The sequence below is a fragment of the Bacillus sp. 0102A genome, from assembly GCF_036765155.1.
GTDB classification, from domain to species: Bacteria; Bacillota; Bacilli; order Bacillales; family Bacillaceae; genus Bacillus; species Bacillus subtilis_G.
In genome coordinates this window covers 1-115343 of sequence record NZ_JBAIZW010000003.1, presented here as the reverse complement: position 1 = coordinate 115343, position 115343 = coordinate 1, and the positions used below count along the sequence as shown (strand labels likewise).

General features: G+C 45.3%; 115 protein-coding genes, 2 pseudogenes and 2 other annotated features (1 of these 119 running past the window's edge). Of the genes and pseudogenes, 36 read left to right on the top strand and 81 right to left on the bottom strand.

Features of this window, described 5'->3' with window-relative positions:
- The 4 genes from pyrG to V6D41_RS08765 all read right to left on the bottom strand — a co-directional run.
- Positions 1–1286, bottom strand: the 5' portion of a protein-coding gene (gene pyrG, locus V6D41_RS08780; RefSeq protein ID WP_333517950.1) for a glutamine hydrolyzing CTP synthase. Its footprint begins 322 nt before the window's first position; only the first 1286 of its 1608 coding nucleotides appear in the window; its start codon is at positions 1284–1286; the stop codon falls past the left edge of the window.
- A gap of 238 nt (positions 1287–1524) precedes the next feature.
- A complete protein-coding gene (rpoE, locus tag V6D41_RS08775) occupies positions 1525–2052 on the bottom strand; it encodes a DNA-directed RNA polymerase subunit delta (RefSeq protein WP_148962498.1) in 528 nt (175 codons plus the stop codon).
- A gap of 182 nt (positions 2053–2234) precedes the next feature.
- Positions 2235–3374 (bottom strand): acyl-CoA dehydrogenase, encoded by a 1140-nt coding sequence (locus tag V6D41_RS08770; RefSeq protein ID WP_333517949.1) that lies wholly within the window; start codon positions 3372–3374, stop codon positions 2235–2237.
- Positions 3371–5488, bottom strand: a complete 2118-nt coding sequence (locus tag V6D41_RS08765) for a heterodisulfide reductase-related iron-sulfur binding cluster (RefSeq protein WP_333517948.1) — start codon at positions 5486–5488, stop codon at positions 3371–3373. The genes V6D41_RS08770 and V6D41_RS08765 overlap by 4 nt, the downstream gene beginning before the upstream one ends.
- Before the next feature lie 154 nt (positions 5489–5642).
- On the opposite strand from V6D41_RS08765, the gene cls (V6D41_RS08760) reads away from it, so the two are divergent.
- The 3 genes from cls (V6D41_RS08760) to V6D41_RS08750 all read left to right on the top strand — a co-directional run bounded on the left by cls (V6D41_RS08760) (position 5643) and on the right by V6D41_RS08750 (position 8166).
- Positions 5643–6839 (top strand): cardiolipin synthase, encoded by a 1197-nt coding sequence (gene cls / locus V6D41_RS08760; protein WP_148962495.1) that lies wholly within the window; start codon positions 5643–5645, stop codon positions 6837–6839.
- 12 nt (positions 6840–6851) lie between these two features.
- Positions 6852–7814 (top strand): UV DNA damage repair endonuclease UvsE, encoded by a 963-nt coding sequence (uvsE, locus tag V6D41_RS08755; RefSeq protein ID WP_333517947.1) that lies wholly within the window; start codon positions 6852–6854, stop codon positions 7812–7814.
- A 79-nt stretch (positions 7815–7893) separates the two neighbouring features.
- Positions 7894–8166: a hypothetical protein gene (locus V6D41_RS08750; protein ID WP_333517946.1), complete on the top strand. Its 273-nt coding sequence runs from the start codon at positions 7894–7896 to the stop codon at positions 8164–8166.
- A gap of 210 nt (positions 8167–8376) precedes the next feature.
- On the opposite strand, the pseudogene V6D41_RS08745 reads toward V6D41_RS08750, so the two are convergent.
- From V6D41_RS08745 to V6D41_RS08705, 9 genes and pseudogenes are all read right to left on the bottom strand, one after another.
- Positions 8377–8790, bottom strand: a pseudogene (locus tag V6D41_RS08745) (dihydrofolate reductase family protein); the annotation flags it as partial.
- A gap of 9 nt (positions 8791–8799) precedes the next feature.
- Positions 8800–10527: an ABC transporter ATP-binding protein gene (locus V6D41_RS08740; protein WP_333517945.1), complete on the bottom strand. Its 1728-nt coding sequence runs from the start codon at positions 10525–10527 to the stop codon at positions 8800–8802.
- Between the two features lie 87 nt (positions 10528–10614).
- On the bottom strand, positions 10615–12117 hold the full coding sequence (gene cls / locus V6D41_RS08735; RefSeq protein WP_333517944.1) for a cardiolipin synthase: 1503 nt from the start codon (positions 12115–12117) through the stop codon (positions 10615–10617).
- 91 nt (positions 12118–12208) lie between these two features.
- Positions 12209–12838 (bottom strand): YitT family protein, encoded by a 630-nt coding sequence (locus tag V6D41_RS08730; protein WP_333517943.1) that lies wholly within the window; start codon positions 12836–12838, stop codon positions 12209–12211.
- 137 nt (positions 12839–12975) lie between these two features.
- Positions 12976–13647, bottom strand: a complete 672-nt coding sequence (narI, locus tag V6D41_RS08725) for a respiratory nitrate reductase subunit gamma (protein ID WP_333517942.1) — start codon at positions 13645–13647, stop codon at positions 12976–12978.
- Positions 13644–14198 carry a nitrate reductase molybdenum cofactor assembly chaperone gene (gene narJ, locus V6D41_RS08720; protein WP_333517941.1) on the bottom strand — a complete coding sequence of 185 codons (555 nt, stop codon included), beginning with the start codon at positions 14196–14198 and terminating at the stop codon, positions 13644–13646. The genes narI and narJ overlap by 4 nt, the downstream gene beginning before the upstream one ends.
- 25 nt (positions 14199–14223) lie before the next feature.
- Positions 14224–15687: a nitrate reductase subunit beta gene (gene narH / locus V6D41_RS08715; protein WP_333517940.1), complete on the bottom strand. Its 1464-nt coding sequence runs from the start codon at positions 15685–15687 to the stop codon at positions 14224–14226.
- Entirely contained in the window at positions 15677–19363 is a 3687-nt protein-coding gene (locus V6D41_RS08710; RefSeq protein WP_333517939.1) for a nitrate reductase subunit alpha, read from the bottom strand. Before V6D41_RS08710 ends, narH begins: the two co-directional genes overlap by 11 nt.
- Before the next feature lie 217 nt (positions 19364–19580).
- The gene (locus tag V6D41_RS08705) at positions 19581–20057 is read right to left on the bottom strand and encodes a Crp/Fnr family transcriptional regulator (protein ID WP_333517938.1); all 477 of its coding nucleotides are present in this window, start codon (positions 20055–20057) and stop codon (positions 19581–19583) included.
- A 143-nt stretch (positions 20058–20200) separates the two neighbouring features.
- Between V6D41_RS08705 and V6D41_RS08700 the strand changes: the two genes are divergently transcribed.
- Positions 20201–20920, top strand: coding sequence for a YwiC-like family protein (locus V6D41_RS08700; RefSeq protein ID WP_333517937.1), 720 nt, complete (start codon positions 20201–20203; stop codon positions 20918–20920).
- Between the two features lie 32 nt (positions 20921–20952).
- On the opposite strand, the gene fnr is transcribed toward V6D41_RS08700, so the two are convergent.
- The 4 genes from fnr to V6D41_RS08680 all read right to left on the bottom strand — a co-directional run bounded on the left by fnr (position 20953) and on the right by V6D41_RS08680 (position 25186).
- The gene (gene fnr / locus V6D41_RS08695; protein WP_333517936.1) at positions 20953–21669 is read right to left on the bottom strand and encodes a fumarate/nitrate reduction transcriptional regulator Fnr; all 717 of its coding nucleotides are present in this window, start codon (positions 21667–21669) and stop codon (positions 20953–20955) included.
- A 99-nt stretch (positions 21670–21768) separates the two neighbouring features.
- Positions 21769–22956 carry a nitrate transporter NarK gene (gene narK, locus V6D41_RS08690; RefSeq protein ID WP_333516380.1) on the bottom strand — a complete coding sequence of 396 codons (1188 nt, stop codon included), beginning with the start codon at positions 22954–22956 and terminating at the stop codon, positions 21769–21771.
- Positions 22957–23090: 134 nt separating this feature from the next.
- Positions 23091–24761 carry an arginine--tRNA ligase gene (gene argS / locus V6D41_RS08685; RefSeq protein WP_333517935.1) on the bottom strand — a complete coding sequence of 557 codons (1671 nt, stop codon included), beginning with the start codon at positions 24759–24761 and terminating at the stop codon, positions 23091–23093.
- Positions 24758–25186: a DUF1934 domain-containing protein gene (locus tag V6D41_RS08680; RefSeq protein WP_333517934.1), complete on the bottom strand. Its 429-nt coding sequence runs from the start codon at positions 25184–25186 to the stop codon at positions 24758–24760. The genes argS and V6D41_RS08680 overlap by 4 nt, the downstream gene beginning before the upstream one ends.
- Positions 25187–25494: 308 nt before the next feature.
- Between V6D41_RS08680 and sboA the strand changes: the two genes are divergently transcribed.
- From sboA to V6D41_RS08635, 9 genes and pseudogenes are all read left to right on the top strand, one after another.
- Positions 25495–25626 carry a subtilosin A gene (sboA, locus tag V6D41_RS08675; protein ID WP_087992738.1) on the top strand — a complete coding sequence of 44 codons (132 nt, stop codon included), beginning with the start codon at positions 25495–25497 and terminating at the stop codon, positions 25624–25626.
- Positions 25583–25734 (top strand): annotated as a pseudogene (locus V6D41_RS08670) (bacteriocin-like protein SboX). The gene sboA and the pseudogene V6D41_RS08670 overlap by 44 nt, the downstream one beginning before the upstream one ends.
- A gap of 24 nt (positions 25735–25758) precedes the next feature.
- Entirely contained in the window at positions 25759–27105 is a 1347-nt protein-coding gene (albA, locus tag V6D41_RS08665; protein WP_148962484.1) for a subtilosin maturase AlbA, read from the top strand.
- Positions 27106–27117: 12 nt separating this feature from the next.
- Positions 27118–27279 carry an antilisterial bacteriocin subtilosin biosynthesis protein AlbB gene (gene albB, locus V6D41_RS08660; RefSeq protein WP_148962483.1) on the top strand — a complete coding sequence of 54 codons (162 nt, stop codon included), beginning with the start codon at positions 27118–27120 and terminating at the stop codon, positions 27277–27279.
- Positions 27276–27995 (top strand): ATP-binding cassette domain-containing protein, encoded by a 720-nt coding sequence (locus V6D41_RS08655; RefSeq protein ID WP_087992741.1) that lies wholly within the window; start codon positions 27276–27278, stop codon positions 27993–27995. The genes albB and V6D41_RS08655 overlap by 4 nt, the downstream gene beginning before the upstream one ends.
- The gene (gene albD, locus V6D41_RS08650; protein ID WP_333517933.1) at positions 27988–29298 is read left to right on the top strand and encodes an antilisterial bacteriocin subtilosin biosynthesis protein AlbD; all 1311 of its coding nucleotides are present in this window, start codon (positions 27988–27990) and stop codon (positions 29296–29298) included. The genes V6D41_RS08655 and albD overlap by 8 nt, the downstream gene beginning before the upstream one ends.
- Positions 29288–30448, top strand: a complete 1161-nt coding sequence (locus tag V6D41_RS08645) for an insulinase family protein (protein WP_333518162.1) — start codon at positions 29288–29290, stop codon at positions 30446–30448. Before albD ends, V6D41_RS08645 begins: the two co-directional genes overlap by 11 nt.
- 4 nt (positions 30449–30452) lie before the next feature.
- Entirely contained in the window at positions 30453–31733 is a 1281-nt protein-coding gene (locus tag V6D41_RS08640; RefSeq protein WP_333517932.1) for a M16 family metallopeptidase, read from the top strand.
- Positions 31730–32431, top strand: a complete 702-nt coding sequence (locus tag V6D41_RS08635) for a bacteriocin biosynthesis protein AlbG (RefSeq protein WP_333517931.1) — start codon at positions 31730–31732, stop codon at positions 32429–32431. Before V6D41_RS08640 ends, V6D41_RS08635 begins: the two co-directional genes overlap by 4 nt.
- A gap of 5 nt (positions 32432–32436) precedes the next feature.
- Here V6D41_RS08635 and V6D41_RS08630 read toward each other — a convergent pair whose 3' ends face one another.
- Both V6D41_RS08630 and V6D41_RS08625 read right to left on the bottom strand, forming a co-directional pair.
- Complete coding sequence (locus V6D41_RS08630; protein WP_333517930.1) at positions 32437–33813, bottom strand: YncE family protein; 1377 nt, start codon at positions 33811–33813, stop codon at positions 32437–32439.
- Positions 33814–33852: 39 nt separating this feature from the next.
- Positions 33853–35214 carry a YncE family protein gene (locus tag V6D41_RS08625; RefSeq protein ID WP_333517929.1) on the bottom strand — a complete coding sequence of 454 codons (1362 nt, stop codon included), beginning with the start codon at positions 35212–35214 and terminating at the stop codon, positions 33853–33855.
- A gap of 226 nt (positions 35215–35440) precedes the next feature.
- Here V6D41_RS08625 and rapF point away from each other — a divergent pair, with 226 nt between their 5' ends.
- The 8 genes from rapF to V6D41_RS08585 all read left to right on the top strand — a co-directional run bounded on the left by rapF (position 35441) and on the right by V6D41_RS08585 (position 41031).
- Positions 35441–36586 (top strand): response regulator aspartate phosphatase RapF, encoded by a 1146-nt coding sequence (gene rapF / locus V6D41_RS08620; RefSeq protein ID WP_333517928.1) that lies wholly within the window; start codon positions 35441–35443, stop codon positions 36584–36586.
- Positions 36570–36689 carry a phosphatase RapF inhibitor PhrF gene (phrF, locus tag V6D41_RS08615; protein ID WP_003222023.1) on the top strand — a complete coding sequence of 40 codons (120 nt, stop codon included), beginning with the start codon at positions 36570–36572 and terminating at the stop codon, positions 36687–36689. Before rapF ends, phrF begins: the two co-directional genes overlap by 17 nt.
- Positions 36690–36943: 254 nt before the next feature.
- The gene (locus tag V6D41_RS08610) at positions 36944–37423 is read left to right on the top strand and encodes a hypothetical protein (RefSeq protein ID WP_333517927.1); all 480 of its coding nucleotides are present in this window, start codon (positions 36944–36946) and stop codon (positions 37421–37423) included.
- Between the two features lie 148 nt (positions 37424–37571).
- On the top strand, positions 37572–38360 hold the full coding sequence (locus V6D41_RS08605; protein WP_333517926.1) for a hypothetical protein: 789 nt from the start codon (positions 37572–37574) through the stop codon (positions 38358–38360).
- Positions 38347–39021 (top strand): hypothetical protein, encoded by a 675-nt coding sequence (locus V6D41_RS08600; protein WP_333517925.1) that lies wholly within the window; start codon positions 38347–38349, stop codon positions 39019–39021. The genes V6D41_RS08605 and V6D41_RS08600 overlap by 14 nt, the downstream gene beginning before the upstream one ends.
- A gap of 9 nt (positions 39022–39030) precedes the next feature.
- Positions 39031–39828 carry a hypothetical protein gene (locus V6D41_RS08595; protein WP_333518161.1) on the top strand — a complete coding sequence of 266 codons (798 nt, stop codon included), beginning with the start codon at positions 39031–39033 and terminating at the stop codon, positions 39826–39828.
- A 2-nt stretch (positions 39829–39830) separates the two neighbouring features.
- On the top strand, positions 39831–40478 hold the full coding sequence (locus V6D41_RS08590) for an ABC transporter ATP-binding protein (RefSeq protein WP_333517924.1): 648 nt from the start codon (positions 39831–39833) through the stop codon (positions 40476–40478).
- Positions 40471–41031, top strand: coding sequence for a hypothetical protein (locus V6D41_RS08585; protein ID WP_333517923.1), 561 nt, complete (start codon positions 40471–40473; stop codon positions 41029–41031). The genes V6D41_RS08590 and V6D41_RS08585 overlap by 8 nt, the downstream gene beginning before the upstream one ends.
- Positions 41032–41077: 46 nt before the next feature.
- On the opposite strand, the gene speB is transcribed toward V6D41_RS08585, so the two are convergent.
- Entirely contained in the window at positions 41078–41950 is an 873-nt protein-coding gene (speB, locus tag V6D41_RS08580) for an agmatinase (RefSeq protein ID WP_333517922.1), read from the bottom strand.
- A 61-nt stretch (positions 41951–42011) separates the two neighbouring features.
- Positions 42012–42842, bottom strand: a complete 831-nt coding sequence (speE, locus tag V6D41_RS08575; protein WP_003227543.1) for a spermidine synthase — start codon at positions 42840–42842, stop codon at positions 42012–42014.
- A gap of 201 nt (positions 42843–43043) precedes the next feature.
- Here speE and V6D41_RS08570 point away from each other — a divergent pair, with 201 nt between their 5' ends.
- Complete coding sequence (locus V6D41_RS08570) at positions 43044–45119, top strand: transglycosylase domain-containing protein (protein WP_333517921.1); 2076 nt, start codon at positions 43044–43046, stop codon at positions 45117–45119.
- A 27-nt stretch (positions 45120–45146) separates the two neighbouring features.
- On the opposite strand, the gene V6D41_RS08565 is transcribed toward V6D41_RS08570, so the two are convergent.
- From V6D41_RS08565 to V6D41_RS08555, 3 genes are all read right to left on the bottom strand, one after another.
- Positions 45147–45581: a hypothetical protein gene (locus V6D41_RS08565; protein WP_087992750.1), complete on the bottom strand. Its 435-nt coding sequence runs from the start codon at positions 45579–45581 to the stop codon at positions 45147–45149.
- 138 nt (positions 45582–45719) lie between these two features.
- Positions 45720–46238, bottom strand: a complete 519-nt coding sequence (locus V6D41_RS08560) for a YwhD family protein (RefSeq protein ID WP_333517920.1) — start codon at positions 46236–46238, stop codon at positions 45720–45722.
- Positions 46239–46250: 12 nt separating this feature from the next.
- Positions 46251–46910: a site-2 protease family protein gene (locus tag V6D41_RS08555; protein WP_333517919.1), complete on the bottom strand. Its 660-nt coding sequence runs from the start codon at positions 46908–46910 to the stop codon at positions 46251–46253.
- Positions 46911–47018: 108 nt separating this feature from the next.
- Here V6D41_RS08555 and V6D41_RS08550 point away from each other — a divergent pair, with 108 nt between their 5' ends.
- Positions 47019–47207, top strand: coding sequence for a 2-hydroxymuconate tautomerase (locus tag V6D41_RS08550; RefSeq protein ID WP_003222038.1), 189 nt, complete (start codon positions 47019–47021; stop codon positions 47205–47207).
- A gap of 42 nt (positions 47208–47249) precedes the next feature.
- Here the strand turns inward: V6D41_RS08550 and V6D41_RS08545 are convergent, their stop codons facing one another.
- The 6 genes from V6D41_RS08545 to V6D41_RS08520 all read right to left on the bottom strand — a co-directional run bounded on the left by V6D41_RS08545 (position 47250) and on the right by V6D41_RS08520 (position 52831).
- Positions 47250–47669: a MarR family transcriptional regulator gene (locus V6D41_RS08545; protein ID WP_333517918.1), complete on the bottom strand. Its 420-nt coding sequence runs from the start codon at positions 47667–47669 to the stop codon at positions 47250–47252.
- Between the two features lie 119 nt (positions 47670–47788).
- Positions 47789–49705: a threonine--tRNA ligase gene (gene thrS, locus V6D41_RS08540; RefSeq protein ID WP_333517917.1), complete on the bottom strand. Its 1917-nt coding sequence runs from the start codon at positions 49703–49705 to the stop codon at positions 47789–47791.
- Positions 49706–49757: 52 nt separating this feature from the next.
- Positions 49758–49979, bottom strand: a binding site (T-box leader).
- A gap of 33 nt (positions 49980–50012) precedes the next feature.
- Positions 50013–50234: a binding site (T-box leader), on the bottom strand.
- 81 nt (positions 50235–50315) lie between these two features.
- Positions 50316–50471 (bottom strand): hypothetical protein, encoded by a 156-nt coding sequence (locus tag V6D41_RS08535; protein WP_333517916.1) that lies wholly within the window; start codon positions 50469–50471, stop codon positions 50316–50318.
- 137 nt (positions 50472–50608) lie between these two features.
- On the bottom strand, positions 50609–51109 hold the full coding sequence (locus V6D41_RS08530; RefSeq protein WP_087992757.1) for a YwgA family protein: 501 nt from the start codon (positions 51107–51109) through the stop codon (positions 50609–50611).
- Positions 51110–51144: 35 nt separating this feature from the next.
- Positions 51145–52446, bottom strand: a complete 1302-nt coding sequence (locus tag V6D41_RS08525) for an HD domain-containing protein (RefSeq protein ID WP_333517915.1) — start codon at positions 52444–52446, stop codon at positions 51145–51147.
- Between the two features lie 160 nt (positions 52447–52606).
- Positions 52607–52831: a DUF1450 domain-containing protein gene (locus V6D41_RS08520; protein WP_087992758.1), complete on the bottom strand. Its 225-nt coding sequence runs from the start codon at positions 52829–52831 to the stop codon at positions 52607–52609.
- 213 nt (positions 52832–53044) lie between these two features.
- On the opposite strand from V6D41_RS08520, the gene rsfA reads away from it, so the two are divergent.
- Complete coding sequence (rsfA, locus tag V6D41_RS08515) at positions 53045–53824, top strand: prespore-specific transcription regulator RsfA (RefSeq protein WP_333517914.1); 780 nt, start codon at positions 53045–53047, stop codon at positions 53822–53824.
- Between the two features lie 142 nt (positions 53825–53966).
- On the opposite strand, the gene V6D41_RS08510 is transcribed toward rsfA, so the two are convergent.
- The 4 genes from V6D41_RS08510 to pta all read right to left on the bottom strand — a co-directional run bounded on the left by V6D41_RS08510 (position 53967) and on the right by pta (position 57936).
- Complete coding sequence (locus V6D41_RS08510; protein ID WP_333517913.1) at positions 53967–54857, bottom strand: carboxylate/amino acid/amine transporter; 891 nt, start codon at positions 54855–54857, stop codon at positions 53967–53969.
- 170 nt (positions 54858–55027) lie between these two features.
- Positions 55028–55873: an octanoyl-[GcvH]:protein N-octanoyltransferase gene (gene ywfL, locus V6D41_RS08505; protein ID WP_333517912.1), complete on the bottom strand. Its 846-nt coding sequence runs from the start codon at positions 55871–55873 to the stop codon at positions 55028–55030.
- Between the two features lie 47 nt (positions 55874–55920).
- Entirely contained in the window at positions 55921–56820 is a 900-nt protein-coding gene (gene cysL / locus V6D41_RS08500) for a cysJI operon transcriptional regulator CysL (RefSeq protein WP_087992762.1), read from the bottom strand.
- Positions 56821–56964: 144 nt separating this feature from the next.
- Positions 56965–57936, bottom strand: coding sequence for a phosphate acetyltransferase (gene pta, locus V6D41_RS08495; RefSeq protein ID WP_333517911.1), 972 nt, complete (start codon positions 57934–57936; stop codon positions 56965–56967).
- A 269-nt stretch (positions 57937–58205) separates the two neighbouring features.
- Between pta and hemQ the strand changes: the two genes are divergently transcribed.
- Both hemQ and bacG read left to right on the top strand, forming a co-directional pair.
- Positions 58206–58970 (top strand): hydrogen peroxide-dependent heme synthase, encoded by a 765-nt coding sequence (gene hemQ, locus V6D41_RS08490; RefSeq protein WP_141113419.1) that lies wholly within the window; start codon positions 58206–58208, stop codon positions 58968–58970.
- A 133-nt stretch (positions 58971–59103) separates the two neighbouring features.
- Positions 59104–59883: an NADPH-dependent reductase BacG gene (gene bacG / locus V6D41_RS08485; RefSeq protein ID WP_333517910.1), complete on the top strand. Its 780-nt coding sequence runs from the start codon at positions 59104–59106 to the stop codon at positions 59881–59883.
- 271 nt (positions 59884–60154) lie between these two features.
- Here bacG and bacF read toward each other — a convergent pair whose 3' ends face one another.
- From bacF to spsA, 21 genes are all read right to left on the bottom strand, one after another.
- Positions 60155–61354 carry a transaminase BacF gene (gene bacF, locus V6D41_RS08480; RefSeq protein WP_333517909.1) on the bottom strand — a complete coding sequence of 400 codons (1200 nt, stop codon included), beginning with the start codon at positions 61352–61354 and terminating at the stop codon, positions 60155–60157.
- Positions 61355–62539 (bottom strand): bacilysin exporter BacE, encoded by a 1185-nt coding sequence (bacE, locus tag V6D41_RS08475; RefSeq protein WP_333517908.1) that lies wholly within the window; start codon positions 62537–62539, stop codon positions 61355–61357.
- Positions 62536–63954, bottom strand: coding sequence for an alanine--anticapsin ligase (gene bacD, locus V6D41_RS08470; protein ID WP_333517907.1), 1419 nt, complete (start codon positions 63952–63954; stop codon positions 62536–62538). Before bacD ends, bacE begins: the two co-directional genes overlap by 4 nt.
- An 18-nt stretch (positions 63955–63972) precedes the next feature.
- Positions 63973–64734 carry a dihydroanticapsin 7-dehydrogenase gene (gene bacC, locus V6D41_RS08465; protein WP_333517906.1) on the bottom strand — a complete coding sequence of 254 codons (762 nt, stop codon included), beginning with the start codon at positions 64732–64734 and terminating at the stop codon, positions 63973–63975.
- 2 nt (positions 64735–64736) lie between these two features.
- Positions 64737–65444: a 3-((4R)-4-hydroxycyclohexa-1,5-dien-1-yl)-2-oxopropanoate isomerase gene (bacB, locus tag V6D41_RS08460; protein WP_087992769.1), complete on the bottom strand. Its 708-nt coding sequence runs from the start codon at positions 65442–65444 to the stop codon at positions 64737–64739.
- Complete coding sequence (gene bacA / locus V6D41_RS08455) at positions 65434–66048, bottom strand: prephenate decarboxylase (protein ID WP_148963425.1); 615 nt, start codon at positions 66046–66048, stop codon at positions 65434–65436. The genes bacB and bacA overlap by 11 nt, the downstream gene beginning before the upstream one ends.
- A gap of 151 nt (positions 66049–66199) precedes the next feature.
- The gene (locus V6D41_RS08450; RefSeq protein ID WP_148963424.1) at positions 66200–67438 is read right to left on the bottom strand and encodes an MFS transporter; all 1239 of its coding nucleotides are present in this window, start codon (positions 67436–67438) and stop codon (positions 66200–66202) included.
- A 321-nt stretch (positions 67439–67759) separates the two neighbouring features.
- The gene (gene pruA / locus V6D41_RS08445; protein ID WP_333517905.1) at positions 67760–69307 is read right to left on the bottom strand and encodes an L-glutamate gamma-semialdehyde dehydrogenase; all 1548 of its coding nucleotides are present in this window, start codon (positions 69305–69307) and stop codon (positions 67760–67762) included.
- Between the two features lie 237 nt (positions 69308–69544).
- A complete protein-coding gene (gene rocG, locus V6D41_RS08440; protein WP_333517904.1) occupies positions 69545–70819 on the bottom strand; it encodes a glutamate dehydrogenase in 1275 nt (424 codons plus the stop codon).
- 184 nt (positions 70820–71003) lie between these two features.
- A complete protein-coding gene (bslB, locus tag V6D41_RS08435) occupies positions 71004–71468 on the bottom strand; it encodes a biofilm surface layer hydrophobin BslB (RefSeq protein ID WP_148963421.1) in 465 nt (154 codons plus the stop codon).
- Positions 71469–71793: 325 nt separating this feature from the next.
- On the bottom strand, positions 71794–72249 hold the full coding sequence (locus V6D41_RS08430) for a dTDP-4-dehydrorhamnose 3,5-epimerase family protein (protein WP_087992774.1): 456 nt from the start codon (positions 72247–72249) through the stop codon (positions 71794–71796).
- The gene (gene rfbD, locus V6D41_RS08425; RefSeq protein WP_333518160.1) at positions 72242–73093 is read right to left on the bottom strand and encodes a dTDP-4-dehydrorhamnose reductase; all 852 of its coding nucleotides are present in this window, start codon (positions 73091–73093) and stop codon (positions 72242–72244) included. Before rfbD ends, V6D41_RS08430 begins: the two co-directional genes overlap by 8 nt.
- A 13-nt stretch (positions 73094–73106) precedes the next feature.
- Positions 73107–74054, bottom strand: a complete 948-nt coding sequence (rfbB, locus tag V6D41_RS08420) for a dTDP-glucose 4,6-dehydratase (RefSeq protein WP_333517903.1) — start codon at positions 74052–74054, stop codon at positions 73107–73109.
- Positions 74054–74794, bottom strand: a complete 741-nt coding sequence (locus V6D41_RS08415) for a sugar phosphate nucleotidyltransferase (RefSeq protein WP_333517902.1) — start codon at positions 74792–74794, stop codon at positions 74054–74056. Before V6D41_RS08415 ends, rfbB begins: the two co-directional genes overlap by 1 nt.
- A 24-nt stretch (positions 74795–74818) precedes the next feature.
- Positions 74819–75838, bottom strand: a complete 1020-nt coding sequence (locus tag V6D41_RS08410; RefSeq protein ID WP_333517901.1) for a PseG/SpsG family protein — start codon at positions 75836–75838, stop codon at positions 74819–74821.
- Positions 75839–75840: 2 nt separating this feature from the next.
- Complete coding sequence (locus V6D41_RS08405; RefSeq protein ID WP_148963419.1) at positions 75841–76563, bottom strand: glycosyltransferase family protein; 723 nt, start codon at positions 76561–76563, stop codon at positions 75841–75843.
- Positions 76556–77677 carry an N-acetylneuraminate synthase family protein gene (locus tag V6D41_RS08400; protein WP_333517900.1) on the bottom strand — a complete coding sequence of 374 codons (1122 nt, stop codon included), beginning with the start codon at positions 77675–77677 and terminating at the stop codon, positions 76556–76558. Before V6D41_RS08400 ends, V6D41_RS08405 begins: the two co-directional genes overlap by 8 nt.
- Positions 77677–78546 (bottom strand): GNAT family N-acetyltransferase, encoded by an 870-nt coding sequence (locus V6D41_RS08395; protein ID WP_333517899.1) that lies wholly within the window; start codon positions 78544–78546, stop codon positions 77677–77679. The genes V6D41_RS08400 and V6D41_RS08395 overlap by 1 nt, the downstream gene beginning before the upstream one ends.
- Positions 78547–79716, bottom strand: a complete 1170-nt coding sequence (locus V6D41_RS08390) for a DegT/DnrJ/EryC1/StrS family aminotransferase (RefSeq protein WP_333517898.1) — start codon at positions 79714–79716, stop codon at positions 78547–78549. It lies immediately after the preceding gene.
- Between the two features lie 20 nt (positions 79717–79736).
- On the bottom strand, positions 79737–81161 hold the full coding sequence (locus V6D41_RS08385; protein ID WP_333517897.1) for a CDP-glycerol glycerophosphotransferase family protein: 1425 nt from the start codon (positions 81159–81161) through the stop codon (positions 79737–79739).
- A 4-nt stretch (positions 81162–81165) separates the two neighbouring features.
- Complete coding sequence (gene spsA, locus V6D41_RS08380; RefSeq protein ID WP_333517896.1) at positions 81166–81936, bottom strand: spore coat dTDP-glycosyltransferase SpsA; 771 nt, start codon at positions 81934–81936, stop codon at positions 81166–81168.
- A gap of 321 nt (positions 81937–82257) precedes the next feature.
- On the opposite strand from spsA, the gene gerQ reads away from it, so the two are divergent.
- The gene (gene gerQ / locus V6D41_RS08375) at positions 82258–82791 is read left to right on the top strand and encodes a spore coat protein GerQ (protein WP_333517895.1); all 534 of its coding nucleotides are present in this window, start codon (positions 82258–82260) and stop codon (positions 82789–82791) included.
- A gap of 41 nt (positions 82792–82832) precedes the next feature.
- Here gerQ and V6D41_RS08370 read toward each other — a convergent pair whose 3' ends face one another.
- From V6D41_RS08370 to V6D41_RS08360, 3 genes are all read right to left on the bottom strand, one after another.
- Complete coding sequence (locus V6D41_RS08370) at positions 82833–83204, bottom strand: DUF423 domain-containing protein (protein WP_087992786.1); 372 nt, start codon at positions 83202–83204, stop codon at positions 82833–82835.
- Between the two features lie 61 nt (positions 83205–83265).
- Complete coding sequence (locus V6D41_RS08365) at positions 83266–84588, bottom strand: purine/pyrimidine permease (protein WP_333517894.1); 1323 nt, start codon at positions 84586–84588, stop codon at positions 83266–83268.
- A 19-nt stretch (positions 84589–84607) separates the two neighbouring features.
- Complete coding sequence (locus V6D41_RS08360) at positions 84608–84931, bottom strand: YwdI family protein (RefSeq protein ID WP_333517893.1); 324 nt, start codon at positions 84929–84931, stop codon at positions 84608–84610.
- Between the two features lie 166 nt (positions 84932–85097).
- On the opposite strand from V6D41_RS08360, the gene V6D41_RS08355 reads away from it, so the two are divergent.
- Complete coding sequence (locus tag V6D41_RS08355) at positions 85098–86468, top strand: aldehyde dehydrogenase (RefSeq protein WP_333517892.1); 1371 nt, start codon at positions 85098–85100, stop codon at positions 86466–86468.
- A 24-nt stretch (positions 86469–86492) separates the two neighbouring features.
- Here the strand turns inward: V6D41_RS08355 and V6D41_RS08350 are convergent, their stop codons facing one another.
- The 5 genes from V6D41_RS08350 to V6D41_RS08330 all read right to left on the bottom strand — a co-directional run bounded on the left by V6D41_RS08350 (position 86493) and on the right by V6D41_RS08330 (position 89628).
- Complete coding sequence (locus V6D41_RS08350) at positions 86493–87170, bottom strand: uracil-DNA glycosylase (protein WP_333517891.1); 678 nt, start codon at positions 87168–87170, stop codon at positions 86493–86495.
- Between the two features lie 14 nt (positions 87171–87184).
- Entirely contained in the window at positions 87185–87991 is an 807-nt protein-coding gene (locus V6D41_RS08345; RefSeq protein WP_333517890.1) for a glycosyltransferase family 2 protein, read from the bottom strand.
- Positions 87992–88080: 89 nt separating this feature from the next.
- Positions 88081–88614, bottom strand: coding sequence for a hypothetical protein (locus V6D41_RS08340; RefSeq protein WP_333517889.1), 534 nt, complete (start codon positions 88612–88614; stop codon positions 88081–88083).
- Between the two features lie 47 nt (positions 88615–88661).
- Positions 88662–89297, bottom strand: a complete 636-nt coding sequence (locus V6D41_RS08335) for a permease prefix domain 1-containing protein (RefSeq protein WP_333517888.1) — start codon at positions 89295–89297, stop codon at positions 88662–88664.
- Positions 89290–89628, bottom strand: a complete 339-nt coding sequence (locus tag V6D41_RS08330; RefSeq protein ID WP_148963404.1) for a PadR family transcriptional regulator — start codon at positions 89626–89628, stop codon at positions 89290–89292. The genes V6D41_RS08335 and V6D41_RS08330 overlap by 8 nt, the downstream gene beginning before the upstream one ends.
- 143 nt (positions 89629–89771) lie before the next feature.
- Here V6D41_RS08330 and V6D41_RS08325 point away from each other — a divergent pair, with 143 nt between their 5' ends.
- Positions 89772–90587, top strand: a complete 816-nt coding sequence (locus tag V6D41_RS08325; RefSeq protein WP_333517887.1) for a bifunctional hydroxymethylpyrimidine kinase/phosphomethylpyrimidine kinase — start codon at positions 89772–89774, stop codon at positions 90585–90587.
- Between the two features lie 73 nt (positions 90588–90660).
- Here V6D41_RS08325 and V6D41_RS08320 read toward each other — a convergent pair whose 3' ends face one another.
- The 3 genes from V6D41_RS08320 to scrA all read right to left on the bottom strand — a co-directional run bounded on the left by V6D41_RS08320 (position 90661) and on the right by scrA (position 93824).
- The gene (locus tag V6D41_RS08320; RefSeq protein ID WP_087992796.1) at positions 90661–90909 is read right to left on the bottom strand and encodes a hypothetical protein; all 249 of its coding nucleotides are present in this window, start codon (positions 90907–90909) and stop codon (positions 90661–90663) included.
- 93 nt (positions 90910–91002) lie between these two features.
- On the bottom strand, positions 91003–92442 hold the full coding sequence (sacA, locus tag V6D41_RS08315; RefSeq protein ID WP_333517886.1) for a sucrose-6-phosphate hydrolase: 1440 nt from the start codon (positions 92440–92442) through the stop codon (positions 91003–91005).
- Positions 92439–93824, bottom strand: a complete 1386-nt coding sequence (scrA, locus tag V6D41_RS08310; RefSeq protein ID WP_333517885.1) for a PTS system sucrose transporter subunit IIBC — start codon at positions 93822–93824, stop codon at positions 92439–92441. Before scrA ends, sacA begins: the two co-directional genes overlap by 4 nt.
- A gap of 300 nt (positions 93825–94124) precedes the next feature.
- Here scrA and V6D41_RS08305 point away from each other — a divergent pair, with 300 nt between their 5' ends.
- Positions 94125–94895, top strand: a complete 771-nt coding sequence (locus tag V6D41_RS08305; protein WP_333517884.1) for a formate/nitrite transporter family protein — start codon at positions 94125–94127, stop codon at positions 94893–94895.
- A 38-nt stretch (positions 94896–94933) separates the two neighbouring features.
- Here the strand turns inward: V6D41_RS08305 and sacT are convergent, their stop codons facing one another.
- Positions 94934–95764 (bottom strand): sac operon transcriptional antiterminator SacT, encoded by an 831-nt coding sequence (gene sacT / locus V6D41_RS08300; RefSeq protein ID WP_148963399.1) that lies wholly within the window; start codon positions 95762–95764, stop codon positions 94934–94936.
- 39 nt (positions 95765–95803) lie between these two features.
- Positions 95804–96106 (bottom strand): hypothetical protein, encoded by a 303-nt coding sequence (locus V6D41_RS08295; protein ID WP_333517883.1) that lies wholly within the window; start codon positions 96104–96106, stop codon positions 95804–95806.
- Positions 96107–96636: 530 nt separating this feature from the next.
- Here V6D41_RS08295 and vpr point away from each other — a divergent pair.
- Positions 96637–99057 (top strand): serine protease Vpr, encoded by a 2421-nt coding sequence (gene vpr, locus V6D41_RS08290; RefSeq protein ID WP_333517882.1) that lies wholly within the window; start codon positions 96637–96639, stop codon positions 99055–99057.
- A 32-nt stretch (positions 99058–99089) separates the two neighbouring features.
- On the opposite strand, the gene V6D41_RS08285 is transcribed toward vpr, so the two are convergent.
- From V6D41_RS08285 to V6D41_RS08275, 3 genes are all read right to left on the bottom strand, one after another.
- Positions 99090–100094 (bottom strand): LLM class flavin-dependent oxidoreductase, encoded by a 1005-nt coding sequence (locus V6D41_RS08285; protein WP_333517881.1) that lies wholly within the window; start codon positions 100092–100094, stop codon positions 99090–99092.
- A 175-nt stretch (positions 100095–100269) separates the two neighbouring features.
- The gene (gene nfsA / locus V6D41_RS08280) at positions 100270–101019 is read right to left on the bottom strand and encodes an oxygen-insensitive NADPH nitroreductase (RefSeq protein WP_333517880.1); all 750 of its coding nucleotides are present in this window, start codon (positions 101017–101019) and stop codon (positions 100270–100272) included.
- A gap of 105 nt (positions 101020–101124) precedes the next feature.
- Positions 101125–102309, bottom strand: coding sequence for an FtsW/RodA/SpoVE family cell cycle protein (locus tag V6D41_RS08275; RefSeq protein ID WP_333517879.1), 1185 nt, complete (start codon positions 102307–102309; stop codon positions 101125–101127).
- A 515-nt stretch (positions 102310–102824) separates the two neighbouring features.
- On the opposite strand from V6D41_RS08275, the gene ywcE reads away from it, so the two are divergent.
- Positions 102825–103091, top strand: coding sequence for a spore morphogenesis/germination protein YwcE (gene ywcE / locus V6D41_RS08270; RefSeq protein ID WP_081638379.1), 267 nt, complete (start codon positions 102825–102827; stop codon positions 103089–103091).
- 40 nt (positions 103092–103131) lie between these two features.
- On the opposite strand, the gene qoxD is transcribed toward ywcE, so the two are convergent.
- The 4 genes from qoxD to qoxA are packed head-to-tail and all read right to left on the bottom strand — an operon-like array spanning position 103132 to position 107078.
- Positions 103132–103506 carry a cytochrome aa3 quinol oxidase subunit IV gene (qoxD, locus tag V6D41_RS08265; protein WP_087993190.1) on the bottom strand — a complete coding sequence of 125 codons (375 nt, stop codon included), beginning with the start codon at positions 103504–103506 and terminating at the stop codon, positions 103132–103134.
- Between the two features lies 1 nt (position 103507).
- Positions 103508–104122: a cytochrome aa3 quinol oxidase subunit III gene (gene qoxC / locus V6D41_RS08260; RefSeq protein ID WP_003222171.1), complete on the bottom strand. Its 615-nt coding sequence runs from the start codon at positions 104120–104122 to the stop codon at positions 103508–103510.
- 13 nt (positions 104123–104135) lie between these two features.
- Positions 104136–106085 carry a cytochrome aa3 quinol oxidase subunit I gene (gene qoxB, locus V6D41_RS08255; RefSeq protein ID WP_148963393.1) on the bottom strand — a complete coding sequence of 650 codons (1950 nt, stop codon included), beginning with the start codon at positions 106083–106085 and terminating at the stop codon, positions 104136–104138.
- Positions 106086–106112: 27 nt separating this feature from the next.
- Complete coding sequence (gene qoxA / locus V6D41_RS08250; RefSeq protein ID WP_087993273.1) at positions 106113–107078, bottom strand: cytochrome aa3 quinol oxidase subunit II; 966 nt, start codon at positions 107076–107078, stop codon at positions 106113–106115.
- Between the two features lie 513 nt (positions 107079–107591).
- Between qoxA and V6D41_RS08245 the strand changes: the two genes are divergently transcribed.
- Entirely contained in the window at positions 107592–107837 is a 246-nt protein-coding gene (locus tag V6D41_RS08245; protein ID WP_003222176.1) for a GlsB/YeaQ/YmgE family stress response membrane protein, read from the top strand.
- Positions 107838–107906: 69 nt separating this feature from the next.
- Here the strand turns inward: V6D41_RS08245 and galT are convergent, their stop codons facing one another.
- From galT to V6D41_RS08225, 4 genes are all read right to left on the bottom strand, one after another.
- Positions 107907–109448: a UDP-glucose--hexose-1-phosphate uridylyltransferase gene (gene galT, locus V6D41_RS08240; RefSeq protein ID WP_333517878.1), complete on the bottom strand. Its 1542-nt coding sequence runs from the start codon at positions 109446–109448 to the stop codon at positions 107907–107909.
- Between the two features lie 3 nt (positions 109449–109451).
- Positions 109452–110624 carry a galactokinase gene (locus tag V6D41_RS08235; RefSeq protein WP_333517877.1) on the bottom strand — a complete coding sequence of 391 codons (1173 nt, stop codon included), beginning with the start codon at positions 110622–110624 and terminating at the stop codon, positions 109452–109454.
- A gap of 67 nt (positions 110625–110691) precedes the next feature.
- Positions 110692–111075, bottom strand: a complete 384-nt coding sequence (locus tag V6D41_RS08230) for a GtrA family protein (RefSeq protein ID WP_333518159.1) — start codon at positions 111073–111075, stop codon at positions 110692–110694.
- Between the two features lie 17 nt (positions 111076–111092).
- Entirely contained in the window at positions 111093–111764 is a 672-nt protein-coding gene (locus V6D41_RS08225) for a TetR/AcrR family transcriptional regulator (protein WP_333517876.1), read from the bottom strand.
- Positions 111765–112114: 350 nt separating this feature from the next.
- On the opposite strand from V6D41_RS08225, the gene slrA reads away from it, so the two are divergent.
- Positions 112115–112273 carry a transcriptional regulator SlrA gene (gene slrA, locus V6D41_RS08220; RefSeq protein ID WP_014115625.1) on the top strand — a complete coding sequence of 53 codons (159 nt, stop codon included), beginning with the start codon at positions 112115–112117 and terminating at the stop codon, positions 112271–112273.
- 170 nt (positions 112274–112443) lie between these two features.
- On the opposite strand, the gene V6D41_RS08215 is transcribed toward slrA, so the two are convergent.
- Positions 112444–112602 (bottom strand): hypothetical protein, encoded by a 159-nt coding sequence (locus tag V6D41_RS08215; RefSeq protein WP_333517875.1) that lies wholly within the window; start codon positions 112600–112602, stop codon positions 112444–112446.
- A 114-nt stretch (positions 112603–112716) separates the two neighbouring features.
- Here V6D41_RS08215 and V6D41_RS08210 point away from each other — a divergent pair, with 114 nt between their 5' ends.
- Both V6D41_RS08210 and V6D41_RS08205 read left to right on the top strand, forming a co-directional pair.
- Positions 112717–113025: a DUF485 domain-containing protein gene (locus V6D41_RS08210; protein ID WP_333517874.1), complete on the top strand. Its 309-nt coding sequence runs from the start codon at positions 112717–112719 to the stop codon at positions 113023–113025.
- Positions 113022–114563 carry a solute symporter family protein gene (locus tag V6D41_RS08205; protein WP_333517873.1) on the top strand — a complete coding sequence of 514 codons (1542 nt, stop codon included), beginning with the start codon at positions 113022–113024 and terminating at the stop codon, positions 114561–114563. Before V6D41_RS08210 ends, V6D41_RS08205 begins: the two co-directional genes overlap by 4 nt.
- 92 nt (positions 114564–114655) lie before the next feature.
- On the opposite strand, the gene V6D41_RS08200 is transcribed toward V6D41_RS08205, so the two are convergent.
- The gene (locus V6D41_RS08200) at positions 114656–115258 is read right to left on the bottom strand and encodes a DsbA family oxidoreductase (protein WP_333517872.1); all 603 of its coding nucleotides are present in this window, start codon (positions 115256–115258) and stop codon (positions 114656–114658) included.
- Positions 115259–115343: the final 85 nt, after the last annotated feature.

Here is a 115343-nt window from a genome sequence, read left to right as displayed (position 1 = left end):
CCGCCGAGATCCTCAACATCCTTCTGTTCAGGTAGAAGGTCGATGATCGGGTATTGAGTTGACGGATCAATTTCAGCTGAGTGAGCGCCTTTTAAGCCCAATACGTTTCGTGCGTATTCAATAGACGCAACCTGCATGCCCAGGCAAATGCCCAAGAACGGAATGTTGTTTTCGCGCGCGTATTTTGTTGCGACAATTTTGCCTTCAACACCGCGGTCTCCGAATCCGCCCGGCACGATGATGCCGTCCGTTCCGCTTGTAAGCTCTTCAATGTTGCTTTCTGTTACTTCTTCAGCGTTGATCCATTTCACTTTTACATCTGTGTCGAACGCATAGCCCGCATGGCGGAGTGATTCAACGACAGAGATGTACGCGTCAGGCAGCTCAACGTATTTACCGACAAGGCCGATCGTGATCGCTTGAGACAGATTGCTGACCTTGTTAACAAGCTCTTTCCACTCGGACATTTCCGCTTCTTTGCATTCCAATCGCATGTGCTCGCAAACAAGCTTATCAAGCCCTTGTTTTTGAAGCTCAAGCGGAATGGAGTAAAGGTTGTCCGCATCCTCACACTCGATAACAGCTTTTGTATCAATGTCGCAGAATAGCGCGATTTTATCTTTCATATCTTGAGAAATCGGCATTTCTGTACGAACGACGATGATGTTTGGCTGAATGCCCAAGCTGCGCAATTCTTTTACACTGTGCTGTGTCGGTTTTGTTTTTAACTCGCCCGCAGCTTTAATGTAAGGTACAAGCGTACAGTGGATGTACATGACATTTTCACGGCCGATATCGCTCTTCATTTGGCGGATCGCTTCAAGGAATGGCAGTGATTCGATGTCCCCGACAGTTCCGCCGATTTCTGTAATAACGACATCTGCGTTTGTTTCTTTCCCCGCGCGGTAAACACGGTCTTTCAGCTCATTTGTGATGTGCGGGATAACTTGTACAGTTCCGCCAAGGTAGTCTCCGCGTCGTTCTTTTTTAAGAACTGTTGAATAAATTTTACCTGTTGTCACATTGCTGAATTTATTCAGGTTAATATCGATAAAACGCTCATAGTGACCAAGGTCCAGATCTGTTTCAGCGCCGTCATCCGTTACGAATACTTCACCGTGCTGATACGGGCTCATTGTTCCTGGGTCGACATTGATGTATGGATCGAATTTTTGAATTGTCACGTTCATTCCGCGGTTTTTCAGCAAACGTCCTAATGAAGCTGCTACAATACCCTTTCCAAGTGAGGATACGACTCCCCCTGTTACAAAAATATATTTCGTCATTTCGTTTGCTCCTCTCTTCGCTCTTGGCTACATTTTTAAAATGTACTGTTTTATAGAAAATCATTTAGCCTTTTAAATGATTTATTAAGAAAAATGAGGGGTGAAAATAAGAAAGCTCCCTTTCAATTTCTTGAAAGGGAGCATAAACGCACTATGTTCTCTCTTCGTTTTTGAAGAGCCCAAAATACATACTACATAGTTCGACTTTGAAAGTCAAGATTGTTTTAAAGATGAGCTTTTACGATTTGAGATCCTTATCGTCGTCTTCTTCTTCGTCTTCTTCATCTTCATCAACCAGGTCTTCTTCGATCTCAAGTTCGTCGTCGTCTTCATCAAGATCTTCATCGTCAAAATCATCGGTATCAAGATCAAGTTGTTCCTCGACTTCATCCAAATCAATGTCGTCTTCGTCGATCTCTTCAAACTCGTCAAGATCAAGATCTTCTTCGACTGCTTTCTTCGCTTTTTTCTTTTTCGCTTTTACGGTCGGCTGCGTTTCTTCGTCAAGCTGATCATACGGATACCAGCTGCGAAGCCCCCAAGTCTGGTCAGAAAGCGCGAGGAAGCGGCCGTCAATGTTTAAATCTGTATAAAATTGAGCGATGCGGTCTCCAAGCTCTTCTTTTGTCACGCCGAGCAAAGATGCAATTTCATTTAAAAGCTCCTGAAAAGGAACTGGTTTTTTATGTTCTTCAAATAATTCGTGAGCGATTTCGACTAAAGCCATTTCCTTTAGCTCTTCCTGTGAATATTGTTTGATACCCAAGGTCGGACACTCCCTTTCTATTACTTATATGTATCTGTTTTATCAATAATGAAAGCGTTTTTGTATCGTTCTTATACAAACCATACCTCTCATTATAAACAAAATAAAACAGAATATGCTACCCTTAACAGCGTTAATTTAAATAATTTTACAAGAGTGATCCGCCTGACAGATGTTTTGCTTCAATCCGCGAGCATTCTGGAGATGACCAGTCTTTGAATTTCTTGAGTGCCTTCATAGATTTGCGTGATTTTCGCATCACGCATATAACGTTCAACCGGATAATCCTTTGTATAGCCGTAGCCGCCGAAGATCTGTACGGCTTCGGTCGTCACCTTCATCGCCGTATCCCCCGCCAGCAGTTTGGACATGGCGGAAGCTTTTCCATATGGAAGGCCTGACGATTCAAGCCACGCCGCCTGATAGGTCAATAGCCTTGAAGCTTCTGTCATTGTAGCCATATCCGCGAGTTTAAAAGCGATGCCCTGATGCTCGGCGATCGATTTACCGAATTGCTTTCTCTCTTTTGCATATTGAACCGAGGCATCAAGCGCCCCCTGAGCTATGCCTACGGCTTGAGCGGCAATGCCGTTTCTGCCTCCGTCAAGCGTCTTCATGGCGATTTTGAAGCCTTCCCCTTCTTCTCCAAGACGGTTTGCTGCGGGCACAACACAATCTTCGAATGTGATTTCCGTTGTCGTAGACGAACGGATGCCCATTTTCTTTTCTTTCTTGCCTGCAGAAAATCCTTCAAAATCCTTTTCTACAATAAAAGCGGAGATGCCTTTTTTCTTTTTCACGGCATCCGTGACTGCAAAAACAATGTAAATATCCGCTATCCCGCCGTTTGTAATAAACACTTTGGAGCCATTTAACACATAGTCATCACCGATTCGTTCAGCAGTTGTTTTCATGCCGCCGGCGTCAGAACCGGACCCCGCTTCAGTCAAAGCGAAAGCGCCGATCTTCTCTCCGAGGGCCAGCTGTGTTAAGTGCTCTGCCTTCTGTTCTTCCGTCCCAAAGGCAAAGATCGGCCAGCTGCAAAGAGAGATATGGGCGGAAAGCGTCACACCAGTGGAGGCGCACACTTTTGACAGCTCCTCCACCGCGATGATGTAGGCCAGATAGTCACTTCCGATTCCTCCGTATTCTTCAGGCCATGGAATTCCCGTCAGCCCTAAATGCGCCATCTCCCGAAACAGCTCGCGATCGAAGCGTTCTTGTTCGTCGCGTTCTGCGGCTGACGGGGCCACCTCATGCTTCGCAAAATCGCGCACCAATTTCCTTATCATCTCGTGTTCTTCTGACAATGAAAAATTCATTGCTTCTCCCCCATTTTCATATCAGCGCCTAAGACAGATTGGGCCAGAAGCTCTGCGACATCATACGTTTTGACCCGGTCTTCGGCTTCTTTGGCCTTTGTGCCGTCCCCAAGCATCGTGAGACAGTACGGACAGCCGGAGCTGATCACCGATGGGGTGACCGCGAGCGCTTGCTCTGTCCTGGCGACGTTAATCCTGTTGCCCGTTTCTTCCTCCATCCACATTAATCCTCCGCCGGCGCCGCAGCACATGCCGGTTTCCCGGTTTCTCTCCATTTCAATCAGCTGCACGCCCGGAATGGCTTTCAAAATCTCCCTCGGCGGATCATAGACTTCGTTGTACCGTCCCAAGTAGCACGAATCATGGAAGGTAATCACCTCTTGAAGAGGATGCTGCGGTTTTAATTTCCCGTTCTTCACCAGATCAGCCAATACTTCTGTATGATGAAAAACCTCGCCTTCAAAGCCGAAATCCGGATATTCATTTTTAAATAAATTGTATGCGTGCGGGTCAATCGTAACGATTTTTTTAACATGATTTTTTTCAAATTCAGAGATATTCTTTTCAGCCAGCTCTTGGAATAAAAATTCATTTCCGAGGCGGCGCGGCGTATCCCCTGAATTTTTTTCTTTATTGCCGAGGATCGCGAAGGACACACCCGCGTGATTGAGCAGCTTAGCAAAGGAGACCGCGATTTTCTGGCTTCTGTTGTCGTAAGACCCCATGGAACCGACCCAGAAAAGGTACTCAAATTCCTTTCCCTCTTTTTTCATTTCTTTTACAGTCGGAATCTCGGTATCCGGCGCCGCGTCACGCCAATTTTCACGTTCCTTGCGGTTGAGTCCCCACGGATTTCCCTGCCGCTCGATACTGGTCATAGCGCGCTGTGCGTCACTGTCCATTTTCCCTTCTGTCAGCACAAGGTAGCGGCGGAGGTCGATGATTTTATCCACATGTTCGTTCATGACCGGGCATTGATCCTCACAGTTTCTGCAAGTCGTGCACGCCCAAATTTCTTCCTCTGTGATGACGTCGCCGATCAAGCTCGGATGGTATTCAAGCGCGGCGGCGGCTTCCTGTGATCCGCTTCCTGATGAGGCCGCCGCCAGCTGATTGCCTTTCGTGTGCCGGAATGCTGCCGCGGGCACCCATGGCGAGCGTGAGGTGACGGCGGCGCCTTTTTCTGTGAGATGATCCCTGAGACGCAAAATCAAGTCCATCGGCGACAGCATTTTTCCGGTGCCTGTTGCCGGACACATATTGGTACAGCGGCCGCACTCAACACACGCGTACAGATCAAGCAGCTGGGACTGCCTGAAATCTTCAATTTTTCCCGCGCCGTAGCTTTCTTTCGTTTCATCGGTAAAATCGATTTTTTCAAGCTTTCCGGCAGATTCCATCCTATTGAAAAAGACATTGGCAGGGCCGGCGATTAAATGGGCATGCTTTGACTGCGGCACATATACCAAAAAGCTCAGCAAAAATAGAAGATGCATCCACCATGCGATATAGAAAATCACCGCCGCCCCTGTTTCTCCGACTCCGCCAAGCAAAAACGCAATACCTGATGCAATCGGCTCGCTCGATGAAAGCCCATGCCCATGCCAGATCAGATTCATCCCATTTCCAAGCAGAACCGTCAGCATTAATCCTCCGATAAAAATAAGAACAAGTCCTGCTTTGAAGCCGCGTTTCAGCCTGACGAGTTTTTCAATATAACGTCTGTAGAATGCCCAGACCACAGCGATTAAAATGAGAAACGTAACGATTTCCTGAAAAAAGGTGAAGGCGGGATAGACAGGGCCAAGCGGCAGATTCCGATCGGGAGCCAGTCCTTTAATAATAAAGTCAATTGCTCCGAACTGAACCAATATAAACCCGTAGAAAAACATGACATGAATGATTCCGCTTTTCTTGTCCTTCAGCAGTTTTTTCTGTCCGAATACATTCACCCATATGGCGCGAAGCCGTTCCCTGATCCGTTTATCAAAATGTTCTTTCTGCCCGAGTCTGATGTAGGCCAGTCTCGTTTTAACCAAGTAGACAAACAAATAAACAGCGTAAGCGGTTACAACCAGAAATAACAATGCATTTGCGATGAGAAAGCCGCTCATTCCAATTCCCCCTTTTTACTGATAAAGACCGCGATCCCCTACCTCCGAATCTGTATAAGATTATCTTTATGATAAATAATGAATGAGTGTTCAGTCAATAATTAAATTCCCGCTGTTAGGGCACACTACCCTTACTACAGAAAGGAGTGCCGGGATGAAGATATTTTTCGTGATTCTTATCATTGGCATTATACTATTGGCTTTCATACTGCTTGATATCTTCATGGGGCGTGCCGTTTACAAAAAAAATGCGTACGAGCCTGTTTTTTCAAAAAAGAAGAGTGATATCGAATTGATCCACTGCGGTGCTGATCTTGTGGAACGGATGATGAAAGATATCAGCCAGGCCGCTTCCTCTGTTCACGTGATGTTTTTTATTATGAAAAACGATGAGGTCAGCCACAATATGTTTACGCTGCTGAAAACAAAAGCCCAAGCCGGTGTTTCAGTTTATTTGCTGCTGGACTGGTCCGGCTGCCAAAAAATCAAAAAACCGGCGCTGGAGACGATGAAAAATGCCGGGGTGCATGTGCATTTTCTGAACAAACCTCGTTTCCCTTTTTTCTTTTTTCATATGCAGAAACGGAATCACCGGAAAATCGCTGTGATAGACGGAAAAATCGGTTATATCGGCGGGTTTAACATCGCTGAGGAATACCTTGGAAAGAAGGCGAAGTTCGGCAATTGGGAGGATTATCATCTGCGTATGAAAGGAGAAGGGGTGCATGATCTTCAAACGCTTTTTGCTTCCGATCTGAAACGAAATACCGGAATCGAACTTGGCACGGATGTTTGCCCGGATCTTCCGCAAGGGAATATCTCTCATAAGATTTATGCGACTGACGGTTATTCTCTTGAAAAAACGTATTTGGCAAATATCGCGCAGGCAAAAAAACGCATTACCATTTGCACACCTTATTATATTCCGACAAAACCGCTTCAGCAGGCCTTGGTCAAAGCCAGAAAAAACGGTGCGGCCGTTACGATCATCGTGCCGATGAAATCAGATCATCCGCTGGTCCGAGAAGCAGCTTATACCTATTATTCGGAGCTCTTGGATGCCGGCTGTCTGATCTACCGTTTTTATCAGGGGTTTTATCATGTGAAAGCCCTGATCATTGACGATCATTTCAGTATCATCGGAACCGCCAATTTTGATCAGCGAAGCTTTTTTTTAAATGAAGAAGTGAATGTTGAAATCGATAATGAGGCATTTACAAAAGAAGTCTATGCCACGATTGAAGAGGATATGAAAAGGTCGGAGCTGCTGACAAAGGACAATTTCAAAAAGCGCACATTCAGGCAGCGTCCGGCGGAATGGCTTGGCAGAGCATTATCTTATTTTTTATAAAGGAGAGTTCCTATGATTTTCAGATTTGGGTTCGTTTCAAACGCGATGAGCCTTTGGGATGCGTCTCCCGCTAAAACACTGACATTCGCGCGTTATTCCAAGCTTGCAAAGGATGAAAGAAAAGAAGCCCTGCTGTCCGTGACAAAAGCCAATTTACAAAATACACTGAGAACCCTTCACTATATCATCGGCCACAGCATTCCTTTGTACCGTTTTTCCAGTTCGATTGTGCCGCTGGCCACGCATCCCGATGTCATGTGGGATTTTGTAACACCGTTTCAAAAAGAGTTTCGGGAGATCGGAGAGCTTGTCAAAACACATCATCTGCGAACAAGCTTCCATCCAAACCAATTCACTCTGTTCACGAGCCCGAAGGAAAACGTCACAAAAAATGCGGTAACCGATATGGCCTATCACTACCGCATGCTTGATGCCATGGGCATTGCTGATCGCTCTGTTATCAACATTCATATCGGCGGCGCTTACGGAAATAAAGACACCGCCACTGCACAATTTCATCAAAATATAAAGCATCTGCCAAAGGAGATCAAACAGCGGATGACGCTTGAGAATGATGATAAAACATATACGACGGAAGAAACGCTTCAGGTTTGCGAACAAGAAGATGTTCCGTTCGTCTTTGACTTTCATCATTTTTACGCCAATCCAGATGATCACGCCGACCTAAATGAAGCACTGCCACGGATGATCAAGACGTGGGAACGGATCGGACTGCAGCCGAAAGTTCACCTGTCCTCTCCAAAATCGGAGCAAGCCATACGCAGCCATGCTGATTATGTTGACGCCAACTTCTTGCTGCCGCTCTTGGAACGCTTCAGGCAATGGGGGACCAATATTGATTTTATGATTGAAGCAAAACAGAAAGACAAAGCGCTTCTCCGCCTGATGGATGAATTAAGCTCCATCCGCGGCGTCAAACGCATCGGAGGCGGCACACTGCAATGGAAATCATAAATGTGCATTATCAGGTTTAAGGTTCGTCCGCCCTGGGAACATACGCTATATAAGACAACAATGATGGAGGAGAAAGAACATGAAAAATATCAAGTCTCTAAAAGTAGCCGCACAGGCATTTACTTTAAGAAATTTGATTCATCTGTATAAAATGTGCCATTCCGGAAGCCACGAGGTTTATATTTATTCAAAGAAAACGATGTGCAAAATCAAAAGCTTAATTGAGCTTGAGACGTTCCGTATGGCTCATGATGAAAAGGAATATCTCATTGTAGTGGAAGGAACAAAAGCGTCCCAGCTGGTTGAAAAGTTTAAAAATATCATCGAGCCTGCTGAAAGAGAAGCGCTCTGACTTACATATAAAAAGGATAGACATGTTGTCTATCCTTCAAATTGTTGACAAAATCCTAAAACAGTTTTCGTTTTAGGATTTTGTCATCTTTTCAGCGTGATTGAAAACCCTTGAAGTCTAGGAAAGGAGAGCATCGGAGCACAGCGAATGTTGAAATTCGTGAGCACCGAAGCGCAGCCTTGACAACGAATGCGAGGGTTTGTCGAAACGCTGAACCGCCTGTCCAAATTGTTTCAGCCCTTTTAATCGCGGTTTTTTTTCATTCGTTAGCTCGTGAAACAGCGGAATGCCGCTCCCTAAAACGACTGGAATCATGGTAATGATGAATTCATCGATAGCGGCTTCTTTCATAAAGGCATTCACCAGCTCTGCCTCGCCGGCTATCCAGATGTTTAAGCCTTTCCTGTTTCAAACGGTCAGTGAAGGCCTTGGCTTCCTCATTGATAAACGTCACGTGTTCATATGTGCTCCGGCCTAAGATGACGGTAGCAACAGTCTGATAAAACGCGCTGTATCCGTTATCGCTTCACCTTCAAATTCATCTAGCCAATCGATGCTTCCATCTTCTCTTGCGATCATCCCATCCAATGATACAGCAATGTACAGCACATTTTTTCGATCCATATTCTTCTCCTATTGCTGAACCATTTCTCCGAATTGCGCCTGATGCAGCCTGCTGTAAAGACCGCCGGCTTCAATCAGGTCATGATGGCGCCCTTGCTCTTCAATTCCGTTCTTTGTGACAACCACAATTCTGTCCGCGTCTTTAATTGTCGCCAGCCTGTGAGCGATGACGAGCGTGGTGCGCCCCTCGGACAATTCTTGCAGCGCCTTTTGGATCGCCGCTTCTGTTTCTGTATCAAGGGCCGAGGTTGCTTCGTCGAGAATCAGGATCGACGGATTTTTCAAGAACATCCGCGCAATTGACAGACGCTGCTTTTGCCCGCCGGAAAGCTTCACGCCCCTTTCGCCGATGATGGTATCCAATCCATCCGGCATGCTATGGACGAGCTCTTCCAGATGCGCCTGCCTCACAGCCTGCCAAATGTCTTCTTCTGATGCGTCTAATCGGCCGTAGGCGATATTTTCTCTAAGCGTGCCAGAGAACAAAAAAACGTCCTGCTGCACGACGCCAATTTGCCCGCGCAGCGAAGACAGCGTCATGTCTTTAATACTGATGCCGTCGATCGTAATGTTGCCCTCCGATGCTTCATAAAAGCGCGGAAGCAGACTGCAAAGCGTTGATTTCCCCGCACCTGACGGACCGACGAACGCAACTGTTTCCCCCGCTTGAATGGATAGGTTTATGTTATCGAAAACACTGTGATGGTCGTCATAGCCAAACGAAACATGTTCATAGCGGATATTGCCCCCCAGAGCGGAAACTTCTCTCGCATCAGGGGAATCCTGAATATCCGGCTCTGTCTCCATCAGTTCCATATAGCTTTTAAAACCGGCGATTCCCCTTGGATACATTTCGATAATAGCGTTAATTTTGTCAATAGGCCTGAACAGCACATTCGTCAGGAGCACAAACGCCACGAATTCCCCGTACGATAAGGAGCCGCGAATGACAAACCATGTTCCGCACAAAAGGACAAACAATGTGACAAACCGAGTCAGCATGTAGCTGATTGAACCGTTTTTCGCCATGATTTTGTATGAGGAAAGCTTTGTGATACGGAAACGCTGATTGTTGACGGCGAAGCGTTCTTTTTCAAACGCTTCATTGCCGAACGCCTGCACGAGCCGGATGCCGCCGATATTATTTTCCACACGCGCGCTGAAGGCTCCGATATCTTTGTTCAGCGCGGTAAACGCTTTGGTCATTTTTTTGTTGAAATAAAGCGCGAGCCATATGACAATCGGCATGATGATAAACGTTAGTAATGCCAGCTGCCAGTTAATAAACAGCATCACCCCGAACGCCCCGAGAATGGTCATGATGGCAATGAATAAATCTTCCGGGCCGTGATGGGCAACTTCGCCGATGTACATTAAATCGTTCGTCAGCTTCGACATGAGCGTTCCCGTCTTGTTGTTGTCGTAAAATTTGAATGAGAGCTTTTGCAGATGGTCAAAAAGCGATTTTCTCATATCGGTCTCGATATTGATCCCGAGCATATGCCCCCAGTATGTCACGATATACTGGAGAGCCGAGCTGAGCGCGTACACCGCAAATAAGCCGATTGAAGTCGCGATGATTAGGCCCCAGTCCCTGCCCGGAAGCAAGGTATCAATAAAATAATTGACGATCAAAGGAAAACTCAGCTCCATTAAGCCTCCCGCGATCGCCGAAAAAAAGTCGAGAAAGAACAACGTTTTATATGGTTTATAGTATGAAAAAAATTGCCGCAGCACCCTATCTTCCTCCAATGCATAAATAACTGATAACTTTTCTCAATTATACTATACACTGTCTGTATTTAAAGATCAGATTTCTTTTTCTTACAGAACGCCTGAAAATAGACGGGCAAAGGATTCTTTTGTCCGGTCGGTCACCCCTCTTTTGTAAAAGGCGACAGGGGTGAGTTTTTCACTGTCCAGCATATCCTCTTCAAAATGGTCTTCAAGGGTGCGTATCGCTTCGGCATCCGTGAAGAACACGTTCACTTCAAAGTTGAGCTGGAAGCTGCGCATGTCCATATTCGCTGTGCCGACCGAGGCGAGATCGCCATCAACAATCATCACCTTTTGATGCATAAAGCCTTTTTGGTAGGAGTACACTTCAATGCCCTCAAGAAGCAGCTCCGGGAAATAGGATCTCGACGCGTATTGCGTCAAAAAGCTGTCGTTCGTCTCCGGCACCATGACCCTTACTTCTACTCCTTTTGTCGCCGCTGCTTTCAGCGCCGTGCGAATGGACTCATTCGGGACAAAATAAGGCGTGGCGATCCAGATTGATTTCTGGGCTGAAGTAATCATTTCATAATAGAGGTCGCTCATGCTTTCCTTCATGTCAGGGCCTGTCGCGACAATTTGATATATACCACCTCCCTCCACGGGAACCGGCGTATTGTACTCCTCTTGATCTATTAACACTTCATCGGAGACGTATTCCCAATCCAGCATAAAGATGGCGTGAAGCGTTTGCACAATTTCTCCTTCCAGCCGGAGGTGAGTGTCTCTCCAAAACCCGATATACGGATCTTTGCTGATATATTCCTTTCCGACATTTAATCCGCCCACAAAACTGATTTTTCCGTCGATGACCACAATTTTCCGGTGATTTCTGAAATTCAATTTCTGGTTGAAAAACCCGTATTTCAGCGGAGAAAACGGAACGATGTCCACTCCCGCTTGTTTCATTTTCATGATATCTCTTCTTGCCAGCTTGATGCTTCCTGCGGCGTCGTATAAAAACCGCACCTCGACACCCTGACGCGCTTTTTCCATCATAATGTCCATCATGCCGCGGCCGAGCATGTCCGACTTGAACATGTAGTATTCAATATGTATATAAGATTCCGCTTTCCGCATCGCTTTGAAAATATCGGGAAAGGTTTCTTCGCCGTTTTTCAGCACTTTGATATCGCTTTTCGTATTGATATTCATATGGGCAGCCCTGATGGAATACGTAAAGAACCTTTCCTGATTGTCTTTAAGACCTGTCACTTCAGGCGTTTCCTCCCTGTCAAACAGCTTCCTGAGCTTTTCCCGGTTGTACATTCGTTTTGTTTTAAAAAGCTTTCCCTTCACATAAAGCTGTCCGGAAAACAGATAAAACATGTAGCCGATGATTGGAAAAAAGACGAGAATGTGGATCCATAACAGCGTGTGCTGCGAGGTGCGGTTTTCAAGAATTAACGAATAGATGCTAAACAAAATAATACTTACATAGCAAAGCAATCCTCCGTAAAACTCAAGCCTGGAAACCGGAAAAAACCATATGACATATGCCCCGATGAGCATGATATATAAAAAGAAAAATTCCAGTCTCCTTTTCAGCATCCTCACTCTCTCCAATCTGATTCGATTACCTCCGTATTACCTCTTTTTTCTAGTCTGTAAACCTTTAGCCCCTCCGCAAGAAGCGGAAGGCTTATGATGAGGCTTCCTGAGATTGGCCGGGTGTGATGTTCCGGAGTAATCCGGGCTTGAGTGAATAGCTGCTTTTGATTTTATTTTTGAAGAAGCCGACGATCAAACCCGTCGCCGCAATCGACACTATAGAGAAGAGGCCTTCCAGCAATCCAACGGAGAAAATGCCGGCCAGCACTACGCCGAAATCGAAGAGAAAATTAACTGTACCCGGATTCCATCCGTAGCGCTTTTGCAGAAATAAAGCGAGGATATTGGCACCCCCGAGCGATGCCTGATGATAAAACATGAGCGACAAGCCAAACCCGATCAGCGTCCCGCCGCAAATCGCCCCGGCAAGCGGTGAAAATGAGACAGACGGCAGCCAATGATCCGCGCTTGTAAACAGAGTCAGCGCTGTGACTGCAAATACAGTGGATAAGGTGAATTTGATGCCCATTCTGATGAGAGAAAATACATAAAACGGAATATTGACCAGAAAGAAGATCATGGCAAACGAGGAATGAAACAAGTATGACAGACTTAGTGACAATCCGGCTGTGCCGCCGGTTAATACGTGAGAATGTCTGAGTGTCAGGACTCCGGCGCTTGTCATAAGACAAGCAGTTAAAATGAGTAAAATTCGTTTCATTCTTCACTCTCCTTTTTAGATGATGTCATTTTCACCTACAAACATAACAGGATACCCGGCCGCCCAGCCATTACCTTGGCAGAAAATATCTTATGTTTTTATGTTTTCAAAAAATCCCCCTCTTGCAAGGGGGATTTTCACGAGCGTTTCCGATACACGACATAGCTTCGTGTCAGATATTTGAGCGGGAGACTGAACACGTGAACCAGTCTCGTAAACGGCCACAGGATAAAAACGACGTATCCGATTATGATATGAAGCTTAAACCATAGCGGGACATTCTCCATCAAAGAGGCGTCAGCCCTGAACAAAAAGATCTCCCTGAACCACGGTCCGACTGTTGTCCGGTAGTCAAATCCTTTCGAATCAATGTTGAGAAATGTGGCGGCAAGACCCGACAGCATCATAAACAGCAGCAGAATAAGCGTAAGGATATCCGATGGCGAGCTCGTTTTGCGGATTCTTTTGTCAAACAGCCTTCTGTACGTCAGGATGAAAAGTCCGGTACATGCCGCGATTCCGGCAGGCAGGCCCGCGCCAATCGCCATTTTGTGATACACATGCTCTGAAATGCCAATGGAAGCGTACACGGCTTCCGGGATCAGAATGCCCATGACATGCCCGCCGATAACGCACAGCATGCCCCAGTGAAAAAGGGTGCTGCCTGCCGCAAGTTTTTTCTTTTCTAACAGCTCGCTTGATTTCGCCGTCCAGCCAAATTGGTCATGCTGATAGCGGTAAATATGACCGCCGATGAAGATCGTCATGACAATGTATGGCATCACGCCCCACAGGATCTGCCCGCTCATGGCTGAACAGCCCCTTCAACGCCTTCACGTACGCCGATGTTTTCCAGCGCGGCCAGCAGCACGTGCAGCAGCTCCGCATAGATACTGTCATTTTTTTCGAGGCGGGATGCCAGCTCCCTCACATTGGACAAATATTTTTCAAACACGCTATTCGCAGCTTCAATCTCCGCAACCGCGGCAAATTCCAGCATAAGCGGGAGATAATCAGGCAGCTCTTTGTCTGTCGGCAGGAAACCGGATTGCTGGTAGGTGTTTTTTAAATGCAGCAATTCAATACCGCGTTCCCTTTGCTCGCCTGAGTTAAAGTAGGTGACGTACATATTCGTTTTTTTCCCGAAGTCGAACGTATAGACATAGTGTTCAATTAGCGCTTCATGAGAAAAGCTGGCTGACGCCTCGAAAAAGTGCAGCAGCATCTCCCGGATTTTCCGGTTGCCGATTTCATGGGTAAGAGCCTTCCAATCGGGAAGCTCGGCTCTCCACTCTTCGTCTGGATAAGACAGAAGACAGGAAAGAGCGGAGAACGTGATTTGCCGGTCTGTGGTGTTCATCTTGTTACACCTCATTTATCAAAAATTAAAAACAAGAGCCGGGGCCGCCTGAAAATGATAAGCCGCAGCTCCCTTGTTCAGCGTATAAATCAGACACTTCTTCTCGGTGGCTGCTTGGAATCACAAAGCGATCATCATATTTTGCGATCGCAAGCAGCCGATACATGTCTTCAATTTGCTGTTCTGTTAAGCCGACGCTGGAGATCAGTGCCGGGTCGATGGATTTATTCGTCTGGACCGCTCTCATATACTGGCGCATGACAGACATTTTCTTTAACGTTGACCGAATATGATCCGTATCACCAGCCGTTAAAAGCTGCGCCAAATAGTCAATCGGAATTCTCATTTGGTCGATAGCCGGAAAAATATCTTCCGCAGATTGCTGGCTGCCTTTTCCTTCAAAGAGATTCATAATCGGGCTCAGCGGCGGAATGTACCAAACCATCGGCAATGTGCGGTACTCAGGGTGAAGCGGCAGCGCAATCTTCCAGTCGATAATCATTTTATAGATCGGCGATTGCTGAGCAGCCTCTATCCATTCAGCCGGGATGCCTTGTTCTTTTGCCAGCTTGGCAACCTCAGGATCATGCGGATCAAGAAAAACGTCCAATTGGGAATGGTAGAGATCCTTTTCATTTTCAACAGATGCCGCTTCCTCCACTTTGTCCGCGTCATATAGCATGACGCCGAGGTAGCGGATTCTGCCTACACACGTCTCGGAGCAGATGGTCGGCAGTCCAGCCTCCAGACGCGGAAAGCAGAGGGTGCATTTTTCCGCTTTGTTCGTTTGCCAGTTAAAATAGACTTTTTTATAAGGGCAGGATGAGACGCAATATCTCCATGAACGGCATGCGTTTTGATCCACTAGCACAATGCCGTCTTCCTCGCGTTTGTACATGGCCCCCGATGGACAAGAGGACACGCACGCCGGATTGATGCAGTGCTCACAGATACGCGGCAGATACATCATAAAGACCTCATCGAATTCTGTTTTGATCGATTCCTCCATCTTTTGCACGTTTGGATCTTCAAGCCCCGTAATGTGGCCGCCTGCGAGGTCATCCTCCCAGTTCGGGCCCCATTCGATATTCATGAAATCCCCCGTCAGCGACGATTTCGGGCGCGCCACCGGCTGGTGTTTTTTCTGCGGGCTGTTTGTTAATGTTTCATAATCATAGTTCCAAGGTTCATAGTAATCATCAATCGACGGCTGGTTTGGATTATAGAAAAGGCCTGCAAGCCGATTCGTTTTCGGGCCGGATTTCAGCTCGAGCTTTTCTTTTTTCAATGTCCAGCCGCCTTTATATTTGTCCTGGTCCTCCCATTGCTTCGGGTAGCCGATGCCCGGCTTTGTTTCTACATTATTGAAGTACATATATTCCGCACCGGCACGGTTTGTCCACGTGTTTTTGCAGGTGACGCTGCACGTGTGGCAGCCGATGCATTTATCCAAGTTCATGACCATACCGATTTGCGCTTTAATCTTCAAGCCAATCGACCTCCTTCAGCTTGCGGATGACGACGTTCAGGTCGCGCTGATTCCCCGTTGGGCCGTAGTAGTTAAAGCCGTAGCTGAGCTGGGCATAGCCCCCGATCATCTGTGTCGGTTTAACATGAATCCTTGTCGGGCTGTTGTGGGTGCCTCCGCGGTTATTCGTCAGTTTTGTGCCGGGTACGTTGATGTGGCGGTCTTGGGCATGGTGCATAAACGCCATTCCTTTAGGAATCCGGTGAGACAGAACCGCTCTCGCGACGACAACGCCATTTCGGTTGAAGCATTCAATCCAATCGTTGTCCTTGATATCCGTGTCCTCAGCATCATCTTTATTCATCCACACGGTCGGCCCGCCGCGGAACAGCGTCAGCATCGGTAAAGAATCAAAATACATGCTGTGGACGGACCATTTATTATGCGGTGTCAAATAATTAAGGACGATTTCTTTGCCCTCTTGATCTGGCCGCTTGCTTAAAAACGGACGATGTTGGAGGATCGGTTTAAATGTTGCCATCGTTTCACCGAATTCCATCATCAGTTCATGATCGACATAATAAGATTGTCTGCCGGTCAGTGTTCGCCACGGGATTAATTTTTCTACATTTGTCGTAAACGGCGAATACCTGCGTCCCCCTTTTTCCGAGCCGGTAAATGCCGGAGACGTGATGACCGTTTTTGGCTGGGCTGTAATTTGTTCGAACGTAAAGCATTCTTCCTCTCGTTCTTCCGCCAGGTCTTTCAGTTTCAGGTTTGTGATGTTTTCAAGTGATTCCCAGGCTTTCACAGCGACTTTTCCATTTGAAGTGGATGATAAGGTTAAAACTGCCTCTGCCGCCTGCTTCGCTTCACTTATATTCGGACATCCCTTGGCAACGCTGTCCGTTGTGATTTCTCCCAGTCTCTTTTTGAGTGATTCATATTCATCGGCTATCGACCAGCTCATCCCTTTTGTTCCGCTCGGTTTTAGGGCGGCTTGAGGACCCAGCGCTGTCATTTTGGCGAAAATTTGTTTATAGTCCCGCTCAACAACATGGATGTTCGGCATCGTTTTTCCCGGAATGGCTTCACATTCGCCCTTGCTCCAGTCATTGATTTTGCCGAACGGCTGAGCCAATTCCTGCACGGTGTCATGAAGGAGCGGCGTCGCGACCACTTCTTTCACAGGTTTCATCTCGACTTCTTCTGCCAGATCAGAAACGGCTTTTGACAGTGCTTTGAAAATATCCCAGTCTGACTTCGATTCCCACGGAGTCGAGATGGCCGGAGCGAAAGGATGAATGAACGGGTGCATATCTGTGCTGCTGAGATCGTGTTTTTCATACCATGTCGCCGCCGGCAGTACGATATCAGAATAAAGTGCCGTACCAGCCATTCGAAAATCAAGATTGATTAACAAGTCGAGTTTACCTTCCGGTGCCTGCTCCCGCCATTTGATTTCTTCAGGGCGGATGCTGTCGCTGTCGTCATTCATTAATCCATTTGTCGTCCCCAGCAGATGCTTGAGAAAATATTCATGCCCTTTTCCTGAACTCGAAATCAGATTTGCCCGCCATACGAAGAGATTCCTCGGGAAATTGGCTTCATTGTCTGGATCTTCAATCGCGAATTTCAGCTTTTTCTCTTGAAGCTGTGAAGCCACGTACGCCCCAACGTCTTCAGGTTTTGCTGCCCCCGCTTGTTCAGCTTCTTTGTATAGGTCAATTCCGTTTTGATTGAATGTCGGATAAGACGGCAGCCACCCTAATCGCGCTGCCAGCACATTGTAATCGGCGTGATGCTTGTAGCGGGATGACGCAGCGATCGGCGAAGCCAAGTCACTGATCGGCTGGTCCTCGTATCGCCACTGGTCTGTTGCAAAGTAGAAAAATGATGTGCCGTTTTGCAGCTTGGGCACGCCCTCCCAGTCCTTTGCATTTGCAATCGTCTGCCACCCTTCAGCAGGGCGGAGCTTTTCCTGCCCCACATAGTGAGCCCAGCCTCCGCCGTTTACACCTTGGGCGCCTACCAGTAAAACAAGATTTAACACCGCCCGGTAAATCGTGTCGGAGTTGAACCAGTGGTTAATCCCCGCTCCTACGATAATCATGGACCGGCCGTCTGTATCGATCGCATTTAGGGCAAACTCTCTGGCAATCTTCATGACGGCTTCTTTTTTGATTCCTGTCATCTTTTCCTGCCAGGCAGGCGTGAACGGCTCAGGATCATCATAGGAGACAGCTGACTGTTCGCCGATGCCCCGGTTCACGCCATAGTTGGCCAGTATCAAGTCAAACACAGTCGTGACACAAACCTCTTCGCCGTTCAGGTTCAGTTTTTTTATAGGAAGATCCCGCTCAAGCACTTTGTTTCCGTCATCTGAAAAATACGGGATGCGCACCGTGCCGATTTCGTCCTCTATTCCGAGTACAGAGAGACGGGGTTCTATCGGTTCTCCGGTTTCTTCATCGATCATGTGCAGGTTCCATTTCTGCTGCCCGTCCCAGCGGGAGCCCATTGTTCCTTGTGGTATGGCAAATGCGCTTATCTGTTCATTCCAGACAGCAGGCTTCCACTGATCATGATTTGTCTGCCGCCCAATGTCCTTCGCGTGCAGAAACCGCCCCGCTGTGTATACGCCGTTTTCTTTCGACAGGGTGACAAAGAACGGAAAATCAGTGTATTGCTTTGCGTACTCAGTGAAACGTTCCGTCTCTTGATTCACGTAAAATTCCTGCAAAATGACGTGACCCATGGACATCGCAAGCGCCCCGTCAGTCCCTTGACGGATACTCAGCCAGTCATCCGCGAACTTTGAGGATTCCGCAAAATCCGGACTAATTGAGATGACCTTAGCGCCTTTATAGCGGGCCTCCGCCAAAAAATGCGCGTCAGGTGTTCTCGTTAACGGAACGTTGGAGCCCCATGTGATGATATAGCCTGAATTGTACCAATCACTGCTTTCCGGAACGTCTGTCTGGTCACCCCAAATTTGCGGGGATGCCGGAGGAAGATCCGCATACCAATCATAAAAACTGAGCATAGGGCCGCCGATTAAAGACATAAACCGGGAGCCTGAGGCGTGGCTGAGCATGGACATGGCCGGAATCGGAGAAAAGCCGACATTCCGGTCTGGACCGTATTTCATGACTGTATAGAGCAGAGAGGCTGAAATCAGCTTCAGCACCTCCGGCCATTCAGCTCGCACAAAACCGCCTTTCCCCCTTGCATGTTTATAGGACTTCGCTTTTTCAGGGTTTTCAACGATTGATTTCCAGGCTTCCAATGGATTTTGATGAGCCTGCAGAGCTTCCCGCCATAAATTGATCAGAACACCGCGCACGTATGGATATTTCACACGGAGCGGGCTGTAGATATACCAAGAAAAACTGGCCCCCCGCGGACAGCCTCTCGGTTCAAAATCAGGCATATCAGGGCCTGTTGATGGATAATTCAAGTTTTGTCCTTCCCACGTGACAATTCCGTTTTTGACATATATATTCCAGCTGCATGACCCCGTGCAGTTGACACCGTGGGTGGAACGCACGACTTTGTCGTACTGCCATCTGTTTCTGTATACATTCTCCCAATCGCGATCTTCGCGGGTGGTTTGGCTATGTTTATTTGAATGGTGTTTGATAGGAGAGAAATAGTTTAATCTCCTAAACAACGGACTCATTTTCTTTTTCTTCATGAGCGTTCACTCCTTCCGAGTCAGGTGATGCTAAGTTCACTATAAACAGAGACAGCGTGTTTTCTTGTGAACTATGTCACACACTCTGCTTTTTTCACAAAATGTTCACACTGAGAAGAAGGAACAGACTTTCACAGGAAGTGATGAGGGCGGCGTTCAGGCAGGACGCCTGAGTCATTAGCCGCTTTTCATTCAAAGATCAAAAAACCGGTTCTATTTAAGAACCGGGCTCGGCGTTTTTATCTTGTGATGTATGCAGATAACGCAAAAATAGTTGATAGGAACAAAAGACATTTTGCTGAAGTACCGCCAAAAAATTCATTTGCAGCTGTGGGTTGTAAGTCATCATTTTTTTAAATATATAAAAAGGGATTTTGAGAATAAGAATGTCCGAAGAGGCATTGACTGAGATAAAAGGCGATAAATACAGCCCGCCTTTTTCATCAATCGGAAACACATCGCCTTTTTCCCACAGCGCAACGGTTTTCGATCCTTCAGGGAGCCTGCTGTCCATAAAACGGACACTGCCTTTTAATACAATATAAACGGATTGAGAATGAAGAAAGGATGAAGCCTGATCAGATGAGCCGCCGATAAACGTCCCGTTTTTCAGCAAAGTTTCGACAATGGATAGAGGCACTTCATTAAACATAGGGAGTTGTTTCAGAAACAATAAATAGTCACACTGATTCATAGGAAAGCCTCCTGTGCTAAGGATAGCTTTAGTGTAACTCGATTGAGCCTGTACAGCAGTGATGTATTTCACAGCCTGTATGATGTATGTCACTTATCGGGAGAGTGACTGCACTTATAATGAAATAAAAAAGGAGGATTTCGATGAAGGCGCTGATTCCGAAGCAGCACGGCGCATGGGCGATGCTGCTGATTCCATTTTTGCTTGGGATGGTCAAGGGAGGTCCCGTTTTCTGGCATCTTCCGCTTTTCCTAGGCTTGCTTTTCCTTTACTTGATGGTCTACCCCATCACACTCGCCATGAAGAAGAAACAGATTAAATCCTATCAAAAGTGGATATGTTATTACGGTGTTCTGGCCTGCTGCTTTTTGATGATCCCTGTCTTTTATAAGCCTGCGCTCATCTGGGTTGACGTTTCTTTATTTCCGCTTTTTCTCATTCATACGTATTATGCCCGCCGAAAAAACGAACGAGCACTAGTGAATGATATTGCGGGTGTCTTGTTCTTTTGTTCAGGCGGGCTTGCGAGCTGCTGGCTGGGGGCGGGAACCCTTGACGGCTGGGCTTGGTTTATTTTCTTGCAATCTGCTTTATTTTTTATCGGGAGTTCTTTTTATGTAAAGTCGGTGATCCGGGAGAGAAAGAACAGGTTTTTTGCATACTGTTCATGGGGATATCATCTGCTGCTCCCCTTTTTATCCGCTCTTCTCGGAGCAGGATGGGCATTTCTTGCTTTTATCCCAAGCAGTTTGCGGGCATGGTTTTTTCACGGAAGGGATTGGCCCGCGAAAACGATCGGCATTCTGGAAATCGTGAATGCCTGCTTCTTTTTTGCCGTCATGTGTTTGTTTATCACTAGATAAAAACCAAGGACCGCCGGCGGCCCTTGGCTTTTTTAGTCAATATTGCAAATCTCCAGCGGACAATTTTCACACTCGATCTCACATCGTAAATAGTCCCGCTTGTGCAAAATAATTTTTCCGGATTCGTCTATCGAAATCACCCCTTGTTTGCGGAGGTCTCCGAGCATACGGTTGACGCTTTCCCTTGCCGCCGCGCAAAACTTTGCCAAATCTTGATTTGTCAGCGCGATGTTAATCAGAATGCCGTCGCTTCGTTCCACCCCGTAGCTGTTCGATAAACGGATAAGAGTGGAGTAGAGCGCCCCCTTTTTGCCTTGAAGAAGCAGATCCCTGATTTTAGACTGGATTTTCCGGAGGTGGGTGCTCATCCATTTCATAAATTCAAATGTCAAAGCACCGTTTTGGATGAGTTCCTTTTCCAGCTTGTTTTTATTAATGACGAGCACCTCGCCATCCTCTAGCACCTTTGCACTGAGCATATATCTCGGTTCTTCAGTGAAAAGTGTTAATTCCCCGACAATATCATTTTTTTGGCAGATTCTAAGGGTCAGATCTTTTCCGTCAGATGTCAGTTTGCCGATTTCAATGAGTCCTGATTGAATAAGATATAGCTCTTCTGCATCCATTCCTTCCCGAAACAAATACGTGTGTTTTTCCATTTTTCTTTTCGTACTGATCGATTCCAGCAATTCATGCAGATCGCTGGAAATAAGATCACTATCAGATGGTCGGACAGAGAGAAAATTCATGAGCTCACCTCGAAGAAAGTCACGTTGCGTATGTTTATTGTAACGTGAATTGTTTTGCACCCATCGAGAAAAAACTAACAATCTTGTGAATGACCAGTGTTAGCTGACGCTCTGACTGTTTCTCTCCGTGTGCATTTTCATTCTTTCCTGCCAATACATCCAAATGACAAGGACAAAGCTGGCTAACGCCACTTCCGAAAGCGCCATAAAGCCGATCGCGTATTGGCCTGTTGCCTGAAATACACTCGCCAATATCAGCGGAGGGAAAAAACCGCCTAATCCCCCCATGGCAGACACAATACCATTGGCAATCCCCGCTTGCTTTGAAAAATAGAAAGGCACCAGTTTAAAAACGGTTCCGTTTCCTATACCTGAGCAGACCGCCACCGTTATTGACCCAAACGTATAAAGGCCGATCGTCGGCGAGAACGATAAAATAATGCCTGATAATGTAAGTCCCGCAAAAACGAACATCAGGATGCGGAGCGGGCTCAATTTGTCAGCCAAGAATCCGCCCGCAGGCCTGAGCAGCGTGGAGACGGCAATAAAGCCGGCCGTCCGCAAACCGGCGTCCGCTGGATTAAGACCAAAGTGCGCTACCAGAAAGTTCGGGAGATAGATGGTGAAGGCGACAAAGGCGCCAAACGTAATAAAATAAAACAGGCTTAGAAACCAGAGGACGTGATTTCGGTAAACGGTTTTGATTTGAGCTTTTACGGAAACATTTACTTTCTTCTCATGCCGGTCGCCAAACAAAACGTGCAGCAATGCGAAAACAGCCAGCAGAACCATATACATCTGCACGGTTGCTTTCCATCCCGCAGTCTGGGCGATAACCGGCGCCGCAAATGTGGTAATCGCGGTTCCGATGTTTCCGGCCCCGTAAATTCCATTGACGAAACCGTGCTTTTCTTTCGGATAATACTTCGGAAGGGACGTCACCCCAATGGAGAATACTGCCCCCCCGATCCCTAAGAAAAAACCGCCTGCGATTAAATCAAACAAAGAATCCGCGATACTGATCCAAAACACCGGAAACAAAAGCAGGATGAAGCTGATCATAAACATCAGCCGCGCACCAAACCTATTCGTTAAATACCCTAAAGGAATGCGGAGAAGCGACCCGAGGATCACGGGAATCGCCGTCACTATAGAAATCTCGCCTTTGCTTAAATGAATATCTAATGTGATTTGGCTAATGAGTGATGAAATCAGCACCCAAACCATAAACCCTGCCACCAAGCTTAATGACTGTAACGATAATTGAATATGTTGACGGTTGAACATTCGGCTTGCTCCTTTCAATGATTCAATAATCAGTCCTATCATACAAAAACTCGGCAAACAGGTTTGTGAATTACATCACACGTTTCACATATAAAAAAAAGACAAAGCCCGAAGACTTTGTCTTTTCATCATGATTACATTTTTTCCGGAGCCGATACGCCGATCAGCTGAAGCGCATTGTTCAGCGTAATTTGCGTGGCCTTCATTAAAGCCAGGCGCGCGCGGCTCTTCTCTACATATTCAGGATCGATGACTTTCTCTGCGTTGTAGAAGCTGTGCAGAGCAGAAGCCAGATCATAAATATAGTTTGTGACACGGTGCGGAATTCGTTTTTCCGCCGCTTCCGCCACTGCCTCTGGGAAGCCGCCGATCGTTTTCAGCAGGTCATATTCTTTTTCTGATTGAATATGGCTGAAATCAAGATCTGCCGCCGGCTTTAGTCCCTGCTCTTCCCCTTGGCGAAGCATGCTGCAAATACGGGCATGTGCGTATTGTGCGTAATACACAGGGTTTTCGTTAGATGTTGATACAGCAAGATCTAAGTCAAAATCCATATGCGTATCCGCACTGCGCATTGCAAAGAAGTAACGCACGGCATCCAAGCCGACTTCTTCAATGAGATCGCGCATCGTTACCGCTTTACCCGTCCGTTTGCTCATTTTCATTTTCTCGCCGTTTTTGTAAAGGTGAACGAGCTGAATGATTTCTACTTCAAGCGTTCCTTTTTCATAGCCCAGCGCTTCGATTGCCGCTTTCATGCGCGGGATATAGCCGTGGTGATCGGCTCCCCAAACGTTGATCAGCTTATCAAAGCCGCGATCAAGCTTGTCCTTATGGTATGCGATATCAGGCAGAAGATACGTGTACGTGCCGTCCTTCTTGATCAATACGCGGTCTTTATCATCGCCAAACGTCGTAGAGCGGAACCAAGTCGCGCCGTCTTCTTCATAAACATGGCCTTTTTTGCGGATCGCTTCAAGCGCCTTGTCGATTTTTCCGTTTTGGTACAGTGACGTTTCGGAATACCACACATCAAACGGCACACGGAAGTTTTCCAAGTCCTTGCGAAGCTTTTCCAGCTCGTATTTCAGACCGTATTCACGGAAAAACGCGAGGCGTTCGCTTTCGTCTTCATTAACGAAACGGTCGCCGTATTCCTCAGCGAGACGCTTTCCGATCGCAATGATATCCTCGCCGCGGTAGCCGTCCTCCGGCATCGGTTTTTCCAAGCCGAGCGCTTCAAAGTAACGGACTTCAACAGAAAGCGCAAGGTTGTTAATTTGGTTTCCCGCATCGTTAATGTAGTATTCGCGGCTCACATCGTAACCCGCTTTTGAAAGCACATTGCACAAAGAATCGCCGACAGCCGCACCGCGCGCATGGCCAAGGTGAAGGTCTCCCGTCGGATTCGCTGATACGAATTCGACCTGAACTCGCTCACCGTTTCCGATATTCGTTTCCCCGTACGCTTCCCCTGCTTTTAACACAGACGGAATCAACTTCGTTAAATAGTGATTGTTCATATAGAAATTGATAAAACCCGGACCGGCGATATCCAGTTTTTCAATCGAAGCCTTTCCTTTATCAAAATGAGCGACAATCTCTTCAGCGATTTGGCGCGGCGCTTTTTTTGCGACTCTCGCCAGCTGCATCGCCATATTTGTTGAATAATCGCCGTGTGTTTTATCTTTCGGTGTTTCTAAAACGACATTCGGAATCTGGCTTTCTTCAGCCAGCCCCGCTTTCAGAACGGCCGCTTTGATTTCTTCTTTCAGCACGTCCTTCATTTGTTCCGCAATGTTCATGCGTGAGTTCCTCCCTCATACGTGATCGTCATATGATGTAAATGCTGCTGCTCGTCTCCGACATGCATGTCATATGCGATGCTGATACGGCCTTTTTCTTCACCGAGATCAGATTGAATTGATTTTGTGCTTGTTTTCAGCTCAAGCTCACCAAATGACATTTTATATTTGACAATTGTGGAAGCTCCCGTTACGAAACGCTGATTCATTTTGACCGCGCCTGACCTCATGACCAGCACTTCGCCTTCGCTTACTTTCACAATCGTTTTTACTTTGCCTAAGTCGTGTTCTTCATAATAAGATAGATACACTTTATTTTGTTTAACATAGTAAAATCCGGTGGTGCGGAATTCGATGACTTCCTGGTTTCCGTCATCCCCGATCACAGACTTCACATGGAGTGTTATCGGTGTCTCTTGCTTCATTTTGACACGTCCTTTTCATCATTCCACTTTGACTTGAATAGTATAATCATTCGGTTTGTAAACTTCAACTGCTTCTATCTTACCATCATTGCTCATCAGATTTGAAGATAAACCTCATAAAAGCATTTCCTTAATAGAAGAGAAAATCATATTATTAGTTACCTTTAGGAAATGTTACACTTTTCCGAAATCTACCGTTTCTATTTCACATTTTCTTCAATATATATGTATTGAATTGGTAATTTATTAGTTTTATGATAAAAGTACAACATAGATCTGCTAGAAAAACAAAAAGGGAGGATCCAATGATGAAAAAAGCAGTCATTGTAGAAAACAAAGGTTGTGCGACATGCTCGATCGGAGCCGTTTGTCTAGTGGACGGTCCTATCCCTGATTTTGAAATTGCCGGTGCTACAGGTCTATTCGGTCTATGGGGATAAGGTTCTCTAAAAGGGCATAGTCTTTCTGCTATGCCCTTTTTAAGTAAATTACAATTTTTAACTAAAATCTACCTCTTAGTTATACATACACAATCGTTTTTCATTTGAATCATATGTATAGGGGATGGTATTTTGTTTACAGAGCAAATGTTTCCATTTATTAATGAAAGTGTAAGAGTTCACCAGCTTCCTGAGGGCGGCGTGCTAGAAATCGACTATTTGCGGGATAATGTCTCCATTTCTGACTTTGAATATTTGGATCTTAACAAAACAGCTTACGAGCTTTGCATGCGAATGGAGGGGCAAAAAACAGCTGCTCAGATTTTGGCGGATCAATGCGCAGTGTACGATGAATCACCGGAAGACCATAAGGACTGGTATTACGACATGCTCAACATGCTCCTCAACAAGCAGGTCATCCAGCTTGGAAATCGGCCCAGCAGCCAAACCATCACCACGAGCGGAAGCAACGAATTTCCGATGCCGCTGCACGCCACCTTTGAGCTGACGCACCGCTGTAATTTGAAATGCGCCCACTGTTATTTGGAAAGCTCGCCGGAAGCGCTCGGCACCGTGTCGATTGAGCAATTCAAGAAAACGGCTGATATGCTGTTTGACAACGGTGTATTGACATGCGAAATCACGGGCGGAGAAATTTTTGTCCATCCGAACGCCAATGAGATCCTTGACTATGTGTGCAAAAGGTTCAAAAAGGTCGCTGTCTTAACGAACGGAACACTCATGCGAAAAGAAAGCCTCGAGCTTTTGAAAGCGTATAAGCAAAAAATCATTGTCGGCATTTCTCTCGATAGTGTGAACTCCGAGGTCCATGACTCCTTTAGAGGGAGAAAAGGCTCTTTTGCCCAAACTTGTAAAACGATAAAATTGTTGAGTGACCACGGTATATTTGTCAGAGTCGCCATGTCCGTTTTCGAAAAAAACATGTGGGAAATCCACGATATGGCCCAAAAGGTTCGGGATCTTGGGGCGAAGGCGTTTTCTTACAATTGGGTTGATGATTTCGGAAGAGGCAGAGATATTGTCCACCCCACAAAAGATGCCGAGCAGCACCGCAAATTTATGGAATACGAGCAACATGTCATTGATGAGTTTAAAGAACTGATTCCGATTATTCCTTATGAGAGAAAACGAGCGGCAAATTGCGGCGCTGGCTGGAAGTCCATTGTGATCAGCCCGTTCGGAGAAGTACGTCCATGCGCGCTCTTTCCGAAGGAATTTTCATTGGGAAATATTTTTCATGATTCATATGAAAGCATCTTTAACTCCCCTCTCGTCCATAAACTGTGGCAAGCGCAGGCGCCGCGGTTCAGCGAGCATTGCATGAAAGACAAATGCCCGTTTAGCGGCTATTGCGGAGGCTGTTACTTAAAAGGGCTGAACGCTAACAAATATCACCGGAAAAACATTTGCTCTTGGGCGAAAAATGAACAATTAGAAGACGTGGTCCAGCTTATTTAGGAGGGAAACGATTTGTCACCAGCACAAAGAAGAATTTTACTGTATATCCTTTCATTTATCTTTGTCATCGGCGCAGTCGTCTATTTTGTCAAAAGCGATTATCTATTTACGGTGATCTTCATTGCGATTGCCATTCTTTTCGGGATGCGCGCGCGGAAGACTGATTCGCGATGAGCATTTTGGATATACACGATGTATCCGTTTGGTATGAACGGGACAACGTCATCTTAGAACACGTGGATTTACACTTAGAAAAAGGCGCCGTTTACGGATTGCTTGGGGTAAACGGCGCCGGCAAAACAACACTGATCAATACACTTACAGGAGTGAACCGCAATTACAGCGGGGGCTTTACGCTGTGCGGCATTGAAGCGGAGGCCGGTATGCCGCAGAAAACATCAGATCAACTGAAGATTCACCGTTACTTCGCCGCCGATTATCCGTTGCTGTTTACAGAAATTACGGCGAAGGACTATGTGTCTTTCGTCCATTCGCTTTATCAAAAGGATTTTTCAGAGCAGCAGTTCACCAATTTGGCTGAAGCCTTTCATTTTTCAAAATACATCAACAGGAGAATTTCGGAGCTGTCCTTGGGAAACAGGCAAAAGGTTGTGTTGATGACAGGCTTATTGCTGCGGGCTCCCCTGTTTATTTTGGATGAGCCGCTCGTCGGTTTGGATGTGGAATCGATAGAGGTCTTTTATCAGAAAATGCGCGAGTACTGTGAGGCAGGCGGAACCATTTTGTTTTCTTCCCATCTGCTCGATGTTGTGCAGAGATTTTGTGATTATGCGGCCATTCTGCACAACAAACAGATCCAAAAGGTCATTCCGATTGGAGAGGAGACCGATCTGCGGCGGGAATTTTTCGAGGTGATCGGACATGAATAACTTATTCCCCATCATGTCTTTGCTGTTCAAACAGCTGTATAGCCGGCAAGGGAAAAAGGACGCCATCCGCATTGCCGCAGGGCTTGTGATTCTCGCTGTGTTTGAAATCGGGCTGATCCGCCAGGCCGGTATTGACGAATCGGTATTGGGAAAAACATATATCATACTCGCGCTTCTCTTGATGAACGGATATATGGTGTTTCTTTCCGTGGCATCTCAATGGAAGGAATCTTATATGAAGCTGAGCTGCCTGCTGCCGATTTCTTCACGAAGCTTTTGGCTCGCCCAGAGTGTCGTTCTGTTTGTGGACACCTGTTTGAGAAGAACGTTATTCTTTTTTATTTTACCGCTGTTCTTATTTGGAAACGGAACGCTGTCAGGGGCGCAAACATTGTTTTGGCTCGGCAGATTTTCGTTTTTTACCGTTTATTCGATTCTATTCGGTGTTGTGCTGAGCAACCATTTCGTCAAAAAGAAGAACTGGATGTTTCTCCTGCATGCGGCGGTATTCGCCTGTGTATGCCTCAGCGCCGCTTTTATGCCGGCCGTCACGATCCCGCTATGCGCGGTTCACATGCTATGGGCGGTGATTATTGATTTTCCTGTCTTTCTGCAGGCGCCTCCGCAGCAGAGCAAGATGCATTCTTTTATGCGGAGATCTGAATTTTCGTTTTACAAGAGAGAATGGAACCGATTTATGTCTACTAAAGCAATGCTGTTAAATTACGTGGTGATGGCGGCGTTCAGCGGCTTCTTTTCGTTCCAGATGTTGAACACCGGCATCTTCAATCAGCAGGTGATTTATATTGTGATTTCCGCCCTTCTGCTGATCTGCTCGCCGATCGCCCTTTTGTACTCTATTGAAAAAAACGATCGGATGCTGCTGATCACGCTTCCGATAAAACGGAGAACGATGTTTTGGGCAAAATATCGCTTTTACTCAGGCCTATTGGCAGGCGGATTTCTCCTTGTCGCTATGATTGTGGGCTTCATCAGCGGCCGCCCGATTTCAGCCCTCACTTTTATGCAGTGTATTGAATTGCTGCTGGCGGGAGCGTTGATCCGGTTAACCGCTGATGAAAAAAGGCCGTTCTTCGGCTGGCAAACGGAGCAGCAGCTCTGGAGCGGATTCTCAAAATACCGGTCTTATCTATTTTGTCTTCCCCTTTTCTTAGCCACATTAGCCCGCACCGCTGTCTCCTTGGCGGTCATTCCGATTGCCGGGCTGATCATAGTCTATTACCTGCAAAAACAGGATGGTGGTTTCTTTGATACAAGCAAAAGAGAACGGCTTGGAAGTTAATCTGCTGAAGACTCATCAATTTTCAACAATCTCAATCGCCGCAAGCTTTCTGAAACCGATCGAAAGCGCGGCGGAACCTGAAGAAGAAACGATTTATTTTTACGGCGCCGCCGGACACCTGAAGCAGCAAATCATTGACGCTTTCGGTTATGCTGCCGGAAGCCGCTTTATGTATTCAGCAAATCTCTTTTTTGACAAACAGCTGAAAACCTGCGGAACCCGTTTCATTCACCCGCTATATAACAGGCATCTTCATGTTGATGCCCTGTTAAAAACATTTGCAGACATGTCCCTCCCCTCTTCTCTTTCAGCCGCCGGCGTTGAAAAGGCAAAGAGTGAGCTGCTGCTGAAAATCGAAAAGAAATTCGCAAATCCCTTCTCCTACTCGGCGGCCCGTTTGGTCGAGGAGACCTTCGGAAACCCGATGTACGGCACAAGCATGTTTGGCAGGAAAGACAAGATACAGGCGATCCATCCTAAACGGTTTCTCGACGCAACGGACTTCATCATTAATTTATTGTCCCAGCAAAAACAGCTGAACATATTGGGAGATATACAAGCTTGTGATATTCCGGGACATGCCCCGCAAGCGTCTGCCGTGACAGCCGGAAGAATACCCGTGAACCGGCATGTTTTTGAAACAGAAACACGCAGCGCAGCAGGTCCTTCCGTCTTGACACTCGGGTTTAACTGCGGGGAGATGAAAGATAAGAGCGATTATATCAACATTCAGCTGCTAGACGGATTGCTCGGAAAGTACGGGCATTCCGCTTTATTCAAGCATTTCCGCGAGAAGGATCTGGCAGTCTATCATGTCATTACCCGTTACGACATCATGAACAATCTGCTGCTTGTTTCAATATGTACGAACCAGCTTCATGAGAAAGAAATTCCCCCGCGCGTTTTGGAAGCTGTCTCACATTTTCAAACGGATGAGCGGGAACTGGAACAGGCAAAACAATTTTTACGCAATGAAATGCTGCTGCAATTCGATTCTCCCGAAGGGCTCTTGGCCTATATGGAGATCCTGCGCCGCTTCTCCTGTGAAAAAGAAGACTTGCTGGATGGCATCTCCGCGGTTACGTGCCGCGATCTATTTCAATTCATAGCAAATATCAATTATATCGGAGCTCATGTAGTAAGGGGATGAAGAGATGGAAAAGAAAGCATTCTTTCAACAGCTGGATGAACGAACCGATATCAGATACACAGACAGCGGGCTGAAAATATTCAGGTTGAAATTCCCCCGCGCCCATCTGCGGCTGTGCAATGTAAAAATTGATTTTGGAAGCCGTGATGTCTGCTTACAAGAAGATTCTGGCGACAAGCTGCTCCCGTATGGCACAGCGCATTTTTTAGAGCATCTTCTCTTCTGGCATAATGGCCGCAATCTGTACAGTGATTTTTTTGCGCATGGCGCGCTTTTAAATGCATTCACCACCTACACTGATACTAATTTCATGTTTACCTCATTGCCGGATCGGCTGACGCAGACAGTCCCCATCCTGCTTGATGCGTTATGGAATCACTCATTTGACAAGAGGATTGTCACTCAGGAAAAAGCTGTGATTACAAGCGAAATTGAAACAGCACACCTCAATCATCAACTCTCTTACCGTTATCAGCTGATCAGCATGCTTTCTCCCGCCTCACCTGCTGCCGTCTATCCAGCAGGCAGAATCGAGGACATTGAGGCGATGACCATCCGTGATTTACAGAAAGCCTACAATGCCGCTTACCAGCCCGAGCGGATGACGTTGTTTTTGATTGGAGGCTCAGAAGATACGGAAGACCTTTTGCCTTCTCACCTTGGGCTGAAAAAACGTCCAGTTCATAAAGCAGAAAGGAAAATGATACCCGCGTGCCCTCCAACCCTCTCACAAAAAGTGGTGCTCGGTGATGAGAAGCGGATGGAAGACACATGGACCGGCTTGCAGATCGGCGCACTTCCCGGGCAAAACGATCTGTTGACAGTAAAGCTTTATTGGGACATTGCGTCTCGAATTCTATTTCAATTAGATTCACCGTTTTTTCAAGAGATTCAGCAGACGTACCGTCTGGAAATCAATCGCTTGTCAGCCGAGGCTCACTTGTATGAGGATGGCGGTTTTTTGATGCTACACAGTCAAGGGGTTCATTCTTCAGCTTATATCGATGTCGCTTCCTACTACGTCACACAGCAGAAAGAACAGATTGCGGCCTGGCTCCAATACGGCAAGGGCTCTTTGACAGATGCGATCATCTATGACAGCGATTATGCGCGTAAATGCTTCGAATGGGCGGCCGAGTGTGACAGGTGCGATTGCACATTTCTCGACGTTTACCGCATCATTCGCGATATGAATAGTCAGGATTTCTTGTCTCTCATTGATGCATTGGCATCTTCTAAAAAAGCGGTCATTCACATTTCACAGAAAGAGGCGATCGGACAATGAAAAAAAGCACTGTCTTTACCGTGTTGTTGCTGCTCGTAGGTATGGCGGCTTATTCCTTCGGCTGGGTTCAGGCCGTTGCCGAAGCCGCAGCGCAATATGTACAGATGATCGACAATGATGCTTTGCGGCTCGGACTGCTGGCTTTAACCGCTTCCGTCCTGATGTTGCCCGCTTTTCTCTATCTACACTATGTCACCCAATCCGTAAAAAACATGACAGCAGCTTTTCAGAAACTCACACAGTCTCATCAAAGCTGCTGTGACTTCCGGCATCACAGATTGTGCAGCCGCTATGCAGAAGATGTCAAAATGCTGCGTGACAGCTATAAAAACGTCCGCCAAACATATGTGATGGCTGCTGTATTATGCCAAGTCATCATATTCGGCTGTATGTTCGAAATCGTCAAAGCCGTCCCTTTCCGCCTTCACACGCCCCCCGCTGTTTCAATAGGACTTGCGGTGTTGCTGATTTTGTATTTATTGTTTTACATGCGAACGTACTTGCTGCAGCTTTTCCAGCATGGCACCCTGTTCAAAAAAATTCTTGCGGGAGTGCTGACAGGAGCCGGGATTTGGTGGATGCTCAGTTTCACCATAAGTGAACTGTTGTTTCTGATCATTCTGGCTGCGATTCAGCAGATCGGATCATTTATTTATAACCGATTCTCTTATCGCAGCACCGCTTCTCTTGATCTATAAAATAGCTACATCGCAATCGCAGACGGACCCGTACCAACCGGAATCACCGTCACGGCTGCATAATCACTCGTGCGGTACACAGTCACAGTATTGTCGTTGGGCTGTGCCGCATAAATGTACTGATTGTCGGGTGTTACTGCGAGGTCAAAGGCGCCGGGCACAGAAACACTCGCAATAATTGCGTTTGTGGCTGTATTGACGACAGTGAGGTTATGAATGAGAGACGGATCAAAATATGGTTCTAGAAAATAAGCTCGTGTACTGTCAAATGAAAATACAATTGTCCTCAAAGTTTCAAATAAACGATTAAAGTCACCTTCTCTGCTCAAGGGTGACAAACTAATCTCTGCTACACCCTTCGGCCATAATTCACCAGTCATCACATACGCAAAGTCTCCGGCATATGGCGTTTCAATTAAACTTGGATATTCTAACTGATTCACGAGGCTGTCAACAAGCTGGCCTGTATTCACATCATATTGATCAATTGACCAGAAAATTGTATTAGCAGTAAAGACAAATTGCCCGTTCGGATCAAGTGCAAAGTCTGCGGCGTCGGGTACTGAAAAAACATCACTGACTGCCTGAAGTGCAAGATCAATCGTATAAATAGAGCCGGCAGCCATCACATATGCCAATTCTCCTGCAGGATCAAATTGAATCTTTCTCGGCCCAGTGCCGATGGTTATTGTATTTGTCACGGTTAATGTTTGATTATCAACCACAGAAACTAGATTAGTATTTCCATGGAGGACATACGTATAAGCTTTATCTAGCGTGACCCCCAGATCAGTTGGCACAGACGAAAAAGGAATAGTTGCAACAACAAGGTTTGCTGCCGCATCAATAACCGAAACTGTGCTGTCCCCTGAATTCGCTGTAAAGACATACGATTGAGGATCTGGCGATGGTGGGAAAACGATTGTCCCGGTCACAGTGAGCGGACTGCCGTAGAATCGCGGAACAATGAGAAGATCTTCCACTGTCATTTGACTGAAATCAGGACAGCGGTCAGACTGTGCTGCATAATAAACAACTTGATCAATCTCTTCAGTATGAATCACAGAAACCGACCCATTCCCTTGTCCATATTGATTTCGCACAGGCGACACACTGACAAGAAGCGAAACGGCCCCTTGTATTCTCACAGCATATCGAACACCGATATCTTCTGTTTCCGGTCCAGTCTGGATTAAGCAAGGCTCACTGATACATGATAAATGATCTGTACTCCATGTAACCGCCGCAGCTGCTTCGGCAGAATCAACAGTGAACCCCTCGGGAATGTCAATCGGCACTTGAAAAGGCGCTTCTCGGCTGATTTCCTCATCACAAAAACAAAAACAATTTTCCTGTAAAGCAGAAAGATCATTCTTTTTCATGATTTCACGTCCTTTTAGAAATGCACAGCATGCAGTTGATTAAATCGCAATAGCTCCCGGTGAAACCCCAAGAGATATGACAGTCTCCACAGAGTAATCATCTGTGTTGTAAACAGTGATGCTCTGCTCTAGAACATGAGTTGTATACAGAAATTCGCCATTCGGGGTAAACGCATAGTCTCTTGCTGATTGTGGAACATTTCCTATAACGCCTGCTCCATTCGGACTGACAGAATATAAATTGCCAGTGAAGCTGTCATGTAAATACACCTCTGATCCACTCGTAAACATTACATATTGGCCGTCAGGCTCCAGCTCTTGGGTATTGCTGAGCGTAAACGAATTTAAATCAATAACCGTCAGATAATTGAATAAGAATTCTTGTTCTAATACATACGCATACCGCTCCGAAGAATCTGTTTCTATGGATGATACGATAAGCTCTCGTTCAATCGTTCCTATGACTTCACCGGTGGATAGGTCCACTTTTTGCACTATACCAAAATTAAGAACATAGGCGAATAACCCATTGGGATCAATTGCAACATCATACCCTTCCACAGGAATCGATCTATCCACAGCTAACGTATCAATTCCAATCACATAAATCACAGTACCGGCGAAAACATAAGCAAATTCATGATTAGGGATAAATCTAATCGATCGAGGCGGCTGATCCAGCAAAATAGATGCTGTTACTGTTAATGTGTCATAATCGATGACAGAAATCACATTATTGTTGGGATGTAAGACAAACACAGAGCTTTTATCTGGAGTTATTTCAATACCTGTCGGCCGGTACGGAAGAGCAATCGTCGTCACAACAGTATGAGTGTTTGTATCAATCACAGAAACTGATTGATCACTTGGATTCGCTGTAAACGCATAAACAGGTTCGGGTTCCGATTCCGGTACAAGCACAATCGTTCCCGTCACAGATAAAGGACTGCCGTAAAAGGGCGGAACAACAACAAGGTTCTCGATCGTGATGTCACTGAAATCCGGGCAATCCTCCGGTTCATCAGAGTAATAGACGATTTGGTTGATCTCCGCATTGTGAATGACGGAAACAGCCCCGTCCCCTTGTCCATATTGATTTCGCACAGGCGACACACTGACAAGAAGCGTAACAGTTCCCTGCAGGCGTACTGCAAATTGAACAGCGATTTCATCAGGCTCAGGCCCCGTCTCAATGAAGCAACGTTCACTGACACAAGAAAGGCTGTCTGCATTCCACGTGACATTTGCAACAGCTTCAGCCGGATCAACGATAAACCCCTCAGGCAATTCAATCGGTGCTTGAAACATAGCTTCACGGCTAGCTTCTTCCTCACAAAAACATAAACATTCTTCTTGTGCGGCTCTTGCTTTTTCTCTAAAGGAAAGCTTGTTTTTCCTCATCCCTTCACTTCCTTTTCAGAAAATACTGCTCACGCAGATACAACAGAATATGGAAGGTGAACGGATGTGCTTGTACAAATCACCGAGGGTAAAAGCGGTTTTGAAAATATTCCCTCTAACATGCGGGGTAACGAAAGAAAAGATTGCGGTTTTTTTGCGCTTCTCACAAGAATGATGATGATAAAATATGACATATATAGAATAATGAAGGGAGGGATTTGCAAACGTGACAGGTGTCATATCTTCTTCTTCCGTCGGAGAAAAGATTAACGAATGGTATATGTACATACGCCGATTCAGCATACCCGATGCAGAGTATTTACGAAGAGAAATCAAACAAGAGCTGGACCAAATGGAAGAAGATCAGGATCTTCATTTGTACTTTTCACTGATGGAATTCCGGCACAACCTGATGCTTGAGTACCTTGAACCGCTAGAGAAAATGCGGATCGAGGAACAGCCGCGGCTGTCTGATTTGCTGGTTGAGATTGATAAAAAACAGGCTCGTTTAACTGGAGTCCTTGATTATTACTTTAATTTCTTCAGGGGCATGTATGAGCTTGACCAGCGGGAATATCTGCCGGCCATTAAATTTTTTAAAAAGGCCGAAAGCAAGTTGATATTCGTTAAGGATCGAATAGAGAAGGCAGAGTTTTTCTTTAAGATGTCTGAGTCTTATTACTATATGAAACAAACGTATTTTTCAATGGACTATGCACGGCAGGCATATGAAATATACAAAGAACATGAAGCTTATAATATTAGATTGCTTCAGTGTCACTCTTTATTTGCTACCAATTTCTTAGATCTGAAACAATATGAGGAAGCCATATCACATTTTAAAAAAGCTTACTCTATGGCGGAAGCTGAGAATCAGCCCCAATTAATGGGAAGAACATTGTACAACATCGGGCTTTGTAAAAACAGCCAAAGCCAATATGAGGATGCCGTAACATATTTCAAAAGAGCAATAGCTGTTTTTGAGGAATCTAATATTCTTCCTTCCCTGCCTCAAGCCTATTTTTTAATTACACAAATTCATTATAAATTGGGAAAAATGGATAAAGCCCATGCATATCATAGTAAGGGAATGGCTTATTCTCAAAAGGCCGGGGATTCAATATATTTATCGGAGTTTGAATTTTTGAAATCTTTATACTTATCAGGCCCTGATGAAGAAGCAATTCAAAGATTCTTTGATTTCCTCAAAAGTAAAATGTTGTATGCTGATCTTGAAGATTTCGCTCTTGATGTGGCAAAATATTATCATGAACGTGAAAATTTTCAAAAAGCTTCTGCTTATTTCCTGAAGGTGGAACAAGTAAGGCAACTTATTCAAGGAGGAGTGAGATTGTATGAAATTGAAGTCTAAACTATTACTCTCTTGTCTGGCCCTAAGCACTGTTTTCATCGCAACGAATATTGCAAATGCACCTACACACCAAATTGAAGTTGCACAGCGAGGAATGATTTAATGTTAACAACCGGTTTTTTACCGGTTGTTTTTTTGTTAAATAAAAAGTAAAACTAGTGTTTTGTTTTTAAAATTTAAAATATTAATTACTAAATTATTTTAAATTGGTTTCCTAATCCAGAATCATAATAAATAAGATAAATTTTATTATTACAAATGAAAAACCTGTTTACTTTTCCTTTTTATTGAATTATTATATATAAGACTTAAGTTCAGTACAACTTCAATTGAAGGTTAAAAATGGAGGATTTATCTTTGAAAGTTCAATTTAAAAAAAGAATTAGTTTACTCATTATCATGTTTGGGCTTGCTGTTTCCTCACTGGGTGTTACACAGGCGGTTCATGCAAAAGCCAATACGAGCGATTCAAGGGTGCATTTTACTTTCAGATGGTACAGCCCTTACGACTATACAACTGCTCGAAGAAAGCAAAATAGAAGCTACATGTATATGCATCTCCTAAAGAAAGATGACGGAGGTAAATTTGATGTATGGGCAGAGGCAGATAAAAACGTTCACTCTGGCGGGCGCAACTGGCACAATGTATCCGGTGGTGGAACTCACGAAGGAACAGTACACCCGGGTCATACATACTTATTTTCCAACACTGCTGTAGAAGAGTACGGGAGAAATGTACCCGTAAGGTTTGGCGGTTACAGCCGCAGCAATGATTCCTTCTCAACTGATTGGAGTCCTGACAGCGTAAAACCTAAGGGAAATTACACAATCTATTAATACCTTTCTCAAAACAAAGCGATCTTACATTAAACATGTAGGATCGCTTTTTAAGATAAAAATAATATCCACTCTTCAAAACTTTTTATTAAAATAAAACTATCCAAAACTCACACAGAGTTTTAATAAAAAAACAGGAGCATTGCACATGATTTCTTTCTTTTTAAAGCGTTTATTAAAAAACAAAGAGATTTATTTCTCTTTATTCATTAGTATCGTTCTTATGATCGTCAGTTATCTAGGTATTCTCTTCTTTCATAAGAAGATTAATCTTCCTTATGAAATCCATAACTCACCGTTTTTATCCAATATTGCAGAAGGACAAACAACCTCAGCTCAGACTATCTGGATTCTCATTCTTCCGTTATTAGCATCACTTCCAATGGCTGGTATGTATCGTGAAGATAAAAATACCGGATTTTTTATGAATGTTATAACAAAAACAACTAAAAAGAAATACTTCACTGTATTATTCGGGTTCAACTTTGTAATTTCGTTTTTCGTCATTATCTTACCATTATTATTAAATCTTTATTTGCTATCGATGACATATCCTTCGGTAAACCCCGACGGAATCGTCAATTACATGGACCCAATCGTTACAGGCGGAACAGACCTAGCAAACCTGTATTACGAACACTCATTAATATATACTCTTATTCTTTTTGCATTAAATGGGCTGTATGGAGCTGTTCTTTCTTCCATTGGATTGGCTTTATCATTTTTTATTAAAAAGAAATACTTTGTTTATATCATACCTTTTTTAATCAATTTAATAGGCTTTACTTTACTCAACAACAATTACAATCCAATGAAATATATCGTGAACGACGGAGGCTTTTTGAGTTTAGATAAGTTTATTTATTTGAACCTTAGTGTGTTCATTGCAATTACTTTACTTTATATGTGGGGAAAAAAACGACGTGTTTTATTATAATACTCTAACATCAACATTAAGAATGAAGTGGCCGGGGCTCATCACCGCTTTACTGTTACAGTTAATTGCCGTTTATTTCTTTTTATATCAAGAAATTGGTAGTGGTTATAGTTTTGTGCTGGAAAATATTTTTTCCTATTGGCATCTCGTTTCTATTTTATGCCCTGCTGCCGTTGTATTTTCTGTTTTGATCTCATCCGATTACTTTTCAATTTATACTGTAATCCGAGTAAACAATGCACCTTATCTAACATTGATATACCTGTTCAAAACACTTTTATTCTCAGCAGTATACGGGATTATCATTATAGGTGAATTGTATACTTTGTGTGTTTTCAATGATACGGGACAATTGTATTTGACCCCTATATCTTTTATCACTCATGTGTTTGCATTTATTTTCATTTGTTATGTTGTTTCATTTACTTTACTGTATTTGAATCAAATCATTGTAGTTTTTCTATTCATTCTTTTATTTTTGATTGATAGCCTTTTATGTAATGGTATGCTCTTTTTAAATGGTTTTGTGCTGGAATTTAGTGATTTGGCTGAATTATTATTGATTAGATTAGGGATTATGTTGTTATTATTCGGGATTTCTATAGAATCTATAAAGCGACGAAATTATTTACAGCCGGTTGAGGAGAAAGGAGCAAACTGATTGTCTTTTATGAATATGCTGAAACGTGATATTGTCATGCGTTTCAATGAAAGTAAGGTTACATACTTTGTCATTAGCTTAGCTATTGCCCTTCTTCTTTTATGCTTTCTCTGGAATAGCAATAAGACGGGGCAGCTAGGCCATCAAAGTTTTTCCGACAGCCTGACCACACTATTTCATTCGATGAATTTCTTTGATTTACATATCTTATATACACAGCATAGACTATCTATCCCTCTACAATGGATTAGTTTTCAAGTGCTGCCTTTGATGATTGTGGGTAATTTTATGTTTCGTGACATTCAAATTTCTGGAGCTTATATCCTCCCGAAACTCCCCAAAAAAGGAGTATTTATATTCAGCAAGCTTTTATCACTGTTTGTTCTGATTGTATCTATTTGGTGCGTATGGCTTTTTATATACATTATGTTATTTACCTCATTTAAAGGCTTTACAGCAGAACTGAACAGCAAGGTCATATTATTTATGTTAATTCAAATATTAGTTTCGTTTATGTATGCAGTTTTGCTAGAAACTTTAACTTTCATGATATCTTTTATCTCAGCATTTATTATTATTGTTGCTTATATTGTAATATCGATTTTTTTTCACAGCGCTTTATTCATTGCTTCATTTGCTATGGCTGGAAAGTGGGCTTTTATTGATTATTCGCGCATGAACGTTAACTACTCAAATGGCCGTTTTTTTCATGCCTGCGACTTTTTAATCATAGCCCTCATTTTCTGTGCAGTTTGCACCTTTATCAGCCTATTTTTTATTAAAAAAACAGATATTTTAGGAGAATAATTATGACGTCTTATATTGAATGTAAACATATGGTTAAAAAATTAAAGGGAAATCATGTATTAGATGATATCAGTTTTTCAATTAAAGAAAACGAATTTGTCGTGTTAAGAGGCCATAACGGATCTGGAAAGACAATGATTTTAAGAGCCATTGCCGGACTGTTAACATTAACAAAAGGCGAAGTTTCTGTTAACGGCCTCGTCATCGGTAGAGATACAGATTTCTCTGAACATACAGGTCTGTTAATTGAGTACCCCAGCTTTATTCCTGTCTATTCAGGGTTTCAAAATTTAAAATTTCTAGCTTCTATTAAGAAAAAAGTTTCTGATGAAGAAATAAAAGAAGTAATAAGAAAAGTTGGATTGGACCCCGCAGATAAGCGTAAAGTCAAACGGTATTCTTTAGGGATGAAGCAGCGCTTAGGAATTGCTCAGGCAATAATGGAAAAACCAAAATTACTTCTTTTAGATGAACCGACAAATGCCTTAGACAAAAAAGGAATTAATCTTATACTGGATATCCTAAAAACCGAAAAAGAAAACGGCACAACTATTGTAGTAGCTAGTCATGATGATACACTATGTGAAAATAGTATTGTCGATAGAATTATCAATATTAGTGAAGGTAAACTGGAGGATACAGATGAATAAGCGTTGGATTTCATTTATTGTTTTATTAATAATAGTCACATTCAGCTGTGCTCGTTTCTATACAGTGAACGCTCAAAATGATAAATACACTCCAAAAAATATTAATATTGCCGCAAACCAAACAATCGATACAGGGAAAGGAATAAAACTCCATATTCTAAAACCATTAAAGCCGATCAAGTCATTTGATAAAGAAACAAATTCCATAAAATATATATACATTTTGCCTTTTAAAGCTGAAAATACTTCTAATCATAAAATGACTCTAGAGGATCTTTCACCGGACGGGAAAAACTATTTATTTTTTGGTCAATATCAATATAATAAACAATTGATGCCTTATAATTATGATTTGCCGGATAAGTATCAATTTAATACAGAGATTCCATCAGGGAAAACAGTACTCGGATATGTAGGTTTAAGTTTGTATCCCGACGAAAAAATAAATTATAAAAACTTCAATCCTGAATCATCAAGAGTATCTGCTTATTATACTGTAATAGACGACACATCTAATAAAAGAATTTCTTATAAAATGACTTTAAATAATTAAAAGATAAAAAAGGGCCTGACTGTAATTCAGGCCCTTTTATTAAAAACTATTTCACAAACCCAAGCAGCATTTCACGGATGATTTTGCTGGCTGTGTTTGCCGTTTGTTCTGAATGGTCGTACACCGGTGCGACTTCCACTAAATCAGCGCCCTTCACATTTACCTCTGAACGCGCGATTTCGTGGACGGATGCAAGCAGTTCTTTAGACGTGATGCCGCCGGCGTCAACCGTTCCTGTTCCCGGTGCGTGCGCAGGGTCTAATACGTCAATGTCGATTGTGACATATACCGGACGGCCCGCAAGCTTCGGAAGCACTTCTTTCAACGGTTCAAGCACTTCAAATTTTGAGATGTGCATGCCGTTTTCCTTCGCCCATTCAAACTCTTCCTTCATGCCGGAACGGATTCCGAAAGAATACACATTTTGCGGGCCGATCAATTCTGCCGCTTTGCGGATCGGCGTAGAGTGAGAAAGCGGTTCTCCCTCATAGTCAACGCGAAGATCCGTATGTGCGTCAAAATGGATAATCGCGAGGTCTGGGTATTTCTTGTGCATCGCTTTTATGACAGGCCATGACACGAGGTGCTCCCCGCCCATGCCCATTGGGAATTTCCCTTTTTCTAAAATGCTGTCTACATATTCCTCAATCATATCAAGGCTTTTCTGAGGATTTCCGAACGGCAGCGGAATGTCGCCGGCGTCAAAGAAGTTCAGATCAGCCAGATCACGGTCTAAATACGGGCTGTATTCTTCAAGGCCGATTGACACCTCGCGGATTCTGCTCGGGCCAAAGCGTGAGCCCGGGCGATAGCTGACCGTCCAGTCCATCGGCATGCCGTAAAGGATGGCGTCCGCCCCTTCCCACTCGGGACGGCTCGCGATAAATACTTTTCCTGAATATGCTTCATCAAATCTCATCTATAATACCCTCGCTTTCCTGTAAAAAAGCGCAAGATTCGCTCCTGCGCCATTACCAACATTATTTAATCAGGTCACTCACAAATTTCGGCAGAACAAACGCCGCTTTATGAATATCTTTTGTGTAATATTTCGTCTCAATATCGAAGAAACGGCTGTCTTCCACTGCAAGCGGATCATATTTTTTCGATCCGATTGTAAATGTCCACAAACCGCTTGGGTATGTCGGAATATTCGCTGTATATAGCTTCGTAATCGGGAAGATTTCCTTCACGTCGCGCTGTACATTTGTGATTAATTCCGGCGTAAACCATGGGTTGTCCGTCTGAGCGACGAAAATTCCGTCTTCTTTCAGCGCTTTTGCGATTCCTGCGTAGAATCCTTTTGTAAACAGGTTTACAGCCGGTCCGACAGGTTCAGTTGAATCCACCATGATCACGTCGTATTGATTTTCAGATTTCGCAATGTGCATAAATCCGTCATCCACCTGCACGTCAACGCGCGGATCGTCCAGTTTGCCCGCAATAGAAGGAAGGAACTTTTTAGAGTATTCGATAACCTTGCCGTCAATATCAACAAGTGTCGCTTTTTTCACGCTCGGATGCTTCAGGATTTCTCTGATGACGCCGCCGTCACCGCCGCCGACAACAAGAACGTGCTCCGGGTTCGGGTGTGTAAACAATGGGACATGCGCCACCATTTCATGATAAACGAATTCGTCTTTTTCAGATGTCATGACCATGCCGTCCAAAAACAGCATGTTGCCGAACTCTTCCGTTTCCACCATTTCTAAATGCTGAAACTCCGTTTGTTCTGTATGTAATGTTTTATTAACCTTCATCGTAATGCCAAAGTTTTTCGTCTGCTTCTCTGTGTACCAAAGTTCGCTCAATTGTCATCTCCCTTTCAAGGCTGTATTCATGTATTGTAAGCGTCTTTTCAGCTTTTATTCCCGGTTGAAATCTCTTTTTCACCTAAGGAAAAAGTATAGAGGATGGCGGGAAAAAAGTAAAGATGCGTCGTGTTCTGCGATGTTTAAAAACGGTCTTTTTTCCTCATAATAGTAGAAACATAAAAAAAGGGGGAACCCATTGTGGATGCAATGACAAATAAACGGCTGAGACTGACGCTGAAAACCGTCCGCGCCTGTATCTTTTTAGGGGCTCTTGCGGCCTTAGCGGCAGCTGCTGTGTTTATGACTGTCATTTTGATAGCCAAATACCAAGGCGCTCCCTCCGTGCAAGTACCGCAATCCACGATTTTGTATGCGAGTGACGGCTCAAAGCTCGGGGAAACGAATTACGGTGAAAAGCGCTATTGGGTCCCCTTAAAGGACATGAATCCGACAATTGTAAAAGCGACAGTGGCGGTTGAAGACCAGAATTTCTACGATCATCACGGCTTTGATTATAAACGCATGGCCGGTGCGGCGCTTGCTGATTTGAAAGCATTTGCCAAGGTTCAGGGCGCAAGCACCATCACCCAGCAATATGCGAGAAATTTATACCTTGAACACGATAAAACGTGGAAACGAAAATGGAATGAGGCGTTCTACACGATCCGTTTGGAACAGAACTATTCTAAGGAAGAGATTTTAGAAGGCTATTTAAATACGATTTACTACGGCCACGGCGCCTACGGCATTGAAGCCGCTTCCCGCCTGTATTTCGGCAAGCATGCGAAAAACCTGACGGATGCGGAGGCCGCTTTATTGGCGGGGATCCCAAAAGGCCCTTCCGGCTATTCGCCGTATATCAATGAAACGAAGGCCAAGGAGCGCCAGAAAACGATTGTGCGAATGATGGAAAAGCAGCGGATGATCAGCCAGAAAAAAGCGAATGAACTGATCAAGGAACCTCTTTCCTATCAGCCTTTGAATAAACAAGTTTCCAAGAGAAAGGCCCCTTATTTCTATGACAATGCGATGAGAGAGGTGGAGAAAAAGCTCGGCATGACGCGGGAGCAAATTGAAACGAGCGGGTTAAACGTCTATACAACGGTAGATAAACGGATGCAGCGCATCGCCGAGGAGACCATTACCGAAACAGTTAACGCCGGCTCTAACATTCAAGTCGGGTTTTCAGCCATTGATCCCCGCACAGGAAGTGTTCTGGCCCTTGTCGGCGGCAGGGATTATCAAAAAAGCCCGTTTGACCGGACGACACAGGCGAAACGCCAGCCCGCTTCGACGATTAAGCCATTGCTGTACTACAAAGCGATTCAGAGCGGATTTACGCCAGTCACCTTGATGAAAAGCGAAGAAACCGAGTTTCAAATTGATGCACAGGGAGAAACGTATTCTCCAAGCAACTATAACGGATACTACGCCAACAAGCCGATTACGCTTCTGCAGGCGCTGGCGCTTTCCGACAACATTTACGCTGTGAAAACACATCTCTTTCTCGGCATGAACAAGCTCGTACAGGCGGCAAAAGAGTTCGGCATCACTGCTCATTTTCAAAAACTGCCGTCCCTGGCACTCGGCACCGAACCCGTGCGCCCGATTGAGATGGTCAACGCCTATGCCATGCTCGCAAATGGCGGGAAGCAAATCAAACCGACTTTTATTTCGAGGGTCACGGACGCGGCGGGACATGTGCTGTACGAAAACCCGAATCAGCATAAACAGGTGCTTGATGAAAAAGCCGCTTTTGTCACGGCAAGTATGATGACAGGCATGTTTGATACGGATTTAAACGGCTATACGTCGGTAACCGGACGGACGATCGCCAACCGCCTGACAAGAACGTATGCAGGAAAATCAGGAACCACCAGCGCAGACAGCTGGATGATCGGCTTCAATCCACAGCTGGCCGCAGGTGTTTGGACGGGCTATGACAAAAACAGCACCATCGACTCGGTCGAAGAAAAAAGCTACGCCAAAACGATTTGGGCTGACTTCATGGAGGATGCGCTCAAAGGAGAACCGGAAACTGCTTTCAAACCGCCAAAAGGCGTAACCGGCGTGTACATTGATCCGGCAACAGGCTACACGTCCGGTCCCGGCTGCGCAGCCAAGCACTACACGTATTTTATGAAAGGCACTGAACCGTCGAACGTGTGTTATGGGGCAGAACCCGCAAAACCAACAAAAGACCGGCTTCCAGCCAAAGAAAACCCCGCTTCCCCTAAAAAGTGGTGGGACAAATGGCTGGGGCGGAATCATTAAAAATAACCCGGCTCCTCGGAGGCCGGGTTATTCGTATGGTTCGTCTATAATCCATGGAAGCAGCGTAACGCAATCGAGTTGAATAATTGGTTTTGGAAACCCCTTAGGAATGTAAATTTTGTGTTGGGGCACTGAAAATGAAACATGCCACGACAAATCAATCCTTTCCGGGTTCAATTCTTGATTTCCTTCTACAATACGGCCAACGATAAAATAACTGGCTATATAAAAGTGCAAATGATCTTTAATCCCATGATAACTAATATCCGGGCATTTCGACGGAATAAGACCAAAACCTTCTAAGACACGAGATTTTCTGACCGGCAATTCATTCACTGCTTCATAGTAGTTTAGACAGTTACCGCATCCACACATATCCTCTAGTTCTTTCTCATATTGCTTTCTCGTTTCTTCCACGTCGGCTTTAATCACCCAATCACCGACTCGAATGGTTTCGTACATCCTATCACCCTAAAAATGAAAAACCCCGAGTCTTGGTTCGGCTCGGGATTTTCCATGTCCTATTTCTGTATCACCAGTTTACTCAAAGTTTACGAAAAATAGTACAAATTTTCTAAAAGTTCACAGAACGTTCACAAACTAATGGTCTTCCGGAAGCAGGCCTGTTTTTAATTCATCTGGTGACCGGTCCCATAGGCCCTGATCATGATTTTTCAGAAACTCGCCGAGCACACGCTTCGAGCTGTCGTCCATTTTATCAATGATAATGTTCCGTTTCATGGATTTATCCATCAGATTCACATGCTCAGGCAGCGACTTGTAGCCTCTTCTGATGCTTCTGTCAACCGTCAGTTCACAGGCTGTCACACCAGCGTAATAAGGCCCCTCTTCTCTTCTGTCAATCGTCACCCAGACAAGCCAGTATGGTTTGCCGTTCGGAACTTCTTCTTTGTTCGGCAGAAATTTAATACCTTTTTCAACGGTGCTGCGGGCATGCATGGCGCCGATATCAACGAACGCTTCTTTTTCCTCTACATCGACGAATACGGGGGAAATGTTATCAAGGCTGAGCGCCCCTACGCCGAAACCGCCGTGTCCGTCTGTCGGATCACTTTTGATAATATTAAACCCGATTGTTTTTTTCTTTTTTTCTTCCATGAGTTCTACCTCCTACAAAAGCGGTTGAAATATCGCTGAAAACAGCTCTAAAATCTGATCTCTTCCGGCATTGAGCATCGGCCAAAGCACGTAAGATCCAAGCGGTGTCACAAACAGAACCAAAAAGACGATAAAGCCGTAGCTCTCCGCCTGTGTCATCTTGGCACGCACCCCCGGCGGGACGAGATCTTCAATAATCCGATAGCCATCCAGCGGAGGAAGCGGCAGAAGGTTGAATAAAAACAAGACAAGGTTCAGCTGTATCCAAATGGAAAAGAACTGATCAAGTCCCGTGCTGAATGCCGCCAGCGTCTCCATTCCGTATGCATGCATCAACACTAACAAAAAGAAACCGATAAACGCAAGAATCAGGTTACTGACGGGTCCGGCAATAGATACGAGCACGCCGGCAAGCCGAGGTTTCTTAAAGAAGCGGCGATTGACGGGAATAGGGCGCGCCCATCCGAAGCCGGCCACCAGAATCAAAATGGTCCCGAACGGATCAAGGTGTTTAATAGGGTTCAGTGTCAATCTTCCTTGTTTTTTCGCCGTATCGTCACCGAATTTGTATGCGACATAAGCATGGGCAAGCTCGTGGATCGTAAACGACACAATTAATGTGATGACGAGGTATGGCATTAAAGATAACGGATAATATAAAAAACGGTCCAAGTGAGATATCCCTCTTTCTAAAAATGCAAGAATTTACTTTATTCAGTATACTATAAGAAGCCTCTTTTTCTAAAGAGAGGAAACGAGATAAAGGAGGATTCAGCACCCATGCCATACGTAACCGTCAAAATGCTCGAAGGCCGTACAGACGAGCAAAAACGCAATCTTGTCGAGAAAGTAACAGAAGCGGTAAAGGAAACAACCGGTGCTTCTGAAGAAAAAATTGTTGTGTTTATAGAAGAAATGAGAAAAGACCATTATGCCGTCGCAGGCAAACGTCTGAGCGATATGGAATAATCTCTATAAAGCCGGCGCTTCGCGCACCGGCTTTTTCTATCCCTATTGGGTCAGCTTCGCAACAATCGCTAAGAACGTCTTTTTCTCTTCGGCTGTTACACGTTCAAACATGCCGTCAATCAGCTGCTGGCGGTTTTCGATCATTTGCTCAGCCGCTCCCCGGCCCGACTTAGAAAGCGTAATCCATACAGTGCGGCGGTCATTTTTATTTCTCGATCTCTCAATAAAACCCTCCTGCTCTAAATGATTGAGGGCGGTGGTTGTCGCAGAGGGAGACAGTGTGACCTCCTTTAGTATATCCTTTATGGTGCAGCTCCCATGTCTGTATATGATCCGCAGAATAAATCCTCTTACATTATTTACGTGTTTCGGAACGGTAGCTTCATCTATTTGCTTCGTGGTTTTCAAGTATTTTGTAAGTGCGTGATCCAGCAAATTTGCTTCCAGTTTGTCATGGTCCATGTCAATTTCCCCATTTCGAGATGCATTCATAACATACGAACGATATGATTTACTTATTATTTTACTGATTCCGGATAGGGAAAGTCAAAAAAGCAAAATGAGAATCCGCAGCTTTTCTCCTACATGCCTCGATTTTTCACCTGTTTGACAAGTTTATCTTTAAAAATTTGAAAAGAAACGTGTTTATTCTCTTGATGCCCGAATTGGCGAACGTTTACCGCATCCTGCTGCTCTTCATGATCTCCAAGCACAAGCACGTATGGGATTTTCTGTACCTGCGACTCTCTGATTTTGTATCCAAGCTTCTCATTGCGCTCATCAATGCCGACTCTTATCCCCACCTGTTTCAGCTCTGCCTGCACCTTTCTGCAATAGTCAAAGTGAACGTGTGAAACCGGTATGATTTGAACCTGAATCGGTGCGAGCCAGACTGGGAACGCCCCGCCGAAATGCTCGATCAAAATACCAAAGAAACGGTCGATCGAGCCGAATACCGCTCTGTGTATGACAACAGGACGAACCTTTTCATTGTGTTCATTGATATATGTTAAATCGAATTTTTCCGGCATTTGAAAATCAAGCTGAATTGTCGCACATTGGTGGCTTCGTTTCAGGGCATCTTTTATGTGAAAATCAATTTTTGGTCCGTAAAACGCCCCGTCGCCTTCATTCACCTCATAAGGCAGGCCGAGTTCCTCAAGGACATGTGCTAAGGCGCGTTCCGATGCTTCCCAAAGGCTATCATCGCCTAATGAATCCTCCGGGCGAGTCGAAAGCTCAACCGAATACTCAAAGCCAAATGTACGATATACCTCGTCAATCAGCCCAATCGCTTCTTTGATCTCGCTCTCAATCTGATCCTCCCGAACGAAGATATGCGCGTCATCCTGGCAGAACGTCCGGACGCGAAGCATTCCATTTAAAGCGCCGCTGTATTCGTGGCGATGGACCTGGCCGAACTCCGCCATACGAATCGGCAGATCACGATACGAATACAGGCTGTTTTTAAAGATGAGCATATGTCCAGGACAATTCATCGGCTTCATTGCGAATCTTGTCTCATCCACTTCTGAAAAATACATATTGTCGCGATAATGATCCCAGTGGCCTGACTGCTCCCATAACCGCTGATTCATCATAAACGGCGTACGCACCTCATCATAGCCGGCATTTGTTTGCAGCTCACGCGAGAAGCGTTCCAGTTCATTGCGGACAATCTGCCCTTTCGGCAAATAAAACGGCATCCCCGGCGCTTCTTCAGAAAACATAAACAGCTCTAACTGTTTGCCAAGCTTGCGGTGGTCTCGTTTTGCCGCTTCTTCCAGCATATGCAGATGCGCATCCAAATCTTTTTTCTTGTGAAACGCAACCCCGTACACCCGCTGCAGGACTTCATTTTCATTGTCTCCGCGCCAATAAGCGCCCGATACTCTTGTCAGTTTGAACGCCTTGATCATCCCTGTAGAAGGAAGGTGCGGCCCCCGGCACAGGTCAACGAATTCTCCCTGCTGGTACAGCGTGATACCCTCCCCGCGCGGAATATCCTTCAAAATCTCCAGCTTAAACGGCTCGCCTTTTTGAGCAAACAGTTCTTCAGCCTCTTCGTAAGAAACCTCAATTCGTTTAATTTCAAGGTTTTCATTTATAATGTTCTTCATTTCTTTTTCGATGGCTTCTAAGTCACCTGATGTCAAACTGTGCTCCAGCTTCATGTCATAGTAGAAGCCGTCTTCAATCACTGGACCTATCCCCAATGATACTTCTCCATACAGGCGTTTCACAGCTTGAGCCAATACGTGCGCTGATGTGTGGCGGAGCACCTGCAAGCCTTCTTGTGAATCAAGTGTAATAATCGAAAGCTTAGCATCCTCTTCCAGCTGAAAGCCAAGATCAACGAGCTTGCCGTTGACCTGACCCGCAGCCGCCTTCTTTTGCAGACTGGAACTGATAGAACCAGCCGCTTCTTTGATTGTAATACCTTTTGGATATTCCTTGATCTGTCCGTCCGGAAGCTGAATGTGTACATGTTTACTCATTTTAAACACTCCTTATCAATTGTTGTATATAAAAAAACACACCCATCCCTCTGAAAGGGACGAGTGTGTGATTAACCCGTGGTTCCACCCAAATTCCCGACAAACGCTATGTTGTCGGCTTGGTGCTGTAACGCAGCATAGACGGCATTGGATACTTCAGTTCCCCAATGCTGCTCCAAGGCGGTAAATGATCATCCTAAGCTGGGAAGCTCTCACCTTTTCTTCCCTCTCTGAAAACCGTAACGATCATTCATGTCCTTTTCTTCGCATGTATTCAATTCATATAAAAAAACACATTCATCCCTATAAAAGGGACGAATGTGTTTATCATCCGTGGTTCCACCCAAATTCCCGACAAACGCTATGTTGTCGGCTTGGTGCTGTAACGCAGCATAGACGGCATTGGATACTTCAGTTCCCCAATGCTGCTCCAAGGCGGTAAATGACAGCCCTAAGCTGGGAAGCTCTCACCTTTCCTTCCCTCTCTGAAAACCGTAACGATCATTCATGTCCTTTTCTTCGCATGTATTCAATTCATATAAAAAAACACATTCATCCCTATAAAAGGGACGAATGTGTTTATCATCCGTGGTTCCACCCAAATTCCCGATCAACACACATGGTGTATCGGCTTTAAGGTGCTGTAACGCAGCATGACGGTATCGGATACTTTAGTTCCCCGAAACGGCTCAAAGGCGGTAAGCTGCTTTCCCTGCGTTAGGAAGATCTCAGCTGTTCTTCCCTCTCTGGAAACCGTAAAAAGCATCTCATGTCCTTATCAGTGCCTGTATACATTACTGATTGTTTAATGATTTCATATATTTTACAATAGATTTCTTTAAACAGCAATCTTTTTTGTTAAAAAAAGCAAAAGAAACGGATCATTTCTTTTGCTTGGCATGGTTAACAAATCTGCTTCAATTCCTCTATGTATTGAAGCGCTTCGTCATATTCTTCATTCGTATATTTTTGCTTGCTTTTGATTGTAAAGACTTTTTCTTTCTTTTCCTCGGCCTCAAGCCCGTCAAAGTAAAGGATCGTGGAAACCAGCTCTAAAAACCGCGATGAACGGCTGTTCACACTGTCGATATAGCCCTTAATGTCTGGCATATCCAGATCAGCATGGTCTAAAAATGCGGAACCTGTCTCAGTCAGCGAATAACGGTATTGAAAGTAGCCGCCCTTTTTTTCCTTCACCTCATGCAGAAATCCAAGGTTGCACAGCTCTTCAATCTGGAGCGTCAGTTCCTCTGAATACGGTCCGTAAAAGTGAAAATCATATTTCTCATAGAAAGGAAACTGCATTTTTTTTGCGATATAAATCATTTTCTGCATCTTCTTCCGCCCGATGATTTCTCCAGAATCCGAGAACACCTTCATCAGTTTTGCATGTTCTTTCAACAAATTCCCGACATCTCCTTTTTCCTTCTTTCCAATTTCTATGTCAGTCCCAGCAGCTGCCGGATTTTCATTTTCGCTTCCGGGTGTTCAGAGCCGCCACAAATCAGGTCCTTCGGATAGTACAGCTTGTGGTCCGTCCGCCGTTTTCCGGAGATGGATTCCACGATAGCCGACTGTCTGGACAGCTCTTTAATTTGGCCGTTTTGCGTCAAGAGATGGATCGGCAGACGCTCCTCTTCCTCTCCAGGACGGTAAAAATCGTATGGAAGATCGGAAGAAGAATCAACGACCAAATAATAGCTCGGATCGATTCCCGCCTCTTTGAACAATGAAGTCAGCTCAAAATAAGCCGACATTTCTTCATTCGGATTGAATTCAACGTATTGGAACAGCTGGCGGTTAATGAATCTGCGGCACAAATCGGATAAAATCGCGTCTTCTTCATCCTCCCAGGCCTGGAAGTAATACAAAATAATAGATTCATCCAGCTTCACATAATCCTCCAGTGTCAATTTCCCTTCAAAAATAGAATAGAAATGAACCGGGGCGTGAGTGAAGACATAGCCTTCATCGTGCAGCTGCTTCGCCCTGTGAAGAATCTTCGTTAAAATAACCTCTGCGCTTCTTGTCACAGGATGGAAATACACCTGCCAGTACATTTGGTAGCGGCTCATGATATAGTCTTCGACAGCGTGCATCCCGCTTTCTTTAATGACAATCTGGTCCTCGCGCGGGCGCATCACCCGAAGAATCCGCTCCATATCAAAATGGCCGTAGCTGACGCCCGTATAATAAGCGTCGCGCTGCAGGTAATCCATGCGGTCTGCGTCAATCTGACTCGAAATCAGGCTGACCACTTGCTTGTTTTTATATGTTTTGGCAATGACTTCAGCAACATCCTGCGGGAAACGCGGGCTCACCTTTCTGAGCACCTGATTGACCTCTGTGTCTCCCAAAATGATATCTCTTGTAAAATCTTCGTGGTCAAGGTGAAAGACTTTTTCAAATGAATGCGAGAATGGTCCGTGCCCGAGATCATGAAGCAGCGCCGCGGCCAAACAGAGTTCGCGCTCACTGTCATCCCATTCATGGCGGCCTTTAAAGACGTCATCAACCATTCTCCTGACAATTTCATAGACACCGAGAGAATGGTTGAACCGGCTGTGCTCAGCGCCATGGAACGTCAAATACGTCGTGCCGAGCTGCTTAATTCTGCGGAGACGCTGAAATTCGCGGGTTCCGATCAAATCCCATATCAGCTTGTCCCGAACATGAACATAGCGGTGCACCGGATCTTTAAACACTTTTTCTTCTGATAATTTTCCATTTGGATACGCCATCGTCATTCCCTCTTTTTTTTAGCCGTGTTTCTATTATATCGACTCTATTCTTTGAAAACATCCTTGAATTTGCCCGGCGATTTGTTCCATCTTCACGAAAAACAGATCTTGTGAAGCAAAAAAGCCTGACCTGAGGGCCGAGGCTATGAAAAATATATTTTTACTTTTTTATTTTCTTTTGTACTTTGTCAATCAGCTCATCCTCTGTCGGAGCTGACAGCGGGCGATTGTTCACAAAAGCAAATGATTTTTTGCGTCCGGGCCCGCAATAAGATTGGCACCCTACCTCAACCTTTGCGTCCGGGTCCACTTCTTTTAAACGCGGCAGCAATGTTTTGATATTAGTGGCTTGGCAATCATCACACACTCGAAATTCATTAGCCATGACGTACGCTTCCCTTCATTTCTATGTTCATCTATGTGAATAAACCTAAAATCGCTTTTCAAAAAAATCACATCACTCTTCATTTTACAAGGATTCGACTGTTCCTGCAAGCTGCTCCAACCTTCGTATCTTCTATTCTTTCAGCCAATTTGTATAAATATTTTCCAAACTGGACATTCTAATACCATGAAAAGAAAATGGGAGTTGAGATAAATGACAAAACAGCGACAAGACGCTTGGTCAAAAGAAGATGATCTGCTTTTAGCCGAAACAGTGCTTCGGCATGTGAGGGAGGGCAGCACTCAGCTGAACGCCTTTGAAGAAGTCGGAGATCAATTAAACCGGACCTCCGCAGCCTGCGGATTCAGATGGAACGCGGTCGTCCGCCATCAATATGAAAAAGCGCTTCAGCTTGCGAAAAAACAGCGAAAACAGCGGATGAGAGCGCTCGGAAACGGGCAGCCTGCGAAAAAAAGGCTATTATATCAGCCTCCTGCGGTTGATCCTGAAATCATTCAAGAAACCGATGCAGAGGAGACGGTTAAAACGGACGCGCCATCAGCCGAAAATGAGCTGCACCCTTTAATGTCAGGCGAACACATGCCTTTTGTCGATGAAAGCTTTAAGGAAGAGTTAGCTAGTCTATCACACTTATTGTCTCCTCAAACGCCTGCAGCTGCGCCTGAGATGACGATGAATGATGTAATCCGCTTCCTGCAGAATTATGAAGGAAATAACGAGCAGTCATCGGCATTAAGAATGGAAAATGAACGTTTAAAGAAAGAAAATCAGGAATTGCAAAGCAAAACAGAACAGCTTGAGGCAGAAGTTCAAAAGCTTGAAAAAGATCAAAAAACGATCCAAGAAGATTACGAAACCTTAGTGAAAATTATGAATAGAGCCAGAAAACTAGTTTTATTTGAAGAAGATGAACATGCATCTCCATCCTTCAAAATGGACCGGAACGGCAATTTAGAAAAAATGGCAGAATAAGTTGGAAAAATCCCAAAACAGCAGAAGGTTTTGGGATTTTCGCCATGTGCAAAATCTCCTTTTCCATTGAGAAAAGAGGATTTAATCATTTTGCAGCTATCTCCGCTATTCTTGTAAAATGAGGCCAGCTTATGTGAATCTATTAAGACATGTGAACTGCCTCGGCCGTTTTTTGTTTTCGAGGCGAAGCGGAGATGACCAGAAGCCCCAGCATCATAAGGGCAATGCCGAACCAAGAGGAGAGTGAAAGCATTTCCCCTATGAAAAACACGCCCAGCAATGAGGCCGTCAGCGGTTCAGCTAAAGACAGCGTGACCGCCGCCGAGGCCGGAACCCCGGTAAGGCCTTTCACAAACAAAAAGTATGCGGCGCACGTTGCAATTAACCCGATGTAAAGGCTCGTTCCCAGTCCTCTCGGGGTCAGTATCCACGAGATATCCGACTGCCATAAAAGCGGCGTCAGCAAGATGGCGCTGATCATAAAAACAACGGCGGAAGTTGCTAGCGGAGGCTGGTTTTTCACCATCGCTTTACTGATGAGCGTATAGCCAGCAAAAGAAGCACCCGCTCCAAGGGCCATAAGAACACCAGCCACATCAATCCGAACATTGGAACCGTCGGAAAACAGAAGCCAGCAGCCTGATAAAGCCAGCACGGTCGCGATCCACCAGGCGTTTCGAGGGCGTTTTTTCAAAACGGCCCACTCTAGGCTTCCGGCAATGATAGGCGCACTGCCGATCGCAATCACAGTCCCTACAGCAATTCCCGTTTCTTTAACGGCAGTAAAAAACAGCGGCTGGTAACACGCCATACAAACTGCTGCTGATAACACGAGCGGCCATGACCAATTTTTCACGTGAAGCTCCCGGCTGATCCAAACCGTAAGCAGCATGGCGCTTCCTCCTATTAATAAGCGGAACGCTCCGAATGTCAACGGTGTGGAGCTTTCTGGAGCCATCGCCTGAACGGTTCCCGTGGTTCCCCAGAAAAAAGCCGCAATCAGTACAAACAGGCTGTAAACATTCCCTTTCATCTGCCCTCTCCCCTTTGTATATGGATGCTGATCTCATTTTATCGTTTTTCTTTTGGTCATGGTTATCTGCATGTAAGAATGATTTATCTGAAAACAAGATGATTGGGGATAAAATGCCGCTTGAAATAAAAAATGCATGCCGGCCGATACGGCTGGCATGCGAAGAACATTCACCCAAATACCTTTGCATTCCGCTCAGTCATCCGGACGAGGTTTTTCTCAAATTCCATTTCCTCATCAACGGACAGTCCAGCTGAGTAAAGGTGTGTGCTTAACGCTTTTAATTCCGTCAGTAAAGCGAACATTAAGTCTTGTACGGAAATGTCTGTTTGCAGAAGCTCGCTTAAGGACGCCATCGTTTCCGGACGTATCTCCGGATAGACGCCTTTTTTATCATTTCGTTTGTCCTTCAGCGCCGCTTGATAGAACCTTCTGATCAAATCGGCTCTTTCACTGCCGCTTTTATCCGCGCAAAGATAAATCTGAACAGCGACTCCGCCGCGAACGCGTCTTTGAGAGATGCCGGCGAATTTTTTTCCATTTATGCTGAGGTCATAGCTGCCGGGACAATATGATCCTTCAATTTCATAGGCTTCGATCTTTGCGTTGTATGGGTTTAGCACCCGTCTCATCAGCTCAACCATCGCTTCATATCCTTTGTCTATATCGATGCCTTTCTTTTCGTCCTCGAATATGAGAGAGATATTTAAAACGCCTTCATCCAAAACGACTGCCAGACCGCCGGAATTGCGTACGATCACGCGGTACCCTTCGTTCTCCAGCAAAGCGATGCCATCCTGCAAAAACGGCAGGCGCGAATCCTGTATTCCAAGGACAATCGTATTATAGTGCACCCATGAGCGCGCTGTCGCCGGCGACACGCCTTTTCCGACGGACATGCACAGCGTATCGTCCATTGCGAAGGAATGCTTCGCATCAAATAAAGGGCCGAGACTGGATTGGTCAATGATTCTCCATGTCGGCTGCATCAGTAAATCAATCGGTTGGTTTTCCATCTATGTAAAACCCTTTCATGTTAGGCTTATGAACGAAAACTATTATATCATTTCAGCCGCTGTGATTGATAATTGCTTTTCAGCATCGTAATAAAAATTTCTTTATTTTTGGTATTCTCCATGAGAGGAGAATGAATATAAGACAGCTTGCGCTTTAATGAGAGATCTTTCATATGGAGAATTGAAATTTCACGATGGATCAAATCCTTATGCAGCACGCTTCTGGATAGAACAGAGAGACCCATGCCGCTGATCACCGCTTCTTTTACCCCTTGATTGCTGCTGATGGTGAACATCGACTTCGGCCGCAGTCCGTTTGAGCTGAGCACATGATCGAGATACTCTCTTGTCCCGGAGCCCTTCTCTCTTGTCACCCATGCTTCGTTTTGCAAATCGCTGATTGAAATATCTCTCCGTCCGGCCAACGGGTGCTGATTCGGCGCGGCAATGCACATTTCATCCTCCATGAACGGTTCAATTTCCAGTTCATTCTCGTTTGTATGTCCTTCAATCAGTCCGATATCAGCCTGAAGCATCCGCACACGTTCGCTGACCTCCTCTGTATTGCCAATCATGACATCGAGGTTCAGCTCTGGATACAACTTTTGCAGCTGAGCCAGAAGCGGCGGAAGAATATACTCTCCGATCGTAAAGCTGGCAGCTATTTTCAATTCGCCTTTCACATAATGGTGATGCGCATAGATTTCGGCCTTGGCTTGCTCGTATAGAAATACCATTTGCTTTGCTCTTTGATACAAAATGTCTCCTGTCGGCGTTGTCGTAAAGTGTTTTGGCGACCGGTTCAGGAGGGCCGTTTGAAATTCTTTCTCAAGATTTTTGATATGCAGGCTGACGCTGGGCTGGGAGATCATCAGCTTTTCCGCCGCTTTTGTGAAGTTTTTTTCTTCTACTACCGCTATAAACGTTTTCAGTACGTCGTAATACAAAAACCCCACCCCTGTCATTAATAAAATATATAGTTATGATCAGTTTTCTTTATTGTACTCATATCATCTGTCTTGGTAAAGAAGGCTATGCGAAGGCGCAAAAAAAGCAGCCCTCCGGAAGAGAGCTGCCATCGTCTTCATTTATTACAGTGCTTGTACAGCTGTAATTAATGCGAGGTTGTAAACATCTTCAGCGTTACATCCTCTTGAAAGGTCATTTACAGGCATATTTAAGCCTTGCAGAATTGGCCCTACCGCTTCAAAGTTGCCCAAACGCTGAGCGATTTTATAGCCGATGTTGCCTGCTTCAAGACTTGGGAATACGAATACGTTAGCGTCCCCTTTGATCTCGGAATCCGGCGCTTTTTTCTCAGCAACAGATGGAACAAATGCGGCATCAAATTGGAATTCGCCGTCAAGTGTCAGCTCAGGCGCTTTTTCTTTGGCGATTTTCACAGCATCCGCTACTTTTTCTGTTTCATCAGATTTAGCTGAGCCTTTTGTAGAGAAGCTGAGCATTGCCACGCGAGGCTCAATGTCGAACATTTTTGCCGTATTGGCACTTTCGATCGCAATTTCGGCAAGATCTTGGCTGTCAGGCGCAATGTTGATCGCGCAATCCGCGAATACGTATTGCTCTTCTCCGCGAGCCATGATGAAGACGCCGGAAGTCTTTTTCACGCCTTCTTTTGTTTTGATGATTTGAAGAGCCGGGCGGACAGTGTCGGCTGTTGAATGAGCCGCTCCGCTAACAAGTCCGTGTGCAAGCCCTTTGTACACCAGCATTGTACCGAAGTAGTTCTCGTCTAATAACGCTTTTCGAGCCTGTTCTTCTGTCGCTTTGCCTTTACGGCGTTCTACGAATGCTTGTACAAGGTCTTCCATGCCTTCATATGTATGTGGATCATAAATCTGAACGCCATCCAGCGCCAGGTTCAGTTCTTTCGCTTTTGCTTGAATTTCATTTTCATTGCCGACCACAATCGGATTCAGCACCTTGTTTCCTGCAAGCTTGCTGACAGCTTCTAAAATACGCTCGTCTAAACCTTCAGGAAATACAATTTCAACGTCTTTTCCAGCTACTTTTTCTTGCACTGTTGAAAATAAATCTGCCACAATAAAACCTCCTCAAAAAGTTACAAAAACGCTTTCTTTTACTAGCATACTCTTCTTCCAACCAAATTCAAACAGCCAACTTTCATTATAGCGCTTTCACAAAAAAATCTTATTTTTCTAACTAATTTAAGTGACTCATTTTCCCCTTATAGTTTCTCTTATATTTATGGAGTTATACAAAAGGGATGTTCAAGGTTTCTCCACAGTAGAATCGGATAAACTATGGTATAGTGAAGGCAATCATGAAAAGGTAATAGGAGTGAAGATAAATGAGTGAACAGCAAATGACGAATGAAGCGGCCAAAACGCTTGACGGCTGGTATGCGCTTCATGATTTCCGCACAATGGACTGGACTTCCTGGAAGCTGCTGTCCAGTGATGAGCGCCAATCTATTATACATGAATTCACAGGATTGCTTGAAAAATGGGGCGTGGCTCAAAAAGAAGGAAAAGGGTCACAAGCGCTTTACAGCATCGTCGGCCAAAAAGCTGATTTTATGCTGATGATTCTTCGTCCTACAATGGAAGAATTAAATGAAATTGAGCTCGAATTCAACAAATCAAGACTTGCTGAGTTCACTATTCCGGCTTACTCCTACGTATCAGTGGTAGAGCTGAGCAACTACTTGGCAAGCGGCGACGGCGACCCTTACGAAAATCCGCATGTGCGTGCGCGCCTTTACCCTGAACTGCCGGAATTTAAATATGTATGCTTCTATCCAATGGATAAAAGAAGATCCGGCAACGACAACTGGTACATGCTTTCAATGGAAGAACGCAGAAACTTGATGAGAAGCCACGGCTTAATCGGCCGCAGCTATGCGGGCAAAGTCAAACAAATCATCACCGGCTCCGTCGGCTTTGACGATTACGAGTGGGGCGTTACCTTATTCAGTGATGATGTGCTTCAATTCAAAAAGCTTGTGTATGAAATGCGTTTTGACGAAGTCAGCGCTCGCTACGGCGAATTTGGTTCATTCTTTGTCGGCAATCGCCTTTCGCTTGAGACACTTCCTCAATTCCTATATGTATAATATCTGTTCCCGCCCTAGACGGCGGGAGTTTTTTCGATTTCCATTTATCAGAATTTAAATAAAATTTGCTATTTTCTCTGTTTTTTCTTACGATGTAGTTAATAATCCAATTTTTTCAAAGGGGTGCAGTTATTTGTCAAAACGAACCGCATTTATTATGGGAGCCAGTCAAGGGATCGGAAAAGCAATCGCTCTGAAATTAGCAGAACAGCAATTTTCCGTCGTCATTAATTCGCGAAACTTGGATAATATTGAGCCTGTCAAAGAAAACATTTTGGCCAAACATCCTGAAGCGAGTGTCATTGTTTTGGCGGGAGATATGTCTGACCAGCATACGAGAGCCGGCATTTTCCAAAAAATCGAATCTCAATGCGGACGGCTTGATGTTCTGATTAATAATATTCCGGGCGGCGCGCCTGACACATTTGACAACTGTCATATAGAGGATATGACAGCCACGTTCACACAGAAAACCGTCGCTTATATTGACGCTATCAAACGTGCCTCCTCACTGATGAAGCAAAACGAGTTTGGCAGAATCATCAACATTGTCGGAAACCTGTGGAAAGAACCCGGCGCCAATATGTTCACAAACAGTATGTTGAATGCCGCTCTAATTAACGCCAGTAAAAATATTTCCATCCAGCTTGCTCCTCACAACATTACTGTCAACTGCCTGAATCCTGGTTTTATCGCTACAGACCGTTACCATCAATTTGTGGAAAATGTAATGAAAAAGAACAGCATGTCCAAACGGGAAGCAGAAGAACAGATTGCTTCTGGAATTCCGATGAAACGTGTCGGATCAGCAGAAGAAACCGCAGCGCTTGCCGCGTTTCTCGCATCTGAGGAAGCCTCCTATATCACCGGACAGCAAATCTCCGCGGACGGAGGCAGCATGAAAAGCATATAAAAAATCCCGCTTTTTAGCGGGATACCAGATTGTTGACAAAATCCTAAAACGACTTTCGTTTTAGGATTTTGTCATCTTTTCAGCATGATTGAAAACCTTTGAAGTCTAGGAAGGACGAGCATCGGAGCAGACTTTCACAGGATGTGATGACGGCGGCGTTTAGGCAGGACGCCTAAGCATTTAGCCGCCGTTCCTTTCGGTCATTGTGAGCACCGATGCGCAAGCCTGACAACGAATGCGAGGATTTGCCGACACGCTGAAATCCCGCTGTTTAGCGGGATATTTCTTGTAATGATGCAAACGGCAGGTTCAGCTTTTGAATCCGCATGACAAATTCCCGCAGATCCTCCTGCTTTGACACCATTGATATTCTGACATGCCTTTTTCCGTTGCTTCCGAATATTTCGCCCGGTGTGACAACGACATGGGCATGCTCCAACAAGTAATCAGAGAATTGGTGAGATGTCTCAAACATTTTCGGAATCTCAGCCCATACGTAAAATGTTCCTTTTGGCTTTTCCATCTTCCAGCCCAATTCCTTTTCACACAGCTCCGTAAAAAAGTCAATTCGTTCCTCGTAGATTCTTTTCAAGGATTCCGTTTGCTCAGGATCTCCTGATAGCGCCGCGCTTGCCGCCTGCTGCAGCCCGCCGAACATGCCGACAAATACATGATCCTGAAATTCATTGACGGCCTGAATGATCTTTTCATTCCCGACCGCAAACGCCATTCTCCAGCCGGCCATGTTAAATGTTTTTGAAAATGAATAAAGCTCTGCCCCGACTGCTTTGGCATCTTCTGCCCCTAGAAAGCTGGCCGGTTTGTTATCAAATTCAAACGCTCCGTACGCAAAATCATGGATTAAGTGGATCTTGTGCTCTTTCGCAAAAGCAGCCGCTTTTGCATAAAAAGCTGCATCGGCTACGGCTCCCGTCGGGTTATTCGGATAGTTTAAAAACATGAGCTTCGCTTTTTTCAGCACGGCGGGGTTGATCTTTTCAAAATCGGGCAGATAGCCATTTTCCTCATACAGCGGCATATCGTGAAGCTCAGCTCGCGCCATCGCAATCCCTGACATGTATTCAGGATAGCCCGGGTTCGGAACCAAAGCGATGTCTCCCGGATTGAGCAGGCATTGTGTCAGCACATACAAGCCGGCTTTCCCGCCGCCGAAGAGCGCAACTTCCGTTTCAGGATTGATTGAGACTCCGTATTCTCTTTTATAGAAAGCAGCGATGGCTTCCTTCAAAAAAGGATAGCCTCTGAATGGGCCGTATCCGTGAAACGACGGATTCAGAGACGCCTCCCGCAAAGCCTCCACAATATGAGGCGGAGTGGGAAGATCAGGGTTTCCCTGTCCGAGATTAATGATATGGGCCCCCGTTTTTTCCAATTCCTTCACCTTTTGAAAAACGAGAGAAAACTCTTGCCTTGGAAGTGTCTTGATGACGTCGGACGGTGTTATTTCCATCTAATAGACTCCTTTTTGCTCCGTTTTGTTATCCCGTTCCAAAAACGATTTGTTGACGAGCTTCGTATGCAAAAACAATCCGCTTACCATAACAACAATCAGCCCCATAATGACCGGAGCGTTGAAGACGTTGATTAACATTGAACCAACAGAAATGCATAATCCGATAGACGCTTCCGCCACCGAAAAAATGCGCCCCTGAATCTGGTTCGCCGCGTTCTCCTGGACCTTCACCTTTGCAAGCACTTCCCCGTATTCCATCGCAATGAAAAAGAGGATTGCGGCGATGACAGAGACAGCGAAAATCGGCGTGAATAAAAACAGCGCCAGCGAGACAATGGATAAAACGGTAAAGTACGTCAGTCCTCTATTGTTGTTAAAGCCCCATTTGCTGACAAGCACCGCTCCGATGAACCCGCCGAAGCCGATGCAGAATGTGAGAATAAAGTTGCCGATTTCCCCGTCACCCAGAAAGCGGCTGACAATCGGAAAATAGCTGTACACAATTCCCCACAGCAAAGCCATCGTAATCATCGTAAACATGGCGTTTAATACGAAAGAATTTGTTTTGATTTCCTTGAGCCCTTCTTTAAACGACTGAAAGGCCTCTTTTATGTTTTCAGATTGAATCGGCACGAATTGGAGCTTGATGCGGCTGATAAATAATGCCGAAATCAGGTATGTCACACCGTTAAAGGCTACAGCAAGCTCTACAGAACCGCCTAACAGAAAAAGCCCTCCGGCAGCCGCTCCGACGATGATAGAGATGGTCGTCGCTTTTGCGAATAACGTGTTGATGCTTTTAATATCTGATTCCAATGATGACATGACAGCGAGACGGGCCGGATTAAAAAACACGCCGCTTCCATAAGAAATAAACAGAAGGGCCAGAAAAATCAGCGGGTACTCGCCTTTTGGAAGAAATGTGAGCCCCAAAAAGATGATACCCCTGATGATATCCGTCCACAGCATGATCTTAATTCTGTCTAACCGGTCGACCAGAACCCCCAAAAACGGCTGGAACACCATCGGAATGCTTCTGACCACGATAACCCCCGACGTCACCCAATAGTCGTGATAATATGTAGACAAAATGAGCAGGGCCGGGAGAACACAATAGTCTCCCATAAACGATAGCGCCTGCCCGTAAAGCAAGTATTTAGAGTTGGGCTTCAACTGTTTCATACTGGCAGCACATACTTTGCCGTCAGCTTCGCATACAGCTGAATTTGTCTGATTGAATCAGCCACATCCTGTGAATTGCTGCCTCTCAGTTCAAAGGCAACAATGGAATTGAAGGCTTCAAACAGTGTCAAATCAACTGATGTGCCTGGTGCCGCAGCCGAAAAAGAAACGATTTCTGTATCACCTTTCAATAGCCCGTCCGGAATATCGATCGCTTCGATCACCAAATCCTCTGCAGTTTCAGGAATCTGGCCATTTTGTTTGAAATGCTGAGGGTACAAATGGCAGTCAGCGACATAGTAAGGCTCTTGATCCAGTAATCCGTTCGGCAGATCAGCGTCTTTTCCGAAACAGAGAACATCTAATAATAATTGTGCCATATCAAGACCGAAAACCTTTTTAATGTTAGGAATCATATTCCAGCCGGCGAATCTCGCTGCGGACTCTATTAAACCCGGTTCTCTGTTTTTCATTAGCTTGATTTCTGTATGTGTTGCGCAATTTTGCAGTCCAAGCCCTTCATTTGCCTTTTTGGCGGCTTCGACAATTTTCTTTTTCGCCTCTTCATCCAGAATGGACGGCGTAATATGTGATGTTTCTGTAAATCCGATTTGCGGCGTTTTGTCATGAATGGCGATCGGGAAATACTCACCGTCCGCCATGATGCCTTCTATGCTGATATAGTCGGAGTAGCCTTCTGTTTGATACCAGTCTCCGTACTCACCCTGTAAAAATTCTTCAGCAATAAACGGCGCTTCAAATGTGACCGCCTTCGGCACATTAATCGATTTCAGGTAGTCATTGACTCTGTTAAATTCAGCTTCTGCCGTCTCAGTGTCCGTAATCAGCGTTACGCCGATTGAACTCGCTAAGTATGTAGGCTTTAAGATAAAAGGTGTGCCGATCTCTTCTAGTGCGGCACGGAAATCCTCAAGGGTTGTGACTCGTTTGTTTTTGATCGATTTAACTCCCGCTTTATTAAAAGCGTCTCTCATTTTATTTTTATCTCTGGCATTTTCGGCTGCCTGCACTCCGGCGCCCCTCAGGCCAAGGCGTTCGCAGGCTTTTGCCATCGGGGCAATGAATAACTCATTGTTTGTTGTAATGGCGTCCGCCTCAAACATTTCGGCAACCTTGACGATTTGCTCGACGACCTCTTCTTCAGGTTTGTCATGATCCTCATGCGCCCAATAAATTGAATCTGGATGCTCAAAATCAGCTAAGCTCTGAAAATAGTCTTTATCTTTTATGACCGCGACCGAGTATTTTTCAATCAGTGCTGCATGAGAGGCTGTAATTGCAAAAGGTCTTGGAATAAAGCTAACCAGGTTATATTTTTCAGCAACGCTTTTATAAAACATGTGCGGCGGGCAGCCTCCAAGATCAGCGATGACCAATACTGTTTTTCTCTCCATATGTAAAACACTCCTTCTCTATTGTGCGGTGTATCCTCCGTCTGCGGTGAGGGCGCTTCCGGTCATATAGCTTGATAAATCTGAGGCTAAAAACAGCATCACGTTTGCGATTTCTTCGGGTTTCCCGAGCCTCAGCAGCGGATTTACCTTTGCCTTTTCTTTTTTGATCTCTTCAAGTGTGCCTTCATTATTTTCAAGGAATGATTTTTCATTTAGCGGTGTGTCGATAATCCCCGGGCATACGCAGTTGACGCGAATTTGATGTTTCGCATAATCAACGGCCATTGACCGCGTCAGCTGCAAAACGCCTCCTTTGCTGGCGTTATAGGCAGGAATATCAGGCCATGCCACGAGTCCGCCGACTGAGCATGTATTAATGATGTTGCCCTTGCCGGCAGCCAGCATATGCTTGAGTGCGTACTTGCTCATTAAAAACGTGCCGGTCAAATTGACTTGAAGCACCTTATTCCAATCGCTGAGCCCCATTTCGTGAATGGGAGCCACGATTTCAATTCCCGCGTTATTAATCAATACATCCAACCCTCCAAATGTATCGACCGCCGATTGAACAGCGTGCTGACAGGCAACTTCGTCTGTGATGTCCGTTTGCACAAAGTGCAGCCTGTCATGATTCTCTTTCCGGACCATTGCTTCTCCCTGCGCCTCGTCAATATCCGCCACAACCACATTGGCCTGCTGGTTCAGAAAAGCCTGAACCGCAGCATAACCAATGCCTGATGCGCCTCCTGTTATAAGGACGGTTTTATCGGTGAGGTTCATGATCACTCATCCGCCTTTATTTTTTTTGCTTTTGCCCTGTTGTAGCGCGGCGGGAAGAAGATGTTAATGGATTTTGATTCTTTTTCTGAGCGGTTGATGGCGCCGTGATCTTCCCGAGGCTCACAGAAATAGGCTGTACCGAATTTCATGTCCACCGTGCAGCCTTCGACCGTCATGTCGTAACCGCCGCCGATGCAGATGCCGATTTGTTCATTCCGATGTTTATGGAAAGGCATTTCTCCGCCGTTTCCAGGGATTTTGGCCAGCATGATTTCCACCCAGTCCTCTACAAAGAACGTGACTTCCATGCCGGGCAATAGGTCTCTCGTTTTGAAAATATTCAAAAAATAGTCCTCAGGACTTGTATATGTTTCATCAGCTTTCAGCCGCTTGATATCAATCGCAATGACTTCTTGGTCTGTGTCGTTTCTAGCCCCGTGAGGCACATCCGGCGGCGCGATGTAGGCAGATTCCAAGGCCGTCATTTTTCTCGTCACATCTCCAACAGTCATCATCAGCTCGCCTGAAACGACCATGCCGATTTGGACTTCCTTATGCTGATGGGGTTCAACGTTCGTATGCGGCGGAACGTAAGACATTAATACCTCAGTGTCACCGCGCACGGTTGAATACTGTCTCACACCGTTTTCCCATTCTATTAATTTCGGTGTCGGGAAATAAAGCTCCTGCATATCTTCTTTAGTTTTCATAATCAACGTCTCCTTTTCCGAATAATGACCAGCTCATAGGAATGCTTTTAAATGTTTTCACAAATGTAAGCCCGTACTTTTGCCGTGCAAGCTCATTCGTTAAAGCAATGTCATACAAGCCTTCTTTTACTTTTCTTGCAGCTTGACTGGTCGAATTGACCAGTTTGAAACGTACATCTTTGCGGGTAAAATATTTGATTAAATTAATGGGTGAAGGATGTGAAACAATAACAGATAAATCAAGCATATCGTCGCTGAATTCAAAGTCAGGACGAACAGCCAGGCCGTACATCGGTGTATCGCACCTGAAGATTTGCAAAAGCTGCAAATCCGGCCTCATGTAGAAATGCTTAATGCCGTCGTAAGCGTGTGGGACGATGGTATATTCCAGCGGGCTTTGAAGCGTCCTTTCGATGCATGATTCAAATGTATCATGCAAGGACAATTTACTGTTCAGCCCCTGCAGAAGAGTAAAATTGGAGATGAAATGCTTTGCTGCGTACTCACTGCTTGTCCCCTCAGGGCCGAGCGTGTTGACTGTAATCAATTTGGATATTGAATCAGTTCTGTTTTTTGTCTGAATGCTATTATCCAATATTATCATGAGCACCAACCAATCTTTTAAAATTTTAAGTAAATTTTATCCAGAGAAAATCGAACTGTCAACATTTTTTGAAAATACTGATAATTAATACCATACAAACAGAAAAACCCTTAAAAAAGGGTTTTTTATTATAGGCATTTAGAAACTTTCTTTATTGGGATAAGGAATGATCGGCTTTCTGCTCATGTTTGCCGTACTTTTTATATGCGAATACACTGAGCACAAATCCGAGTACAGTGATGGCGGCGCAAATCAATCCGACAGCTGCATAACCGTATCCCACATATACAGGTCCCATCAAAGCAGATCCTAATGTCACAGCCAGATTCGAGGCAAGGCTGTAAAACACCATGATTTTCCCGCGATGATGCTCTGAGCAGTCACTCAAAATGGTGCTGAGCAGCGTCACCGTCAAGCTTTGCATTAACCCCCAAATAAATAGGCTGACGATTAACAGAATCATTGAAGCCGGTGCATAGGCTAAACAGGCCAGCAGCACGCTGATGACCGCCAGCGCAATCAACAGGGAGCGCATTTTTCCGATGCGGTCGGCTATCTTTCCTGTAATCACACTCATGGAAAACCCAATGCCGTAAATCATGATAAATAAGCCCGCAGCTGTATTTCCTCCGGTAAAAACGTCCTGAAGATAGGAGCCTAAAAATGAATACATACCGTAAAAACCAATCATATTACAAAAGGTTATCGTGATATAAACGGGTACGCGCGGGACTTTCAGTGCATCCCGGAATGTTCCAGCCGGCTCTTCTTTTTCTTCCTTGCCGCTGTTTTTGTGCTCGGCATGACGGCGCATTTCAAGCAGGATCAGCAAAACAACCAGAACGCCCATCAAGGCGAATATCCAAAATGTCCATCTCCAATGCAGGACGCCGCCGATAAATGATCCGAGCGGCACACCGAAGATCAGTGCCAGCGACCAGCTTGAAACGATCAGTCCCATCACCTTTCCCCGGTATGTATAAGGAACACGATCCCCGACAACTGCGTAAGCGGTCGGCACAAACGCTCCCGCAGCCAATCCCGACAGCGCCCGGCCCAAAAAGAAGAATAAGATATTTTGGGCTAAAGCGCATATTACTGTTCCTATGATAAAAATGATAAGACTTGCCATTAAACTAAGTTCTCTCGAATATTTATCGCCTAAAGGAACCAGAAGCGGCGCACCGATAAAAATCATCACGCCGTAAATACTGATAGATAACGCAAGGACACTGACATCTGAGTTGAAGGCTTTTGCTAAATCCGGCAGCAGCGGTGAGATCACAAGTTCTTCAGATCCGGCAGCAAATACCCCCATCGTTAAAGCCAGTGCTAACAATAGCGGAAAATGATGTTTTGTTTTGATGTCATTGTTTTGTTTACTGTTCATTCTCCCTCAAACACCTCTTCCATAATCTTCATAAAGTTGAATTAATTTTAGCATTGTTTTTTCGCAATTTACAATTCGAACGAAATATTTATTATTTTTATTGTTTTCATTTAAATTTTAATACAGATTTTAATATTTCATTTAAAAATTACGAGAAACTTTAACGCTACTTATGGAAAGCCAATGGCATTTAGTTTACTCGGATGATCAGACGACACCGTAAAAAAGCTCTCCGATTCTCCGGAGAGCTTTTTCTATTGCGCCTCTGCCTGTTTAAATCGTGCGGTCAGCTACAGAACGCACGGTTTTGTTTCTCTCAAATCAAAAAGCTTCGGACGTTGTTTTGGCTTGCATATGAAGAATTAAATAATCCGGACCGCCTGCTTTTGAGTCTGTTCCGGACATATTAAAACCGCCGAACGGCTGATACCCGACAATCGCTCCGGTACAGCCTCTGTTGAAGTATAAGTTTCCGACATGGAAATCTTCACGCGCCCGTTCAATGTGCGCACGGTTTTTCGTCAGCAGTGCGCCTGTTAATCCGTATTCCGTGTTATTAGCAATCTCCAGCATATGATCAAAATCACGCGCTTTGCAGATCGCAACAACCGGGCCGAAAATTTCTTCCTGCATCAGGCGCGCGTTTTCATCAACGTCTGCAAAGATCGTCGGCTGAATAAAGTAGCCTTTTGAATCATCGCCTTCGCCGCCGGTCAACAGTTTGCCTTCAGATTTGCCGATTTCAATATATGACATGACTTTGTTGTAGGACGCTTCATGAATGACTGGTCCCATATACGTATCAGGATCCTCCGGATTGCCGGCAGTCAGCGTTTTGGTAAGTGCCACAGCTTTTTCCACTACTTCATCATAAACATCCTGATGGATGACCGCGCGAGAGCCTGCTGAACACTTCTGTCCTGAAAATCCAAACGCTGAATACACGATAGAGGATGCAGCAAGGTCTAGATCAGCGTCCTTGTCGATTAGCATCGTGTCTTTACCGCCCATCTCTGCAATGACCCGTTTCAGCCATTTTTGGCCCGGCTGCACTTTGGCGGCGCGCTCATAAATCCGGCACCCAACCGCTCGGGAACCTGTAAATGAGACAAACCGCGTTTTCGGATGCTCTACTAAGAAATCGCCGATCTCCGCTCCATCTCCCGGAATGTAATTCAGAACGCCGTTTGGCAAACCCGCTTCCTCCATGACCTCAACAAATTTTGCAGCCACTACCGGCGCCGCGTCAGCCGGTTTTAAGAGAATCGTATTTCCTGTCACAATCGCTGCCGCCGCAGTACCTGCCATAATCGCAAGCGGGAAATTAAATGGAGAAATGACGATGCCGACGCCAAGCGCTTCGTAATGATATTGATTGAATTCGCCAGCACGGCTCTTCACCGGAGCTCCTTCCTTAAGGTTTAACATTTGGCGCGCGTAGAACTCTAAAAAGTCTATCGCTTCAGCCGTGTCCGCATCTGCTTCCTTCCACGGTTTTCCCGCTTCCTTTACAAGATAGCTTGAAAATTCATGCTTTCTTCTGCGTAAAATAGCTGCTGCTTTAAAGAGGATATTGGCACGGTGCTCCGGTCTTTGTTTTTTCCATGATTCAAATGTCTGCAATGCGGCTTGCATCGCTTTTTCAGCAAGCTCTTGATCCGCTGTAGACGCGTACCCAATGACCTCTTCTTTATTGGCCGGGTTTATTGAAACCATTTTGCGGTCTGTTTCGATTTTTTCTCCATTGATGACAAGCGGATAATGCTTGCCGAGCTGAGTGTTTACAAAGGCCAATGACTCTTGAAATGCTGTTCGATTCTTTGCCTCCGTAAAATCAGTAAATGGTTCGTGCACGTATGAAACTGTCATATGTAATCCCCCTCATGTCATAAAAAATGCCTTGGCATAAATTAAAAATGCAAGAATCATACCAATATCTTGTCTTTTGCTGAAAAAACTTGTTGAATTGTACAGAAATTTGTCTAACAGGAGAACACCTAGCTCTTTTTCCAATCACGAAATGCAAATTTATTTTGCGCATTCCGCTTTTCCGAAAAGGGTAAAACGCAAAATTTATTTGCATCAGAAAGAATTCTCCTTCCGAATTCACACCCACCCGCGGAATCGCGATGCTTCTGCCGATTTTCTGATGCCCGTCATGTAAGCCGCCAAGCGCATGTCTACTTTATGTGCTGCCGCTGTCTGATAAATCGTTTCGAACGAATGGACCATGACGTTTCTCAGTTTTTCTGCGACCTCTTTCTCTGGCCAATAGTATCCTTGGTTATTCTGCACCCATTCAAAATAAGAAACCGTTACGCCGCCGGCACTCGCCAGAATATCGGGCACGAGGAGCACGCCTCTTTCATTCAGGATCTTCGTGGCATCAATGGTTGTCGGGCCATTCGCCGCTTCGACGACAATTGACGCCTGAATGTGATGTGCGTTTTTGGCCGTGATTTGATTGGCGATCGCCGCAGGCACTAAAATATCGCAATCCTTTTCAAGCAGCTCCTCATTTGTGATGACGTCTGTAAATAAGTTGGTGACCATGCCGAAGCTGTCCCGCTTATCGAGCAAATAAGGGATATCGAGGCCGTCCGGATTGTAGAGCCCGCCGTGGGCATCCGAAATCCCGATCACCTTCGCGCCGGCCTCATGCATGAATTTAGCCAGAAAGCTCCCCGCGTTTCCAAAGCCCTGTATGATGATGCGCGCGTTTTGCAGCTTGATCCCTTTTTTCTTCACCGCCTCTTCAATACAAATCGTGACGCCCTGTGCCGTTGCCGTTTCCCGGCCTTGCGATCCGCCTAAAACGATTGGTTTCCCTGTAATAAAGCCTGGAGAATCGAATTCCCGGAGCCGGCTGTACTCATCCATCATCCACGCCATAATTTGCGAGTTGGTGTACACATCGGGAGCTGGAATATCCTTTGTCGGGCCGACGATCTGGCTGATGGCACGGACATATCCCCTGCTCAGCCTTTCCAGTTCTCCAAATGACATTGTCCGCGGATCACAAATAATACCGCCCTTTCCGCCGCCATAAGGAAGATTGGCAATCCCGCACTTGAGCGTCATCCAAATGGATAATGCCTTTACCTCCTCTTCGCTGACTTCAGGATGGAAACGCACGCCCCCCTTTGTCGGACCGACAGCATCATTGTGCTGCGACCGGTAGCCTGTATACACTTTGACACTGCCGTTATCCATTTTTACCGGAATACGGACGGTGAGCATTCTCTGCGGCTCTTTCATGAGTTCATACATATCGCCCGGATAGCCCAGCTTCCGCAGGGCTTCCTTAATGATCGTTTGGGTAGACAGAAATAAATTAAGAGCTTCTTTTTCCTCGTCTTTCTTGACTTGCTTTTCTGACATCTTTTTCACCTCATTGTTTTTTGACCGGCTTAAAATGTAAGCGCTTTAAAAATTTTCCGCCGATCAATTCCTTTCTTCATTGGATTCACCCTTATCATCATGCAAGATCCGTACCAGTTTTTTAAATCAACAAAAAAGAGACTGAAAATATCTCAGTCTCTGATCACATCTATTCATTAACGAGTTAACGAGGGTCAATTACCAGCTGCGTTTCAGCATAAAAACTGCCGATTCCCAAACCGTTCACAACATCGCCTTTAATCGTGTAAGTGCCTGCGCGCGGAAGGGTTTTGCGCACCATGACGAGGTCAAATTCGGATGCGCCTAACAAATCAAGCGTAAGCGGGAGTCTAACTGTTTTTCCATCATTTAAAATCTGTGTTTCTTTCAGCGTTCTTCCATTCACTGAATCTCTTGTCGTAGCATGAAACCCGTCAGGAAAACGAAATTCTACCGCTCCTAGAGAAAGCACCGCGTTTGGTTTATACGTCACTTCAATATCGGAAGTGGTCCACTCTTTTGTACTGTTGATCGTTTTAGCCTCAATTGATGCAGACTGCGCATGAGCTTGGCCTGAAGGAAGCAAGATTGATAGTAAAACAGCTGAACTGATGAATAGTGAAGATACGAATGAAGTTCTTTTTAACATGACATTTCCCCCTCAAATCACAGTTAATATTTGGCCAGAGCGTCCTCTGCAGAAAAAGTATGTTTCTGTCATTCGCGAATTTCCAATTCTTTTTCTTAAAAATTAATCTAACATCAATCCATATGGAAGTAAATGCTTTTTTAGGAATATTAGAACTTGGTTTTTTTGTGAGTTCCATCCTATTTATACAAGGTTCCTACAGACTATTTTTCCTCTCGTTTTCTAGCTACACCCGCCTGTTGATCTCTATCTTTTATCCTATTTTGAAAAAGGACAAAAAAAAGTCGAAGATGCCTCAGCTCTTCGATTGATCACGTTCCTATCTTTATCTGAATTCGGTATTCCAGTTAAAACCGATCGTCTCATCATTCCACGGAATTCTTTTTTCATCAGGTTGATCCGCGTTATACGACATGGTAGTGAAGTAGATAATCGTCAGCGGCTTCTCTCCCAGCACTCTGTATCCATGGGCAACCCCTTTAGGGATCAATAATAGCATCGGGTTATCTTCGCCCATGTAATAAACGCCAGTTTCTCCTTTTGTCTTTGAGTCCTCTCGAAGATCGTAAAGGACAACCTGAGCATGGCCGGTTGGGAAGAACCAAAGATCATCTTGCTTCTCATGATAATGAAATGCCTTAATCACACCCGGATAGCTTTTCGACCAAGAGGCCTGCCCGAAATGCTCAAGAAGGTTCTCATCATCCCGAACCAGCTCGGCAAAAAATCCTCTGTCATCACTATGCTTCGTCAATTTTTTCACTTTGACTCCATCAATCACGTGCACTGCTCCTTTCCCGCAAATATGCCCGTAACGCTTCTCGCCAATAGCGAGGGCGAATGCCGGCTTCTTCAATGGCCTGATGGCTCAGAACAGAATAGGCCGGACGGGGCGTTTTGTTTCCGTATTCTTCAGTCGTGACAGGCAAAATGACTGTGGCCAGCCCGCTTTCTTCCATAATGGCCTTCGCAAATTCATACCAACTGCATATGCCTGAATTGCTGACATGATAAATGCCCGGCGGATGGCTGAACAGCTTGATGACCGCTTCTGCTAAATCCTTCGTATAGGTCGGCGAACCCATTTGATCGCTTACAACCCGCAGCTCTTGTTTCGTTTCAGCAAGCTTCAGCATGGTTTGAACGAAATTGCTGCCGCCGTGTCCGTACACCCACGACGTTCTGATGATCGTGCTGTCTTTTGTCGCTAATCGAATCAGTTCTTCTCCGAGCTTTTTGCTTTTGCCGTAGATGGTATTTGGATTTGGAGGATCGTCTTCCCTGTATGGCTGGGTTCCTTTCCCGTCGAATACATAGTCCGTGCTGATATGAACATATTGAGCGCCGATGCGGGTTGCCTCAAGAGCTGTATAATAAGCGCCGATTCCGTTAATCAAGTACGCTTTATCAAGTTCTGTCTCGCATTGATCAACCGACGTAAACGCGGCCGTATTAACCACGATATCCGGCTGATAATGGCCAAACGAATGCCGTACTGAGCGCTGGTCAGCAATGTTCATCATCTTCTTTGTTAATGCAATGACCTCATATCCGGTTTGCTTCAGCTGGCGGCACAGTTCCCGGCCAAGCTGTCCTCCCGCACCAGTCACCAATACCTTTGTCAATCGGATCACCTTCTCATCGGTCATTGTCGGTATACCAGCGAATCGTACGCGCAATGCCTTTTTCAAACGGCACTTCCTGCCGCCAGCCCAGTTCGTTTTTCAGCTTTGATGCATTGATCGCATAGCGCCGGTCATGCCCTTTTCGGTCTTCCACGTGTGCGAACAATTCCTCACAGCCCAAATGCTTCATGATGATGCTCGCCAGCTCTTTATTTGTGCGTTCATTCCCGCCGCCGATGTTATAGACCTCACCATCGGTTCCTTTTTCTAAAATCAGCTTGATGGCGCGGCAATGATCCTCCGAAAACAGCCAATCTCGGATCTGGAGCCCATCGCCGTACAGCGGAACCGGAAGTCCTTGCTTCGCATGGCGGATGATCGTCGGAATCATTTTTTCGCTGTGCTGGTAAGGGCCGTAATTGTTGCTGCATCGTGTAATAATGGCCGGAAGCTTGTGGGTTTTGACATAAGATAACACAAGCAAATCAGAGCTTGCCTTGCTGGCTGAATATGGGTTATTAGGAGAAAGCGGCGTCGTTTCAGTAAACGCGGGATCTTCCGCTTCTAAATCCCCGTACACCTCATCTGTTGAAATATGAATCAGCTTCTTGGCTTTTCCCTGCAAAACCGCTTCCGCCAATCGGTATGTTCCCATGACATTTGTGGTGATAAACGGCTCTGCTTGGGAAATGCTTCTGTCTACATGCGATTCCGCAGCGAAGTGAATCACGCCGTCATACGTCTCATCAAACGCGCGGTCGATATCCTCCTGAACACTGATATCCCCTTTCACAAAGCGAAATCGGCTGTTTTCCTTTAATTTTTCCATTTCCTCCAGGTGGCTGGCGTACGTCAGTTTATCTAAAACGGTAATGTGCGCATCCGTTTCCTTCAGCATGAGCTTTGTAAACGTGAGCCCGATGAAGCCGGCCCCGCCCGTAATTAAATATGTTTTTGCCATCACTTTTCGTCCTGTCCTTTCTGTAAAGCCCGGTGTACAAGCTGAGAGGCGAGATGAAGCGATTCGTGAGTTCCGGCATCGACCCACCAGCCTGATAACACATCATACGTAAGCTGGCTGTTTTCAATGTATAGATTATTCACATCGGTGATTTCCAGCTCGCCGCGCTTTGACGGTGATATTTGTTCAATATACGAAAATACTTCCGCATCATACATATAAATGCCGGTTACACAAAGGTTGGTCGGCGGATGTGCGGGCTTCTCGATAATGGAACGAATCCGCTTGTTTTTCTCATCAATTTCAGCAATCCCGAAGCGCTCCGGATCATCAACTTCTTTCAGCAGCACCTTTGCTCCTTTTCCCTGCTGTTCAAAGCACTCCGTAAAAGGCTTTAATGAATCTTCGAATATATTATCACCTAATAATAAAATGAAAGACTCTTTTTTCGTAAAGCGTTTTGCATAAGACAGCCCATCCGAAATACCCGATGCGGCAGGCTGGACCTGATAAGTGATTGTGACGCCAAGCTCTTCCCCGTTCCCAAGCAGTTTGAAAAACTGCGGCATATGATCTTTTTGGCTGATGAGTAAAATGTCTTTTATTCCGGCTTCCTCCAGCTTCATAATCGACCAGTAAATCATCGGATACGGGCCTACAGGAAGCAAATGCTTGTTGACGGCTTTCGTTAAGGGCATAAGGCGTGAGCCGTTTCCGCCGGCTAAAATAACACCTTTCACAGTAACACTTCCTTACATGCATTTTTATAGCTTTTGATCATACAAATCTTGAAGAATAGCTTTTACCCGCTTGATGCCTTTGCCATCCACGAGCGGCCTCCCTCCCTTGTGCAAAGAAAGGCGAAGAGGATAGCTGCTGCTGATTCGTGACATCTGATAGATGAGCGTTTCATCCGATACAAGCTCCCCGAGACCAAGATCAAGAGCGGCGCCTTGTTCAGCGAATGTTTTGGCTGTTGCCGTTTGGTGCTCAACCTGAGAAAGAACAAGGCACGGCACACCGATGCAAATGGCTTCGTACAAGGAGATGCCGCCGGCTACAATGGCTGCATCCGCTTGTTTCATGACACCCGCCATATCACTTGTCTGCCCGATCACCGTGTACTGCGGCTTCTTTTGAATCTGCCTTCGGACCGCTTCTTGATGCGGTGAAGCGCTCCCCATCACAAAAATCATGTTTTTATCTTTCATGGCGGGGACTTGATCGGCTGCAGCCAGCACTTTAAAAATAAGCTGCTTCGGATCGCTTCCTCCCAGCGCAACAAGAATATTGCGGCATTTTTTCCTCAGTGTGTAATCATTTCTTGCGGTCTGGAAGGCGGGGTGAAGAATGAGATAATCAGGGCCTTCATAGATGCGGGTGTTTCCCTGATCGTACCACCTGCTCCTGATATCACCGTAAATTCCGTTGATGACTGTGTCACTTAGCTGAATCGCTTTTTCATTTTTCTCTTCAAAGAGTATGATTTTTGCATCTGTTTCCGCCTTTATTTTCCTTAATAGTTCAGCAGGCGCTTCGAGAATATCAAACAAAAGCAGATCAAGGTGCTTGTTTTTTATTTCCCGGAGAATAAATTCATGCTGCCGCAGCTCCGGTTTTACGATGACATGCCAATGCTCTTCATGAAGAAATGGTTCAGACTCCTGATTCGTGTAAAACGTAATCAAGCAGCGCTGTTTGAGTTCTTCCGCGAGCCTCTTCATCCGGACAACATGGCCCATTCCCTTTTCATAACCGCCGTCTGCGACGATCCCAATACGCATGGCTATTCAGCCTCTCGTTCGATTGCCGCATCAGGGTTCCGGTTCAGCAGGCTGATGAGCTCTGAGGCGGATACATCAGGGCGCTCGCCTGCTTTTTGATAAAGGGCCTTTATCGATTCATAGTCTTCCTTTGTGTCGATGGTCAGCCGGTATTGAGGGGCGCGAAATTGTTCCGGCGCCTCTAAAAACTGAACGCGATAAAGATCTGGATGGTTCCTTACATATAACGTGACATGCTCCTGATATTGATCCTCCAACGCCTGAATACGGCTGATGTCTGTTAACAGTTTGGCGCTGACCACTTCGCCGCTAATCCCTAACGGAGTGTGCCGGATATACGTATAATCCGCTCCTTGATCAAGATGCGACGCTATCATGAAATCGAGCAGCTTCGGATCGACAAACGGATTATCACCCGTTAATCGGATGACCACTGTCGGTTTGACAGCTTCAATGACCTTCACAAACCTGTCGAGAACACGTTCCTCGCTGCCGCGGAAAACGCGAAAGCCATATTTCACACAGTGCGCCTCTAAGATGTCGTCAGTTTCTTTGTCAGACGTGGCGATGACAAGATTATCCCGATCCTTTTGATAAAACGCGCTTTGCCGGACACGGTGAACGAGAATATCGAGTAAACGATTGGATCCGAGCGGACGCAGCACTTTTCCCGGAAGCCGTGTTGAACCCATTCTGGCTTGGATGATAAAGAGAATGTCATTCATGAGATGGGCTGTCCTTCATTAAAATGTCGTCCCAGACAATGCCTGTATCGGACGGGATGTCTCTTACAGCCCGAACGCCGCCGGTCAGCAGCTCAAAAAATCTCGGGTGCAGCCCCTGCGGCTTTTGTCCGGGGCGCAGCACTGCGATATTGTCTTCACTAAAGGCTTCGCCTTTTTGAATCGGAGCTGTTGCAAAAATTCCTCTGTATGCAAATTGTCGGATTTCTCCTTCGATGGCGGTTGTTGTTTTGTATGAACTGCCTAGCAGTCTTTCAGATACCGGCTTCCTGATTCCTTGTTTCATCTCGGCTTCGGTTTTCCTGATACCTTCGACCATTTCTTTTAGTTCGTCCGGATTTAACGCAAACGAGTGGTCGGCGCCCGGCAGATTTTTATCAATCGTAAAATGCTTTTCTATCAGTTTTGCTCCGAGCCGAACCGCGGCACACGGCGCTTCAGTCGGGTGCTCGCTGTGATCGGAGAAGCCGATCACAGCATCAGGAAAAGCGGCGGCAAGCATCGGAATGACGCTGAGGTTGCTGTACTCCGGCGGCGCAGGGTATTTCGCCACACAATGCATAATGGCGATTTGATCGTTGCCCTCTGCCCTGATGGTGCTCCACGCTTCGTGAACATCAGAAATTTCCGCTCCGGCTGTCGAGAATATCATCGGCCTGTTCAGTCGGGCGACATATTTGAGCAGCGGAAGATGGTTAATTTCATACGATGCGATTTTAAAAGCGCTCGGCGAGGTGGACTGAAGCAGGTCGGCTGACCCCTCGTCACATACTGTGCTTAAAAAGATCACCTGCTTTTCGCGGCAGTAATCCAAAAGCGGTGAAATCCACTCAGCGGGCATTTCCATGGATTGAATCAAAGAAAAAATAGAGACGTCCTGGCCAGCCGCTGTTTTGTACAAACCAGGATCTTTCTGGTACATCTTATCAGCCTGGAACATTTGAAATTTCACGGCATCCGCGCCGGCTTCCACCGCTGCATCAATCAGCGCAAAAGCCTGATCAAGCTTTCCGTCATGATTAATTCCCGCCTCGGCAATAATAAATACAGGAGCGTCTTTGCCCACAGTTTTATTCGCAATCTGAAACGCTGCCATTATTTCGCCTCCTTGCCCGGCCAAATATGATAATAGTAATACGATTGTTCAGCGGTGAAGCCCATTCTTTCATAAAGGCGGATCGCCCTTACATTGTGAAGCTGCGTCCCCGCTGTTACCGTTTTATGCTTCTGGGTCAACGGATGTTCTATGAGATTCGCCAATAAATGAAACGCGACACGTTTGCCTTCGAATCCCGGCTTCACAGCCATCAAATCGAGAATACATTCATCTTCTCTGGATAAGCCCTGAAGATAACCGATGACCTCGCCATTATGCTTAGCGGCAACATTGACAGCCGCCCTTCCATTCAGATTGTTTCGTGTCCACTCCTGAAAAATTTTGTTTGCTGCTTCGCGGCTGAGATGAGGATCTTGAAAATATCTGCTTTTTGTAAACGAGTCTCGGGCCAGCTCACATATCGCTTCTGTGTCTTCGGGCTCAGGCGGGCCCAGTTCAAAAAATGGCGGTGTTTTGTCATATAAAGACGGGGGATTCGCCAGCTTCAGCAAACTGCCGACAAAGTAAGAAGACGGTTGCTGCTGTATCACATGCGCGGCTCCGATATCTTCAGCCGGAACGCGAACAAAGATAAAATCCGTTTCATCCATTTGCCGTACAGAATAAAAAGCTTGAAACAGCCTCTTCAGCTGCCCGGTGCTGTTTGCCGCAAGAAGCTTGACGTTCATGACTTTCTTCTGAAGCATCTGGCTTTCCCACAGAGAGTCTTCATAAAGCAAGACGCCTTGGAGCCCGTTGTTTTCAAAAAGGCCGAGGGAAAATTGATACGGAACGTCCAGTGTAAGCTGCCTGCTGTGGAGAAAACTCTCAATCGCCTCTTTGGAGACATTTTCTTTTACCGTGTACACTTAACCAGCCCCTTTTACGATATCCCGCACAGCTTCAATGACATCATTTACATCCTCGTCAGACATTGAAGGATAGAGCGGGAGCGACAGGGTTCGTTTATAGTAATTCATCGCGACCGGGAAGTCCTCTTCCTTATACCCGAATCGCTTTTGATAATATGGATGAATGTGTACCGGAATAAAATGAACGCTTGTGCCGATATTGTATTCATCCTTTAAAGCCGTAATCATTTCGCTGCGCGTGACACCGGCCTGTTTTTCATCAACTTGCAGAACATATAAATGCCAAGCGTGCCTGCCGTCATCATGGACAAACGGCGTGATCAGCCCCGAAATCTGCTGAAAAGCGGCTTGGTAACTGCCGGCAATCTCTTCTCTCCGTTTCTGCATCTCATCCAGACGTTTCAGCTGATGAAGACCGAGAGCCGCCTGCAGATCAAACATGTTCATCTTATAGCCGGGTGATTCGACTTCATAATACCAGCTGCCATTTGAAGAATAACGGTTCCACGCGGCTTTGCTCATGCCGTGAAGGCTCAGCACCCGAATGTGATCGGCAAGCTCCTCATCGTCTGTCGTCAGCATGCCGCCTTCCCCTGTCGCCAGATTTTTGGTCGCGTAAAAGCTGAATGCCGTCGCGTCCCCGATAGAACCGATCATTCTTTGCTTATAAGTCGTATACACAGCATGTGCCGCATCCTCAAGCACGAATAAGCCATGCTTTTGGGCAATTACCAATATCGCATCCATATCGCAGGACTGCCCGCCAAAGTGGACGGGTACAACTGCTTTCGTTCGCGGTGTGACGGCCGCCTCAAGCTTTACCGGATCAATATTGAGCGTGTTTTCGTCAATGTCCGCAAACACAGGCGTCGCTCCTGTATGAATAATCGTATTGGCGGTCGAGCTGAACGTAAGCGGAGAGGTAATGACCTCGTCACCCGGCCCGATTCCTTTTGCTTTCAAAGCCAAAAATAAGGCGGCCGTACATGAATTCAACGCCACGGCGTGCTTCGCCCCGACAAACGCGGCAAACTCTTTTTCAAACTGCTGAACCTTCGGGCCTTTGGAGAGCCATCCCGATTCAAGCGTTTCTGTAACCTCCTGAATTTCTTCCTTGCCGATTAACGGCAAAGAGTAAGGAAGAAAATGATTTCTCTTTTGCACCATTTCTTTGCGCTCCTATCATTTTATTCAGTATCTTCCCGCCTGTAATCAACCCCTGTTTTGGCTTTCAATTCCGCAAATAAGGCGTTTGTTGATTCTGCCACCGGGTAATTAGCTGCTGTGAATGCCAGACGCGCCTCTTCTGCTTTTTGATGCACTGAGGGACTTCGAAGAACCGCAATTAAGGTGCGCGCCAGTTCATCCGGCTGATCAAATATAAAACCGCCAAGAGATTCATAATACGGATACGTGCGGGTTCCGGATGATTTCCCGATCAATGCAGGTTTTTGAAACAGCATGGCTTCAAGTCCGACTGTTGAGGTTTGCGTCACTGCCGCGTCAGCATACGGCAGCAAATCATACAGCTCCATCTCCTTTTTGATGACTCTGCAGGCTTTATGTTTTTTTGCCGCAGTGTGATACAGACCCAGCTTATTTTTCCCGATTTCCCAAGGGTGGGGTTTGATGATGATTTGCAGCTGTTTCTGATCAGAAAGCTCTTCTAGCAAACCGGAATAAAAATCTTCCGAAAAAGGCTGGGTCGCAATAAGCACGATTTTTTTTGATGGATGAAAAGCAAGTTTTCGATAGAATACGGACATGTCGATAGGGGTTCTGTTAAAAATCTGATCGAAGCGGGGATGTCCCGTTACGAGAATCTGCTCAGGTTTACAGCCTTTTCGTTTGAACCACTCCGCTTCATAAGCGCCAAAAACAGCCTGATAGGTTGTAAAAACAGGAATGAAGGCTTCATCTCCCATCAATGCGCCATGCTGAAGACAAATGCTGACGGCCCCTCTCCTGTGACACATAAGAGCGAGCACCCTGCTGTAAATATCTTCTGCCGTTCCGACGACAACGGCAGAAATCTTCTCCTGCTCAAACAGCGCATCAACCGTATCAATGGCTTCCATAAATAAAGGAATATCTTTGTAAAGCCGATCGCGAAACGCTTGATCACCGAATGCAGGATGGTCATCAAAAGGGGCGAGAATCGAACAGGCTGTTTCGAGATACGGCTTCGGATCACCTTTTTGGCATGATTCCGCAATGTCACGCTTGCTAATCACAGGCAGATCACAGTAATGCGGCAAACTCCATCTGGCCAAAACAGCTGTTTTGCCAGGGTCAAATTGATAGTAATTTTCGTTCGAAAAACGCAGGTAATCAAAGTGCAATATGACTTTTCCCTTACCAGGTTTTTCGTTTGTTTTGACTATATTTTTTATCTTTTCTTCAAAAAACGGCTGAATCTGCCCTTCATCGATATGCTGATCCACCGCTCCGAATAACTCCGGCTCTTCATCCATCATCACCCTTAGCTCCGGGCTGATGTATTGATAAAAATTACTGATAAGCCCAAGCGGAATCCCCTTGTAGCGAAGTCTGTCAAAAAGCTCTACATACTTCCGGTACAGCACCCAATAATTGCTTAAATAGGCCGACAAGCTCTCACCCCATTCCAAGCTTTTTTAATGATTCACGCAGCTCGCGGCAATTGCGCTGCGGAGGAAGGTTCCTGACGAATTCATTTTTTTCTGATTCAAACAGCTGAAAATGAATCGATTGGTCGGTAATATAATTCAGATCCAGCTCCTCAGCCAGCGGGTAACACGGATAAAAATGGTTGACCCTCCAAAAGAACCGGGCATCCCCGATCCGGTAAAACGCCGGGCTTTCATCCCAATAGGAGCCAAACTTCTCCTTTACCTTCTCAAGCACAGAATACCTGTGCATCACCGAACAATGGTCGATGGCGCACGGCGCGTTCCACGTCACGTGAACGGCCGGCCTGATAGTTTCTTTTACAATGTCGCGATCCTCGTTTAAGTGATAGGTTTTGGAGGCTGAGTAAATCACAGCCTTTTCAGGATGATGATCGAGCTCCCGCACCATTTTCAAGAGCCGGTCCGGCATATAGACGTTGTCATCCGTCGCATAGGTGATATATTCACCCTTCGCCATCTCAATCGCCTGATTGATCAGCGCCGCGTATCTTGTTTTTTCCGTTCTTTCCTTTACTTCAGATATATCGCTTTGATAAAAACGCACTCGGTTATCATTCAAAAAAGGACGGATTACATTTAGCGTCTCTTCATTGGAGTTGTCATCCATAATAAACAATTCAAAATCGGAAAACGTTTGTGAAAGTATGCTGGAAATGGACTTTGCCACATAATCGCTTTTGTTATAACTCGTCATAATGACTGATACTTTCGGCAAATCCTACACCTCCTTCTTGAAACTTCACACCTGAAACTAACGTTATCTTATGTTGCTTATGCGCAAATTGCGCTAGGGATACAAACCAATATGCGCGAAAAGTTTGTGTATGCCTACGAAAAACAGCGGCTGCCCAGACCAAAATCTGGCCCGTCCGCTGTTCTTTTTCCGCATATTCCAAGCATCAGCCTCATAAGGTGAAAGAGATAAAAATCGCACCAGCGACTAAGATCGTTTTCCATCGGAGGTGAGTCATCGCGGAGCGTTCATCTATACATCCGGAACTTGTTTTGAATGGTTTTCATAAAAAGGAGGAACGATATGAAACCGAAAAAAAATCAATATCAGCAAATGCAGGGATTTGATAATATGCAGGGATATCAGCCTCAGTACGGAGCCAATCCGTACCCGCAGCAAGGTCAAGGCGCGCAAATGCAGACGATGGGGATGCAGCCAATGATGCCAATGCAGCAAGGACAGCAAGGGCAGCAAGGATTCGGATTCCCGGGCCAGCAGGGCGGCGGGTTTCAAATTCCATCGGGGCCGACACCGTCGGCGCCCGGCCAAAGCATTCCCGGCATGCTGCCTGTTGAGGAATCATACATTGAGAACATTTTGCGACTGAACCGGGGAAAAACGGCCACCATTTATATGACATTTGAAAACAGCAAGGAATGGGGCTCAAAGATCTTTCGCGGCGTCATCGAGGCTGCGGGCCGGGATCACATTATCATCAGCGACCCGAAATCAGGAACTCGCTACCTGCTCCTGACCATCTACCTCGATTACATTACATTTGATGAAGAAATTGCGTATACGTATCCATATTCCATGGCATCCTATTCGCCAAGATAAAGTAAAAGCCAATCACTCATATGATGAGGATTGGCTTTTTTTTATAGATATTTGACGGCTGCGACAATGATCATGATCCAAGAAATAATAAACGCCACACCGCCGAGCGGGGTAATGGCCCCAAGAATGGAGATTTGCGTCAAACTGAGAATATATAAGCTTCCGGAAAACAGCACAATTCCCGCAAACATCAGCCAGCCGGCTGTCGTGACACTGCCGATGCCGGATAATTTATCGGCCAGGAAGGCGACAACGAAAAGCCCAAGGGCGTGATACATATGATACTGCACACCTGTGTGCCACACCTGAAGATATTTATCAGGAATTTTCCCTTCTAATCCGTGAGCGCCAAATGCCCCGAGTCCCACGGCAAGCAGGGCGTTAATGGCCCCTAATATGATAAAAACTTTCATCTAGTTCTCCCGCCTTTTCGTTAAACTCATATCCTTTATCTTATCGCACCTATACTAAAATTCAATGTTTGTTCTCCGATGACACCAGATTGTCGGATTTTCTCCTGCGCCAAAGCTGGAACTGGTCTGCCGCTATTGCAACAAGCGTTCCTAATACAAGCCCGTTGCTTAACAGAGAAATAAATACCGGGTGCAAACCCTTTAAGGCAGTTTCAGGAACAAACATAATGCCGACCCCCGTCAACAGCGAGGTGCCGATCACAGACCGCACCCTTTTCAGTTCCGCTTTCTCATATGAATCAAATTCTGCAAGGGCCAGACCGCCCATCGCGGAAAACACAACAAAGTTTACCGCAAATCCAACGGGTGACGGCAGGCTCGCAAACGCATTCATGAAAAACGGGATCACGCTGATCACGACAACGAGAATACTGCCGAGCATAAACGGTTTTTTAGAAGGCATTTTGGTCGTTTCAATAAAACCCGCTGCTCCCGAAATCGGAACCGGTGCAATGGCTCCCGTCAAACCGCTCAGCAGATGGCTGAATGAGGCGGCAAAACCGGCATGGCGTTCATGATGCCGCCCATCCGGCTGTTTGCCGAATTTTTTTACAGCGATGTCCACAACCTTCATGCTCGCCAGCATATTCACGATCAGCAAGATGGTAATAAAAATTGAGGTGATGATAAGACCGCTGTTAAATAAAGGTTTGCCAAAAGGAAACAGGGAGGGCAGCTGAAACAGCCGATCAGGTATTTCCATCTGCTTTGCAGCTCCGGCAGCCGCAAACAGCACCCATCCGCCGAACAGAGCCAATAAAATAGAATATTGCTTAAAAAACGTGATGTTCGAATTTGTCATTATAAAGGCGGCGGCGATTACAACAAGTGCCAGACCAAATACAAGGCCGTCTACACCGTCCTTGCGGTAGCCGATTCCGAGAATTCCTTTTATTATGGGCTGACTCAGCTGCATGACAAGCAGCAATAAATAGACGCCTGTTACAACCGGAGTAAACAAGGCGGCGAGCCGGTCAATGACCTTGAAGATACTTAACAAAAAGAAACATACAGCGCTTACAAGAAGAGCTCCCTGCAACCCGCGCAGTGTGTCCCCGTAAGTTGCAAAAACAGTTCCCGTCAGCCCGCCGTAGATCGTATACACGCCCCACCACAAGCCGGCGGGGCTCTCATTGATCGGCAGTCTGTGACCTTTCAAACACTGAATGACGGCGGCAATTCCCAATACAAAAAAAGTGCTCTGGATCAATCTCGCAGAATCTGAGTGATCCAGATGAAACGACTGGGCAACCGCCACCGGAACAACAATCGCCGCAGCAATGATAAACGCTGTCCATTGCAGCGCGGCAAGAACCAATTTCACGTGCGCTCAACCTTTCTCTTTAAAAATCAAATAAAGACTCTCCGTTTCCGTCCTCTTCCTGCTTCTCTTTTTCCTGATTTCGATATTTGTTTAATCCCGCGCTTCCCATCATTTTTTCCATCATCAACTGGTCTGTCGATGGCGGCGCGGCAGGACTTGGCGTGCTGCTCGGCTGGATGCGGGGCGCGCTTGCGGTCTCCGGCTGAGGCTGATCCAGCACGACGTCACACAAAGAACGGACAACCGCTACGGAACGCTTCAGCTCCTCATTCCGTTCAGCTGTCTTTGCTTTTTTCAGCTCCTCTTCCATCTTTTGAATCAAAGCAGATATATGAATGTTCATAGAGAACCCTCCAAAAAATAAATGTCATCTTCCTGCATTTTATCAAATTCCTGCTGCAAAAGCAGATATGAGTTTGTTATTTTTTCTAACAAACCTTGCGCATTTGACAAGCAGAAGAGATTTTTCACATAATAAATCACCATACCTACAAAAAAGGAGCGATGGAATGAACAGTATACCCTCTATCGTCAGCAAGCAGAAAGCATATTTTGCGGCGGGGCATACGAGACCGCTAGAATCGAGACTGGACCTGTTGCAGAAGCTGAAACAAGCCATCAAAACACATGAAGCCGATCTCACAGCCGCTCTCTATCAAGATCTCCACAAATCCGAACAAGAAGCATACACAACGGAAATCGGAATCGTGTTGGAGGAAATCAGCTTTGTGATGAAACGGCTGGGAAAATGGGCCAAGCCGAAACGAGTCAAAACACCGCTGACTCATCTAGGCTCCAAAAGCATCATCATACCTGAGCCGTATGGAACCGTTTTGGTGGTTGCTCCATGGAACTATCCCCTGCAGCTGGCGCTTTCTCCCTTGATTGGAGCCATTGCCGCCGGGAACACGGTCGTTCTCAAACCGTCAGAATATACGCCGGCTGTTTCCGCTGTTCTTTCCAACCTCATCAGCAGCGTTTTTCCAAATGATTATGTCGCTATGGCGGAAGGCGGTCCCGACGTCAGCACAGCGTTATTACAGCAGCCCTTCGATTATATTTTCTTTACCGGCAGCGTTGCCGTGGGAAAAATCGTCATGGAGGCTGCGGCCAAACAATTAACACCCGTTACTTTGGAGCTTGGCGGCAAAAGCCCCTGTATTGTCCATAAGGATGCTGACATACAGCTTGCCGCCAAACGCATTGTCTTCGGGAAATTTACAAATGCCGGACAAACCTGCATCGCACCCGATTATTTAATTGTCCACGAAGACATCAAAACGAAGCTCACAGAAGAAATGAAGCGTGCGATCAGAGAATTTTACGGCTCTCAGCCCGAACGGAATCCGCAGTACGGCAAAATCGTCAGTGAGCGCCACTATCAGCGGCTGCTCGATTTTCTGAATGATGGCGTCCCGCTCACAGGGGGACAATCTGATTCTGATCACCACAAAATAGCGCCGACGATTCTTGATCAAGTGGAGGATGACTCTCCTGTGATGCAGGAGGAGATTTTTGGGCCGATTCTTCCGCTGTTTACGTACGGCGATATCGATGAAGTCATTGACAAAGTCCAATCGCGCCCGAAGCCGCTCGCCCTGTACGTCTTTACCACAAACAAAGAAATCGAGCGGGCTGTTTTAGAGAATCTGTCGTTTGGCGGAGGCTGTGTCAATGATACGCTAATGCACGTCGCGACACCGTATTTGCCATTCGGCGGCGTCGGAGAAAGCGGTATCGGCAGCTATCACGGATTTGACAGCTTTAACACATTTACGCACAAAAAAAGCGTCGTCAAACAAACGAACCGCTTCGACATCGCTTTTCGTTATCCTTCTTCCAAAAACGGGCTGCGAATGATTCGGAAAATACTCAAATAAAAAAGCGCAGATGATCCGCGCTTTTTACAATTCCTTTATACACCAATCAATCGGCGCTTCTCCCATTTTCTCCAAGCACGCATTCGCCCGGGAAAACGGTCTGCTCCCGAAAAATCCGTTTCTTGCCGAAAACGGGCTGGGATGCGTCGATTCAATGATAAAATGCTTGGACGTATCGATCCGTTCTTTTTTCATTTGGGCATGCCGGCCCCACAAAATAAAGATTACCGGCTGCTCCCTTTCATTCAACACGTCAATAATCCGGTCCGTCAGCCGCTCCCAGCCTTTCCCCTTATGAGAATTTGCCTGTCCGCGTCTTACCGTCAGCACAGTGTTCAGCAAGAGAACCCCTTGCTTTGCCCAGCTGACAAGCGACCCGTGGTTCGGAATGCTGCACCCGATGTCCTCCTGCAGCTCAAGAAAGATATTTTTTAATGAAGGCGGCTGCTTCACACCCGGCTTTACGGAGAAGCTTAAACCTTGAGCCTGTCCTGGCCCGTGATACGGGTCCTGGCCGAGAATGACCACCTTGACATCATCGAATGGGGTATAATGCATCGCATTAAAAATATCCCGGCTGTCCGGATAAATCGTTTGCTCCTCGTATTCCCGCTTCAGCATTTCTCTGAGCTCTTGATAATACGGTTTCTCAAACTCTTCTTCCAGCTGATTCCACCAGCTGTCTTCTAAAATCTGTTTCAAGATTCAGGCCTCCCTTACGAACGATGAAGTCTGGAATAGACAGGTTTGCCATCCCAAACAATTTCACTTTTTGCTTCCCGTCTTTTCATCTCAGGCTCTTCAAGCAGGACGGCAAAGTTTTTCGTCGGCAGTTCCCCGAGTCCGTGCTTTTCACTTAATCGATCCAAATATTGTTTCCGCTTGGCGCCAAGGTCCGCGGACTGATTGTCTCCCGCGTCACTGAAGGCATACATCACACTGGCACAAGGGACACGCTTCACCCGGTAATCCTTCGCCACGCGCAAATAAAAATCCCAGTCCCAATAATTGTGCACATCAGCATCGAAATAACCGATTTCAGCATGCAGAAAACGTCTGTACATGCTTCCCGACGGCACATATGTAGAGAACACTCTCATATCCTCGTAGTCAGCGGTATAAGCAAACAGCTTCCGCGAAATTGGATATCTTGTTCCGTTTTTCTCTTCAAATGAGACAATCTCCGCATCAGAATGAACGAAATCCGCCGTTTCTATTTCCTTCGCCATTCTCTCCACATGCCCCGGTGTAAAGAAATCATCGTCATCACAAAGCATAATGCAATCGCCAGACGTCTCTTTTACACCGGCATTTCTCGCAGCCACATGCCCCGAGTTCTTTTCTAAATTGATGACAGCAATCGGCAGCTCCGGATACAGTGCTTTGACCGGCACGACCGATTCCCCGGCATCATTCACAATAACGACTTCATAAGGCTTCAAGGTCTGCTGCGAAATCGACTCCAGAAGCTCACACAAAGCCGGAATCCGATTATAGGTCACAATTACGATAGAAATCTTCATGATGCTCTCCTTCACATTTTCATAGTCATGTACTATTAAAACATATATTGGACGGGAGATCAGTGGGAATATCCTACTGAAACAGCAAACTAGAATGATAGAAACAATAATGTGGCACCGATCAATAGCACCAAGATCAGTGCCAGATCTCCAAATACATGACAGAGATCTTTCAGGCGTACGTTATTCGGAAGGATCAGATGCCACAGCTTAGATTGATAGACCGGAAGCAGCACAAGTGCATAAGAAAGACACAAAAACGTAAAAGCCGGCGGCGCAAAAGCACAGCCTGTATCGTCCCAATTCATCACGATGTCTTTCATACTAGATCCATCCAACAAAAACAAACTTATCATGAAGACCAGCAGCACAAAGGACCCCAATTGAACATCAAACAGGCGCATTTTCTGGTTATATGCAAACCTGACCGCCCAAAACCAGACATAAGCATATGAACATAACAACATAAGAATGGCACCGGCTGTAAATACGACATCAGGCAGCCAACCAAGAAGAAAAACAAAAGGCAAGCTAGCTAACATAGCCAAGAGCATACAGCCACCAGTAAACAAAAATACTGCGCCATGAACGAAAAAACCATATAAACAAGAGCTAAGCTTCACGACATACACCTTCCTTACATAGAAATTCTATGCATATACCTAAAAAATCAGGCAAGCTGACGCCTGCCAATATAACAGCCTATTCGGCCGAATAACGGAAATAACAGTGTTGCACAAGCGCAAATTCCGACAAACCAAGGTGTCAGAAAGGATTGAAACAGCGAAGCAGGAATCACATTGAACAGAAATACAAGCATAAAAATGATATTTGGCACTATAGAGATTCGAATCGTTTGTAAAACTAGCTTTTCTCCGCGTTTTCCAAACTCCCTCCCCCCTTGATACCCAATCAGCACCCAGTACATGATATATGCAGCTAAGATCAGCCACACAGAAACAGAAATGCCTTTCCATACTGCTTGAACAATAGGGGATTCAAGCCAGACGTGCATCGTCGTAATAGCGATGCCGACAGCGAATAGTGCGCTGTTACAGAAAAGATGGAACACCAAAAACACACGGAACGTTACAGGCTGTTCTTTCTTAAACGAAGAAACAATGTCAGCTGGTGTTCCAAACGTCTGCAATAAAATCTGCATAGCTTCCGCCTCACTCTTCCCTTCCTGAAGAGAGTGGAGCAGATGATGTTCAATATGACTCTCAATCTCTTCTATTATCGTCTCTCCTTCTGGAAACCCTATAAGTCCATTTTTGATTTCAGACAAATACGTTTCTTTATCCATTCTGCCCGCCCCGCTTCAACATTCGGTCCATCATAGCCGAAAATACGCTCCATTCCTTCGTGCGTTCCGACAGCACCTCTTTGCCTTCATCTGTAATCCGATAATATTTGCGGTCCGGCCCTTTCTCCTGCTTCTCCCAATAGGAAGAAATAACCCCTTGGCGTTCAAGCTTGTGAAGAGAAGGATACAAGGTCCCTTCTTTCATCTGCCATTCATTTCCGCTGCGGGTACCCATTTCTTTTACAAGTTCATAGCCGTACATCGGCCGCTCGTTTAGAAGCGTCAATACCAATATCACAGTGCTGCCCTTCACCAACTCACGATTTAACATCACAAAACCCCTACCTAGTTTTCTTATGTAGCATTTTACGAAAGTTCTTTAGTATTGTCAAATAATTCCTATAGATCTTCTATATTGTGATACAGAGAAAATCTAACTATAATGAAAGACAAAACATGATGGAGGTTCAAGACATGTCTATGCATAAAGCACTTACCATTGCCGGCTCAGATTCCAGCGGCGGTGCTGGGATTCAAGCTGATTTAAAAACATTTCAAGAGAAAAACGTATACGGGATGACCGCCTTAACAGTGATCGTCGCGATGGACCCGAACAACAGCTGGGACCATCAGGTATTCCCGATCGATACTGATACAATCCGCGCCCAGCTTGCAACGATTACGGACGGCATCGGAGTGGACGCCATGAAAACAGGAATGCTGCCAACCGTTGATATCATCGAGCTTGCGGCAAAAACGATCAAAGAAAAACAATTAAAAAATGTGGTGATTGACCCGGTCATGGTTTGCAAAGGGGCAAATGAAGTCCTTTATCCGGAGCACGCCCAAGCCCTGCGTGAACAATTAGCGCCGCTAGCCACTGTCATTACACCGAATCTGTTTGAAGCCAGCCAGCTCAGCGGCATGGATGAATTAAAAACAGTTGACGATATGATCGAAGCTGCTAAAAAAATTCACGCACTCGGCGCCCAATATGTCGTCATTACAGGCGGAGGCAAACTCAAACACGAAAAAGCCATTGATGTTCTCTATGACGGAGAAACAGCGGAAGTCCTCGAAAGCGAAATGATCGATACGCCTTATACCCATGGCGCAGGCTGTACGTTCTCAGCAGCCGTGACAGCGGAGCTCGCCAAAGGTGCGGAAGTCAAAAAAGCCATTTACACAGCGAAAGAATTCATTACTGCTGCCATTAAAGAATCCTTCCCGCTAAACCAGTATGTCGGACCTACGAAGCATTCTGCGCTGCGTCTGGATAAACAATCATAAACAACATCGGCTGCCTTACTTAGAGGGCAGCCTTTTTTCACAGAAAAAACTGCCGATCCCATCGGCAGCCTGTTTATTTGATTTTTAAATTGTTCGCAGATTTCCTCAAAAATGTTTCTATCGACTGAACAAAAAGTGCGTATTCCTTCATTTGCTCATATGCCCGTGAAAGAATTTCCGCCGTTTCACTGTGCGGTGCAGTCCCGCCAAGCATTTTTTTCAGCTGCAGCAGCACATCCTTATATTCTTCCCGCTTATCTTCAACCTGATCCGCAGCCTTTTCCAAACATTCCGGTGTTATCTTCTGTTCATGTATATTCAAGAAAACAACTCCTTTTACAGAAAAAAATAGTAGGTTATCGTTGAAGAATAGCACAGATGGCACAGATTTCACATAAGAAAATAGAAGGATTTTCTACATAAGTGTCCAAATTCCGACATTCATTTCAGATTTTCCGGTCGAACTGGCTGTCACGTCATGATTTCCCGGGAAAGGAAAATATCTTGCACTAAAGACCTCTTCTCCATGATTGATAAAGATTTCTATAGATGACGCGTCGATAAACATGTGCACGGTATGCAAATCCTTGATGCGGCAATGTCTTGCTTCTGTTCGTTTTCCGTCGAAGCTCGTTCGCTCCAGCGTAATAACCCCCTCGTTCTGATCAAAGGAGAACGCAGCCGTTCCGCGGATACTGATTGAAAAACCGGACTCTGTATCAATGTCTTCGATCAAGATCTCAGCTCTTTCAGGGTTTTCAACTGGAAGCGTCCCAGATGATCCATGCATGTTGATTTGTATGTTCTTCTCATTCCTGCGCATGGCTTTCAGCTCAGGCAGCGGCTGCTGAATCAGCTTCTGCCCTGATAGCGTCAGCTGTCTCGGCAGCGTCATACAGTGAATCCAGTGATAGTCAATTGTCGGATGAGATCCTTCATCCTGATCAGGCACCGCCATCCATGCAAACAAAATCCGCCTTCCCTGATCGTCTTCAAGTGTTTGCGGAGCGTAAAAATCAAAACCTTGATCAAGCTCAATAAAATCGCCATGCTTCAGTTCAGGCTTGTTATAATCAAGACGCCCGACAACATAACCTGATTGATACACGTTTTGATAATGAAAACCGTCCGCCTCAAGACCCTGAGGTGAGACAATCAGCACATCGGATCCCTGAAGAGAAAACAAGTCAGGGCATTCCCACATGTACCCGAAATCGTCCAGCCCATTGAAGCCCGCCCCAGTTACCGGGCCGAAAAATCTCCACTCCGTCAAGTTATCTGAAGCAAACAAAACAGCGTGTCCTTGCCTATTCTCCGTTTGCGCGCCAATCACCATATACCATGTGCCTTCATGCTCCCATACTTTCGGATCGCGAAAATGCGGCGTGTATCCTTCTGGAAGGCGGGCGACAACACCTTTCTTCTCAAAGGTCAGCCCGTCATCAGATACAGCAAGGCATTGATATGTTTCTCGGTTCCCCTCCTGATCCCTGACATTTCCAGTGTAAAACAGATAAAGCCGACCGTCTTTTGTGACAGCGCTGCCCGAGTAGCAGCCGTTTTTATCGAACCAATCACTCGGCGCCAGCGCAATTTCTTCCCGCTTCCAATTCACAGCATCCTGACTCGTATAATGGCCCCAGAATTTCGCGCCGTGCCCCGTCTGAAACGGCTGCCACTGAAAAAACACATGAAAGCTGCCCTTCCAATATACAACGCCATTCGGGTCATTCAGCAGCCCAACCGGCGGCATGATATGAAAATGCTGGCGGTGCGGATCACTGTCAGCGATAGGCTCTTTTTTCTCCACTTCTTCATATGCCCGGCGACGAAGCTCCTGATCATGTGATGTCATTTTTTTCTCCCCTCATCCTCATTAATCTTCATAATAAACGCTGCGGTAAACGATGACACTCCCGCAATGGCCATCCCAATCAGATAGTTGATCAAGTTGCCAACGCCAAACGGCGCAGCAATGGCAATCATCGGAATCCCTGTTAACCCGTAAGCGTTTGCAGCAACATGTGTAAAGACGACATACGCACCGCCCAATGCGCCTCCGATCATCGCGGCGATAAATGGCTTACGGTAGCGAAGATTGACTCCGAATATGACTGGCTCAGTAATGCCGAGAAAAGCAGAGAATGCAGCCGGAAGCGCGATTTCTTTTGTCTTTGCCTTTTTCGCCATAAAGAAGACGGCAAGGCCGGCCCCACCCTGTGCGACATTCGCCATTGACCAGATCGGCAGCAAGTAGTTTTTGCCGATATCAGCAATAAGTCCTGCCTCAATCGCGTGAAAGCTGTGATGAACGCCTGTCAGTACGATGAGTGAATACGTGCCCCCGAAAACCAGACCCGCAACAAAACCGGCATGATCATACACATAAGTTAACGCAATCGTAATGCCTGAGCCAAGTGCTCTGCCCAAAGGACCAATCGCGATAAAAGCGACAAACCCGGTGACAATCACTGTGACAAATGGTGTAACAAGCAAATCTACCGAATGAGGAACCACTTTTCTTGTCCATTTTTCAATCTTACTCATGACATAAACCGCCAGCAGGACAGGGATGACAGTCCCCTGATAGCCCAGAAGCGCGATATCAAATCCGAAAAGATGCATAAAATCTGGTGTTGCTTCCGCCAACCCCCAAGGATTCAAAAGCGTCGGATGAATCATGATTCCCCCAATAACCGCTCCCAAGTAAGGGTTGCTGCCAAACTCTTTTGAAGCACTGACCCCGATTAAAATCGGCAAGAAAATAAAGGCTGCGCTTGAAAACATATCAAGCAGCTGCAGCAAAGCAGACTCCTTGCTCATCCAATGAAACGCATTGATCATACCCAGTAAGCCCATTAACAGGCCGCTGGCGACAATAGCCGGAATGATTGGAACAAAAATATTAGAAAGCGTTTTCGCAAATCTCGCAGCGGGATTCAGTTTTTCTTTCGCCGCATCCTGGTGATTTACATGTTCGTCACGCTCGACATCAACTTCCTTCGAAAAAGCATCGTACACCTTATTGACAAGGCCTGTTCCGAAAATGATCTGGTACTGGCCAGAGCTGCTGAAAGCGCCTTTGACGCCGTCAAGCTCTTCTACTTGTGTTTGATCTATCTTTGATTCATCCTTAATCACTAAACGCAGTCTTGTTGCACAATGAGCCGCGCTGATAATGTTTTCTTTGCCCCCGAGAAGCTCGGTGAGGCGTTTTGCAGTCTCTTTGTAATCCATCTGTTTTTCCCCCTTTTATTTAAACAAAAAAGACCTAAAATTCGCCAACGAATAAAGGACACAGCGATCCTTTTTCATCTACGCAAATTTTAGGTCTTGCCTGCTTTACCAGTCACAATCCCGCTTATTCAGATTGAGAATACGCTTTCATCATAAATCATGACAGCGTTTTCGTCAACTGTTTTTTAGTTAAAAAGTTTGATAAAACATTTAGTCATAAATTCGTAAAATTTAATTGTGAAATACTTCACAATATCATGCTATACTATGCTCAATCATCAAAGAAAGCAGGAAAAGAACATGGAAACTCAAGCATTGCAAAAGGTTGAACAGTACGCTTTAAAAAAACAAAATATATTTATTTCCAGCAAATTCCGTTATTTACTTAGATCCATTCTAGCCAGCATGTTTATCGGTTTCGGCATTACAGCCGCAAGTAAAACAGGCAGCTATTTCTTCATGGTTGATTCTCCGTTTGCCTTTCCGGCAGCCGCTGTCACATTCGGAGCCGCTATTCTGCTGATTGCTTACGGCGGCGGGGATTTATTTACCGGCAACACCTTTTATTTCACCTATACCGCGCTCCGAAAAAAACTTCGCTGGCGAGACACCCTGTACCTGTGGATGACAAGCTATGCCGGCAATTTAATTGGCGCCATCCTATTTGCTATTCTGATCAGCGCGACAGGACTTTTTGAGGAGGCTTCTGTTCATTCCTTTTTGATTCATCTGGCAGAGCACAAAATGGAGCCGTCAGCTTCCGAACTGTTTTTCAGAGGTATGCTGTGCAATTGGCTTGTATGCCTCGCCTTTTTCATTCCGATGTCTCTCAAAGGAGAAGGAGCCAAGCTGTTTACCATGATGCTTTTTGTTTTCTGCTTCTTTATTTCAGGTTTTGAGCACAGCATTGCCAATATGTGCACATTCGCCATTTCACTTTTGATCGAGCACCCTGATACGGTGACACTGATGGGAGCGGTTAGAAACTTAATTCCTGTTACGCTCGGAAATCTGACCGCAGGAATAGTGATGATGGGCTGGATGTACTACACGCTCAATCCCGATAAATAAAAAAACTTCCAGAGATCACTCTCTGCAAGTCAAAGCGGTTATTCCGAGAGATCTTGAAGACGCTGGACATGCAGCGTAATATAGCCGGCCTCGGACTCCGGCAAATGTAATTGATATTCATTTTTCAAGAACTCCGCCAGCTCCAGCGCACATTGATAGGCAAATGAATACTTTTTTTGGATGAAATAAAGCATCTCCTCATCCATATGATGGAGCGCTTCATTTGATTCCAACCGGCTGACCGCGTATCGCAAATGCGTGACAAGGCGTTGATAGGAAATGCTGTTTTCATCCACCTTTCGATTAAAGTAGTTTTCTATTTTCTCTATCATTTCTTTAATCATGGTCGTATGCTTCAGCGCTGAATACATGCTCTCCGCATCCATCTTCGCCGTATGGATGTGAAGGGCAATATAACCCGCTTCATCTTCAGGCAGAGACACGCCCAATGTCTCTTTTACATGTCTGATTGCCCACAGGCCCACCTCATATTCTTTTTTATAGAGCGCCTTTATCTCATGCAGCAGTTTATTCTGCACAAGCAGCCCATTTTGAACCCTTTCGATCGCAAAGGATAAGTGGTCAGAAAGCGCGATATGAATGTGGTCGCTCAACGGCGCCGCGAGCTCCCCCTCCGCATAGCTGATGATATCCTCAGCGATTTCAATATGCTCCTCCGGCAGCGTTTGCAGGATTTGTTTAAACTTTTCATTCTCGTCGTGCACGACAAAGATCTTTTCCACTTTATTCATAGGGATGAGATCATTTTTCTTTTTTTGAAATGCGATTCCCGGTCCCATCACGATTTTTTCCTGATCATCCTCTTTTATTAAAGCCGCATTGTTGTTTAATACTTTATAGATTTTCAAGAGGCTATCTCTCCCGCCAATTTGCTTTTGACTGGGATTTTACCTCCTTTTGACCGCCATGTAAAGGTGCGGTCCAGCTCTCTCCTGCTTTGGCGATTCCTTGAAGGCTTGCAAACACCTTCTTTTATAAAGCGCAGCGGCTTTCACTTTCTGCTTTTCTTCGTCATTCACAGCCATCCGCCATTCATAAAACGAAACAAGTCCTGCGGCCTGCACCGCCGCTTTTCTTTGGTATGTACGCTGAGCCGAATAGACCGCAGCAGCCGCAGTTTTTCTGTCCGGCGTCACCCAGTTCATCAAAAAGACCATCCACACCCGTAAAGATACAAGCAAACGTTTCATAGAAAAACATCCCTCCGCTTCTTTTTGGCAGGCAGCCTTTTTAGCAGCCCGTTTTCTCAGCCGCAGCCCGCGGGAAAAGACGGCCGATTTCTTTTCTCGCAAACTAGCGGCTCTAGCAAAACTCATGACTCTATGATAGACCGCGGAAAGAGAATTCTTTGTCACAATATGAGTGAAAAAACCAACTAGTTTTTAGAAGTTTTGTTGAAAGCTGAAAGAAATGAAATGAAAATTGGAGAACCGCTCCAAAAACTTTATACACAAGTTATCCCAAAGTTAAGAACAACTTAGCCACAATAGATATCCACATATCTACAATCTCTCTCAATATTTTGTATAGGAACATATATTCCCAACTACATATATACACAGGTTTATTCACTTATGCACAGGGTTCTGTGTATAACTCCTCCCTTATACACAAAAGAATTTCAATAAATGGTTCATTTGACACAAGGATTTTTTTGAATTTTCAAGAAATATATACTAGGTCTTTAACATTTTTTCTTAAACACAAAGGGGGAAACACATTGAAAAATGGGATTATTCGCTTTCTGCTTCTAAGTTTCATTTTATTTTTCACGTTATCCACAAGTATGACAGGCGTACAGGCAGCTCCGGCTTCTTCAAAAACGTCGGCTGATCTGGAAAAAGCCGAGATATTCGGTGACATCGACATGACAACTAGCAAAAAAACAACCGTAATTGTGGAGTTAAAAGAAAAATCCTTGGCAGAGGCGAAGGAAGCAGGTGAAAGCCAAACGAAAAGCAAGCTGAAAACCGCTCGCACCAAAGCAAAAAACAAGGCCATCAAAGCGGTGAAAAATGGAAAAGTAAACCGGGAATATGAGCAGGTATTCTCAGGCTTTTCTATAAAGCTCCCAGCTAATGAAATTCCAAAACTTCTCGCGGTAAAAGACGTCAAAGCCGTATACCCAAACGTCACGTATAAAACAGACAATATAAAGGATAAAGACGTCACGATCTCCGAGGACGCCGTATCTCCGCAAATGGATGACAGCGCGCCGTATATCGGAGCAAACGACGCATGGGATTTAGGCTACACAGGAAAAGGCGTCAAGGTGGCGATTATTGATACCGGGGTTGAATACAATCATCCTGACTTGAAGAAAAACTTCGGACAATATAAAGGATACGATTTTGTAGACAATGATTACGATCCAAAAGAAACACCTACGGGCGACCCAAGGGGCGGATCCACTGACCACGGAACACATGTAGCCGGAACTGTGGCCGCAAACGGAACGATTAAAGGAGTTGCGCCTGATGCCACACTTCTTGCTTATCGCGTGTTAGGCCCTGGCGGAAGCGGCACAACGGAAAACGTCATCGCTGGCGTGGAACGTGCAGTACAGGACGGAGCAGATGTGATGAACCTGTCTCTCGGAAACTCTTTAAACAATCCGGACTGGGCGACAAGCACAGCGCTTGACTGGGCCATGTCAGAAGGCGTTGTCGCAGTTACGTCAAACGGAAACAGCGGACCGAACAGCTGGACAGTCGGATCACCGGGCACATCAAGAGAAGCGATTTCTGTCGGTGCGACTCAGCTGCCGCTCAATGAATACGCCGTCACATTCGGCTCCTACTCTTCAGCAAAAGTAATGGGCTATGACAAAGAGAATGACGTTAAAGCGCTCAATAACAAAGAAGTTGAACTTGTCGAAGCCGGAATCGGCGAAGCAAAGGACTTTGAAGGAAAAGATCTGACAGGCAAAGTCGCCGTTGTCAAACGGGGCAGCATCGCTTTTGTGGATAAAGCAGACAACGCCAAAAAAGCCGGCGCCATCGGCATGGTTGTGTATAACAACCTATCTGGTGAAATTGAAGCCAATGTGTCTGGCATGTCTGTGCCAACAATCAAACTTTCATTAGAAGACGGTGAAAAACTCATCAGCGCCATGAAAGCGGGCGAGACAAAAGCAACATTCAAGTTGACGGTCTCAAAAGCGCTCGGTGAACAAGTCGCTGATTTCTCATCCCGCGGCCCTGTTATGGATACATGGATGATTAAGCCTGATATTTCCGCACCAGGCGTCAATATCGTCAGCACCATCCCGACACACGATCCTAATAACCCATACGGTTACGGATCAAAACAAGGAACGAGCATGGCATCGCCTCATATTGCCGGAGCGGTTGCCGTTATCAAACAAGCAAAACCAAAATGGAGCGTTGAACAGATTAAAGCCGCCATCATGAATACCGCTGTCACTTTAAAGGATAGCGACGGAGAAGTATATCCGCATAACGCCCAAGGCGCAGGCAGCGCGAGAATCATGAATGCGATCAAGGCCGACTCTCTTGTCTCACCTGGAAGCTATTCATATGGCACATTTTTAAAGGAAAACAAAAACGAGACGAAAAAAGAAACGTTTACGATTGAAAATCAATCTTCCATTAGAAAGTCATACACGCTTGAATACTCATTTAACGGCAGCGGCATCTCCACATCCGGCACAAGCCGTGTTGTGATTCCGGCCCATAAAAACGGAAAAGCTACTGCAAAAGTAAAAGTCAATACAAAGAAAACAAAAGCCGGCACCTATGAAGGAACGGTCATCGTCAGAGAAGGCGGGAAAACCGTCGCCAAGATGCCTACATTGCTGATCGTCAAAGAGCCGGATTATCCGAGAGTAACATCTGTCTCCGTCAGCGAAGGATCTGTACAAGGCACCTATCAAATTGAAACCTATCTTCCTGCGGGAGCAGAAGAGCTGGCGTTCCTCGTCTATGACAGCAACCTAGATTTTGCAGGCCAAGCCGGCATCTATAAAAATCAAGATAAGGGCTATCGGTACTTTGACTGGGACGGCACGATCAATGGCGGAACCAAGCTTCCGGCCGGAGAATATTACCTGCTCGCCTATGCCGCGAACAAAGGCAAATCAAGCCAGGTTCTGACTAAAGAACCTTTTACCTTGGAATAAGAAAAAGCCTTGCCGATTGGCAGGGCTTCTTCTTATTCATTCGCAAATGCTTCCTGTAACAAGCGGTAAGAATCAAGCTTATCTTCAAAATGATGCGTTATGGTTACCGCCATGATTTCCTCCGTGCCATACGCTTTACTCAAAGCCAACAGCTGCGCCTTAACCTGTTCTTTTGTGCCGACAATCATTCGATTTCGATTCTCAGCAACTCGTCTCTGTTCATACGGAGAATACGTATTTTCCCGGACAGCTTCATACGAAGGAACTCCTTCTAAAGGGATGCCCTGCTCCCCCGCCAAAATCGTGAAATCTAGCACTGCCGCAAGCTCCTCTGCCTTTTCCTCTGTGTCAGCACAAAGAACAAAAACAGCGACTGCCGCACGAGGCGTATCACCTAACACAGATGGTTTAAATCGTCTCTTATACTGTCTGACCGTATCCTCTCCGCCCTCTCCATTGATAAAGTGGGCAAACATATAGCCAGCGCCTGTCTCAGCGGCAAGCAGCGCGCTTTCTCCGGATGAGCCGAGCAGCCACACATCCGGCGCGGTGGAAATATGCGGCGCTGCCGTCAGGTTCGGAAAACGATGTTTGTCATCCGCCAAATCATGCAAATACATGGCCAGCTCCTTGATTTGCTGAGGATACTGATCAGCATTGCGCTTCCCGCCGTCATTCAGCGCCCATGACGCAATCGGCATTCCCCCCGGTGCTCTGCCAAGCCCGAGATCAATTCTCCCCGGTGTCAGCCCCTCTAGCACACGGAAATTCTCAGCAACTTTATATGCGCTGTAATGCGGCAGCATGACACCGCCTGACCCCACACGGATTCGCTTCGTTTTCGCCGCTATATGACTGATCAGCACCTCAGGGCTTGACCCTGCCAACCGCTTTGAAAAGTGATGCTCAGACACCCAAAATCTCTTATATCCAAAATCCTCCGCAGCCTGCGCAAGCTTGACGGTTTGCTGTAAGGCTGTTTCTGCACTGCTGCCCTCTGATACTGGAGATTGATCTAATATACTTAATGAAATCATCCCTACCACCTCATCCTCATCGTATCACTGATCCTTTATTTTTTCTCAAAAGCCGCTCACACCGCTTATCAGTGTCTCCCGATCATTCGCCATTTATTTGTGACAGGATGTCTCTATTTGTCGGAATATGTTACACGTGAAACATAAAAACCCCTCCGAAGCGGAGAGGTTTGCTTTAGTTTTTATTAAAGCCTTTTTCTTTCACATAGTCATTTAAGTACGTACGCGGCTTCTGCTTCATAAAGTTCAGAATTTGATCAGACCACGTTTCTTCCCGCTCTCCGTTGGTTCTATCTCTATAATAATCAGAAATCGTTTTGTCATACGCATCCATGGATTCGCGGAAATCGTCTGTATTCACATTGTACGTATTCTCATGGTAGACAGCCTGCTTCGGCAGTCTCGGTTTTTTGCCGGAAAGGTTCGCAGGATGGCCTACTGCCAGCCCGAAAAGCGGAAGCACATGGTCAGGCGTTTGCAGCACCTCTGCCACCTTGTCCAGATCATTCCGAATGCCGCCAATATAACAAATGCCTAGTCCCATTGATTCTGCGGCAATGCTCATGTTTTGAGCTGCAAGCGCAGCATCAATTAAACTAACCATAAACAGTTCCGTATTTTCCAGCAGCTCAGAAATATTCTCGCCTTTTTCCTCAGCCAGTTTTTGATGGCGATACAAGTCCGCGCAAAATACAAAAAAGTGCCCGTTCTTCTCAACGTAAGGCTGCGGACCTGCAAGCACAGACAGCTCACGCTTTTTCTCAGGATCGGAAACACCGATAATGGAATACGCCTGTACATAGCTGGATGTAGACGCAGCCTGCGCACTTTTCACTAATGTATCAATTTCTTCAGCTGTCAAAAGCTGATCAGTAAAAGACCGGATCGACCGATGATTCAAAATGGTTTCGATTGTGTTATTCATCACAAGAACCTCCTTATCTATTTTTTATCATATCCGAAAAAAAGTGAACTCAAAAGGAAAATGCTCTGAAACAAAAAAGACAGCCATGTTAAGGCTGTCTGCATATTAAGAATTAAACAGATAACTTCTGTATTTCGTCAACTGTACACTCGCATTATAAACAATGCCGAAACCGATTAACGTGGAAAGTGTCGAACTTCCCCCGTAACTGACAAACAACAACGGAATCCCGGTAACAGGCATAATGCCGATGTTCATACCGATATTCTGGAATGTGTGAATCACAATTAACGCCGTAAATCCAACGCAAAAGAAAGAGGCGAAACGGTTAAACGGATGAATCTTGTCAATCAGAACGACAAGCCTGTAGATTAAGAAGAAGAACATGATGACGACAAAGGCACAGCCTAAAAAGCCAAATGATTCACCAATAATTGAAAAGATGAAGTCAGTCGTACTTTCTGGAACATAAACTTTTAGATCAGAAATACCATTTCCTATAATCCCGCCTGAACCTATTGCCATAATAGCCCTTTCAACCTGCCAGCCATTATCACTGGCTTCTTGGGTGTCTACCGCAGAATCCGACATCCATGATGTTACCCTGTTGATTTGGTACTCCTGAATTCCCAAGCTTTGTGCCAGATCAGGGAACTGAATAATGACAAATAAAACTAGGGTTATTAATAGAACCCCTGATCCGCTAATAAGCGCAATCAGTTTCCAGTTAATACCCGACATAAAAATCATTACAAGAACGATAAACATACAAATACCCGCCGTCCCAGCATCTTGCATCAGAATAAGACCAACAGGAATAACTGATACACCCGCAATTTTTAATAAAAGGTTAATATCATCCTTAAACGTCCGAACTCCTTTAGGGCTGGCTTTTCCAATGACTGAAGCAAGCATCATAATTAAACCAACCTTCATGAATTCTGAAGGCTGTATTGTAATTTTTCCAATCCTAAACCAACTTTTTGCTCCTTTAATGACAGGTGCAATGGACTCCGGACTGATTTTCAGGATAATCAAAGATAAAATACCAAGGATAAAAATATATAAACTTAACTTTTCAAGCTGTTCTAAATCAAAGTACAGAAGAACTGTAATAGCAACAGCCCCCAAAAAATAAAAGACAATTTGCTGTATCCAATCGGTGTTCCCATACTGCCCAAACTGACCGGCAGCATAAATTGAAACTACACTTATAATAAAAAACACACCAAATATAAAAATCAAATCCCCTTGGTAAAAGGGGTTTTGCTGTTTCTTATATCGACTCATTCTATCCCGCCTTACATTTTCATCGGAAAATCACTAATGTTTATTATACATGAACCACGTTCAAGATGACACGTGAAGCTCGCTTCCATTTATGTTTTTTGCGCGCATACACGGCGCTTTTTCAGCTACACGAAATATGACGTATCATAAACCGAAATGTTTCGATTGACACAAAAATTTTCAAATGAAATTGAAATAAACGCCATTCAAAAAGGTTTTGGTTAAAAAGTGAATGTAAAAGTGTGTTTCGTTCCTAAAACGCTTATATAGCTTAGTGTTTCCTTTGTATAATCAAAGAGAGACCTAAGCTCGATCTCTATATTTTCTCCTAGTGAATGAGCCTAAAAAAATAAGACAATAGGTCCAGACCATTTCCGCAAAAACGTGTATCAATTTCTGGAAAACATGGTATAATAATTGTAACAAAATGTTCAAAAAACGACCACAAAACAGACACAAATCAGTTCCTCTATTTCATTTTTGTAAACGTTATCACAAAATGAAAGGAGACGGGTATGATGGACATGTTTTTTGCTTATTTATTGGTTGCCAGTGCAACTCCTCTTTTTATTTGGCTTGATAACAAAAAAGTCGCACTCTCAGCTATTCCGCCAATCATCTTAATGTGGGTATTCTTCTTCTTTTACGCAACTGAAAGCCTTTCTCCACTAGGACACACTCTCATGATAATCTTGTTTGCCGTCAATGTCATTGTCGCTCATATCGCCGCATTTATCATTTACGGTCTTCCGTATCTTCGCAGAAAGCGAAGCAGCAGTTGAAACAGCAAAAAAACCCTCTTCTGACGAAGAGGGTTTTTGCTTATTCGTGATGGCCTGAATGCTCTGAGTGTTCAGTGCCTCCAGGAGGATTTCCGTCCATATGGTCACCATGGTGATAGTGAGCCGCGAAAATCCAGATGGATCCAAGTACGATAACGATCGCGCCAAAGAATCCGAATAGCGTGTTTCCGACTTGGATGGTGCCGTTTTCGCTCTCTGTCATGTGCATGAACATGAGAAGCTGCAGCGCCGCCTGGATGAAGGCAAAGCCGAAAATGATCCAAAGTTTTGCTGATGAGCTCAGGTCAGTATACACTGCAACCCATAGAGCCAGCAGGGTCAAAACGATAGACAGTGCAAAACCTACGATGTGCTTCCATGGAAAGTGACTGTGTTCAGCAGATTTGTTTGCCATTTTACAGACCCCCCAATCCCATGAGATAGACACCTGTAAAGATGAAAATCCATACAACATCTAAGAAGTGCCAGTATAAGCTTGAGATAAAGATTTTAGATGAAGTTTGCGGAGTTAGGCCGCGTTTCTTCAACTGAATCAGAATTCCTATAATCCAGAAAATACCGATTGTTACGTGAGTTCCGTGAGTTCCAAGTAAAACAAAGAATCCAGACCAGAACGCACTGGTACCGAGAGATGCTCCTTCATGTACATAATGGACAAACTCATTGATCTCACAACCGACGAAGCCGGCACCGAGAAGAAGAGTGATAATTGTCCAAATGACTACGCCTTTTAAACTTCCGCGGCGCATTTCATGAACAGCGATCCCGCAGGTAAAGCTGCTGATAAGCAGCAAGAACGTCATAATCATTACCAGATTGACTTCAAAGAGTTCGTCCGGTAAGACACCTCCTGCTGTTCTGTTTTGAAGAACGAAGAAGGTTGCAAATAGTGTTGAGAACAACACAATTTCTGCCCCTAAAAAGATCCAAAACCCGAGAATATTAAGTCTGCCGGTTTCAGATTGATATTCCATAGGCGCGTTAGAATTGCCGTGTTCTGCATGTTCCATAACTCACGCCTCCTTATTCGGAAATCTTTCTTTCCGTCTCTTTTATTTCATCAACACTAATGTAGTAGCCGTTGTCGTATTCGAATGAACGCAGAACCATGCAGAGCAGGACGCCGATCAATCCGACTACGCCCATCCAGTACCATTCAAAGACAAGTCCAAAGCCGGCAATACCGAAGGCAACAGACATAAAGAATGGTCTGCCTGAGTTGCTTGGCATATGGATTTTCTTGAATTTGCTTTCAGGGTATAACTCCGTTTTTTCTTCTTTCATCTGATGGAATGCATCTTTAGATTTGACTTCAGGAAGCACCGCAAAGTTGTAATGCGGTGGAATCGCAGAAGAAGTCGCCCAATCAAGCGTACGTCCCACACCCCATGAATCTCCGCTGATTTCACGAGTAGAGTAGCGGAAGCTGTAGTAGATGTTATAGCAAAGGATTAAGAATCCTACACCCATCATGAATGCCCCGACAGTTGAGACAAAGTTCAATGCTGTCCAGCCGTCATTCGGTCCGTATGTGTAAATACGGCGAGGCATGCCTTGAAGCCCCAAGAAATATTGCGGGAAGAAACACACATTGAAACCGATCATAAAGATCCAGAAGAACCATTTTCCGATTCTTTCGTTCAGCTTGTGGCCGAACATTTTTGGATACCAGAAAATAAATCCGGCGAAACAAGCAAATACAGTACCCGCGATCAGCACATAGTGGAAGTGAGATACAAGGAAGTACGTATTGTGATATTGATAATCCGCTGCTGCCATCGCAAGCATAACCCCTGTCACCCCGCCGATGACGAAGTTAGGAATGAACGCAAGCGCCCACAGCATAGGCGTTGTAAAGCTGATTCGGCCTTTATACATGGTAAAGAGCCAGTTAAAGATTTTAACCCCGGTCGGGATTGATATGGCCATTGTCGTAATTGAGAAGAATGAGTTAACGGACGCACTGTTCCCCATTGTGAAGAAGTGGTGAGTCCAAACTAGGAAACTCAATACGGAGATGGCGATAATAGATCCGACCATCGCTGTGTAACCAAACAATTGTTTTCTCGCAAAGCTTGCGATAATTTCAGAGAAAATACCGAACGCCGGAAGAATAACGATATATACTTCAGGATGTCCCCAAATCCAGAACAAGTTAGCCCAAAGCATCGGCATACCGCCTGCTTCCAATGTGAAAAAGTGAGCGCCGAACAAACGATCAAATGATAAAAGTGCTAAAGCTACTGTAAGCACAGGGAACGCAAACACGATAATAACCATTGTGATCAGTGTTGTCCATGTGAACATTGGCATACGCATCAATGTCATGCCTTTTGTTCTCATTTTTAAGATCGTGACCATAAAGTTGATCCCTGTCATCAGGGTACCGATACCGGCAATCTGAAGTCCGAGGAGGTAGTAGTTTTCACCCGGTCCAGGGCTCATTTCGTTACTTGCAAGCGGCATGTAACTGGTCCAGCCTGCGTTCGGAGAACCTCCGATTACGAAAGAAATGTTGAAAAGCATCGCCCCTACGAAGAACGTCCAGAAGCTCAGGTTGTTCAAGTAAGGAAACGCAACGTCGCGAGCACCGATTTGAAGAGGTACAACAACGTTGATAAGACCGATTAGGAACGGCATCGCCATGAAGATGATCATGATTGTACCGTGAGTTGTAAAAATTTCATTATAGTGGTTTGAGTCTAAAAAACTGTTATTCGGAAGCGCTAGCTGGGCACGCATCATCAGGCCGTCGACACCGCCGCGGAATAACATAATTACAGCAGCTATAATATACATGATTCCGAGTTTTTTATGGTCAACAGTAGTTATCCATTCAGACCACAGCCATTTCCACTTTTTGAAGTAAGTCAGTACAAAAATAATGGCAATGGTTGAAAGCGCAATGGAAACTTGTGCGCCCAGAATTAATGGGTCACCAGTTACGAAAAATTCGTCCCATTTGAATTTCATGCGGGCTTCCTCCTTTCCTGATCAATATCATTCTTCTGTATCATCAGACTTCTTAAATTCATTTTCTTTTACGTTTTCAAACGGATCTGTTTTAGAGTGCGGTGAAACGGCTTGGTAGCCAAGGCGTTTGCGCGCTTCCATCGCGTATTCTGCGTCCTGTCCGTGATCAACGTATTTTAAGTGAGTAGATGAAAACGTTAATTCATCCACATTTTCAGGAAGCATCAATTGATCATACTTCTCTTTTGTCAGCTTAGGCGCCTCGTTCTGAGACTTTTTCACCCAGCTGTTAAAGTCTTTTTCTGTGACTGCATTCACATCAAACTCTTGGTCTGCAAAATGTTCACCTGTGAAGTTCGCGTTGCGTCCTTCGTAAGTTCCCACTTCATCAGCCTGTAAGTATTGGTCCATCAGCATTCCTGCCATCGCGTATTTTTGTCCTCCAAGCTGAGGAATCCATAGCGAAGCCATTGAATCTGCAGATGAAATTTTGAACAAGATCGGGCGGTCTACAGGAATGTTTAAGTAGTTGACCGTTTCAATATCCTGTTCAGGGTAGCTGAATACCCATTTCCAGTCTACCGAAGTAGCATAAACAACAAGAGGCTCTTTATCCTTTGTTGCTTCAGGAGCTTTTTCTAACGAATATATCGTCTGTACGGTTGGCACAGAAAGTGCAATGACGATTAAAATTGGGATCACTGTCCAGACTACTTCTAAGAACGTGTTACCGTGAATTTCTGGGTTATAAGATCCATTATCTTTGCCTTTACGGTCGCGGTATTTTACTAAAATAATGGTAAATAGAACAAAGACGACCCCGACGATAAACAGCATAAATCCGATAGATAACAGGATCAAATCACTTTGCTGTTCAGCTACAGGCCCTTTCGGATCTAGTACTGAAGCATTGCTGCATCCCCCAAGGACGAAAACCACAGTTAACAGCGCTAATACAAGCAACGGTTTTAATGCTCTGAACAAGAAGATCACCATCCTTCCTATTGATGTAATAAATCTGAAGTGCATACTTCCTCAAAATCTTTTCTCTACTTTGTTATGCTATCAAAAAGTTCACTTATTAGCTTTATTTTTTTCTAAACTTCATCCCATTTTCGCTTAAATGTCATAAAATCGACAAAAATTGCTCCAACTTTATTCACATCTATCGCTTAAGATGAAAAGTTTCTAGTTATTTCCGCATATAAGTAAAGAAAGATGATGAAAAACTAATTCTGACAAATAAAGGTTTACCACAATAAAAAACTTAGGTCAATCAAAAATTTCATTTTGTTAAACTTTCTAGATAGGAATTAATTTTCCCTTGTCTAGCATCTTTTCACACGATTACCATTTTAACGCATCAAATTTTGAATGAAAAGGCTTAATAAAGCGGCAATATGCTCTAAACTGTTCCCATTTTTTAAGAGAACATCCATATGTTTAGCTTACACGCAATAGAGGAATGTTATAAGCAAATAAATACAAAATAGGATGTGTTGCATGATGAGTTTTATTATTTCACTTATCGTCGCTATTATTATCGGATGGCTTGGCAGTCTGTTTGTGAAAGGAGATATGCCCGGGGGAATTATCGGGTCTATGATCGCGGGTCTTATCGGCGCGTGGATCGGACACGGGCTGCTCGGAACATGGGGACCGAACCTAGCCGGATTTGCCATTATTCCGGCAGTGATCGGCGCAGCCATTGTCGTATTTCTAGTAAGCCTGTTAGCGAGAAAAAGAGGATAAGAGTGACAGCGCCCGAAGCGTCAGTGCTTTGGGCGTTTGTTTTGCGATAAAATCGAAAAAGCCTCAACCCTAGCGGTTGAGGCTTTTGACTGGTTTAACGCCTAAATGATCAATAAACCTTTTGAAGGCCTGTTTTCCTTCCGGTGTGTGTTTAAATACACCGGCGTGTTCAAGTATGCGAGCGAATACATGTCCAAGCTCTTCCTTTATCACTAGATCGGCATTCTCTTTTGTTATCGTTCTTTTTTCCATCATCCGAAGAGCCCACTCCTTATGTTTTGCCGTGAGCGGATTTTGTTCTAAAACTGTTTTCGGATCAGCAGAACACAGCGCCACTGCCGTTTCTTTCATTTCTTCCTGTAAACGACCCGGCAATATCGCCAATCCCATGACTTCAATCAGGCCGATATTTTCTTTTTTAATATGGTGAACGTCCTGATGAGGATGAAATATTCCTAATGGATGCTCCTCATCCGTCCGATTGTTTCTCAGCACGATATCAAGTTCGTACAAGTCTCCCTTGCGCCGCGCGATCGGCGTAACCGTATTATGGGGTGTATTGTCTGTATAGGCGGCTATCCCGGCTATTTCATCGGAATACGTTTGCCACGTGCGGAATATATGATCAGCAGCTTCAGCGACATGATCCGGTTTGTCTCCTTGGAGCCTGAGAACCGACATCGGCCACTTCACTAAGCCTAGCGACACACCGGGATGATCATGTAATTCATATACTTCTTCCGCTTCTGCACGCGCCATCGGAAAATCGTGCGCCCCGCCTTGGAAATGATCATGGCTCAGGATGCTGCCGCCGACGATCGGCAGATCCGCATTTGAACCGATAAAGTAATGCGGATATTGCCCGAGAAATGACAGCAGCCTTTCAAATGTTTTTCTGCTGATTTCCATCGGTTCATGCTCACCCTTTAAGACGATGCAATGCTCTGGATAATAAACGTATGGCGAGAACTGCAAGTACCATTCTTCCTCTTTAAGGATGACCGGAATGATTCTGTGATTTTGGCGGGCTGGATGATTCACGCTTCCCTCAAACCCGACATTTTCTTTACACAGCAAACACATCGGGTAATGAGTCTGCGTTTGCTCTTTTGCAGCCGCAATCGCTTTTGGGTCCTTTTCGGGCTTTGATAGATTAATGGTCATTTCCAGCTCGCCATATTCGGTCGGCACCGTCCAATGCACATTTTTGGCGATCCTGTCAGACCGGATATAGTAGACATCCTCTGAATATTGATAGAATTCCTTTGTCGCCTGTTTCGGGCCGTATAATGCTTTTGTCTCCTCAAACTTGCGAATGACCTCAGACGGAGGAGGTACGAAACATCCCATCAGCTTTGCGCTGAGCAAGTCACGGTATGTGTCTGTATCCGCTTCCATACGGCCGGTTTCCTCCGCCCATTTGTAAATAGGAGCAAGCAGGTTCGGAAGGCTCTGTTCCTTCTTGATACGTGTGTAGGAGACCGGCTCAGGATGTTCGATGTCCAACGCTTCATAAAGACGGTTTCTCGTGTATTCCCGATCCCAGATCGAAATCAGTTTCCGTTCCAGGCCATACTCCAGCAGCTGTTCCAGATGTTCAACAATACGCATGTGTCACTCCCCCTTTAGTTCTCTCGCTCCCTCTCCGATATCAGCGATATAAAATTCCGCTTTGAGACCTGTTTTTTCTTGGTATCTGTCTCCAGCCTTTTGGATAAAATCATCAACAAACGCATCCCTTACAATGCTGATGGTGCAGCCGCCGAAGCCCGCTCCCGTCATTCTTGATCCGATGACTCCTTCGTGGTCCCACGCCGCAAACACAAGCTCATCAAGTTCAGGGCATGTCACTTCATAATCATCCTTCAATGAAAGATGGGATTCCTTCATTAACCGCCCGATTTCATCTATATTGTTTTCTTTGAACATATCGGCCGTCTTGATAGCCCGGTGGTTTTCATATACGGCGTGCTTTGCCCGGCGTCTGTTCGTTTCATTTCGAATCAGGCTGGAATGCGCGTTGAAATCAGCGGGCTTGATGTCGCCCAGCGAGGCAATACCGAGTGCTTTTTGCAGATCAAGCAACGCGTCATTACACTCTTGGCGTCTCGTATTATAGCTAGAGTCTGCCAATGTCCTTTTTTTGTTCGTGTTCGCAATGACAAGTGCGAGGCCTGAGACATCGAGTTTGCTATATTCATAGTCCAGCGTGTCGCAGTTCAGCAGCATCGCATGGTGTTTTTTGCCCATTCCGATTGCGAATTGGTCCATAATCCCGCAATTGACACCGATAAATGTGTTTTCCGCATGCTGCGCCATTTTTACAAGTTCAAGCGCATCCACTTCAGGGTGGAAATAGCTTTGAAGCACGACTCCCATCAGCAGCTCAATAGAAGCGGAGGACGAGAGCCCCGCCCCGTTTGGAATATTCCCTGAAAATACAATGTCAAAGCCATGGGGAACTGAATAGCCCCTTTGCTGAAATTCATAAATGACGCCTTTCGGATAGTTCGCCCAGTCGTCTTCTTTTTGATAGCGGATGTCGTCAAGGCTGAATTCCTTGATGCCTGCCTCTTTAAAGTTGTCAGAATACATCCGGACAAGACCGTCGTTTCTTTCTGCTACAGCAGCATATGTACCCATTGTTAGCGCGCACGGAAAGACATGCCCGCCGTTATAGTCTGTATGTTCTCCAATCAGATTCACTCTGCCAGGTGCGAAAAAAAACCGTAACCCCTCTTTTTCTCCGAATACACTTGCAAATATCCCCTTTAGCTCTTCCCGCATGTGCAATCACCTTTCATGGTTTTATTTTTTATTTCCCCTTATTTCTCCAGCGAAACGATAGTGCCTGTCACACGCCTTCTTCTTTAGTCTTTTTAAAAACGAGCCATTTGCTTGCGGCATAGTTGACAACAACAATGACCGCGTTGTCGAGTATTTTAGCCAAGGTTTCATTTGTATTGAATTGGCCGACAAGAATGATCATCATGCCTAAATCTATGCCGAGAGACAGAACCCGAACGCTGAAAAAGGCAGTGATCTCTTTGATTAGGCTCTGCAGGTCATGTGTTTTTTGCTGAAACACATATAATTTATTCGTGATGTAAGCAAACAGCACGGACAAAACCCAAGCGGCGACAGTGGCGGCTTTGTAATCCATATTCATGATCTCTACCAATATATAAAAGCTGGCGATGTTCACAATGGTTGTGAAAACTCCCATAATGATATACATAATCATTTCTCTATACTTCACTGATGTTCCTCGCTTTCTGAAAAACTTTTCAAGATTGTTGGTCTCACGCGCTCTCTGTCTAGCGTAAAAAAAACCGAGAGTGCGTCTAAAAAGCTGCGGAATGTGGCGGGCTGCCCCAATACATATGCTTGTTTAATGATTCCGTCGAGTACCGCACATATTATTTTAGCCGTATATCCCGGATCAATACAGGCGTCAATCAGCTTTCTCTCCTTCAGCCACATAATATATAACGCGTTTTCCTCGACCCACAATTCGTACAGCCGTGCATAGGCCTTGCATTTCTGAAGGATTTTATATGTCGGCATATTCATGGCAAATGAGGCAATGTCCCACGACGGCTTATTTATGTAATAGGAATAAAGCAGCTCTGCGGCATGTTTCGCAGCCTCGTCCAATGTCAGCGGTTTCACTGAAATCTGCTCCATTTGGTCAAGATAACCTATGATAATCTTTATTTTCATTTGGCGTTTTTCGAGAAGATGCTGCAGAAAATCCTCCTTGCTGACAAAATGAACATAAAAAGCTCCTTTGCTGTACCCGGCTGCTCTGCTGATATCCTCCACAGAAACCGGATCATACGCTCGGTCAATCAACAAATTCAAGCCAGCTTCTATAAAACTTTCAAATGTTGCTTCTCTTTTAATTTGAAATTTGTTTTTTTTCATATTTCTCTCCAGGCGGCATGATTATCCTTATCTTACAACGGATCAATCTTTAGCGGTATTTATTTCTTTGAACGCTTATGCTATTCGGTTTCCCCGGGGTCATTTTTAATAGGCTAAATGATTTATTTTCATTTACGTACTATCCAGTCAGTATTTAATTGTTTATTATTATAAATAAGATTCATTGGTTATATTAGTCATTTTTTTAGGGAATAGGTAGGTGGTTTTTCCTTCAGTTTGTGAACACCGGGCAACTATGTGTGAAATTTGTTGTACTCGCCTCATCATCGCGCGGCTTTCTTTATTGCCCGCATGTTGCAGGAAAACATTTTATACAATTGGAGGTTACTATGAAAACTCATGTTAAAAAAGATTTGGACAAAGATTGGCATATGCTAATGCAAGAAGCTAGATCCATTGGGTTAGGCATTCGTGATGTGAGACAGTTTTTAGAATCTGAGACAGCTTTGAGAAAGAACAATCACAAAAAAACCGTCCGCCAAGACTAATCCGAACAGGCGGATCTATTACATCTGGCTTTTCTATCATCTGATCTGAGTTTTCACCATATCCTCTATTCGAAAGCGATTGCTACGCCGAGCTTGAGGACAAACGGTGTGTCAGCTAACATACGACAGACAGCCGGTGATGCGGTCACCTCTTGGCACATGCATTGTCATTAAGAGGTGATGCGAACATCCATAACCAGGCTCTGGTAAACAGCAGCTTTGCTGAGAACAAGCTGCATTCGGTGAGGTTTTGAAAGCAAACTCGTATATACGCGGCCGAGCTGGAAAACCTTCGCCTGTCTTTCTGCCAATTGCGTTCCTTTCTTCACGACTTCCTTCTTTTTTCATTCTTCAGATATTCTTCAATGCATAAATCAGACTTTCAGTACATACCTATTGGTGTACCTTTTTGCTTACGTTTAGTCAATAAAAGGAGGATAGCCATGTACAAAGCTGATTACAAACAGATTGCTGCAACGCCGTCTTTCCAAGCTTTTTTAAAGCAGAAACACGCTTTTATTGTTCCTTCTGCGATTTTCTTTTTCGTCTTTTATTTTTCACTTCCTGTTTTGACGTCTTATTTCACCTTTTTGAATGCGCCGGCCATTGGAGCTGTTTCATGGGCTTGGCTGTTTGCCATCGCCCAATTCGCCATGACCTGGATACTGAGTACGGTGTATTCCCGAAGGGCAGCTCATTTCGACAGATATGTAAGCGCTTTAAAGGCAGATTTGAAGGGTGAACAGACATGAATATGACTGCTTTTCTATTATTTTTAGCAATCGTCGGCCTAACGCTTGTCATCACCTATTTTGCCGCGAAGAAGACGAAAACGACGAGTGAGTTTTATACGGCTGGCGGCGGGCTCACCGGCGTTCAGAATGGACTGGCAATTGCCGGCGACTACATGTCTGCAGCCTCGTTTCTCGGGATTGCCGGAATGATTGCGTTATATGGATTTGATGGCTTCTTTTACAGCATCGGTTTTCTGGTGGCTTATCTCGTTGTCTTGTACATCGTGGCGGAACCGCTTCGGAATCTTGGGAAGTATACGATGGCTGACATGATTGCGGCTCGTTTTAAAGAAAAGAAAATCCGCGGCGTCGCGGCTCTGAATACCATTGCCATCTCTACTTTTTATATGATCGCACAGCTCGTGGGGGCCGGTGCGCTGATCAAACTGCTGCTTGGGCTGGATTATACCGTGGCGGTTCTCATCGTCGGAGTGCTGATGACCATTTATGTCGTGTTTGGCGGCATGATCGCGACAAGCTGGGTTCAAATCATTAAAGCGGTTTTGCTGATGGCCGGCACACTCGTGATTTCAATCATCGTGTTTTCGAAATTCGGCTTTAACCTTAATACCATGTTTGAGCAGATGAAAACGGCCACTCCGCTTGGCGCTGATTTTTTAAATCCCGGAAATAAATACAAGGTGCCGCTTGAGACTTTGTCGTTAAACTTGGCACTTGTGCTGGGAACTGCCGGGCTTCCTCATATTTTGATCCGTTTTTATACCGTTAAGGATGCTAAGACGGCCCGGACATCTGTTGTGTCAGCGACATGGATTATCGGCGTGTTTTACATTATGACGGTGTTTCTCGGCTTTGGCGCGGCTGCGTTTGTCGGTTTCGACGCGATTACGGCGGCTGACCAAGCGGGAAATATGGCGGCTCCGCTTTTGGCGAAAGCGCTCGGGGGAGATTTTCTGTTTGCGTTTGTGTCAGCCATCGCCTTCGCTACCATTTTAGCTGTCGTGACCGGATTGGTGCTGTCTGCCGCCTCAGCGTTTGCCCATGATATTTACAGCCAAATCATCAGAAAAGGAGAAGCAACTGAAAAAGAACAGATGAAAGCGGCCAGATGGGCTTCTGTCGCCGTGTCAGTGCTCTCCATTCTTCTTGCGATTTTTGCACAGTCTTTAAATGTAGCGTTCCTTGTCGCACTTGCGTTTGCGGTGGCGGCCAGCGCAAACCTCCCGCTAATTGTGTTTACGGTCTTCTGGAAGAGATTCAATGCCTCAGGCGCTTTAGTGGGCAGCCTGACAGGCCTGATCAGCGCGCTTGTGCTTGTGTCGATGAGCCCTAGTGTGTGGGATCCGTCCGGAGGTGCTGTTTTTATCGGCGATCCGCTCATTCCGCTTTCCAATCCGGGCATTATTTCCATCCCGCTCGGCTTCCTCGGCGCGTGGCTTGGAACGGTGCTGTCGTCAGATAAAACAGTTGATGAAGATACGTTTGCGGAAATACAGGTGAAGGCGCATACCGGCATTCACATGGATCAAGAGTAAAAAAATAGGGAAAACCAATCTGTGCTTGAAATCCAAAAAAGGCTGTCGAGGTACTCTCGACAGCCTGAGCTCTCTTGTATAGAGAGTTTTCCTTACTTTTTATGCTGTTCCTCAGAAATCGCTTTTTCAAATACATCCTTGCCGGCAGCACCCGGAATCACAGTGTCGCCAATGATAAAGGTTGGAACGGCTGTGATGTCAGCCTCTTCGTAGGCGTGTTTTAAGGCTTGGCGCTGCACGTCCTGATATGTTCTTAATTCCAGTGCGGATTTGAATGAAGCTCCGTCTAGCCCCACTTCCTTGGCAAGCTTCGTCAAGATGTCAATGTCGCCGATATTTTGGCCCTCTTGGAAAAATGCCTGAAAGACACGGGTATTGTATTCATGTCCTTTATTGTATTCCTTTGCAAAGTGGAAGCCTTCAAACGCCAAATCTGTATATGGATGAGGCGAGACGTTTGGAAAATTAATCTCGACTCCTAATTTCTCCGCCATTGGCTGAATTGATGTCTGCCACATGTACTGTTTGGAAGGATCATTGACCGGGTCAAGCTTTGGAGACGGGCTTGGGCGCAGTTCAAACGGCATCCACTCGACTTCAATATCCTTTCCTTTAATCGCTTCTTCAAAAGCGGCTTTGCCAATGAAACAAAATGGGCAGACGTAATCTGAATAAACTTTGATGGGTACTGTCATGATAATCTCCTTTCGTATAGGTTGATTTTAAACTGTAACAACAAAAGTTACAACTGTTTTTTTAAAAAGAAGCCTTAAAGGCTTC

Bases quoted from the DNA above. Each gene is read 5' to 3' on its own strand.
- V6D41_RS08205 (WP_333517873.1), top strand. From the start codon at position 113,022: ATGAATATGACTGCTTTTCTATTATTTTTAGCAATCGTCGGCCTAACG.
- fnr (WP_333517936.1), bottom strand. From the start codon at position 21,669: ATGAATTTTCTCTCTGTCCGACCATCTGATAGTGATCTTATTTCCAGC.
- scrA (WP_333517885.1), bottom strand. From the start codon at position 93,824: ATGGATTACAAAGAGACTGCAAAACGCCTCACCGAGCTTCTCGGGGGC.
- V6D41_RS08560 (WP_333517920.1), bottom strand. From the start codon at position 46,238: ATGGAAGAAAAAAAGAAAAAAACAATCGGGTTTAATATTATCAAAAGT.
- V6D41_RS08210 (WP_333517874.1), top strand. From the start codon at position 112,717: ATGTACAAAGCTGATTACAAACAGATTGCTGCAACGCCGTCTTTCCAA.
- sacA (WP_333517886.1), bottom strand. From the start codon at position 92,442: ATGACATCACATGATCAGGAGCTTCGTCGCCGGGCATATGAAGAAGTG.
- V6D41_RS08230 (WP_333518159.1), bottom strand. From the start codon at position 111,075: ATGTATATCATTATGGGAGTTTTCACAACCATTGTGAACATCGCCAGC.
- qoxC (WP_003222171.1), bottom strand. From the start codon at position 104,122: ATGGAACATGCAGAACACGGCAATTCTAACGCGCCTATGGAATATCAA.
- rocG (WP_333517904.1), bottom strand. From the start codon at position 70,819: ATGTCAGAAAAGCAAGTCAAGAAAGACGAGGAAAAAGAAGCTCTTAAT.
- cls (WP_333517944.1), bottom strand. From the start codon at position 12,117: ATGCTGAAAAGGAGACTGGAATTTTTCTTTTTATATATCATGCTCATC.
- bacC (WP_333517906.1), bottom strand. From the start codon at position 64,734: ATGAACCTCACCGATAAAACCGTCCTTATAACAGGAGGCGCATCAGGC.
- V6D41_RS08770 (WP_333517949.1), bottom strand. From the start codon at position 3,374: ATGAATTTTTCATTGTCAGAAGAACACGAGATGATAAGGAAATTGGTG.
- V6D41_RS08245 (WP_003222176.1), top strand. From the start codon at position 107,592: ATGAGTTTTATTATTTCACTTATCGTCGCTATTATTATCGGATGGCTT.
- V6D41_RS08520 (WP_087992758.1), bottom strand. From the start codon at position 52,831: ATGGCTAATGAATTTCGAGTGTGTGATGATTGCCAAGCCACTAATATC.
- ywcE (WP_081638379.1), top strand. From the start codon at position 102,825: ATGATGGACATGTTTTTTGCTTATTTATTGGTTGCCAGTGCAACTCCT.
- bacE (WP_333517908.1), bottom strand. From the start codon at position 62,539: ATGAAACAGTTGAAGCCCAACTCTAAATACTTGCTTTACGGGCAGGCG.
- V6D41_RS08590 (WP_333517924.1), top strand. From the start codon at position 39,831: ATGACGTCTTATATTGAATGTAAACATATGGTTAAAAAATTAAAGGGA.
- V6D41_RS08680 (WP_333517934.1), bottom strand. From the start codon at position 25,186: ATGAAGCAAGAGACACCGATAACACTCCATGTGAAGTCTGTGATCGGG.
- V6D41_RS08625 (WP_333517929.1), bottom strand. From the start codon at position 35,214: ATGAGGAAAAACAAGCTTTCCTTTAGAGAAAAAGCAAGAGCCGCACAA.
- pruA (WP_333517905.1), bottom strand. From the start codon at position 69,307: ATGACAGTTTCATACGTGCACGAACCATTTACTGATTTTACGGAGGCA.
- argS (WP_333517935.1), bottom strand. From the start codon at position 24,761: ATGAACATTGCGGAACAAATGAAGGACGTGCTGAAAGAAGAAATCAAA.
- bacA (WP_148963425.1), bottom strand. From the start codon at position 66,048: ATGATAATATTGGATAATAGCATTCAGACAAAAAACAGAACTGATTCA.
- hemQ (WP_141113419.1), top strand. From the start codon at position 58,206: ATGAGTGAACAGCAAATGACGAATGAAGCGGCCAAAACGCTTGACGGC.
- speB (WP_333517922.1), bottom strand. From the start codon at position 41,950: ATGAGATTTGATGAAGCATATTCAGGAAAAGTATTTATCGCGAGCCGT.
- V6D41_RS08630 (WP_333517930.1), bottom strand. From the start codon at position 33,813: ATGAAAAAGAATGATCTTTCTGCTTTACAGGAAAATTGTTTTTGTTTT.
- V6D41_RS08655 (WP_087992741.1), top strand. From the start codon at position 27,276: ATGAGCATTTTGGATATACACGATGTATCCGTTTGGTATGAACGGGAC.
- rfbB (WP_333517903.1), bottom strand. From the start codon at position 74,054: ATGGCAAAAACATATTTAATTACGGGCGGGGCCGGCTTCATCGGGCTC.
- gerQ (WP_333517895.1), top strand. From the start codon at position 82,258: ATGAAACCGAAAAAAAATCAATATCAGCAAATGCAGGGATTTGATAAT.
- V6D41_RS08325 (WP_333517887.1), top strand. From the start codon at position 89,772: ATGTCTATGCATAAAGCACTTACCATTGCCGGCTCAGATTCCAGCGGC.
- V6D41_RS08390 (WP_333517898.1), bottom strand. From the start codon at position 79,716: ATGGTGCAAAAGAGAAATCATTTTCTTCCTTACTCTTTGCCGTTAATC.
- V6D41_RS08410 (WP_333517901.1), bottom strand. From the start codon at position 75,838: ATGCGTATTGGGATCGTCGCAGACGGCGGTTATGAAAAGGGAATGGGC.
- V6D41_RS08225 (WP_333517876.1), bottom strand. From the start codon at position 111,764: ATGAAAAAAAACAAATTTCAAATTAAAAGAGAAGCAACATTTGAAAGT.
- V6D41_RS08360 (WP_333517893.1), bottom strand. From the start codon at position 84,931: ATGAACATTCATATATCTGCTTTGATTCAAAAGATGGAAGAGGAGCTG.
- sboA (WP_087992738.1), top strand. From the start codon at position 25,495: ATGAAAAAAGCAGTCATTGTAGAAAACAAAGGTTGTGCGACATGCTCG.
- nfsA (WP_333517880.1), bottom strand. From the start codon at position 101,019: ATGAATAACACAATCGAAACCATTTTGAATCATCGGTCGATCCGGTCT.
- V6D41_RS08235 (WP_333517877.1), bottom strand. From the start codon at position 110,624: ATGCGGGAAGAGCTAAAGGGGATATTTGCAAGTGTATTCGGAGAAAAA.
- uvsE (WP_333517947.1), top strand. From the start codon at position 6,852: ATGATTTTCAGATTTGGGTTCGTTTCAAACGCGATGAGCCTTTGGGAT.
- V6D41_RS08295 (WP_333517883.1), bottom strand. From the start codon at position 96,106: ATGAAACGTTTGCTTGTATCTTTACGGGTGTGGATGGTCTTTTTGATG.
- bslB (WP_148963421.1), bottom strand. From the start codon at position 71,468: ATGTTAAAAAGAACTTCATTCGTATCTTCACTATTCATCAGTTCAGCT.
- narI (WP_333517942.1), bottom strand. From the start codon at position 13,647: ATGAGCGGGCAGATCCTGTGGGGCGTGATGCCATACATTGTCATGACG.
- cls (WP_148962495.1), top strand. From the start codon at position 5,643: ATGAAGATATTTTTCGTGATTCTTATCATTGGCATTATACTATTGGCT.
- V6D41_RS08400 (WP_333517900.1), bottom strand. From the start codon at position 77,677: ATGGCAGCGTTTCAGATTGCGAATAAAACTGTGGGCAAAGACGCTCCT.
- galT (WP_333517878.1), bottom strand. From the start codon at position 109,448: ATGCGTATTGTTGAACATCTGGAACAGCTGCTGGAGTATGGCCTGGAA.
- V6D41_RS08750 (WP_333517946.1), top strand. From the start codon at position 7,894: ATGAAAAATATCAAGTCTCTAAAAGTAGCCGCACAGGCATTTACTTTA.
- V6D41_RS08635 (WP_333517931.1), top strand. From the start codon at position 31,730: ATGAAAAAAAGCACTGTCTTTACCGTGTTGTTGCTGCTCGTAGGTATG.
- V6D41_RS08330 (WP_148963404.1), bottom strand. From the start codon at position 89,628: ATGTTAAATCGTGAGTTGGTGAAGGGCAGCACTGTGATATTGGTATTG.
- V6D41_RS08335 (WP_333517888.1), bottom strand. From the start codon at position 89,297: ATGGATAAAGAAACGTATTTGTCTGAAATCAAAAATGGACTTATAGGG.
- thrS (WP_333517917.1), bottom strand. From the start codon at position 49,705: ATGAGTAAACATGTACACATTCAGCTTCCGGACGGACAGATCAAGGAA.
- V6D41_RS08700 (WP_333517937.1), top strand. From the start codon at position 20,201: ATGAAGGCGCTGATTCCGAAGCAGCACGGCGCATGGGCGATGCTGCTG.
- qoxD (WP_087993190.1), bottom strand. From the start codon at position 103,506: ATGGCAAACAAATCTGCTGAACACAGTCACTTTCCATGGAAGCACATC.
- phrF (WP_003222023.1), top strand. From the start codon at position 36,570: ATGAAATTGAAGTCTAAACTATTACTCTCTTGTCTGGCCCTAAGCACT.
- V6D41_RS08200 (WP_333517872.1), bottom strand. From the start codon at position 115,258: ATGACAGTACCCATCAAAGTTTATTCAGATTACGTCTGCCCATTTTGT.
- V6D41_RS08565 (WP_087992750.1), bottom strand. From the start codon at position 45,581: ATGTACGAAACCATTCGAGTCGGTGATTGGGTGATTAAAGCCGACGTG.
- V6D41_RS08730 (WP_333517943.1), bottom strand. From the start codon at position 12,838: ATGAAACGAATTTTACTCATTTTAACTGCTTGTCTTATGACAAGCGCC.
- V6D41_RS08525 (WP_333517915.1), bottom strand. From the start codon at position 52,446: ATGGCGTATCCAAATGGAAAATTATCAGAAGAAAAAGTGTTTAAAGAT.
- V6D41_RS08450 (WP_148963424.1), bottom strand. From the start codon at position 67,438: ATGAACAGTAAACAAAACAATGACATCAAAACAAAACATCATTTTCCG.
- V6D41_RS08545 (WP_333517918.1), bottom strand. From the start codon at position 47,669: ATGGACCATGACAAACTGGAAGCAAATTTGCTGGATCACGCACTTACA.
- V6D41_RS08765 (WP_333517948.1), bottom strand. From the start codon at position 5,488: ATGAGCGGCTTTCTCATCGCAAATGCATTGTTATTTCTGGTTGTAACC.
- bacB (WP_087992769.1), bottom strand. From the start codon at position 65,444: ATGAAAACTAAAGAAGATATGCAGGAGCTTTATTTCCCGACACCGAAA.
- V6D41_RS08550 (WP_003222038.1), top strand. From the start codon at position 47,019: ATGCCATACGTAACCGTCAAAATGCTCGAAGGCCGTACAGACGAGCAA.
- V6D41_RS08345 (WP_333517890.1), bottom strand. From the start codon at position 87,991: ATGAAGATTTCTATCGTAATTGTGACCTATAATCGGATTCCGGCTTTG.
- V6D41_RS08595 (WP_333518161.1), top strand. From the start codon at position 39,031: ATGAATATGCTGAAACGTGATATTGTCATGCGTTTCAATGAAAGTAAG.
- V6D41_RS08405 (WP_148963419.1), bottom strand. From the start codon at position 76,563: ATGAATGACATTCTCTTTATCATCCAAGCCAGAATGGGTTCAACACGG.
- slrA (WP_014115625.1), top strand. From the start codon at position 112,115: ATGAAAACTCATGTTAAAAAAGATTTGGACAAAGATTGGCATATGCTA.
- V6D41_RS08305 (WP_333517884.1), top strand. From the start codon at position 94,125: ATGGAAACTCAAGCATTGCAAAAGGTTGAACAGTACGCTTTAAAAAAA.
- qoxB (WP_148963393.1), bottom strand. From the start codon at position 106,085: ATGAAATTCAAATGGGACGAATTTTTCGTAACTGGTGACCCATTAATT.
- bacF (WP_333517909.1), bottom strand. From the start codon at position 61,354: ATGGAAATAACACCGTCCGACGTCATCAAGACACTTCCAAGGCAAGAG.
- V6D41_RS08640 (WP_333517932.1), top strand. From the start codon at position 30,453: ATGGAAAAGAAAGCATTCTTTCAACAGCTGGATGAACGAACCGATATC.
- V6D41_RS08510 (WP_333517913.1), bottom strand. From the start codon at position 54,857: ATGAAAGGGAATGTTTACAGCCTGTTTGTACTGATTGCGGCTTTTTTC.
- bacD (WP_333517907.1), bottom strand. From the start codon at position 63,954: ATGGAGAGAAAAACAGTATTGGTCATCGCTGATCTTGGAGGCTGCCCG.
- V6D41_RS08535 (WP_333517916.1), bottom strand. From the start codon at position 50,471: ATGCTTTTTACGGTTTCCAGAGAGGGAAGAACAGCTGAGATCTTCCTA.
- V6D41_RS08705 (WP_333517938.1), bottom strand. From the start codon at position 20,057: ATGAATCAGTGTGACTATTTATTGTTTCTGAAACAACTCCCTATGTTT.
- ywfL (WP_333517912.1), bottom strand. From the start codon at position 55,873: ATGGAAAACCAACCGATTGATTTACTGATGCAGCCGACATGGAGAATC.
- narK (WP_333516380.1), bottom strand. From the start codon at position 22,956: ATGTTCAACCGTCAACATATTCAATTATCGTTACAGTCATTAAGCTTG.
- V6D41_RS08355 (WP_333517892.1), top strand. From the start codon at position 85,098: ATGAACAGTATACCCTCTATCGTCAGCAAGCAGAAAGCATATTTTGCG.
- rsfA (WP_333517914.1), top strand. From the start codon at position 53,045: ATGACAAAACAGCGACAAGACGCTTGGTCAAAAGAAGATGATCTGCTT.
- V6D41_RS08275 (WP_333517879.1), bottom strand. From the start codon at position 102,309: ATGAGTCGATATAAGAAACAGCAAAACCCCTTTTACCAAGGGGATTTG.
- albD (WP_333517933.1), top strand. From the start codon at position 27,988: ATGAATAACTTATTCCCCATCATGTCTTTGCTGTTCAAACAGCTGTAT.
- V6D41_RS08285 (WP_333517881.1), bottom strand. From the start codon at position 100,094: ATGATTTCATTAAGTATATTAGATCAATCTCCAGTATCAGAGGGCAGC.
- V6D41_RS08710 (WP_333517939.1), bottom strand. From the start codon at position 19,363: ATGAAGAAAAAGAAAATGAGTCCGTTGTTTAGGAGATTAAACTATTTC.
- V6D41_RS08585 (WP_333517923.1), top strand. From the start codon at position 40,471: ATGAATAAGCGTTGGATTTCATTTATTGTTTTATTAATAATAGTCACA.
- V6D41_RS08370 (WP_087992786.1), bottom strand. From the start codon at position 83,204: ATGAAAGTTTTTATCATATTAGGGGCCATTAACGCCCTGCTTGCCGTG.
- V6D41_RS08605 (WP_333517926.1), top strand. From the start codon at position 37,572: ATGATTTCTTTCTTTTTAAAGCGTTTATTAAAAAACAAAGAGATTTAT.
- narJ (WP_333517941.1), bottom strand. From the start codon at position 14,198: ATGAACACCACAGACCGGCAAATCACGTTCTCCGCTCTTTCCTGTCTT.